Raw genomic sequence first — 114,287 nt, 5'->3', positions numbered from 1 at the left:
GCGGTTGCTGATGAGGAGCCGCAGGCATACCTGGAACGAGAGTTGATGGGAATGCCATCGGTAAGCCAAGTTCAAGTAGAGGCGGTGCTGCAATTCGTTCAGTCGCTTTCTGCGCTTAGTCTTCAGTTGAGGCGGGAATTGGGTGGGGACTCCGTGCTTGCTAGTGTTTTTGTGCGCACTGGAATGCCATTGTCTGTTCTGAAAGTTTTTCTGGCTGCTTTGCGTGAATATCGTGGAATGGATCAGGAGGGGGAGGTGTTTCAATGGGCAGATCAGATTGTGTATGATGCGTTGGCGGACGGTCAGGGACGTAGTTGGTATTCAGGGTTGCTGGAGAAGGTGTCGCTTGAGTCTGTGCTTGCGGGTGTGGTTGCGTGGAGAAGAGGAGAAACGCTTGATGTTGTTGAGCGCGAATTTAACTTGAGTTCAAGGGATGCGAATAATCGGATGGCCGTCGGGGCCTTCTTTTCTAGAAAATTGAGTATTGTCTCTCAATTTTGGGGGGCGTTGGCCTTGTGTGATGCGGCGTTAGAGGGCCAAGTGGACCGAGGGTTCGGGGGAGTGCTGAAGCAGTTGCCTGTATTTGTGCGAGAGGGCGTTTCGTCAATGGGGCAGTTGCTGTGCCATCGCGCGCTTGGTGGAGTTGACAGGGTTTTGGCTCACCGGGTCGCTGACGTTGTTGATGCGGACGGAGGGGGTGGGTCACTAAAGCTGAGGCGTACCAGGATCATGGGGCGTCTTCGTAGGTGGTCTGTAGGAGAGGACCTGATTCGCGCTAGTTTTGGAGCGGTTGAGGCGGAGGCCCTTGAGAGCGTGCTTCAGGAATTGTTTGGCCAGTGAGAGCTGTCTTTTGTGCGAATCGGCAGGGTGGTTTGGATTTGAAACGGTGAATGGCCCTTGCCTGTAATGCGTGTGTGGCAGTTGGGCGCTGTGATGCATCTGTTGTCTGCTTTAATGGTTGCCGTGGCTGCTGTGAGGCCTGCAGCGTTTGTACTTCTACGAGCGGCGGCGTCGGGTGTAAGTTCGGGAGAGGCTGCCCATGGCGCGGCCAGGAGACCTGCGCACGGCGCTGACGTGAGCGGGGCTGGCGGCAGGCGCGGCGCATGACAGGATGCGCGTGTGCTGCTCTCACTGCCCGTCCTGCTGCTCACCGTGCTCACCGCGACGGGCACGCCGTCGGGACAGGCGACACCTTCCGATACGCCCCGGCCGCCCGAGCCTGAAGGCGCGGGCAAGCCCCGGGACGTCGTGTCCTCGGACGCGCCCGTGCGCTCGCCGGACGTCGAGCCGTCGGGCGTGTCGAGCACGGAGGTCGCGGCGCCGCCGCGCGCGGAGCAGGTCCCGGAGGGCACGCAGGCGCCCGAGGCCACCGCGGACGCCGAGCGCACGAAGAACTACGAGGAGGCGCTCATCGCCTGGGGCCTGGGCGAGGTCGAGCGTCAGGTGGAGCCCGCGCCCGAGGGCAAGGTGCTGGAGGAGGTGCTCGTCGCCGCCGAGGAGGTGGTCGCGCCGATGGATCCCTATCCATCGCTGCTGAACCTCTTCCACGTCCGCACCCGCGACGAGGTCGTCCGCCAGGAGGTGCTGCTCTCGCCGGGGCAGCCGTACTCGGAGGCGCTCGTCGCGGAGTCGGTGCGCAACCTGCGCAAGCTGGGCCTGTTCTCCGTCGTGCGCGCGGTGCCGGTGAAGGGCAGCGCCCCGGACAGGGTCGCGCTGCTGCTGGTGACGAAGGACCTGTGGTCGCTCCGGCTCAACAACGAGTTCTCCGCGGTGGGCTCGCTCCTGCTCTACCTGCGGTTGCAGGGCACGGAGCAGAACTTCCTGGGGCGCGGCAAGAAGGTGGCGCTGGACTTCATCATGCGCCTGGACACGTACAGCCTCGGCCAGAGCTACACGGACAAGCGCGTGCTCGGCAGCCGCTGGTCGCTGACGGAGTCCGCCGCGGTGCTCATCAACCGCGACACGGGCCGCGCGGAGGGCTCGCGCGGAAGCCTCGTGGTCAGCCGGCCGCTGTACTCGCTGGCCACGCCGTGGAGCCTGAGCACGTCCGTGGCGTGGAACATGGAGACCGCGCGGCAGTACCGGGGCGCGGACATCTGGCAGCTCCCGTTCCCGGACGGCGCCCCCGTGCCGTACGTCTACAACGCGCGCGAGGTGGCCGCGGGCGCCACGTACACGCGCTCCTACGGGCAGCGCTACAAGTGGAACGTGGGCCTGGGCGCGGGGGCGTACCACTACGCCTACGCGGCGCCGGTGGCGTCCCAGCTCACCGACGCGCAGGCGGACTGGCTCCGCCGCAACTACCTGCCGCGCGCGGAGGACGCGGGGTACGCGAACCTCTCCCTGAGCGCCTTCGAGGCCCGCTACGACGTCCTCCGCAACGTGGACTCGTACACGCTGTCGGAGGACTTCCAGCTGGGGCACTCGGTGCTGGCCACGCTGCGCTACGCGCCGCCGGTGTTCCCGTCCGCGGCGCACTTCGTGGAAGGCGGCCTGTCCCTGCGCTACCGGGTGCGCTGGGGGGACGCGCTCACCACCGCGTCCGCGGCCGCGTCCGTCCGCCAGCAGTTCAGCGCGAGCCAGCCGGGCGTGAAGGAGGGCTGGACGAACCGCCGCTGGGCCGCGGAGCTGGTGCAGGTGTCGCCGCGCGTGCTCGGGGGGCGCTTCGTGGCGCGCGGCCTGCTGGACGTGAACATCGACGACCTGTCCGAGCGCGTGAGCCTCCTGGGCGGCGGCAACGGCCTGCGCGGCGCGGCCGTGGATGCGTACTCCGGCAAGCGGCTGCTCCTGGTGAACCTGGAGTACCGCACCCCGCCGGTCGTCGTGCACACGGTGCACCTGGGCGGCGTGTTCTTCCTCGACTCCGGCAGCGCCTTCAACAAGCGGCCGGAGCTGGTGACCACGGTGGGCGTGGGCCTGCGGCTCTTGTTCCCGCAGTTCAACGTGTTCCCGTTCCGCATCGACTTCGGCTACGTGCTCAACGGCGACCGCCCGCCGGTGGGCAGCCGCCTGTCGCTCAGCAGCGGGCAGGTGACGGAGTACCGGCCCACGTTCCTCGACTCGCCCTGACTCCGCTCAGGGCGGCTCGACGCGGAGCAGCTCGCGGAAGAGGACCTCCGCCACGTCGCGGAACAGCTCCCCGGACGCGAGCAGCCCGCCGCAGTGGTGCGGCTCGCGCGCGAGCGTCAGCGCCACCGCCTTGCCCAGCACCGCGTCCCAGAAGGGCTCCGCGTCGGGTGGCAGGAGGAACTCGCGGATGACGGCCTTCGGCCACGGCAGCACGGTGGTGGGGTCCGCGTCGCTCAGGCTGGTGAAGCAGTCCAGGTCCACGTCCAGCAGCACGGCGGGCGCGGCCTCCAGCACGTCGCGCACCGCGTCCGTGGGGCCGGGGCGCAGGTACGCCTCCGCCGCGCGGTCCACCGTCGTCGCCGTCACGAGCCGGTGCGCGCGGCCCCGCGTGTCCACGTAGACGTCGCCGGCGAAGGCGCCCCGGGGGCGGGTGCGCGCGATGACCAGCGCGTCGCCCACGAGGTTCGCCTCCATCGCCGCGAGGATGTGGTCGTAGTTGCGCACGTCCAGGCGCCACCGCGCGTGCTCGTCCAGGGCGCGCAGGCCGGCGGAGCGGTCCGGCATGTCCGCGGGGTGCTCCGGCACGACGAGGTCCAGGTGCCGGTCCAGCGTGACGAGCAGGGCGGGGGGCCCCGCGTCGCCCAGGGCGCACGCCCACGCGGGCAGTGCGAGCCGATGCGGGTCGAACACGTAGGCGTCCGTCGGCCCCCGGCCTCCGCCCAGGCCCAGCCGCACCACGCCCGCGAGCCGCAGGTGGCGCAGGGCGTCGTCGTCGTTCGGGTTCATGCGGGTGGGAATCCTCTTCGAGGCGGGGCGTTGGGAGGGCCGCGCGGCGGCCGGAGTGTAGGCTTGCCCGCACCTTCTCGCGAAAGGAGCCCCGCTTCGCGCGGGGATTCAGCTACGCATGCGTCAGGCCCTCACCGCCGCCGCGCTGCTCCTCATGAGCAGCGCCCCCTCCATCGCCCAGGAGCGCAAACCCTCCGCCATGGCCCCTTCGCAAAAGCAGCCGGACACCTTCCTGCGCCAGTACGCCGAGACGCGCCGCTTCCAGAGCGGGCGCCCGGTGGGCACGCGCATCACCCCGGACGAGAAGTCCGTCCTGTTCCTGCGCACGTCCCCCACGTCCAACGTGCAGATGCTCTACGCGTTCGACGTGGCCGGCGGCCAGGCGCGTGAGCTGCTCACCCCGGAGGCCCTGCTCAAGGGCGCCGAGGAGACCCTGTCCCCCGAGGAGAAGGCCCGCCGCGAGCGCATGCGCGTGAGCGCCCGGGGCTTCACCTCCTACAGCCTCTCCGAGGACGGCGCCCAGCTGCTGGTGCCCCTCTCCGGCCGCCTCTACGTGGTGGACCGCGCGACGGGGAGGTCCACGGAGCTGAAGACGGGCCCCGGCGTCATCGACCCGCGCCTGTCGCCGGACGGCAAGCAGGTGGCGTACGTCCGTGACAACGACGTCTACCGGGTGGACCTGGCCCACAACCAGGAGAAGCGCGTCACGCAGGGCGGCACCGCGCAGAAGACGCACGGCCTGGCGGAGTTCGTCGCGCAGGAGGAGATGAGCCGCTTCTCCGGCTACTGGTGGAGCCCGGACTCGAAGTCCCTCGCGTACACGGAGTCCGACACGTCCGACGTGGAGAAGCTCACCATCGTAGACGTGATGCACCCGGAGAAGGGCGGGGAGGTCTTCCCGTACCCGCGCCCTGGCAAGGCCAACGCGAAGGTGCGCCTGGGCATCACCCCCGCCGCGGGCGGCAAGACGGTGTGGGCGCAGTGGGACGCGGCGAAGTACCCCTACCTGGCCACGGTGAAGTGGGACAAGGGCGGGCCGCTCACCCTCGTGGTGCAGAACCGCCTCCAGACAGAGGAGCAGGTGCTCGCGGTGGACCCCGCCACGGGCAAGACGCGCGTCCTCCTCACGGAGAAGGACGACGCCTGGGTGGAGCTGGCCCAGGACTTCCCGCTGTGGCTGGAGGACGGCTCCGGCTTCCTCTGGTACACCGAGCGCAACGGTGGCCCGGAGGTGGAGCTGCGCAAGGCGAGCGGGGCGCTGGACCGCTCCGTGGTGAAGCCGGACGCGGGCTTCCGCCACCTCGCCCGCTTCGTCCAGGCGGACCGGACGCTCTTCTTCACCGGTGGCCCCAACCCCACCGAGAGCCACCTGTGGCGCGTGAAGGCCGGCGGCGCTCCGGAGCAGGTGGCCACGGGCACCTCCGGCCCGGCCGTGGAGACCGGGCTCGTGTCCAAGAACGGCGGCCTCATCGTCCTCAACACGCAGGGCCCCAGGAGCATGCCGCGCACGGTGGTGCTCAAGGGCGACGGCACGAAGCTGGGCGAGCTGCCCGAGGTGGCGCAGGAGCCGTCCTTCACGCCGAACTTCGAGGTGCGCCAGGTGGGCCCGAAGAAGTTCTGGACCTCGCTGGTGAAGCCGCGCGACTTCAAGCCCGGCACCAAGCTGCCCGTCATCGTGGAGGTCTACGCGGGCCCCACCGTCACGGTGGTGCACCAGTCCATGGCCGCGCACCTGCTCAGCCAGTGGTTCGCGGACCACGGCTTCCTGGTGGTGAAGGTGGACGGGCGCGGCACGCCGCTGCGCACCTCGGCGTGGAACCGCGCGGTGAAGCACGACTTCGCCACCGTCACCCTGGATGATCAGATCGAGGCGGTGCAGGCCCTGGCGAAGGAGGTGCCGGAGATGGACCTCGGCCGCGTGGGCATCACCGGCTGGAGCTTCGGCGGCTACATGGCCGCGCTGGCCGCGCTGAAGCGCCCGGACTTCTTCAGGTCCGCCGTGTCCGGCGCCCCGGTGGTGGACTGGCGCGACTACGACACGCACTACACCGAGCGCTACCTGGGCCTCCCCGAGGAGAGCCCCCAGGCCTACGAGGTCAGCAGCCTGCTGACGTATGCGAAGAAGGACAGCCCCATTGGCGCGCTGCTGCTCATCCACGGCACCGCGGACGACAACGTCTACTTCTTCCACACGCTGAAGCTGTCGGACGCCCTGTTCCGCGCGGGCAAGCCGCACCAACTGCTGCCCCTGTCCGGCCTCACGCACATGGTGCCGGATCCGGTCGTCACCGAGCGCCAGTACGAGCGCGTCATCGCCCACTTCGAGCAGACCCTGAAGAAGTAGGCCGCGCGCGGCTCCAGGCCCGGAAGAGGCAGAGGCCCGGAACCCCACCGCGGGTCCGGGCCTCCTTGGCTTCAACCAGTCCGTGGGGAATGGCTGAGGACGCGAATCAGGTCGCGCGAACGTTCTGCGCCTGGAGGCCCTTGGGGCCCTTGGTGACCTCGAACTCCACCTTCTGGCCCTCGGCCAGGGTGCGGAAACCATCCATGTTGATGGCGGTGTGGTGGCAGAACACGTCCTCGCCGCCGCCGTCCTGGGTGATGAAGCCGAAGCCCTTCGCGTCGTTGAACCACTTCACGGTACCAGTTGCCATTGCGCTTCCTTGCGTTTGCAGGGCAGCCGTGGGGAAGGCCACCCGTTCTGCCCGACGACCGGGGAGACGAGCCTATTTGTAGTGAAAGGGCCGACTGGAAGTCCAGCCGGCCCACCGGAATTGCCCGTCTTGCATTCCCCGCGAGGGCGGGGGCGCCCGTCAGATGTCGAGCAGCAGGCGCTCCGGGTCCTCGATGCACTCCTTCACGCGCACGAGGAACTGCACCGCTTCCCGGCCGTCCACCAGGCGGTGGTCGTACGTGAGGGCGATGTACATGATGGGCCGGATGACCACCTGGCCGTCGCGGGCCACGGGGCGCTCCACGATGTTGTGCATGCCCAGGATGCCCGTCTGCGGCGGGTTCAGGATGGGCGTGGACAGCATGGAGCCGAAGATGCCGCCGTTGGTGATGGTGAACGTGCCGCCGGTGAGGTCCGCCATCGTGAGCTTGTCGTTGCGCGCGCGGCCGCCGTAGTCACCGACCGTCTTCTCCAGGTCCGCGAGCGACAGCTTGTCCGCGTCGCGCACCACCGGCACCACCAGGCCGCGGCTGCCGCTCACGGCCACGCCGATGTCGTAGTAGTGCTTGAAGATGACGTCCTCGCCGTCGATCTCCGCGTTGATCTGCGGGAACGCCTTGAGGGCCTCCACGGACGCGCGGATGAAGAAGCTCATGAACCCGAGCTTCACCCCGTGCTTCGCCTGGAACTTGTCGTTGTACTTCTTGCGCAGCGCCATCACCTCGCCCATGTCCACCTCGTTGAAGGTGGTGAGCATGGCGGCGGTGGACTGCGCCTGGATGAGGCGCTCGGCCACGCGCTTGCGCAGCGGCGTCATGCGCACGCGCTCCTCGCGCGCGGCGTTGGGGCGGGGGCCGGACGGCGCGGCCGGGGCCGGGGGCGCGGACGGCGCGGCGGCGGGGCGGTTGAGCTGACCCTGCACGTCCTCCTTCATGATGCGGCCGCCGGCGCCGGAGCCCTTGAGCTGGCCCACGTCCACCCGGTTCTCCTCCGCCATCTTCTTCGCGGTGGGGGTGATGCGCGTGTCGCCTCCGGCCGGCGCGGCGGCCACCGGCGCCGCGGCCTGGGCGGGCGCGGGCGTGGCGGCGGCCACGGCGGGGGCGCCCGCGCCGGCACCGGCCTCGATGGTGCCCAGCACGTCACCCACGCGGACCTTGTCGCCCTCCTTGAAGGCGATGGACGCGATGCTGCCGGCGGCGGGGGCCGGCACGTCGATGGTGACCTTGTCGGTCTCCAGCACGACGAGCGGCTCGTCCGCGGCGACGGACTCACCCTGCTTCTTGTTCCACTTGCCGACGACGGCCTCGGTGATGGATTCGCCGAGCGGAGGGACTTTCAGTTCAACGGCCATTCTGGGGTCCTCGGAGGATGGCTTCTTCGATGATGAGCTGCTGCTCGTAATCGTGCGTCTTCGTGAAACCGGTGGCGGGGCTGGCGGCCTCGGCGCGCCCGATGTAGCCCAGCTTCACCGTCTGCTGCTGGGAACGGCCGGAGACGAGGTCGTGCAGGAGGGGGAACATGTAGTGCCAGCCGCCCGCGTTGCGCGGCTCCTCCTGCACCCAGTACAGCTCCTGGAGCGCCGGCAGCTTCGCCACCAGCTTCGACAGCTCGTCCTGCGGGAACGGGTAGAGCTGCTCCACGCGCACGATGGCGAGGGTGTCGTCCTTGCGCTCGTCCCGGGCCTTGGCCAGGTCGTAGTACACCTTGCCGCTGCACAGCAGCAGCCGCTTCACCTTCGCGGCGTCCGCCTTCGCATCCAGGATGACCTCCTGGAACGCGCCCGTGGCCAGCTCGTCCAGGCGGCTGGTGGCCTCCGGACGGCGCAGCAGGCTCTTGGGCGACATGATGATGAGCGGCTTGCGCACGGGGCGCAGCACCTGGCGGCGCAGGAGGTGGAAGATCTGCGCGGGCGTGGTGGGGTAGCAGACCTGGAGGTTGTCCTCGGCGCACAGGTCCAGGAAGCGCTCCAGGCGCGCGCTGGAGTGCTCCGGGCCCTGGCCTTCGTAGCCGTGCGGCAACAGCAGCGTGATGCCGCTCAGCCGCCGCCACTTGCTCTCCGCCGCGGCGATGAACTGGTCGATGATGATCTGCGCGCCGTTGGCGAAGTCACCGAACTGCGCCTCCCACAGGGTGAGGCCGTCCGGCACGTCCAGGCTGTAGCCGTAGTCGAAGCCCAGCACGCCCATCTCCGACAGCGGGCTGTTGTAGACGTTGAAGGTCGCCTTGCCGGAGGCGAACTGGCGCAGGGGCACGTACTCCTCGCCCGTCTGCACGTCGTGCAGCACCGAGTGGCGGTGGCTGAAGGTGCCGCGCTCGCTGTCCTGGCCGGACAGGCGGATGCCGTAGCCCTCCGACAGGAGCGTCGCGTACGCCAGCGACTCGCCCTCGCTCCACTGGAGCTCCTCGCTCTCCAGCATGCCCTGGCGCTTCTTGAGCACCGTGCGCTCCACGTCGCGGTGGACGTTGAAGCCCGCCGGCGCCGTGGCCAGCTTCTGGAGCGCGTCGCGCAGGGTGGGCTTGGCCACCGCCGTGGACACCTGGGGCGCGTTCTTCAGGAGGCCGCCCTTGTAGGGCTTCCACAGGCCCTCCAGCGCGGTGGGCTCGCGGAACTGGCTCTCCTGGCGGGCGCGGGTGAGCGCCGCGTCGAAGTCCTGGAAGCAGCGCTGCTTGAGCGCCTCCGACTCCTCCAGGCTCACGCGGCCCGCCTCCGCCAGCGCCTTCGCGTACAGCGCGCGCACGGGCGGGTGCTTGCGGATGAGGTCGTACATCGCCGGCTGGGTGAAGGACGGGTCGTCGCCCTCGTTGTGGCCGTAGCGGCGATAGCAGATGAGGTCGATGACCACGTCGCTCTTGAACGTCTGGCGGTACTCGGCCGCCAGCCGCGCCGCGTGCACGCACGCCTCCGGGTCATCCCCGTTCACGTGGAACACCGGGATGTCCAGCATCTGCGCGATGGCGGTGGAGTAGATGCTGGTGCGCGAGTCGGACGGGTCGGTGGTGAAGCCCACCTGGTTGTTGATGACGATGTGGACCGTGCCGCCCGTGGTGTAGCCCTTGAGGCCGGAGAAGTTCAGCGTCTCCGACGTGATGCCCTGGCCGATGAAGGCCGCGTCGCCGTGGATGAGCAGCGGCATCACGCCGATGCGCTCGGTGTCCCCGCCGCGGTCCTGCTTGGCGCGCACGCGGCCCTCCACCACGGGGCCCACGCACTCCAGGTGGCTGGGGTTGAACGCCAGCGACAGGTGCACGTTCTTGCCGGAGCGCGTGGCGTGGTCCGACGAGAAGCCCATGTGGTACTTCACGTCGCCGCGGCCCAGGTACGCCTTGGGGTCCTTGGGGCCGTCGAACTCGCTGAAGATCTGATCCGGCTTCTTGCCCAGGATGTTGGTCAGCACGTTGAGGCGGCCGCGGTGGGCCATGCCGATGACCAGCTCCTTCAGGCCCATGTCGCCGCCCACCTCCAGCAGCGCGTCCAGCATGGGGATGAGCGCCTCGCCGCCGTCCAGGCTGAAGCGCTTGGCGCCCACGTACTTCGTGTGCAGGAAGTGCTCGAAGCCCTCCGCGTAGGAGAGCTTGGTGAGGATGTGCCGCTGGTCCTCCACGGAGAACGGCGTGCGGTTCTCGCTGTGCTCCATGCGCCGCATGAGCCAGCGGCGCCGCTCGCTGTCGAGCATCTGCATGAACTCCACGCCGATGTGGCTGGAGTACGTGCGGCGCAGCCGGGTGACCAGCTCGGAGAGCCGCACGCGCTGCTGCGGGAAGACGTTGTTGCACTCGACCGCCTGCTCCAGCTCCTTCGCGGAGAAGTGGTTCTCGTCCATCAGCGCCACGTCCGCCACGTGGGCCAGCGGCGGCCGCGGGCGCTCCAGCGGATCCAGCGCCGCGCGCAGGTGACCGCGCAGGCGGAAGGCGGTGATGGCCTGATCCACCTTCGACTGCAGCGCGATGTCCTGCGCCGGAGCGGCCGGGGCCTGCGGCGCGGCGGCGACGGCCGGCGCGGCGGCGCCGTTCGCCTTGCCCTTGCCCTTGGCCTCCTTCCCCTCCGGTGCGGCGGGTGTCGGAGCCTCCAGCAGCTTCGTGTTGAAGATGGGGCGGCCCGCGCCGTTGTTGCGCTCGAACACCTCGCGCCAGCTCGCGTCCACGCTGCCCGGATTCTCGAGGAAGCGCGCGTAGAGCCCCTCGATGAAGTCGATGTTTCCACCCGAGAGGAAACTGTCCTGGAAATTCGCCATGGCGGAGGGTCTTTTACTGGATGGGCGCTGCGTTGGGGGGTTTTCGCCTCAGTTTGTTGAACCGCGTCATGGCCGGCTGCCCGGCGTCACCCGGGGGAGCAGATGGAGTCATGCACCGCGTGAGCGCAGCTTCACCGAGCGCCGGATTCCCTCGGGCTGGGAGGGGCTCAAAGGACGCGCCGGGGGCCCTGGCATGCTGAACGGACGTACATCTGGAGGCGAACGGGACCTGGGGACCGGGGCCCCCACGGCCGTTCAGGAGTGGTAAGCACACGCCCCCTCTTTTCCTCTCTCCGGAACGTACCGACATGCTCCTCCAGGGCAAGAAGCTCCTCATCACCGGTGTGCTCACCCCGCAGTCGTTGGCCTTTGGCGTCGCGGAGCACGCGATCGCGCAGGGCGCGGAGGTCATCCTCACCGGGTTTGGCCGGGCGAAGTCCCTCACCGAGCGCAGCGCGAAGCGGCTCAAGCCCGGCACGGAGGTGCTGGAGCTGGACGTGACGAACCCGGCGCACTTTCCGGCGCTGACGGAGGCGCTGCGCCAGAAATGGGGCCGCGTGGACGGCGTGCTGCACGCCATCGCGTTCGCGCCGGAGGACGCGCTGGGCGGCAACTTCCTCAACACGCCGTGGGAGAGCGCGCAGACCGCGTTCCGCATCTCCGCCTTCTCCGTGAAGGAGCTGGCGGTGGCGTGCGCGCCGCTGATGACGCAGGGGGGCTCCATCGTGGCGCTGGACTTCGACAACCGGCAGGCGTGGCCCATCTACGACTGGATGGGGGTGTGCAAGGCGGCCATGGAGGCCACGGTGCGCTACCTGGCGCGCGACCTGGGGCCCAAGGGCATCCGGGTGAACGCGCTCGCGGCGGGGCCCCTGGCCACCGTGGCGGCCAAGGGCATCCCGGGCTTCAAGGCCCTGGCGCAGTACTGGGGGAAGCAGGCGCCGCTGGGCTGGAGCGACAAGGACAGCCACGACCACGTGGCGAAGACGGCCTGTGCACTCCTGTCCGATTGGCTGTCCTCCACCACGGGCGAGATGATTCACGTGGACGGCGGCTACCACGCGGTGGGCGCGCCCCCCGTGGAGACCGTGGAGGCGCCTGAAGGGGTCCCCGCGACCCCCACGCCGAAGGACGGCTGAGGTCCTCCGACCTTCTCAGGAAGTCCAGTCATCCGCCTGCCAGGCTCCCCGGCGGACGGGAGCCCCCCGCTTCCGCCCGTCGGAGCGCTCACGGTAGGATCCCCCATGCAGCGCAGGCACTTCCCGCACGCTGCGGAGCCTGCGCGAGGAGCCGTGGCACAGTGAGCACCAACGTCTTGCTGGTGGACGACAGCCCGACCGTCCGCAACATCCTCAAGATCTACCTGATGAACCTCAGGGTCAGCATCGTGGAGGCGGAGGACGCACAGCGCGCGCTGCAGCTGTTGCGGCTGGTGCCGGTGAGCGTGGTGATCGCCGACATCAACATGCCGAACATGGATGGCATCACCTTCGTGAAGGAGGTCCGCGCGAGCGCCCAGGCGCAGGTGCAGAAGGTGCCGGTCATCCTGCTGACGGCGGAGAAGGGCGAGGACCTGCGCCAGCGCGGCTCGGCGGCGGGGGCCAACGCCTTCATCCAGAAACCGGTGTCGCACGACGAGCTGACCAAGACGGTGCGTCAGTTCCTGAACGGGACCTGAAGAACGTGAGCCTGCCGACCCTGCTGCTGGTGGATGACAGCGACGCCATCCTGGCGCTGGAGCGGGCCATCCTCTCCAATCACTACACCATCCACACGGCGAGCAACGGCCGCGAGGCGCTGGACAAGGTGGGGCGGCTGCACCCGGCGGCGGTGCTGCTGGACCTGTCCATGCCGGAGATGGACGGGGACGAGGTCCTCCAGCGGATGAAGGCGGACGCGGGCACGGCGGACATCCCGGTCATCATCATCTCCTCGGAGAAGCAGCGCGCGGAGGCGTGCCTGGGGCTGGGCGCGGAGGCGTTCCTGGCCAAGCCCTTCCGCGCGGACGAGCTGCTGGCCCGCGTGGGCGAGGCGCTGGAGAACGCGCGCCGGCGCTCGCGGACCGGGGCCCTGCTGGTGCTGCGGCTCTCCGTGGGCGAGCGCGAGTTCGCCGTGCCGCTGGACTCCGTGAAGGAGGTCCTGCTCCAGCCGCTGACGCGGCCCCTGCCCGCCGGGCCGTCGTACCTGCGCGAGTACGTGGAGCTGCGCGGCCAGGCGGTGTGCGTGCTGGACGTGGCGCTGCGGCTGGGCGTGAAGCACAAGGTGCCCATCGCGGAGCGGATGCTGGTGGTCATCGAGGCGGAGGGCGTGTCGCTGGCGCTCACCGTGGACACGGTGAAGGACCCGGAGGAGTTCCAGGCGAGCGACATCGACCGGCGCGAGAAGGTGGGCGGCGCCGAGCACGGCCTGCTGCAGGAAGGGCTCGTGGGCATGCTGCGCACGGGCGGCCGCGCGCTGCCCATCCTGGATCCGAGGGTGTTCATCGCGCGGGGGCTCCTGCGCGACCTGCCCGCGCTGCTCGCGCCGGTGGAGGAAGAGCGGAGCGCATGAGTGCGGGGCTCGACCCGAGGCTTCTGGCCCGTGCCCGGGAGGTGGTGGCGGACACCACCGGCTTCCGGGACGACGCCATCGCCCAGGAGGCGGTGGAGCGCGTGCTGCGCGCGGAGCTGGCCCGGGGGCGCGTGCCCGCGGAGGTCCTGAGCGAGCTGCAGCAGCTGGGCTCGCCGCTGGCCTACACGCTGGTGCGCGCGGTCCTGGTGGGGGAGACGTACTTCTTCCGCCAGCCGGAGCACTTCCGCTACGTCGCGCAGGAGGGCATCCCGGCCGCGCTGCGCCACGGCGCCATGCACCTGCGCGGCTGGAGCGCCGGGTGCGCCACCGGCGAGGAGGCCTACTCGCTGGCCGCGTGCCTCCTGGCGTGCGCGCCCGCGGGGATGCCGGTGGAGGTGGTGGGCACGGACCTGCACGAGGCCAGCCTGGAGGCCGCGCGGCGCGGCACCTACGGCGCCTGGTCCCGGCGCGAGTCCGCCCCCGCGCTGCACCCCGTCTACGAGCTCCACAACGGGCGGCAGGTGTCCATCCTCCCGGAGGTCCGCAAGGTGACGCGCTTCGCGCCGGCGAACCTGCTGGCGCCCCTGCCGGAGCGCTTCGGGCAGTTCGACTTCATCTTCTGCCGCAACGTGCTCACGTACTTCTCCCCGTCCGCGCGCGACGCGGCCGTGGCCCACCTGGCGCGGGCCCTGGCGCCGGGGGGCCTGCTGTTCCTGGGCACGGTGGAGGTGGACCGCGCGCCGCCGGGGCTCACGCGCGAGGGGCCTCCGGAGCTGCAGGCCTTCCGCAAGCCCCGCCCGGAGGAGCGCCCCTTCGCGCAGCTGCCCGCGGCGCCGCCCGCGCCCGCGTCCCGCCTGACGCCCGCGCCCCGGCGGCTGTCCTCGCCCCCGCCGCTCTCGCCTCCGCCGCCGCCGTCCCCGCCGCCCTCGCCCGCGCGGCTGCACCTGCAGGCGCTGGAGCGGATTGAAGAGGGCAACGTGGCCGGGGCGACGGCGGTGCTGGAGCTGCTCGTGAAGCAGGCGCCGGACTACCTGCCGGGCCTGCTGGAGCTGGCGCTCCTGCGCGAGCGCGCCGGGGCCCGGGACGCGGCCTTCCCGCTGATGCGCGCCCTGCGCACGCGGGCGGGGCAGCTGCCGCCGGACGCGCTGGTGGATGGACCGGAGGCGCTGCCCGCGCGCTTCTACCTGGCGTCCGCTGACGCCTACCTGAATCTGGGGGCGCTGGAATGAAGCCGCTGGTGGTGGACGAGGCCCTGGAGACGGAGACGCGGGAGCTGCTGGCGCGCCGGGCCGCGCGCCTGCGCGAGCAGGGCGAGTCTGCGGTGGAGGAGGCGGTCCACTGGATCGCCGAGTTCCCGCTGGGCGAGGAGCGCTACGCGCTGCCCCTGGAGTCGCTGCGCGCCGCGCTGCCCTTGCGCATGGTGACGCCGGTGCCGCTGTCCGCGCCCGCCGTCATCGGCGTGCTGCGCTTCCAGGGCCAGGTGCTGTCCGCGCTGAGCCTGGCGTCGCTCCTGGGGGGCCACGGGTGGCGGCAGGACCCGGCGGTGCTGCTGGTGGTGGACCGGGGCGACGGCGAGCTGTGCGCGCTGGACTGCGAGGCGATTCCGCGCCCCACCACGCTGCCGCTCGCGTCCGTGGAGGCCGCGCGCGCCCGGGCGGAGGGGCCGGTGGTGGAGGTCTTCACCCAGGACCGGCAGCTCATCCACCTCATCGACCCGAAGCGCCTGTTCGGCCGGACCGACGGGGGAGCGCGCCATGCCCGTTGATCCGATGCTGCAGCCGCTGGTGGCGGGCTTCGCCGTGGAGGCCCAGGAGGTCATCCAGAAGGTCACCATGGACCTGCTGGAGCTGGAGCGCGAGGGGCTGGAGCACGACGCGCTCGCGAAGATCTACACGCGGCTGGGCCGGCACCTGCACACGCTGAAGGGCAGCGCCGCGTCGCTGGGCCTCCAGGACCTGGGCGACATCGCCCACCGGCTGGAGGACGCGCTGGCGCCGCTCAAGGCGCACCCGCAGAAGATGCCGCGCCCGGTGGTGGACGTGCTGCTGCACGGGCTGGACCTCTTCATGCTGCGCGCGCAGGCGCACGCGGACGGGCGCGGGGACGACCTGCCGGACCCCGCCGCCGCGCTGGCCCAGCTGGTCTCCGCCGCGCCGCCGCCGGAGGAGGCCGCCGCGCTGCCAGGGGGCGCCTTCGCGCACGTGCCCCCCTCCGCGGCCCCGCCGGCGCCCGCCGCCGGGGCCCCGCTCGACGCGCCGGCCGCGCTGGAGCCCGCGGCGGAGTCCGCCGACGCCGGGTGGCGGGTGAGCGCGGGCCAGGTGACGTCGCTGATGCGCGAGGTGGAGCGCCTGCGCGAGGTGCGCCTGCGGGTGGAGGAGCGCAGCCGGGAGCTGGAGCGGGTGTCCGCGCTGCTCGCGAAGCAGGGCCTGCTGGCGGAGACGGCGGAGGCGCGCACGCTCCTGTCCGGCACGGGCCGCGCCCTGCGCACGGATGGCGAGGAGACGAGCGACATCGTGGACGCGCTGGAGGAGGGCCTCAAGGCCATCACCACGCGCCCCACGCGCACCATCCTGGACCCGCTGCAGCGCATGGTGCGCGACCTGTCGCGCCAGCTGGGCAAGGAGGCGCGGCTGTCGGTGGTGGGCGCGGAGGTGTCGCTGGACCGGCGCCTGCTGGAGAAGCTCCAGGGCGCGCTCGTGCACCTCCTGCGCAACGCCGTGGACCACGGCCTGGAGCTGCCCGCCGAGCGCGAGAAGGCCGGCAAGCACCACGAGGGCGCGCTCACGCTGCGCGTGGAGCAGCAGGGCAACCTCCTGTACCTGGAGGCGAGCGACGACGGGCGCGGCATCGACCTGCAGGCGGTGCGCAGGTCCGCGGAGAAGCGGGGGCTCGTCACCGCGGAGGAGGCGGCGCGGCTCAACGACAACCAGGTGCGCGAGCTCATCTTCCGCGAGGGCTTCAGCACGCGCTCGGACGTGACGGACACCTCCGGGCGCGGCGTGGGCCTGGACGCGGTGCGCGCCACGGTGGAGTCGCTGCAGGGCCGCATCGAGGTGTCGAGCACGCACGGGCAGGGCACGCGCTTCGTGCTGACCCTGCCCGTGGACCTGGGCAGCTCGCCGCTGCTGATGGTGCGCGCGCTGGAGCAGTTCGTGGGCCTGCCCATGCTGGCGGTGGAGTCCACGCAGCTGGCGCGCGCGGACGCGCTGCGCGTGGGCAGGCGCCGGGCGCACCTGGAGTACCAGGGGCAGCTCTTGCCGGTGGTGGACCTGGGCGCGCGGCTGGGCCTGCGCGCGTCGTCTCCGCCCGCGGAGGGGCAGCCGCTGCTCATCGTGCAGAGCGGCGGCAAGCGCGTGGCGCTGGGCGTGGACGCGGTGGTGGGGGACCGGGACCTGGTCATCCGCCCGCTGCCATCGGAGGTGCGCGACGTGGCGGCCTGGCAGGGCGCGGCGACGCTCAGCCGCGGTGAGCTGCTGCTCATCCTCCGGCCGGACTGGGTGGTGTCGGATTCGGAGAAGGTGACGGTGTCGGCGGTGAGCCGGCGGGCGCTGGTGGTGGATGACTCGCTCACCGCGCGCGCGCTGCACCGGGCGATGCTGGAGGCGGGCGGCTTCCAGGTGCACCTGGCGGCCAGCGGCGCGCGGGCGCTGGAGCGGCTGCAGGCGGACACCTACGACGTCGTCATCTGCGACCTGGACATGGAAGAGATGGACGGCACGGAGCTCATCGCCCGGCTGCGCGAGCGCAAGGACACGCGCACGCTGCCCGTCATCCTGGTCTCCGCGCACGACACGGCCGTGGCGCGTGAGCGGGGCCTGGCGTCCGGGGCGGACGGCTTCCTCAGCAAGCGCGAGTGCGCCGCGGGCCGCCTGCTGGCGGAGGTGCTGGACGTGATGAGCCGCCGGGGGAGCCGCGCGTGAGCCCGAAGAAGCCCATCCGCGTGCTCGTGGTGGACGACTCGCCCACCATGGCCAACACCCTCACCGCGCTCCTCACGGAGGAGCCGCGCATCGAAGTCGTGGGCCGCGCGGCGGACGGCAACCGCGCCGTGCAGCTGGCGCGCCTGCTGCGCCCGGACGTCATCACCATGGACCTGCTCCTGCCCGGCCTGGACGGCCCGGCGGCCATCGCGCACATCATGTCCCAGGCGCCCGCGCGCATCCTGGTGGTGAGCGCGGTGGCGGAGCAGCGCGGCGTGGACCTGGGCTTCCAGGCGATGAGCGCCGGGGCGCTGGAGCTCATCGGCAAGCCCAACGTCACCAACGCGGAGGAGCTGCGCCGCTGGGGCCGGGAGCTGGCCCACTCCGTGTGCCTGATGGCGGAGGTGCCGGTCATCTCCCGCCGCCCGCGCGCCGTGCCGCCGCCGCCCGTGCCCACCGGGGCGCGGGTGGACGTGTTCGGCCTCGTCGCCTCCACCGGCGGGCCGCCCGCGCTGGCGGAGGTGCTGTCCAAGCTGCCCCGCGACCTGCCGGTGCCCATGCTCGTCGCGCAGCACATCACCGTGGGCTTCACGCAGGGCATGGTGCGCTGGCTGTCCCAGGTGTGCGAGCTCCAGGTGGGCGTGGCGCGCGACGGCGAGCGGCTGGAGCCGGGCCGCGTGTACTTCCCGCTGGACGGGCACGACCTGCTGGTGGACAGCGTGGGCATGGCGCGCCTCCAGCGCAGCCACGGCGGGCCGTGCCCCAACGGCGACGTGCTGCTCAGCTCGCTGGCCATGGCGTACGGCCGGCGCAGCGGCGGCGGCGTGCTCACCGGCATGGGCGAGGACGGCGCGCGGGGCCTCCTGGCCATCCGCCAGGCCGGGGGCGTCACCCTGGCGCAGGACGAGGCGTCCAGCGTCGTCTACGGCATGCCGCGCGCCGCCGTGGAGCTGAAGGCCACGGACGGGGGCACGCCCCTGTCGCTGGTGGCGGACCTCATCCTGCAGAGCTGTCAGCGCCCGTCGTTCCGCCCCGCCCGCGGCCCGGAGGGGGGCGCGCGGTGAGCCTGTTCCCACCAACAAACCGCGGCCGCCTGCGTTGTCCCTGGCGCCGGGTGGCTGACGGTCGGCCGCCCGAGGACGTCACCCCGGGAGTGTTCCCTTGAAGCCCTCCGCCCCCGTCTCCTTCCTGCGCGGGCTCGGGCTCGCGCCGAAGTTCGTGCTGGTCACGGCGGTCATCAGCGCCTCCGTGGCCCTGCTGCTCACCCTCATCGCCACCCGCCAGCTGGAGTCCAACCTGGAGGAGCGCCACGCCAGCGAGGGCGAGGCCGTGGCGCTGAGCCTGGCCATCGCGGCGGAGCAGGGCGTGTCCGCGGGCATGGGCTCGCTCCAGCCGCTCCTGGAGACGTTCCGCGAGCGCGAGGACCTGGCGTACATCTTCATCCAGGACCCCACGGGCTTCGTGCTGGTGCACTCGTTCCAGGGGGCCTTCCCGGAGAACCTGAAGGCCGCCATCGAGGCGCAGCCGGGCGTGGGCAGGGGCCGCACGCGCGTGGTGCCGGAGGTGAGCATCCAGCGCGGCGGCAGGACGCTGCGCGCGCTGGACGTGGCCGCGGCCGTGGCGGAGCAGGGGCGGCTGGGCACCGTGCACGTGGGCATGGCGCGCGAGTTCATCGACGCGAAGGTGGGCGCGCTGCGCTGGAACATGCTGCTGTTCGCGCTCCTCCTGGAGGCGGGCGGCGTGGTGCTGGCGGCGCTGTTCGGCCGGAGCATCGTGCGGCCGCTGGCGGAGCTCACGTCCGTGGCGGGCCACATCGTCGCGTCCGGGGACCTCACCCGCCCCATCCAGGCGCGCGGCAACGACGAGGTGGGGCGGCTGTCCGACTCCTTCTCGCAGATGGTGCGCAAGCTGCGCGAGGTGACGGTCAACCTCCAGCACGCCGCCACCGCGCTCACCCAGTCCACGGACCACCTCAACGCGTCCTCCACCGAGCAGGCGCAGACCATCTCCCGCCAGGCCGCCGCGCTCCAGGAGACGCAGGTGACGGCGCAGGAGATCAAGCAGACGTCCACGCTGGCCGCGCAGAAGGCGGAGAGCGTGCTCAGCGTCGCCGAGCGCGCGGACACCCTGGCCAGGGCGGGCGAGGCCTCCATCGAGCAGACGATGGCGGGCCTCAACGACATCCGCGCGCAGGTGGGGGAGATCGCGGAGAAGATCCTGGAGCTGGGCGAGCGCACGCGCCAGATTGGCGGCATCACCCAGACGGTGAAGGACCTGGCGGACCAGTCCAACATGCTCGCGCTCAACGCGGCCATCGAGGCGGTGCGCTCCGGCGAGCACGGCAAGGGCTTCAGCGTGGTGGCGCGGGAGATCCGCGCCCTGGCGGACCAGTCCATCCAGGCGACCACTCGGGTGCGGGAGCTGCTGGACGACATCGCCAGCTCCGTCACCGCCGCGGTGCGCATCACCGAGCGCGGCGCGGAGCGGATGGAGGCGGGGCTGGCGCAGGTGCGCGACAGCGGGCAGAACCTGCGCGAGCTGTCCTCCATCGTCCAGGACAACGCCGCCGCCGTCCGGCAGATCGCCGCCGCGGTGAACCAGCAGAACGTGGGCATCAACCAGATCACCCTGGCGGTGAATGACCTGTCCAAGATGATGGACGACACCGTGGCCCGCATCGGGTCCACCGGCGAGGCGGCCACCACGCTTCAGATCATCTCCGAGCAGCTCTCCAGCGCCGTGGGCGCGTACAAGGTCGAGTCCAAGCCGGAGTAGGGAGACGCGAAGGCCCCGAGTCCCCAGGTGAAGGGGGCCCGGGGCCTCGGGGGATTCACGTCGCGGCGCCCTAGGCCGGCACGGCCTCGGTGGCCTCCGCCTGGAGCTTCACCGCGTCGTCCACGACGTCGAAGCGGGCCACGCCGCCGCTCTTGAGGGAGCCGAACAGCAGCGCCTCCGCGAGCGGCTTCTTCAGGGTGTTGTCCACCAGCCGCGCCATGGGGCGCGCGCCGAAGGCCGGGTCGTAGCCGTGCTCGGCCAGCCACGCGCGGGCGGCGGGCGTGAGCTCCAGCTTGACCTTCTTCTCGTCGAGCACCTTCTGGAGCAGGCGCACCTCCTTGTCCACGACCTTGAGGATGACCTCGGGGGGCAGGCCGGAGAACAGGATCCACCCGTCCAGCCGGTTGCGGAACTCCGGCGTGAAGGTGCGCTCGATGGCCTTCTTCGCCCGCGAGCCGTCCACCACCACGCTGGGGTCCCCGAAGCCCATGGCCTTGGTGCTCATCTCCTGCGCCCCCGCGTTGGTGGTCAGGATGAGGATGATGTTGCGGAAGTCCGCCTTGCGGCCGTTGTTGTCCGTGAGCGTCGCGTGGTCCATCACCTGGAGCAGGATGTTGAAGAGGTCCGGGTGGGCCTTCTCGATCTCATCCAGCACCAGCACCGCGTACGGGTGCTTGCGCACGGCGTCCGTGAGCAGGCCGCCCTGGTCGAAGCCCACGTAGCCCGGAGGCGCGCCGATGAGCCGGCTCACCGTGTGCTTCTCCGAGTACTCGCTCATGTCGAAGCGCAGGAACTCCACGCCCAGGCTCTGGGCCAGCTGCTTCGCCAGCTCCGTCTTGCCCACGCCCGTGGGGCCGGAGAAGAGGAAGCTGCCGATGGGCTTCTCCGGCGCGCGCAGGCCGGAGCGCGACAGCTTGATGGCGCTGACCATCTCCTCGATGGCCTTGTCCTGCCCGTAGATGACGCCCTTGAGCTCCTTGTCCAGGTTCTGGATCTGGAGGCCCTCGCTCGCGGACACGCTCTTGGCCGGAATCTTGGCCATCCTGGAGACGACCTGCTCCACGTCGTGCGCGCTGACGACGCCCGTGCGCACGCCCTCCGGCTTGAGCCGCTCGGCCGCGCCGGCCTCGTCGATGACGTCGATGGCCTTGTCCGGCAGGAAGCGGTCGTTGATGTGCTTGGCCGCCAGCTCCGCCGCCGCCTGGAGCGCGCCCTCGCCGTACTTCACGTGGTGGTGCTCCTCGTAGCGGCTGCGCAGGCCCTCCAGCACCTTGACGGTGTCCTCCACGCTGGGCTCGTCCACCTCAATCTTCTGGAAGCGGCGGGACAGCGCGCGGTCGCGCTCGAAGGACGCCTTGAACTCCTGGAAGGTCGTGGAGCCGATGCAGCGCAGCCGGCCGGACGCCAGCGCGGGCTTGAGCAGGTTGGACGCGTCCATGGACCCGCCGCTCGTGGCCCCCGCGCCGACGATGGTGTGGATCTCGTCGATGAAGAGGATGGCGTCCGGCAGCTCCTGGAGCGCCTTGAGCACGCCCTTGAGGCGCTCCTCGAACTGGCCGCGGAACTTGGTGCCCGCGAGCAGCGCCCCCATGTCCAGCGAGTAGACGACCGCGTCCTTCAGCGCCTCCGGCACGCGGCCCTCCGTGATGTGGAGCGCCAGGCCCTCGGCGATGGCCGTCTTGCCCACGCCGGCCTCGCCCACGTAGAGCGGGTTGTTCTTGCGGCGGCGGCAGAGCACCTGGATGGTGCGCTCCAGCTCCTTGTCGCGGCCGATGAGCGGGTCGATGCGGCCCGCCCTGGCCTCGTCGTTGAGCTGGACGGCGTAGGCCTCCAGCGGGCTCTTCTTCTGCGTCTCGCCGTCCTCGTCGTCCCCGGCGGGCGTGGCGCGCGGCTCGCCCTCGGACTCGCCGTCCTTGCTGATGCCGTGGGAGATGAAGTTGAGCAGGTCCAGGCGGGTGACGCCCTCCTGCTGCAGGAGGTAGAGGGCGTGGCTCTCCTCCTCCCGGAACATGGCGACCAGCACGTCGCCGCCGTCGATGTACTTCTGCTCCGCGGAGAGGGCGTGCATGGCGGCGCGGTGGAGCACGCGCTCCACGCCGATGGTCTGCTGCGGCTCGGCGTCCACGTCGTCGGGCAGGCGCTCGACCGTCTCCTCCAGGAAGGCGGTCAGGTTCTCCTGCAGGCGCTTGACGTTCGCGCCGCAGCCCTTGAGCACCTCTCGGGTGCGCGACTCACGGGTGAGGGCCAGGAGCAGGTGCTCCAGCGTCAGGTACTCGTGACGCATCTTCCGCGCCTCGTCGAGCGCGGTGCGGAAGCTGGCCTGCAATTCTTTGGCAATCGATGGTCCTGCCACGGTTCAGCCTTCCTCGGGTTCCATGGACAGCCGCAGGGGGAACCCGTTGTCCCGCGCGGCGGCCTCCACTGTCTTGAGCTTCGTCTCGGCGACGTCGTAGGTATAAACGCCCGCCACTCCGATGCCGTTGTAATGAACGTGCATCATGATCTGCACGGCATCCGTCTCCGACTTGTGGAAGATCTCCTTGAGCACGGCCACGACGAACTCGCGCGTGGTGTAGTTGTCGTTGTGCAGGAGGACCTTGTAGAGCGTCGGCCTCTTCAGCTTCTGCTTGGGGACGGTCTCCGTGACGACCTGGCCGTCATCGTGTGGGTGCTTCTGAGCCATGGGCTTGCGGACTCCCTTGCCTTCGCTTCGCTATCCCGTTGGCGGGCCTGCCTGAAGCTGCTCAGGCCCGCTCCTTGAAACCCGTCTCCGCCCACCACAGGGGCATGCCGCTCTCGATGGCTGCCCGCTCGTGCGCCAGGAAGCCGCGCACCGCCCGGTCCAGGCCGGGGTGGAGGAACAGATGCGCACTGTACGTGAGGTGCGGCTCGAAGCCCCGGGTGAGCTTGTGCTCGCCGCCCGCGCCGGGCTCGAAGCGCTCGCGGCCCCGGGCGATGCAGTCCTCCACGGGGTGGTAGAGGCACACGTTGAAGTGCAGGAACGGATGGTCCTCCAGCGCTCCCCAATAACGGCCGTACAGCGCGCGCGGCCCGGTGAAGTTGAACGCGCCGGCCACCCTGCGGCCTTCCCGCCGGGCCTCCACGAACTCGCAGCGGTGCCGGAAGCCGGCGAGCAGCCGGGCGAAGAAGTCCTCGGTCAGGGCGCGCACGCCCCACGGGTAGCGGTCCACCGTGGACCCGTAGAGCTGGTGGGCCCAGGCCGGGTCCACCTCCTCCAGCGCGTCGCCCCGGAGCGTGCGCAGGGTGATGCCCTGGGCCTCCACCGCGCGCCGCTCGCGCTGGAGCTGGTGCCGCCGCTTGGAGCGGAAGCGGGCGAGGAAGTCGTCGAACGTGCGGTAGCCCGCGTTCCGCCACAGGTACTGCACGCCCAGGCGCAAGGCGTAGCCCTGCGCCTCCAGCACCGGCAGCTCCGCCGGCGTGGGGAAGAGGACGTGGACGCTGGAGAGGCCCTGGGCGCGCGCGTACTCCAGCGCGGCGGTGTAGAGGTCCGCCTCTCGGGACGGGGCGTCCTCGCCGGGGGCCACCAGCACGCGGCGGCCGGTGGCGGGCGTGAAGGGCACGCCCAGGACGAGCTTGGGGTAGTAGCGCAGGCCCGCGCGCTCGGCGGCGGTGGCCCAGGCCGCGTCGAAGACGAACTCGCCGTGGCTGTCGTCCTTGAGGTACGCGGGCGCGGCGGCGATGAGGCGCGCGCCCCGCCACAGGGTGAGGTGGCGCGGGTGCCAGCCGCGCTCGGGGACCACGCTGCCGCTCTCCTCCAGTGCCGCGAGGAAGCCCCACTCCAGGAACGGCACCGACTCCGGGTCCACGAGCGCGTCCCACGCCGACGCGGGGACGTCGGTGATGGAGGTGAGCAGGCGCAGCGTGGTGGGGAGCGGGGCGGACATGGGCGTGGCCAGCGCCAGCCTATAACGGCGGGTGGCGGCCGCCGCCACGGCTGGCCGGGCGCCCTACTTCCCGCGCGTCAGCTCCTGGGCGAGGAAGCCCGCGACCTCCGTCAGCCCCGCGGCGGCGCGCCTGCGGCCCTCGTCCGACTCCATGACGCGGCGGGCGGCGTCGCTGGCGGTGCCCACCTCCAGGTCCACCAGGATGAGGAAGGCGCTCCACCCGGGCGTCAGGGGCGCGACCCTGCCCGGCCGCAGGGGCCGCTCGGCCAGGGTGGTGGCCACCTTCTCCAGGAGGCCCTCCTCCTTGAGACGTTTCGTGCGCCCGAGCATCTGCGTCCAGGTGGCCTCCAGGAGGGAGGTCAGCAGGGGGCCCTTGAGGGCGGCGGAGAGGCGCTGGGAGGCCTCCTCGGCGTCCACCCGGTGGGCGGTGGCGTAGGTGGGCCCCAGCCTGGCCACCACGACGGCCCTGGTGGCGAGGTGGGCGAGGCGCGGCGGGAAGGGCATAGGGCCCGTGTCTTACATCGGTGACGGGCCGGGCTCCATCCGGAGTGAATGGCCGGCGCGGGGCGTTTGCCTGACGGCCGGACAGGTTGCTATGGGGCCCGGCGCCCTTTAGAGGAAGCGGACTTTCGTAGGGAGAACAGCATGTCAGTGAACATCCAGCTCGAGTGGACCCCCAACCCCAGCACGCTGAAGTACGTGGTGGACCGCAAGCTGCTGGCGGGGGGCGCGGTGAACTTCACCAGCCGCGACGACGCGCAGGCGAAGTCGCCGCTGGCGCTCAGGCTGATGGACATCACGGGCGTCACGGCGGTGATGCTGGGCACCAACTTCGTCACGGTGACCAAGGGCGAGTCGGGCGAGTGGGACGAGCTCAACGACTCCGTGATGTCCACGCTGGACACGCACCTGTCGGAGAACCTGCCGGTGGTGGACGAGGCGGCCATCCAGGCAGCGCGGCAGGCCACCGCCACGGACGGCACGGTGGAGCAGCGCATCCAGGTCATCCTGGACGAGGAGATCCGCCCGGCCGTGGCGCAGGACGGCGGCGACATCACGCTGGACCGCTTCGAGGACGGCATCGTGTACCTGCACATGAAGGGGTCGTGCGCGGGCTGCCCGTCGTCCACGGCGACGCTGAAGATGGGCATCGAGGGCCGGCTCCGGGAGATGATCCCGGAGGTCACCGAAGTGGTGTCCGTCTGAGGCGCAACGTCAAGGCGCCGCAGGTCCGCAAGGAGCTCTTGCCGGACCAGTCCCCAGCGCTCCTGCGGGAGCTGCACCTGCTCACGCGCGACGGGAACCTCAACGCGGACGCGCTGCGCAAGCTCAAGCAGGTGAACCACCTGGTGGGCTTGCTCCGCCCCGCGATGGAGGACGTGCAGGCGCGCCACGCGAACCCCGTGGTGGTGGACGCGGGCAGCGGCAACGCGTACCTGGGCTTCGTCGTCTACGAGCTGTTCCTCAAGGACGCGGCGGGCGGCGAGCTGGTGTCCATCGAGGGGCGGCCGGAGCTGACGGAGCGCGCGAGGGGCCGCGCCGAGCGGCTGCGCTTCGACCGGATGCGCTTCCAGACGGCGCACATCGACGCGGCCCAGTATCCGGAGCGCATCCACCTGCTGATGGCGCTGCACGCGTGTGACACGGCCACGGACGACGCGCTGGTGGCGGCCATCCGTCACGGCGCGGACCACGTGGCGGTGGTGCCGTGCTGCCAGGCGGAGGTGGCCGCGCAGCTGAAGGAGAAGAAGGCGAGGCCGGCCGGATCCATGGCGCTGCTCTTCCAGCACCCGTGGCACCGGCGCGAGTTCGGCTCGCACCTGACCAACGTCATCCGCGCGCTGACGCTGGAGGCGTTCGGCTACCAGGTGACGGTGACGGAGTTGACCGGGTGGGAGCACTCGCTGAAGAACGAGCTCATCCTCGGGCGGCGGGTGCACCGGGACAACCGGCGCGCGCGGCTGCAGCTCCAGGCGCTGCTGGCGGAGACGGGCGTGCAGCCCCGGCTGACGCGGCTGCTGGGCATCACGCCGGCGGGCGCCGCGGGGGCTGGCGCGGACGTGGCGCCCACGCCGGGGTCGGCGCTCGCGTCGGGCGCGGAGCCCGGGCCGGACGCGGCGCCCGGCTCGCCGTCGGAGCCCTGAGCGCAGGCGGTCCCTACCTGGACCGTAGGGTGGGGCAGGTGACCTTGACGGGCGGGGGGCGCGCGTCCTCCCGCGCCGGGAGGGTCGCCGCCCTGGCCGTGCGAGGCGGCCGGGCAGGCGTTACATGCCCGCCGTCCGCGCGCTGCGCACGGGCTGACACTCCAGGGGGCCGGGTTCGCTGGGGAAATGCCGGAGCGCATGTCGGAGGACGTGGGCACGTCAGAGGGTCCGGGCAGGATGGCGTCAATGCCAGGGGTCGGGCCCGGCGGCAGGACCCGGGACGGCGTTCGCGGTGTCTGAATGTCGGGGTACGCAGTCTCGTCCCGGGGTGGGGCCGGCCGGTGGCCGCGAGGGCACCGGAGGTGAACGGGACGCGCGGTGCAGTCCCTCCGCCATGGCGCGGTGGGGGTGTCGTGATGGGGAGGGACATGGCCTTGGAGCTGGATGACTGGGGTGGGAGCGGGCCGCTCCTGCACTTCGCCTGCGCGAACGGTTTTCCTCCGGAGACGTACCGGAAGCTCTTCGCTCGGCTCACGACGCGCTATCACGTGGTGTCGCTGCGCACGCGGCCGCTGACGCCGGAGCAGGACCCGAAGGCGCTGACGACGTGGAAGGAGCTGGGTGAGGACCTCGCGCGCGAGCTGAAGGCGCGGGGGCGCTCCGGCGTGCTGGGCGTGGGGCACAGCGTGGGCGGCACGAGCACGCTGATGGCGGCCGCCGCGAACCCGGGGCTGTTCCGCGCGGTCGTGGCCCTGGACCCCGTGCTCATCACCGGGGCCCGGCTGTGGGCGCTGCGCCTGCTGAAGCTCCTGGGCCGCATGGACCGGGCGCCCATGGTGCGCGGCGCGCTGCGGCGGAGGGACCGCTGGGCGACGCGCGAGGAGGCGGCCACGGCGTACCGCCAGCGCACGCTGTTCAAGGACTGGGACGCGGACTGCTTCAACGACTACATCACGCACGGGCTGGTGCCCACGGAGGCGGGCGACTTCCGCCTGCGCTTCCCGCGCGAGTGGGAGGCCCGCATCTTCGAGACCTTCCCCTCGGACCCCTGGGCGCTCATCCGCGCCAACGTGACGCCCACGCTGGTGCTGCGCGGCGAGCGCTCCGACACGCTGCTGCCGGACGCGCTGGCGCGGGCGGAGCGGGAGATGAAGCGCGCGCGCGTGGACACGCTGCCGCTCGCCTCGCACCTGTTCCCGATGGAGAAGCCGCGCGAGACGGCCGAGCACGTGCTGACGTTCCTCGACCAGCTCCCGCCCGTGGACGTCACCCCGCACTGACCGTCAGCCGTAGGCCTCGCGCTTGATGCGCTTGTCCGGGATGCCCAGCTCGTGCAGGTGGCCCAGCACCGCCTCCATGAAGCGCGGCGTGGCGGGGGTGCGCGTCTCCAGGGCCTTGCGCCGGTCCCACGGGGTGATGGCGGGCCCGCACACGTACACGAGGCAGGTGTCGGGGCTCGGGACCAACTCGCGCAGCAGCGCCTCCGCGACCCGGCCCTTGCGCACCCGGGGGCCATACTTCGTCTCATCCGTCTCGCGCGTGAGCGTGTGCACCACCCGCACGAGGTCCGGCGCGGCCCGCTCCAGCGCGGCCAGCTCCTCGCGGTAGAGGATGTCCGCCCAGGTCTTGTTGGACGCGAGGAACGTGTGGCGCAGCTTCAGCCCCCGGTGCAGCGCGTCCTTCACGATGGCGAAGTTCGGCACCGCGCCGGAGCCCGCCACCACGTGCAGCACGTGGTCCGCCCGCTCCGCTGCGTCGTCCGGCAGGACGTAGGGCCCCATGAAGCCCGTCACCTTCAGCTTCGCCCCCACCAGGCGGCCGTGCACCAGGAGCGGTGACAGGAGCGGCGGGTAGCGCGTGACGCCCGGGATGAACTCCTCGTCCTTCACCGTGATGGCCACGTGCCGCTCGTGCGGCGCGGAGGCGAGCGAGTACGAGCGCGGCGCCTCCTTGCGCCCCTTCTGCTCCTGGAGGTACGCGCACTGCTGCGCGAGCGCCCGGAACTGGTGCGGGTCGATGTTCAGGAACTGGCCTGCCTTGTAGTCGAGCGGCCCGGCCCCCGCGTCCAGCTCCAGCAGCAGCGTCGCCGTGTCGTGGGTCTCCATCCGCACGTCGAGGACGGTGGCCTCGTACTCGACGGGCCGCTTCGTTCGGGAGGGCGTGGCTTCAGCGCTCATGGGCCTCCCATAACACGCGGGGTGTGAGGCGGTGTGAGCCTGCTCCGCCCGGGCCGCGCCCCCTCCCTCCGGCGCCCGGGGCAGCCGCATCGTTGGCTGGATGACGGAAGGGCGAGCGGGTAGACCAGCGCTCCAGGAGGACCGCTGACCCACCCCGCCGGGCAGGACTACATCTTCGGGGAGGACGTCCAGCCATCGCTCTCCCCCTGGGGTTCAGGGGCATTCCAGAAAGGACGTGGGCCGGCCCGTGCTTCGACTTCTCTTCGCCCTGATGTCGCTGCTCCCCCGGAGGCCGCGCCGGTACGTCGTGCGCGGGCTGATGCACGCCGTGTGGGGACGGCTGTCCCACGCGAAGGTGTACGGCCTGCGGGACCTGCCGGACGGCCCCTGCCTCTTCATCTGCAACCACCTGTCCAACGCGGACGGCTTCACGCTCTACCGGGCGCTCCGTCCCCGGAGCGTCGTCTTCCTGGCCGGCGTGAAGCTGCACGGCACCGTGATGACCCGGCTGGCGGCGGAGACGATGGACACCATCGACATCACGCCCAACTCGCCGGACATCGAAGCGCTGCGCCGCTGCGTGGAGCTGCTCAAGGGTGGCCAGTCCGTCCTCATCTTCCCGGAGGGGGGCCGCAGCCGCTCCGGCGGCATGATCCAGGGGAAGAAGGGCGTGGGCCTCATCGCCAAGCGCGCGGGCGTGCCCATCGTCCCGGTGGCGTTGACGGGCACGGAGAAGCTCATGCCCATCAACGACGCGGACATGGGCGGCGAGCGGCTCTACCCCGCCGACGTCACCGTGACCTTCGGGCCCGCCTTCCGCATGGAGGACCTGGAGCCGGAGGTGGCCGGCGCCTCCGACGCCCGCCAGGCGCTGGTGGACGCGATGATGCGCCGGGTGGCCGCGCTGCTGCCGCCGCAGTACCAGGGCGTCTACGCCGGAGGCCCGGACCCGGTGGCCCCCGCCGCTCCGCCCTCCGCCGTGCCGCCCTCCGCGTAGGCGGCGGTCCTGGCGGCTCTCGAAGCGAAGACGGCCGCGCGGGCGGGTTGCCCACGCGGCCGGCTTCGCTTCAAGGCGTCGTCGGCGAGGGCAGGAACGCCTTCTTGACCTCGGTGAGCAGCGGGTTGGCGCCCGTCGCGGGGTCGGTGCAGCCCTGGTTGAGGGTCCAGATGATGGTGCCGCCGTAGCCGTTCGCCTTGGCGTACTGGCCCTTGGCCTGGATGGCCTCCGGCCCGTCATACGTGATCCAGCGCACCGTGCCGTCCTCCACCGGCGTGCTGAAGGTGACGTAGTTGGCCTGCGCCGCCGCGTCCCACTGGAGCGCGCCCGTCTTGGAGAGCGCCTGGATCTTCTTGTACGTGAAGGAGTTGTCCCCGCCCACGTAGTCCGACCAACTGGTGAAGGACTGGCGCGGGCCGGTGATGTGGCGCCACGCGAGGCCGTAGAACGGGATGCCCATGCCCAGCTTCTCCTTGGGGATGCCCGCGTTCACCCAGGCCTTGAGGCTGGACTCCACGGACGTGGGGTGGGTGCCGGACTCGTCCTTGAGCGCGGACGTGAACCACGAGTCCCAGCCCTCCCAGACGCCGATCATCTCGTAGGACATGACGTTCACCTGATCCAGGGACTGGGCCAGCTGCGCGTACCACTTGAGCGACGGGTCCGTGGCGAAGTTGCCGTTCACCCAGCCGATGGGGAACGTCAGCAGCAGGGTGGGGCGCGCCTGACGCAGCCGCTGCACCAGCGCGAGCAGGTCGGGCTTGTCCGCCTCCTCCACCGGCTCCCAGTCGATGTCGAGCCCGTCGTAGCCGTGGTCGTCCATCACCTTGAGCAGGTTCTGGACGAACTTCTCCCGGTTCGCGGCGGTGGCCGCGCCCACCCAGCCGTCGTGCTCGCCCGCGCCGCCCACCATGATGAGGGCCTTGCGCCCCGCGGCGTGCGCGCGGCTGGAGAGCGTCCTCGCGATGGCGGGGCCGTTCGAGTTGTCGAAGCCGGCGTCCACCGTGCCGTCCGGGTTCGGCGTCACGCGGCCCACGAGGATGTGCGTGAGCGCGCTGAAGTCCACCTTCTCCGGCGGGTAGTCATCCGCGTTCCAACCCGTGTAGTAGCCGGAGACCCACTTGCTGGCGCCGCCCACCGGGCCCGTCTTGCTGCCGGACACCGCGGCGGACCTCGCGCCCTCCCCGGCCGCGTTCAGCGCGGTGACGGCGTACCAGGACGTCGTGTTCACGGCCGCGCCGGTGTCCTTGTAGGACGCGGCGGTGAGCGCCGAGGCGGTGAGCCGCGTGTACGTGCCCGTCTGCGCCGTGGCGCGGTACACGTGGTAGCCCGTGGCGCCCGTCACCGCGCCCCAGGTGAGGGCGATGTCCGTCGCGGAGCCCGTGGCCTTCAGGGCCGTGGGCGCGGACGGGGCGGCGGTGCTCGCCGCCAGGCGCACGTCGTCGAAGGCCATCACCGGCAGCGTGCGGCCCGCGTTCTCCATCACCACCAGGCCATCCAGGGTGGCGTTCGCCGCGCCCAGCGCGGACAGCGGCATGCGGCACCGCGTCCACGCGTTGGCCTTCAGGGCGCCGCCCGCGCAGGTGGGGTTGAGCGCCACGGGCGCCTTCGCCACGCCGCCCACGCTCGCGTAGAGCGCGAGCGCGGGGTTCGCCGTCGAGCCCGGGTTCACCTGCAACTCCACGAAGCCATACCCGGCGGTGGGCACGCCCGCGTGGTGGAAGTACAGGCCCGTCCAGGGGCCGAACGTCGCGGAGAGGGAGCGGGTGCCCGCGTACACGGGCCGCGTCGCGGTGAGGCTGTGCGTCGCCCAGGACCAGTCCTGCCAGCCCGACCCGAGCGCATCGTCATACAGCGTGGCCGCGCTCGCGAGCGCGTCCCCGGACGTCCCCAGCAGGTCATCGTCGCCGGCGGTCGAGGTGAAGTCCGGAGCGCCGCCGCAGCCGGCGTGCGCCGCGCTCAGCGCCACGAGGAACCCCATGAGCTGCCTTTTCAAGTTCACTCCTGCGGCCAGGTGAAGCGGGTGGACCGGAGGGGACCGCGTCCCCTGCCCGCGGGGCGCGGCAGGGGTCCTCCGGTCGCCCTGTCGCCGCGCCGGGATTGGCGGGCATGCAAGAGGGGACCTGGCGAATCGCAGACGGAGAAACAGCGCGATCCTCCGTCTGTGTTCAAGCCATGGGGTGGGGCATTTCGGCACGCGCCGCGGACGCCCGGTCGCTGCCTCGGCGGCACGGCGAGCGCCTGGCGTGAGAGCGGGCAACGCCTGGTGACAGGGAAGAGGGGCGGGCGCCTCCCGCGCCTGGAGGCCTCAGGGGGAGGCCTCCAGGGGAAAGGCATCCATGCCGTCACACGTCTGGGTTCAATGCTTCACATGCATTGAACCCGGGCTCACCGCCTGCCCAGGGACGTGAGGAAGCTCCACGCGCTCTTCTCTCCGCCCAGGTACGTCTGGAAGTGGTTCTCCCCGGGGCGGTAGAGGTCCGTCTGCTTGAGCTGCTGATGCAGCTCCGGCAGGTGGTAGTAGGGCACGGACGGGAAGAGGTGATGGGACAGGTGGTAGCTGGCGTTGAAGGGCGCGATGAAGAAGCGCTCGAACCAGGTGGCCGCCTCCACGTCGCGCGTCTCGTGGGTCTCGTCCGGGGTGGCGGGGGTGAAGGGGTGCTCCACCACGGCGCGGATGCGGAACGCCACCATCATCAGCGTCAGCGACGGCACCGACCACAGGAGCAGGTAGTGGAGCCAGCCGCCGGTGAGCGTGAGGAAGGCGATGAAGCCGCAGAGCCACAGCCCGTAGCGGAGGTGCTCCGCGCGGGACGGCGGCGGGCCGCCCTTGCCCAGCGCGCGGCCCGTATAGGACCAGGGAATCATGATGCGCACGTGGGACAGGGTGAAGAAGCCCACCAGGTCGCCCAGGAGCACCCGCGCCATGCCCCAGCGCGTGCGCGGGAACATCCACGCGTGGTCGCGCTGCGCCGTGCGCCAGTACGGGTCCCTGGGCGTGTTGATGTAGCGGTGGTGCTCCGTGTGCTCCTTGCGGTAGCCCTCCGTGGTGATGTTCATGGGGAACGCGCACAGCAGGTCCGACAGCACGTCGTTGAGCTTGCGGTTCGTGCTCAGGTGGTAGTGGGACGCCTCGTGCACCAGGCTCAGGAGCGCGTGCTGCCGCGAGGAGATGACCACCGCGGCCAGCACCCACGCCCACCACCGGTCCACCTGCACCACGAACGCCACCGACGCCGCGATGATGAGCCATTGGCGCGTGACCGCCCACAGGCCGCGCCCGTTGGCCACCACCGACAGCCGCCTCACGGACGCCGTCAGGCCGCGACGGTCGAACGCGCGGGAGGTGACCGCTTCCGAGTCATCCGGCGACAACGCTTCAGGAACGGCGAGCATCTGGAGACAGACCTCCTGCCGGGCGCGAGCGCTCTGGCGGAAGGTCGGGAGGTCATTTCCTCCCCCGTCCAAGGCGACCCCCTGCCGCACACCCCGGTTCATGTGGGACTACGCCGCCTTGGCGGTAATAATCTTATATCATAATAATTGCGAGGTCTGAAAGACCCGCTCAGTCTTACAGTCCAGACGGATGTGGCGGGTCCAATGGGTGTCGGGTGAAGGCGGGTGTTGACTGGTGCCCAGAAGGTCGCCCTGGGGGAGGGCTGGCGTCTGGGAAGACGGGGGGCCCGGGCCTTTTGGCCGGTGCGATGGAGGGGATGTCCGTACACTGGACGGAGAACCCCTTTCCGCGTCGAGCGGCCCCAGGAAAGGCGGCGAGGTTTCTGGACCTCACCGTGCGTGGATGCAGGCACCCTTCGACTTCCAGACGCTCTTCGAGCTGTCGCCCAACCCCTACATGCTGGTGGACCGGGAGCTGCGGTACGTGACGGCGAACGCGGCCTACCTGCGGATCACCGCCAGCCGTCTGGAGGACCTGGTCGGCCGCACCATCTTCGAGGCCTTCCCCCACGACCCGAGCGACCCGGCCAATGCCAGCACCCGGATGCTGCGCGACTCGTTCGACCGGGTGCTGACGCAGCGGGCGCGGGACACGCTGGCGCTCATCCCCTACCGGGTGCCCCGGCAGACGGAGGGCGGCGTGGTGGTGGAGGAGCGCTTCTGGAGCGCCACGCACACGCCCCTCTTGGACGGGCGTGGCGAGGTGGCCTTCATCCTCCAGCACACGGTGGACGTGACGGAGCTGCAGCAGCTCAAGCAGGCCGCGCGCGACGTGGAGCCCCCTCGGGACGCGAGCGTGTCCCGGACGCAGCTGATGGGCGGGGTGTTCGCGCGGGCCCAGGCGGTGCAGGAGGCCAACCTGGCGCTGGACGACGAGCGCCGGCACCTGCGGCGCCTGTTCGAGCAGGCCCCGGGCTTCATGTGCTCCCTGCGGGGGCCCGACCACGTGTTCGAGCTGGTCAACCGGGCCTACCTCCAGCTGGTGGGGCACCGGGACCTGCTGGGCAAGCCCGTGCGGGACGCCCTGCCGGAGGTGGATGGGCAGGGCTTCTTCGAGCTGCTGGACCGGGTGTTCACCTCCGGCGAGCCCTTCGTGGGGCACAGCATGCGCGTGAACCTCCAGCGCGAGCCCGGGGGGCCGCTGGTGGAGGCCTTCGTGGACCTGGTGTACCAGCCGGTGGTGGAGGCGGATGGCAGCGTCTCCGGCATCTTCGTCCAGGGCCACGACATGACGGCGCAGAAGCGGGCGGAGGAGGAGCTGGCGCGCCACCGCGAGCACCTGGAGGAGCTGGTGCGCGAGCGCACGCGGGCGCTGGAGGAGAGCGAGTCCGAGCGCCGCCAGACGGAGGCCGCGCTGCTCCAGGCGCAGAAGATGGAGGCGGTGGGCAAGCTCACCGGCGGCGTGGCGCACGACTTCAACAACCTGCTCCAGGTGGTGAGCGGCAACCTCCAGCTGCTCCAGCGCGACACGGTGGGGGACGCGCGCGCGCAGCGGCGCCTGGAGATGGCGCTGGGCGCGGTGGAGCGCGGGGCGCGGCTGGCGTCACAGCTGCTCGCGTTCGCGCGCCGGCAGCCGCTGGCGCCCACGGTGCTCAACCTGGGCCGGCTGGTGCGCGACATGGACGACCTGTTGCGCCGCGCGCTGGGCGAGGACGTCGAGGTGGAGACGGTCATCGCGGGCGGGCTGTGGAACACGTCCGCGGACCGCAACCAGCTGGAGAACGTCATCCTCAACCTGGCCATCAACGCGCGCGACGCCATGGACGGCCGGGGCAGGCTGACCATCGAGGCGGGCAACGCGATGCTGGATGACCACTACGCCATGCTGCACCCGGAGGTGACGGCGGGGCAGTACGTGCTGCTGGCCATCTCCGACACGGGCACCGGCATGACGCCGGAGGTGATGCAGCGCGCGTTCGAGCCGTTCTTCACCACGAAGCCGGAGGGGCGCGGCACGGGCCTGGGGCTGAGCATGGTGTACGGCTTCGTGAAGCAGTCCGGCGGCCACGTCAAGATCTACAGCGAGCTGGGGCACGGCACGTCCATCAAGATCTACCTGCCGCGCAGCTTCCAGGCGGCGGCGCAGCCGGCGGAGAGCGGGCCGGGACAGGTGGAGGGGGGCACGGAGACCATCCTCGTCGTGGAGGACGACGACGCGGTGCGGGCCACGGTGGTGGAGGTGCTCACGGAGCTGGGCTACCGCGTGCTCAAGGCGCACGACGGCCAGAGCGCGCTCGCGGTCATCCAGAGCGGCCTGGCGGTGGACCTGCTCTTCACGGACGTGGTGATGCCGGGGCCGGTGCGCAGCCCGGAGCTGGCGCGGCTGGCGAAGGCGCACCTGCCGGACATCGAGGTGCTCTTTACGTCCGGCTACACGGAGAACGCCATCGTGCACGGCGGGCGGCTGGACCCGGGCGTGAGCCTGCTGTCCAAGCCGTACCGGCGCGAGGACCTGGCGCGGAAGCTCCGCGCGCTGTTGCGAGGACGCGAGCAGCGGCTGACGGCGAAGCCGCACCGCGCGCCCGCGCCCGGCGACGCGCAGGTGAAGGGCGCGCTGCGCATCCTGCTGGTGGAGGACGACGCGGACATCCGCGAGTCCGCGTCGGAGCTGATGGTGGACCTGGGGCACACCGTGCGCGCGGTGGAGAGCGCGGAGGCGGCGAGCGAGGCGCTGGCGGAGGAGCCCTTCGACCTGCTCTTCACGGACGTGACGCTGCCGGGCCAGTCCGGCGTGGTGCTGGCGCGCGAGGCCGCGCGGCGCCACCCCGCCCTGCGCATCATCATTGCGTCGGGGGACTCGCGCGCGCTGTCCGGGGAGGATGGCCAGGCGCTGCTGGGGCGCGTGGTGCTGCTGCCCAAGCCGTATGACCTGAACCAGATGGAGCGCGCGTTGGAGCAGGCCGCCACGGAAGCCACCCCCGCCGCCCGGACGCGGCCCGCATGACGGACGCGAAGGCCCGGATGGGCGAAACCCTCTATGTGTCCACGCTGCCGGGCCTGGAGCCCGCGCTGGAGGCGGAGGCGCGCGAGCGCGGGCTGTCCTTCCGCGGCGTGGAGGGCGGCATCGAGTGCGAGGGCCCGTCCGGCCTGCACCAGACGGCCAACCTGCACCTGCGCACCGCGAGCCGCGTGCTCCTGCGCCTGGGCTCCTTCACGGCGCCCACCGCGGACGCGCTGGTGCGCGGGCTGGAGCGGCTGCCCATGGCGGACGTCTGGGACGGAGCGGCGCCGCTGCGGATGGCGGTGAGCCTGCACCGCTCCGTGGCCCCGGGCCCGGCCGTGGTGCTGGAGTCCGCGGCCGTGGCGTTCAACCCGCGCGAGGTGGCGGCCACCGGGCACCTGGACGAGGAGGGCGCGGGGCCCGGGCTCACGCTGCTGGTGCGAGGGGAGGGCGAGCGCTGGACGGTGAGCGCGGACACGTCCGGGGCGCCGCTGTACCAGCGCGGCTACCGGCAGGAGGTGGGGCGGGCGCCGCTGCGCGAGACGCTGGCCGCGGGCATCCTCCGGCTCGCGGGCTACGCGGGGGACGCGCCGCTGGTGGATCCGATGTGCGGCTCGGGCACGTTCCTGGTGGAGGGCGCGTGGATGTCCCAGCGCCGCGCGCCGGGCCTCCTGCGCGCGTTCGCGTTCCAGTCCTTCCCCTCCTTCGATGCCGCGGCCTGGGAGCGCCGCCGCGCGGAGGCGGAGGGTGAGGCGCTGACGGAGCCTCGCGTGGCCCCGCGCGGCTACGACCTCAACGCGGGCGCGCTGGGCACGGCGCGGCGCAACGCGAGGCGCGCGGGCGTGACGCTCGCGCTGGAGCGGCAGGACCTGCGCACGCTGAAGGCCCCGCCGGAGGGCCCCGGGCTGGTGGTGGCCAACCCGCCCTACGGCAAGCGCGTGGGGGAGGTGGAGGACCTGCCGGACCTCTACCGCGCCCTGGGCGCGACGTTGAACGGCGCGTTTCGCGAGTGGCGCAAGGCGCTCATCGTCCCGGACGAGCCGAGGCTGGTGGCGGCGCTGGGGCTGAAGGACGCGCGGGGGCTCCCCGTGAAGAACGGCGGCCTGCGCTGCCTGCTGTTGCTGGCGGGCGGGTAGCTAGAGCGGCAGCACCAGCTCGAAGCGCGCGCCGCCCTCGGGCCGGGCGCCCGCGCGCACCTTGCCTCCGTGCGCGAGCACCACGCGCCGCACGATGGCCAGGCCCAGGCCGCGGCCGTTGGCCCGGGTGAGGAAGAAGGGCTCGAAGACGCGCTGCGGATCCAACCCGGCGATGCCCGGGCCCTCGTCCTCCACGACCAGCGACACGCCGTCCGGCACGTGGCGCACCGCCACGTGCACCGTGCCCCCGTCCGGCGAGGCCTGGATGGCGTTGCGTATCAGGTGCGTGACGGCCAGCTGCAACAGCGTCTCGTCGCCGGACAGGTTCGGCACGTCCGGCGCCTCGTCGAACACCACGCGGGGGGCGGGCAGCTCCTCGCGGCCGTGGATGAGCTGTCCCAGCGCGCGGTGCACCAGCTCGCCCAGCGCCACGGGGCGCGGCCGGGGCTCCAGCGGGCGCACCGTGTCCAGCAGGTCGCGCACGATGTCCTCCAGCCGGATGGCCTCCTCCTCCAGCATCTCCACCGCGGCGGAGCCCGCGGGCCCCAGGCGGGGCTCGCGCTTGAGCACCGCCACCGTGTTGAGGATGGCGCCCAGGGGGTTGCGCACCTCGTGGGCCACGACGCCCGCGGCCTCGCCCAGCACCGTCAGCCGCTCGCTGGCGATGAGCTCGTTCTGCAGCCGGGACACCTCCGCGAGCCGCGCCTCCGCCGCCCGGTGGTGCCGCACGTTCTCCAGCGCGCCGCCGATGAGCTGCGCGAACAGCTCCAGCGCCCCCGCGTTCGCGGGCGTCAGCGTGGTGGACTGCACCGCCAGCACGCCGAAGGGCTCGTCCCCCACGAAGATGGGCGCGTCCAGCGCGCGCGAGCCCGGCGGGTAGATGCGCTGGATGTTGTCCGCCACCGCCGGCATGTGCAGCCGCCGCGCCATGCTGAACGCGTCCGGGTGGAACACCGCGCGGCGGCTCGTGAGCACCTCCGCCAGGTGCGGCATCCGGGAGCGGTGGAAGCGCACCTCGTGCACGTCCTGTCCGTGCAGCAGGGCCGCCGCGGTCAGGCTCTCCGGCTCCTGGCGCATGGGCCCGTGGCGCAGGAAGTCTCCCTCCAGCAGCATCACGGAGACGTAGAAGCCCTGCCGGTGCACCGCGTCCACCGCCAGCTCCAGCACCGCGCGCTCGTCGCGGCAGCGCAAGAGCTCCGCCGCGGTGGACACCAGCATGGTGGACAGCCGGCGCACCGCGTCCCCGCCCTCCGCGTCCAGGAGCAGCACGACCTGCTCCTCCGGCACGCGGCCCGGCCCGGAGACCGGGGAGAGCATGTGCTGGCGGCCGTCCGCGCCGCGCACGCGCACCCACGCGGGCTGCACCGGCGGGGGAGGCTCGCCTCGCGCCAGCGCGTCGCAGAGGGGCTCCACCCACGCGCGCTCCTCCGGCCCGAAGCGCGCGGACAGCTCCAGGAGCGACGGCAGCTCGTCCTCGCGCAGGCCCAGCAGCGCCCGCAGCGCGGCGTTGGTGAACACCAGCCGGTCGCAGCGAATCACGAACAGGGGCACCGGCAGCGACGCCAGCAGGCCGTCCAGCGAGTCCGCGGGGACGTGTCCGCTCATCGCGCCTCCCTCCACGCCGGGCGCCGCGCGAGCCCGTCCGCTCCCCTGGCCGCATGCCCTCCCGGTCCCGAGGCGCGGAGGGTCCGAGGCAATCGCCGCGCGGGTGCGCCGTAGGGAGGAGTGAAGGCGTTGATCACCGGAGAAGACACCATGAACTTCGCGAACGAGATGGACCGCAGGGACCTGGAATTGAAGTCCGTCATGGCGGTGTGGGTGGCCTTCGTGGCGATGAGCGCGGTCTTCCTGGGCCAGTTGTTCTAGCCCCGGGCGAGGGCGCACCGCCCGCCCGGGGAGCCTGCCTGTGAAACCTATCAGGGCTTCCTGGCGCGGCGGACGTACTGCTGGATGAAGTCCCGCTCCTCCGCGCGCAGGGCGCTCAGGCGCAGTCCGTAGCCCCGGGGGTTCTTGCCGTCATCCAGGGAGTTCTCCCAGATGACGGAGCTGCGCAGGGTCATCACCCGCTCTGGATCATCGAAGCGCAGGGTCAGCTCCACCTGCGTTCCCAGCCGCAGCGGTCGGTCCGTGCCGATGAACAGGCCGCCCGACGACAGGTTGATGATGCGGTGGTCGGTGAAGATGCCCGTGTTCTTCATCGACACCTTCACGTCCGCATGGAGCCGGTCGTCCGACCGGCGCTCCAGGCCCACGAACTCGGCGCTCGAATACGAGGGCGCGGGGGCGGCGATGGGGCGCCGGAACGGCGCGGGCGGAGGCGGCGGGGGCGCTGGCGCAGGCGGCGTCACGGGCCGCGCGGTGGGCGTCATCACCGGAGGAGGCCGGGGCGGCGCGGCAGGTGGTACCGGCCGCGTCATGGAGCCCGGCGCGGGCGTCGGTGGAATGGAGGCCGCCACCGGCCGTCCCAGAGAGCCCGGCATCGGCGTGGGCGGAATGGACCCCGCCACCGGCCGTCCCAGAGAGCCCGGCGCGGGCGTCGGTGGAATGGAGGCTGCCACCGGCCGCGTCATGGAGCCCGGCACCGGCGTGGGCGGAATCGAGGCCGCCACCGGGCGTCCCAGAGAGCCCGGCGCGGGCGTCGGTGGAATGGAAGCGGCCGGACGCGTGAGCGAGCCCGGCGCGGGCGTCGGTGGAATGGAGGCCGCCACCGGCCGTGTCATGGAGCCCGGCGCAGGCGTGGGCGGAATGGACGCCGCCACCGGGCGCGTCATGGAGCCCGGCACCGGCGTGGGCGGAATGGACGCGGCGACAGGATGCGCGGCCTGTGGCGCGACCCCTGGCGGCGGTCGCGCGGGCAGCGCGGTTCCACTCATTGGCAGCGGCGCGGAGGGCAGCGCGCCGCCCATGTCCAGCCGGGGCGGCGGGGGCGGATGCATCGCGCCCTGGAGGAAGAGCGTCTCCGCCTCGCGGATCCGCCGCGAGAGGAAGTCGAAGATCTCGGTGGAGACCTTGCGCAGCTCCGGGTGCAGGTCCGGCGACAGGTGCTCCGGCGAGAAGCGCTTCGCCATGCGGAAGAAGGCGAGCCGGAACTCGTCGAGCGACGCGTTCGGCTTGATCCCGAACACGTCATGCGGCGGCAGGTGCAGCAGGCCCCGCAGCTGGTTGCGCAGGCGCTCGGCCTGCTGGCTCTCGATGGGGGGCGTGGGCGCGGCGGTGGCGAACAGGTCGCGCACCTCCGGGAGCTCCTGGAGCGCGACCCAGTTCGTTCCATCGCGCGACGCGCGCACGGCCGTCTTCAGGCGGCCGGAGGCGATGAGGTCGCGGAAGGCTTGCAGTTGCAGGGGGCCCAGCACGCGGCCGAGCGAATCTCCCACCCAGTAACCGACAGCGGATGACGACACGGGGACCTCGGGGAATCAGGACGCGAGCGCCTGTCGCACGGCGTTGGCGATCTCCAGGGGATGGAAGGGTTTGCCCACGAAGCCCATCGCCCCCGCGGCGATGGCCTGCTCCACCACCGGCTCCGCGTCCATGCTGCTGATGACCAGCACGCGTGTCTCCGGTGAGACACTCTTGATGGCGCCCAGCACCTCCAGCCCGCTCTTCTTCGGCATGAAGAGGTCCAGGAACATCACCGCCGGCTGCTCCTTCTGCGCCAGCGCCAGCCCTTCCTCCCCGTCCGCGGCCTCCAGCAGCCGCAGGTCGATGCCCGTGTCCGCGATGACGTCCTTGAGGATGCGACGCACGAAACTGTCGTCATCCACCAGCAGCAGGGTAGGTAGTCCAGGCATGGGCGGCAGGATACATAAGACGCGCGACGTTTGGGCGCGCGCATCCCACGTGCCTGCTCGCCTTTTGAGTTAAGGGGTGGGCATGTCCACAGACCCCGCGCTGTCTCACTTCGAGTCCCACAAGGCCGCGTACCTGGAGGACCTCAAGGCCCTCGTACGCATCCCCAGTGTGTCCTTCCCCGGCTTCGACGCCGGCCTCGTGCGCAAGAGCGCCGAGGCCACCGCGGCCCTCTTGAAGGACCGTGGATTTGAAAACGTCCAATTGCTCGAAATCGAGGGCGCGCATCCGTATGTCTATGGCGAGGTGCTCAAGGCGCCGGGCCGCCCCACGCTCCTCCTCTACGCGCACCACGACGTGCAGCCCGCCGGAGACGAGGCCGCGTGGAAGAGCCCGCCCTTCGAGCCCCAGGTGCGCGACGGCCGCCTGTACGGACGCGGCGCGGCGGACGACAAGGCCGGCATCGTCGTGCACACCTCCGCCGTGGACGCGTGGCTCAAGAGCACCGGCCAACTCCCACTCAACGTGAAGGTCATCATCGAGGGCGAGGAGGAGGCTGGCAGTGACCATCTGGGTGCATTTCTCCAGAAGCACGCGAAGCTGGTGGCGGCGGACGCCATCGTGTTGACGGACACGACGAACTTCGACACGGGCCTGCCGTCCATCACCACGGCGCTGCGCGGGCTGGTGACGGTGGACGTGGAGGTGCGGGGGCTGGACCAGGCGGTGCACTCGGGCATGTGGGGTGGGCCCATCCCGGATCCGGCGATGGCGCTGTGCCGGATGCTGGCGTCGCTGACGCACGCGGACGGCTCCATCGCGATCGAAGGCGTGATGGAGCAGGTGAAGCCGCTGACGGCCGCGGAGCGCGAGAGCATCCAGGCGCTGCCCGGGGACGAGGCGACCTTCCGCGGGCAGGTGGGCCTGCGCGAGGGCGTGCAGCTGCTGGGCGGCGGGCGGCACCCCTGGGAGACCAACTGGCGTCAGCCGAGCCTGGCCATCAACGCCATCCAGGCCAGCAGCCGCAAGGACGCGCGCAACATCATCGTGGAGTCCGCGTGGGCGCGCGTGGGGATCCGCGTGGTGCCGGACATGGATCCGGAGGACGTGCAGCGCCGGCTGGTGGCGCACCTGAAGAAGGTGTGCCCGTGGGGCCTGGAGCTGGAGATCCGCGAGGACCCGGCGTCCGGCTGGTGGTACACGGACTCGTCGCACCCGGCCTTCCAGGCGGCGTTCCGCGCGCTGGAGAAGGGCTACGCGAAGAAGCCGGTCACCATCGGGTGCGGCGGGTCCATCCCGTTCGTGGAGCCGTTCGCGAAGGAGCTGGGCGGCGTGCCCGCGCTGCTCATCGGCGTGGAGGATCCGTACACGTACGCCCACTCGGAGAACGAGAGCCTGCACCTGGGCGACTGGGAGAAGGCCATCCGCTCCGCCATCCACCTCTATGAGGAGCTGGCGAGGTCGCTGACCGCGCGCGGCTGAGCGAGGCGGCGGGCACGGGCGGCGGGGCCCGTGCCCGCGTGCGCTACAGGCCGCGGAAGCGGTCCGTGGCCTCGATGAGGGCGGAGGTGTTGCCGGGCTCGTTGGCGGAGTGGCCCGCGTCCGGCACCAGCACGAACTGGGCCTCCGGCCACGCGCGGTGCAGGGCCCACGCGCTCTCCGGCGGGCACACGACGTCATAGCGGCCCTGCACGATGACGGCGGGGATGTGGCGGATGCGGTGCACGTCGTCCAAGAGCTGCGTGTCCGTGCGCAGGAAGCCCCGGTTGACGAAGTAGTGGCACTCGATGCGCGCGAAGGCGATGGCGAAGTCGTCCCCCGCGTTGCGCGCGATGAGCTCCGCGTTGGGGTACAGGCAGCTCGTGCGCCCCTCCCAGACGCTCCAGGCCCTCGCGGCCTCCTGCTGCGTGTGCTTGTCGTCGCCCATCAGCCGCCTCGCGTAGGCGTGCAGCAGGTCGCCGCGCTCGTCCTCGGAGATGGGGGCGAGGAAGTGCTCCCACGCGTCCGGGAACAGCGCGCTCGCGCCGCGCTGGTAGAACCAGTCGATCTCCTGCTTGCGCAGGAGGAAGATGCCGCGCAGCACCAGCTCCGTGACGCGCTCCGGGTGGGTCTCCGCGTAGGCGAGCGACAGCGTGCTGCCCCACGAGCCGCCGAAGAGCATCCAGCGCTCCAGGCCCAGGTGCTCGCGCAGCCGCTCCATGTCCGCCACCAGGTCCCAGGTGGTGTTCTCCACCAGGCTGGCGTGCGGGGTGCTGCGGCCACAGCCGCGCTGATCAAAGAGGATGATGCGGTAGAGGGCCGGGTCGAAGAAGCGGCGCTGCTTCGGGTCGGTGCCGCCGCCCGGGCCGCCGTGCACGAAGACCACGGGCTTGCCCTTCGGGTTGCCGCTCTCCTCGAAGTACAGCGTGTGGCCACCGCTGACCTCCAGATGGCCGGTGCGGTAGGGCTCGATGGCGGGATAGAGCGTGCGCAGCGGCGTGGTTGCGGGCACGGGATTCCTTCCTTGGGAACGGGGTGCCGCGCAACCTAACAACACGCGGCCCCCGCGGGGGGAGCCGTTCCGGCGTACCACGTCCGCCCGAGAACGCCTCGCCGCGGTGCGCCTTCGAGGCGGCGTCGCGCCGTGCCCGCCTCAGGGCTTCGCGGGCGGGGCGGGCGCTGCGGGCTCGCGGGGCGCTTCCGGTGGCTTCGGCGCGGGGGGCACGCCGCGCCCGGCCTGGGCCACCATGCGCACCTCGGCGTGCTCCCCGAGCGCGTAGCCGTCGCCCTTCACCTCCAGGTCGGTCGCCTCGATGACGTCGCCGCGCTGGAGGTGGAAGAACCGCTCGTTCTTCTCCGCGCGGTGGCGCTCCTGCATCGCCAGGCCCACGCGCCCCTCCGGGCCGCAGCCGATGTAGCGCTGGCGGCCCTTGCCCTCCAGCGACTCGCTGACGATGCGGAACAGCCGGCCCGGCGGCGGCTCCGGCCACGCCTCGCCCTTGGGCGCGAGCACCAGGTAGCTCATCTTGAGCGACTCCTTGTGGAAGCCCGCCGCGCGCGCCAGCTCCTCCACCACGCGGGGCATGGGCCACGCGCGCTCGGCGTGGCACCAGTCCGTCTCCTTCACCAGCGCGGGGCACGCGCCCCGGTACAGGCACGGCGCGCGGATGGCGTAGCCGCGCTCCACCATCAGGTCGCGCACCTTGAGCAGGTTGCGGCTCGTCTCGCGCAGCGCGGGCTCCATCACCAGCAGGCTGCCGCCCTTCTTCACCTTGGCGAGCACCGACTCCAGCAGCGCCGCGCGGGGCTTCAGCGCCTCGTCCGTCGCGCCGTACAGCTCGTTGATGACGTGCCCCATCGTGATGAGGTCGTACTGGCCCTCCGGCAGCGTGGCGTTCTTCTTCAGCGGATCCCACTCGCGCGTGGCCAGGGCCTCGCCGGCCTCCGTGGCCAGCTCACGCGCCAGGTTCAGCGCGGGCTTGCTGCGGTCCGCCGCCGTGACCTCGCTGGCGCCCGCGTCCATGGCCGCGAAGGCCACCGGGCCCGGGCCGCTGCCCAGGTCCAGCACGTGGCGCGGGCGGTTCGGCAGCTCGCCCAGCACCTGGCGGGCCTGGGCGTAGGACACCGGCCAGTAGAAGAGGAGGTAGGCGCCCAGCAGGCGCGGGTCGTCCATGTACCGGGCGCCGGCAAGCTGCCGCTCGCGCGTGAGGCCGTGCGACAGCTGCTTCACGCCCGCGCCCACCTCCTTGACCTCCTGCGGCGTGAGGCGGCCTTCCGGCCCGTCCCCCCGGCCCCGGGACGCGCGCCACACGGAGATGAGCCGGGGCAGCCATCGCTCCAGGTCCTTGCTGTATGCGTTGCTCATCGTTGCCTTCACATCAGGGGTCGCCACCCGGAGGCGACCGCGTTAAACCCGTCCCGCCATGATCTCCGTCCGCGGACTGCGCAAGCACTATCAGGTCCACAAGCGCCCGCCTGGCCTGAAGGCGGCCCTGCGCTCGCTCGTCCACCGCGACTACACGACCGTCAAGGCCGTGGACGGCATCTCCTTCGACATCAAGGCCGGCGAGCGCGTGGGCTTCCTGGGCCCCAACGGCGCCGGCAAGACGACGACGCTCAAGGTGCTCGCGGGCCTGCTCCACCCGTCGGAGGGGGAGGTCACCGTGGACGGGCACGTGCCCCGGCTGCGCGAGGAGGCGTTCCTCAAGAAGATCATGCTGGTGATGGGGCAGAAGCAGCAGCTCCTGTGGGACCTGCCGCCGTCGGAGACGTTCGAGCTCAACCGCGCCATCTACGACGTGCCCCGCCTCCAGTACAAGCAGACGCTGGAGGAGCTGGTGTCGCTCCTGGAGCTGGGGGACCTCATCGGCAAGCCCACCCGGCAGCTCAGCCTGGGCGAGCGGATGAAGTGCGAGCTGGCCGCGGCCCTCATCCACCGCCCCCGGGTGCTCTTCCTGGACGAGCCCACCATCGGCCTGGACGTGGCCATGCAGGTGACGATGCGCGAGTTCATCAAGGCCTACAACGAGCAGACCGGCGCCACGCTCATCCTGACCAGCCACTACATGGACGACGTGGCGGCGCTGTGCCCGCGCGTCATCGTCATCGACAAGGGGCAGCTGTCCTACGACGGCAGCCTGGACGCGCTGGTGCAGCGCGTGCGCCCGGAGAAGCGCGTGGTGCTGCGGCTGGGCCAGCCGGTGGACGCGGGCCTGCTGGCGCCGCTGGGCAAGGTGGTGTCGCACGAGCCGGGCACGGCGGTGCTCCAGGTGCGGCAGGACGCGGTGAACGCCACGGTGGGCCGCGCGCTGTCCACGCTGCCGGTGACGGACCTGACGGTGGAGAACGCGCCCCTGGAAGAGGTGATGAGCGAGCTGTTCCAGGAGGGCAAGGCGCGCCGGGCGGAGGCCGCTCGGGAGGCGGTGACGGCGTGAGCCTGCGCACGGCCCTCAAGGCGCTGCCCACGATGCTGCGCATCGGCTTCTCCGAGGCGGTGGCCTACCGCGCGGAGATGATCGTCTGGGTGCTGTCCACCACCATGCCGCTCATCATGCTGGCCCTGTGGTCGGCGGTGGCGCGGGGCGGGGCGGTGGGGCGGTTCGGGCAGGCGGAGTTCACCGGCTACTTCCTCGCGGCCTTCTGCGTGCGGCAGTTCACCAGCTCCTGGGTGGCGTGGCTGGTCAGCTACGAGGTGAAGCAGGGCACGCTGGCGATGCGGCTCTTGCGGCCCATCTCCCCGCTCCTGTCGTACGCGACGGAGGTGCTGGCGGGCATCCCGCTGCGCGTCGTGGTGGTGCTGCCCGTGATGGGCATCAGCCTGTGGGCGGCGGGCGCCGGGCGGGCGGTGCCCACGTCGCCAGGCGGCTGGGGCCTGTTCCTGCTGGGCATCGTGGGCGCGTGGCTCATCACGTTCTACCTGAACGTGCTCCTGGGCACGCTGAGCCTGTTCCTGGAGAGCAGCCAGAAGCTGATGGAAGTCTACATGGTGCTGTTCTTCGTCTGCTCCGGGTACATGTTCCCGGTGGAGTTCTTCCCCGCCGGCATGCGCACGCTCATCGAGTGGCTGCCGTTCCGCTACCAGATGGGCCTGCCGGTGGAGCTGATGACGGGGGCGCATCCGGCGAAGGAGGCGTGGGCGCTGCTCGGGGCGCAGTGGACGTGGGTGGCGGGGCTGGGCGTCGTGTCGATGTGGGTCTGGCGGCGGGGCCTGGCGCGCTTCGCGGCGTTCGGAGGGTAGGGCGGTGGTGAACGTGAAGCGCTACCTGCGCCTGCTGGGCGTGCAGCTGAAGGCCTCCGGGCTGCTGGCGTTGCAGTACCGCGCGGACTTCCTGGCGGAGGGCCTGACGTCGCTGGCGTGGACGTTCACCGCGCTGGCGCCGCTGTTCGTCGTCTTCGGCACGCGGCCCAGCATCGAGGGGTGGACGTTCCAGGAGTCCCTGCTGGTGGTGGGCTGGTTCACGCTGCTCCAGGGCGTGCTGGAGGGCGCCATCAGCCCCAGCCTCACGGGCATGGTGGAGCACATCCGCAAGGGCACGCTGGACTTCGTGCTGCTCAAGCCCGCGGACGCGCAGTTCCTGGTGTCCACGCAGCGCTTCCTGCCGTGGCGCGCGGTGAACGTGCTGTCCGGCGTGGGGCTGTTCGTCTACGCGTTCGTGTCGCTGGGGCGCTGGCCCTCGCTGCCGGGCATCTTCGCGTCGGTGGTGCTGCTCGGGACGAGCATGCTCATCCTGTACTCGATGTGGATCCTCGTGGTGAGCGCGGCCTTCTTCGTGGTGAAGGTGGACAACCTCACGTACCTCTTCACGTCCATCTTCGACGCGGCCCGGTGGCCGTCCTCGGTGTTCCGGGGCTCGCTGTCGTGGGTGTTCACCTTCATCATCCCGCTGGCGCTGATGACCACCTTCCCCGCGCTCGCGCTCCTGGGCAGGCTGCCGTGGACCTGGCTCGTGGGCGCGGTGGCGGGCGCGGTGGCGTTCGCCGCGGTGGCGCGGTGGGTGTGGCTCATGTCCATCCGCCACTACACGTCCGCGAGCAGCTGACGCGGGGCGCGGAAGGTCTGGTTGATAGGAATTCCGTTGTTGTCGTTCCTTCGTCTGGGTTAAGGGGCCGCCCCCCCCCGCGGCGAAAGCCGCGTCCCCCCATGAAGTGAAGGACCCCCCCTCGATGAACCGGATCCGTTTTCACGGCCTGCTGGCCGCGTTCGCGCTCGCGTCCGCGACGGCCTGTGCCCCCGAAGCACCGCCTCTCCTTGACGCTCCCGCCACCTCCGCCTCGCGGCTCGACACCTCTGGATGGAGCAGCGCCGGCGCCATGGCCTCCGTGCGCGTGGACCCCACGGCCACGCCGCTGCGCAACGGCTATGTGCTCGTCGCGGGCGGCGGGACATCCGCCGCGGAGCTGTATGACCCACGCACCGGCCGCTGGTTCTCCCTGGGCGACATGGCCACGAGCCGCCAGCGCCACACCGCGACGCTGCTCCCCTCCGGCAGGGTGCTGGTGGTGGGCGGTGGCGCGTCCGTGCTGGCCTCGCACGGCGCGGAGCTGTTCGACCCGGACACCAACGGCTGGTCCGCGGCGACGGGGCTGGACGTGCCCCGCTCCCAGCACACCGCGACGCTGCTCCCCGACGGCCGGGTGCTGGTGGTGGGCGGCGACAGCGGCTCCGGCAACGCGCTGGCCACCGCGCTGCTGTATGCCCCGGCGACGAACACGTGGTCCGCCACCGGCCGGATGGGCGCGGCCCGCCTGGGCCATGCCGCGACGCTGCTGCCGGACGGACAGGTGCTGGTGACGGGCGGCCGGGACAGCGCCAACGGGAACGTGCTCGCGACGGCGGAGCGCTATGACCCCATGACGGGCAAGTGGACGGCGGTGGGCCGCATGATCACGCAGCGCACGGGCCACACGGCGACGCTGCTCTTCTCCGGGCAGGTGCTGGTGGCGGGCGGCTTCGCGGGCAGCCTGGCCACGGACACGTCCGAGCTGTTCGACCCGGGCACCGGCACCTGGACGTCCCAGGGCGCGCTGCCGTCCCTCAGCGTCTTCCACACGGCGACGCTGCTCACCTCCGGGCAGGTGCTGGTGACGGGCGGCTCCACGGGCGGCCAGCCCTACCTGGACCGCGCCGCGCTCTACACGCCGGCCACGGGGACCTGGACGGAGACGGCGGCCATGGCCACGCGCCGCATCAGCCACGCCGCCGTGCTGCTGCCGTCGGGAGAGGTCCTCGTGCTGGGCGGGGTGCCCCAGGCGGGCGCGCGGACCGCGTCCGCCGAGCGCTACCGTCCCTCCGCCCTGCCCTGGAGCCCGGCCGCGAGCCTCGCCACCGCGCGCTCGCAGCTCAGCGCCAGCCGGCTGGACACGGGCGACGTGCTGGTGGCGGGAGGCGCGTCCTCCTCGGGCACCGCGCTGTCGAGCGCCGCGCTGTACGACGAGGCGACGAACGCCTGGCGGGGCGCCGCCGCGCTGGGCACCGCGCGCTTCCTGCACTCCGCCACGCCGCTGAAGGACGGCCGCGTGCTGGTGAGCGGCGGGCAGCGGGATGCCTCCACCTGGCTGTCCACCACGGAGGTCTACGTGCCCGCGACGGACACCTGGACGTCGGTGGGGAGCCTGGGGACGGGGCGGGCCCGCCACACCGCGACGCTGCTCCCGGGCACCGGCCAGGTGCTGGCGGCGGGCGGCACGTCGGGCGCGAGCACGGCCTCCACGCTCGCCAGCGCGGAGCTGTTCAACCCGGCCACGGGCACCTGGAGCCCCACGGGCGCCATGGGGCACGCGCGCACGTACCACGCGGCGGTGCCGCTGCCTTCGGGCGAGGTGCTGGTGATGGGCGGCAGCTCCACCGGCACGGACGCCATCACCGCGAGCGCGGAGCTGTATGACCCCGCCACGGGGACATGGCGGCCCACGGGGGCCATGGCGGTGGCGCGCTACGGCCACATCGCGGTGCCGCTGGGCACCGGCAACCAGGTGCTGGTGGCGGGCGGCTGGGGCGCGGATGGGCCGCTGCGGTCGGCGGAGGTCTACGACGTGGCGCTCGGCACCTGGAAGACGGTGGCGCCCATGAACATGCCGCGCTACCTGCCGCACGCCACGGCGCTGTCCACGGGCCGCGTGCTGGTGGTGACGGGGGAGGGCGGCTCGGGCCTGGGCGTGCTCGACTCGGCGGAGGTGTATGACGCCGCGATGAACGCGTGGATGCCCGCGGGCATCCAGTCCACGCGCAACACGCACCATGGCCTGGCGCTGCTGCCCTCGGGCCGCGTGCTCGTCGCGGGGGGCAGTGGGAGCGGCGGCGCGCGCGTGACCGTCGACGTGTACTCACCGGCGCCGTGAGCCGGAGGCGCGCGGGGGCGGGCACGGGCGATGTCCGCCCCGGGTCGTGCCGCGGTCAGACCCCGGCGTGCGGTGCTTCGTGGTCCGCGCCCTGGCGGACGTAGTACGCGAGGCACTCCTCCTCGCGCCCTCGCACCACGCGTCTGCCATTGAGCGGGCCGACGTGGGACGTCACCACGGTGTACTGGCCTTCGACGTCGTCCTGGTCGTAGTAGATGACCACCCAGTCACCCGTCGCGTTCTGCTGGTGCGCCAGCGCCGTGTTGGAGAACAGCGCGCGGAAGCTCCAGGCGTCCAGGTGCTCGCGCATCACCGGCAGCCAGGCCTCGCCGGTGGGGTTGAACCGCTTGGGCGCGATGCGCCGCAGCTCCCCGGCCTCCGCCCGGCGGCGGTAGTCCGCGTCCACCTTCAGCAGCAGCTCCACCGAAGGGCGTGGCACGTCCTCGCCTTCATGGGACCGGGCCCGCTCGCGCTCCCGCCGGTTGCGCCCCAACCTCGCGGCCAGCACCTCGCGCACCTGCTCCGCGCGCCGGGGACCGAAGCCCTCCACCCGCTCCAGCCGCCCGTCGTGCGCGGCCAGCTCCAGCGCCTCCAGCGTGGTGATGCCCAGCGCGTCATGGATGCGCTTCGCCAGCTCCGACCCGATGCCCGGCACGCTGGCGAGCAGGCCCTCGGGGGACGCCTCGCCCTCCAGCCGCTGGAGCAGCTCCAGCTTCCCCGTGCGCACCAGCTCCGCGACCGCCGCCGCGATGCTCTTGCCCACGCCGGGCAGCTCCCTCAGCCCCGCCTCCCCCTCCGCCGCCAGCACCTGCGCCACCGAGTCCGGCCAGTTCGCGAGGGTCGCCGCCGCCTTGCGGTAGGCCCCCACCCGGAAGGGCATCGCGTCCTGCATGTCCAGCAGGTCCGCCACCCGCTCCAGCGCGTCCGCGATGTCGATGTTGCTCTTCCATTCGACGCCCATGGCACCTGGAAGGTAGGGGCGCCCCGGGAGGACGGCCACCCCGCGGGCCGACACCGGCGCACATGACGGCCCGCGCGGAATAAATTCCCTGCCCCGCAACCGCGCCGCGCCCGCCGGGTTGGAGTGGGCAGCAGGCAGTCACGCGAACCTTTCAAGTTGGAGGATGACGATGCGCTGGAACAAGACGTTGGCGGTGGGCGCGGCCCTGGTGCTCTCGACGGCGTGCGGTGGGGTGGATGATCAGGAGGCGGTGGAGTCCCTGCCGGACTTCGCGGGCACGTCGCTCGAGCTCAACACGGACGCGCTCGCGCAGGACGGCGCCGCGCTCGTGGCCCAGGACCTGGTGCAGGTGGAGGCGTCGCTCGACGGCCAGGGCGCCGCGATGCTGGAGGGCGCCCGCCTGGAGGTGAAGGCGCTCAACGACACGCTCCGGCAGGCGCTGGTGCCCATCGCGGACCTGGCGAAGCAGTCCGCCGCCGAGCAGCCCGGCGACGTGCGGGTGTACGGCCCCGTGGACCGCGCCAACGCCACCTTCCGGCTCTTCATCCGCAAGGGCGCGGGCCAGCGCTACCAGTGGAAGCTGGAGGCCCGCCCGCTGAACAGCGCCGACGACGTGGAGTACAAGCTGGTCGCCGCGGGCGCGCTCAAGCGCGACGGCGTGGCGCACCGCGGCCGGGGCACGCTGGCCCTCTCCCTGGACAACCTCAAGGCGGTGGCCCCGTCCTACGCGGGCCAGGGCAAGCTGATGATGTCGTTCGCCCACTTCGGCAAGGGCGGCAGCAAGTCGCTGGCCTACCGCCTGGCGAACTTCACCCCGAACCCCGCCACGCACGAGGCCGTCACCGGCGCCTTCGTGGGCCACAAGCTGGAGGCCACCGGCGTCACCCGCGTGCGCGTGCTCGGCCCGTACAACCTGCCCGGCACCGCGACCTCCGCGAAGGAGAAGGTGCTCTCGTCCGTGCGCCACATCCCCGGCACCGGCGGCCGCGCGGACGTGCGCGCCTGGGGCGGCGACATCGCGGCGAACACCTCCTACGTGGGCAGCGCCTGCTGGGACGCGCAGGAGCGGGAGCTCTATCGCGTGCTGCTCCAGTGCTCGGACTCGGGCCGCCCGGAGAGCTGCACGGAGGTGCCCGGCAGCCGCGTGGGCAACTCCCAGGCCTGCCCCGCGGTGGAGCTGCGCGGCGACGTGGCGCCCCCGGAAGGCACCGGTGACGACGTCACGCCCGAGCCCGGCAACCCCGGCGCCCCGGACGACGTCCCCACCGACGTCACCGCCGACTTCTAGGCCGTCAGGGCAGGGCGGACGCCACCACCGCGTCCGCCTCGATCTCCACCAGCATCCGCGGGTCGATGAGCGCCTGCACCTCCACCATGGAGGTGGCGGGGCGGATGGCCGCGAACACCTCGCCGTGGGCGCGGCCCACCTCCTCCCAGCGGGAGATGTCGGTGACGTACATGCGCGTGCGCACCACGTCCTCCAGCCGGGCCCCCACCGCCTCCAGGGCGGCGCGGAGGTTGGTCAGCGCCTGGGCCGCCTGCTGGTACGCGTCCCCCTCCCCCATGAGCTGGCCGTCCGGGCCCGTGGCGGTGGTGCCGGAGACGGCCACGAAGGGGCCCGCGCGCACGGCCCGCGAGTAGCCCACCCGGGGCTCCCAGGGGGTGCCGGTGGCATGGAGGATGCGCTGCATGGCGAGGGCTCCGGTGGGGGCCTGGGGGAGGGCTGCCCCGGCGGGCCGGAGCCCGGCCGGACCTCCGGGCGCTGCTTGCGAAGCTGCAAGGAACGACCGCCCGTGATAGTTGGCCTCGGATCATGGCCAACGAGCTCGAGAGGGAGGTCGCCCGGCGACGGACCTTCGCCATCATCTCCCACCCCGACGCGGGAAAGACAACCCTGACGGAGAAGCTGCTGCTCTACGGCGGCGCCATCCACCTGGCCGGCAGCGTGAAGGCCAAGCGGGCGCGGCGCCACGCGACCAGCGACTGGATGGAGCTGGAGAAGGAGCGCGGCATCTCCGTCACCTCGTCCGTGCTCCAGTTCAGCTACCGCGACCACGCGGTGAACCTGCTGGACACCCCGGGCCACCAGGACTTCTCCGAGGACACCTACCGCACGCTGTCCGCGGCGGACGCGGCGGTGATGCTCATCGACGCGGCGAAGGGCGTGGAGCCCCAGACGAAGAAGCTCTTCAAGGTGTGCCGCATGCGCGGCATCCCCATCTTCACCTTCGTCAACAAGCTGGACCGCTTCGGCCGCGAGCCGCTGGACCTGATGAACGAGCTGGAGCAGGTGCTGGGCATCCGCTCGTACCCGATGAACTGGCCCATTGGCATGGGGCCGGAGTTCCGGGGCGTCTACGACCGGCAGGCGCGCGTGGTGCACGTGTTCTCCACGGAGGGCTCGCACGGCGAGTCGGAGGTGTCGGAGCGCTCGGTGTCCATCGACTCGCCCGAGATCAAGGCGGTGCTCACCGACGCCGAGCTGGCGAAGCTCCACGAGGACATCGAGCTGCTGGACATCGGCGGGGACCAGTTCACGCGCGAGAAGTCGGACGCGGGGCAGCTGTCGCCCATGTTCTTCGGCAGCGCGATGACCAACTTCGGCGTGCGCCCCTTCCTGGACGCGTTCCTGGACCTGGCGCCCGCGCCCACGTCGCGCCCCACCACGCAGGGCCCGCGCGAGCCGACGAACCCGAAGTTCGCGGGCTTCGTCTTCAAGATCCAGGCGAACATGGACCCCTCGCACCGCGACCGCATCGCGTTCATGCGCGTGGTGTCCGGCCGCTACGTGAAGGGCATGAGCGCCTTCCACTCGCGGCTGGGCAAGGAGGTGCGGCTCGCCAAGCCCAGCCAGTTCATGGCCGCCGAGCGCACCTCCATCGAGGACGCGTGGCCGGGAGACGTCATCGGCCTGTTCGACCCGGGGCAGTACCGCATCGGCGACTCGCTGGCGGAGGGGGCGCAGGACGTGGTGTTCGAGGGCGTGCCGCGCTTCAGCCCGGAGTTCTTCGCGGTGGTGCGCTCCAAGGACCCCCTGCGCCGCAAGCAGATGGAGAAGGGCCTGGAGCAGCTGTCGGAAGAGGGCACGGTGCAGATCTTCCAGCAGCTCGCCATGGGCATGAAGGACCCCATCGTCGGCGTGGTGGGCGCCCTCCAGTTCGAGGTGCTCCAGTACCGCCTGGAGCATGAGTACGGCGCGAAGATCGCCCTGGACCGGCTGCCCTTCAGCCACGCCCGCTGGGTGGTGGGCGCGAGCTTCGACCCCAAGTCGTTCGACTGGGAAGGCAACCGTCAGACGGTGCAGGACCGCGACGGGCTGCCCCTGGTGCTCTTCCGCGACGACTGGGCGCTCCAGCACGCCGAGGAGAAGCACCCGGAGCTGAAGTTCGTCTCCGAGGCGCCGCTCCTGCGCCAGTCCGCGCCGGCCGCGACCGGCAGCTGACGGTGAGACCGGCACATGGCCTCCGTCAATGACCCGAGTCCCCTGGGGGGGGAGACGCAGGCCGGCCCTCCCATGCCCGTGGCGCCCCCTCCCGAGGGCACGCCGCCCGAGCCCCGCGCGCGCCGGGCTCCCAGCGCCTGGCTGAAGTGGATCGCGCTGGGCCTGACGCTCGCGCTCTGGCCCGCGTTCAAGCTCGCGCTGGGACCCCAGAGCGAGCTGCGCGTGCGCTTCGCGAAGGTGGGCTGGGGCCTCACGGGGCAGGTCACCACCTCCAGCCGGGGCGGCCCGCCCGAGTCCCGGCCCCTCACCGAGGAGGACCTGACGCAGGTGCTGGAGGACGGCATCCCGGAGGGCCTCCAGGAGGTGCGCATCCCGCTGCCGCGCGACTCGCGGCGCGCGGAGCTGACGCTGTGGAAGATGGAGGACCGCCCCATCCTCGAGGTGACGTGGGTGCCGCTGCGCGGGAGCGTGTTGAGCGGGCCTGGGGTGCGGCCGCTGCCCTTCGAGGACGCATTGAACCCGGACGGCTCGCGCACCGTGCGCGTGGACCGGCTGCGGCCGGGGCCCTGGAACGTGGACACCGCGGACCTGCTCTTCGGCGGGGTGACGTGGGCGCTGGCCTGGCTGCTCCTGGCGGCGCGCTGGGGGGAGGGGAGGGCGGCGGCCTTCGCGAGGCGCCAGGGCCGCTGGGCCCGCTACGCGGTGGCTCCGCTCGTGGCCTGGTCGCTGTGGTGGCTGGCGTTCTTCCCGGGGATCCTCTCCTACGACCCGCTGATCCAATGGCTCCAGCTGCGCACGGGGCAGTTCGAGGACTGGCATCCCGTGTTCCACACGGCCTACCTGTGGCTCATCGGCGGGCCGTTCGGCTCGCTGGCGGCGGTGGGGCTGGCGCAGGCGGCGCTGTTCGCGGCGCTGCTGGGCAAGGCGCTGGAGGAGCTGGAGCAGTGGCGGGTGCCCGCGTGGGCGCGGTGGGCCGTGGTCGCCTGGGCCTCGCTGTCCCCCGCGGTGAGCACCAACGTCATCGCGGCGTGGAAGGACGCGCCGTTCACGGCGGCGTGCCTGGGCACCGTCTGGGTGCTGCTGCGCACGGAGCGCCGGGGGCGGCTGGACCGCGCGAGCGCCGTGGCGCTGGGCGTGTTCCTGCTGTGCATCACGCTGCTGCGGCACAACGGGGTGGTGCTCAGCGTGCCCCTGCTGGCCACCTGCGCGTGGCGCTACTCGAAGGACCGCGCGCGCTGGACGGCGGCGCTGGTGGTCGTGGGCGGCGCGCTGCTGGTGCGCGGGCCGCTGTACTCCGCGGCGAACGTGGCGCCGCCGCCCCCGGAGCTCACGCAGGTGCTCCTCCTCCACCGGCTGGGCGCGGTCGCGAACGCGCCGGACCTGACGCCCGAGGAGGCCCGCGTGCTGTCCAGCCTGATGCCGCTGGAGGAGTGGCGCGCCCGCTATCACTGCGACTCCGTGGCCGGCATCGTCTTCGGCTCGCCGCTGGACCGGCCGGGGCTCAAGGGCCGGGCGCTGGAGCTGCTGGGGCTGCTCTGGGACCACGCGAAGCGCCACCCCGAGGCGATGCTGAGGCACCAGCTCTGCGTGACGCGCTACGCGTGGGACCCGGTCCTGTCGACGCTCTACATCGGGCCGTTCAACGGCAAGGGCAACACGGTGGACCCCAACGGCGTGGGCGTGAAGCCCCACTCCTGGCTGCCGGGGTTGCGGCCCCTCCTGGAGGACTTCGCCGTGGGCACCTACGCGCAGGTGGGCTGGCCCCGCGCCACCTTCTGGCAGCCGGCCCCGTCGGTGTACCTCTGCCTCGCGGCGTGGCTCGCGCTGGCCTGGCGGAGGCGCGGGCTGGCCGCGCTGATCATCTTCCAGGCCGTCGGCCTCAACCACCTGGCGTGGCTGCTCCTGTCCCCCAACCCGGACCTGCGCTTCCTCTTTCCCACGGTGCTGGCGGCCCCGCTGCTGCTGGCGTTCGCCCTGGCGCCGGGGTGTGGTGCGCCCGGGACCCATCAGGTAGACAGCTCGAATGTCGCGACATGACTCCGCGCCCGGGGGGGCGCACGGTGGTGGTTCCTGGAAGCTCGCGGCCCTGGCCCTGGTGGCGGCGCTCGCGCTCTGGCCGCTGTTCAAGTACCAGGCGGGGCCGGACACGGAGCTGCGCCTGCGCTTCCAGGCGGTCTCCGGGCCGCTGACGGGCCGCGTGTCCTTCCAGCGCGACGGCCACACCCCGCAGCAGCGCGACCTGACGCCCGCGGACCTGCTCCAGGTGCAGGGGGAGGACCTCCCGGAGGGGATGCAGGAGCTGCGCATCACGCTGCCCCGGCGCACGCGCGCCGCGGAGGTGGTGCTCCAGGGTCTGGCGGACCGGCCCGTCGCGCGGGTGACGTGGGTGTCCATGCGCTCGCCCCCGCTCTTCGGCGACGCGCGGCCGGAGCAGGCCTTCGAGCAGCGGCTGGAGGGCGACGCGCGCCACGTCGTGGTGCCCCGGCTGGCGCCCGGCCTCTGGAACCTGGAGCGCGTGGACGTCTACGCGGTGCTCCTGGCGTGGGGCTTCCTGTGGCTCGTGCTGGAGGCGCGCTGGGGGCAGGGGCGCGCCGCGGCCTTCGCGAGGCGGCAGGCGGGCTGGGCGAAGTACGCGACTCCCCCGGCGCTGACGTGGGGGCTCCTGTGGGCGCTGTTCTTCCCGGGGCTCGTGTCCTTCGACCCGCTGGCCCAGTGGGAGCAGCTGCTGGACGGCAGGTACGTGGACTGGCACCCGGCGTTCTCCACCTGGTGGATGGGCGTGATGGCGGCGCCCTCGGGGTCGCTGGGCGGCGTGGCCGGCCTCCAGCTCCTCCTGTTCGCGGTGGTGGTGGGCAAGGGGGTGGAGGAGCTGGGCCACTGGCGGGTGCCGGCCTGGGCGCGCTGGGGCGTGGTCGCGTGGGTGGCGCTGGCGCCCGCGGTGGCCATCAACGTCATCGCGGTGTGGAAGGACGCCCCCTTCACGCTGATGTGCCTGCTGTCCGTGCTGCTCCTGCTGCGCGCGGAGCGCACCGGGAGCCTGGGCCGGGGCGGCGCGGTGGCGCTGGGGCTGTGCGTGGCGGCGCTGTGCCTGCTGCGGCACAACGGCCCCGTGGTGGGCGGGCCCCTGCTGGTGGCGGCCCTGTGGCGCTACCGGGTGAAGCGCGAGCGCCTGCTGCTGGCGGTGACCGCCGTGGCCGCCGTGTTCCTCGTCCGCGTGCCGATGTACGCGGTGATGAAGGTGAAGCCCGCGGCCTCGATGCTGCACCAGGTCTTCGCCATCCACCGGCTGGGGGCCGCGGCCCGCTCCGGCGACCTGCCGCCGGAGGACGTGAAGGTGCTGGAGGAGTTCATGCCCCTGGAGGAGTGGCGCGGCCGCTACGCCTGCGAGGCCGTGGGGCCCCTCATCTTCGGCTCCCCGATTGGCGCCCACGAGGAGAAGCTGGAGGGGCGTGACGCGGACCTGGGCGGCGTGCTGTGGCGCTTCGCGAAGCGCCACCCCGGGGTGCTCGTGGAGCACCAGCTCTGCGTCAGCCGCTACGTCTGGGCGCCCGCTTCGCTGCTGTACGTAGGGCCCTTCAACTGGGGCGGCAGCACCATCGACCCCAACCGCCTGGGGCTGAAGACGCGCTCCTGGTTGCCGCGCTGGCCGGGCTACTTCGAGGACCTCGTCAGGGCCACGTACTCGGAGCCGGGCTGGCTGCGCGCCATCTTCTGGCAGCCGGCGGTGTCCCTGTACCTGCTGCTCGCGGGCGTGCTCGTGGCGACGTGGCGCCAGCGCTCCCTGACGGCGCTCGGGTGCGCGCAGACCGCGCTCATCAACGCGGCCTCCTGGGTGCTGGTGTCGCCCAACCCGGACCTGCGCTTCCTGTTCCCCACGCTGCTCTTCAGCCCGTTCTTCCTGGCGTTCGCCCTGGCGCCGCGCCGCGCCCGGGCGGGGGTCGCGGCGCAGCCGGGCGCGGACGCTCCGGCGGCGGGGGGCGTCTCCCGGGAGGGAGCGGCCGCCGCCTGAGCCAGGGCTACTTGTGCGGCACCACGGTGCCGCCGCGGAAGGCGGAGTCGCGCAGCACCAGGCCCTCCTTGAAGAGGCGCGCGGCGCGGGCGCCGACGAAGAAGTCCTTCGGGTCGCCCCGGCGGAAGGTCTTCTTCACGAACTCCTCCACCTCCAGGTAGAGGCGGCGGAACCTGTCCGGGGCCGCGTCGCGCCGGCCCGTCTGGGACGTCACCTCCAGCTCCACCCACAGCTTCCCGCTGAGCAGCTCGCCCTCCTCGTTGCGGCGCGAGCGCTCGAGGAAGATGACGGGCGAGCGCACCTCGTCGATGCGCCAGAAGCCCTTGTCCGGGCCGCGCTTCACCTTGTCCACCAGGGCGGGGCCAATCTCGCTGGCCACCAGGTAGAGGTCCTCCTCCGGCAGGCGCGGGAGGTTGTCCGCCGTGGCGCGGAAGGGCTCCCAGTCCGGCGGCACGCGCCGGGGGTAGACCTCCAGGACGTGGCGCTCCAGGAAGCGGAAGAAGGCGACCTCGTCGTCGGGCGCCATGAAGAATTGGAGGATGTTGGCCATCGCGGGCGCCCTCATATCCTGGAAGCACGCTAGAAACACAGCCATGGACACCTGGCTGCGCTCGCGGATGCACGAGCTGAACGACCTGAACGGCGCCATCAACCTGGCTTCCTGGGACCGGGAGGTGTACCTGCCCCCCAAGGCGGCGACCGCGCGCGCCCAGCAGCTGGCCACCCTCCAGGCCCTCCACCACGAGCGCCTGGTGGATCCGCGCCTGGGCGAGGCCCTGGCCCGCGCCGGGGAGGGCGGCCCGGACGCCGCCGCCCTCACCCCCGATGAGCGCGCCATGGTGCGCGTCCTCACCCGCGAACGGGAGCGCGCGGTGCGCCTGCCCGCCCGGCTGGTGACCGCGCTGGCGGAGGCGCAGGGGGCGGGCCTCCAGGCGTGGCGCGAGGCCCGCGCGGAGAAGCGCTTCGCGCGCTTCCAGCCCGCGCTGGAGGCGCTGCTCGCCCTGCGCCGCGAGCAGGCGGACGCGCAGGGCCACGACGGCGAGCGCTACGACGCGCTGCTCGAGGGCTTCGAGCCCGGCATGCGCGTGCAGCGCCTGACGCCGGTGCTCACCGCGCTGCGCGACGCGCTCATCCCCATGGTGGCCACGCTGGGCGGCCTGAAGCGGCCCTTCCCCGCGTTCCTCTCCGGCCGCGCCTATGACACGGACCGGCAGTGGCGGTTCACGCTGCGGCTGTTGAAGGCCGTGGGCTTCGACCTGGAGGCGGGCCGCCAGGACCTGAGCATCCACCCCTTCACCAACAGCCTGCACGCGCAGGACGTGCGCCTCACCACGCGCCTGGACGCGGCGTGGCCGCAGGCCGCCCTCTTCGGCACGCTCCACGAGGCGGGCCACGGCCTGTACGAGCAGGGCTTCTCCCCGGAGCACCACCGCACGCCGCTGGCGTCGGTGCCCTCCATGGGCCTGCACGAGTCCCAGTCCCGCCTCTGGGAGAACCTGGTGGGCCGCGGCCGCCCCTTCTGGGCGCACCACCTCCCCGCGCTGAAGGAGTCCTTCCCGGAGGCGCTGGCGGACGTGGACCTGGACGGCTTCCACGCGGGCATCAACCACGTGGTGCCGTCGCTCATCCGCGTGGAGGCGGACGAGGTGACGTACAACCTGCACATCGCCCTGCGCTACGAGCTGGAGCTGGCGCTGCTGCGCGACGAGCTGCCCGTGTCGGAGCTGCCGTCCGCGTGGAACGAGCGCATGCGGCGCTACCTGGGCATCACGCCCCCGGACGACACGCAGGGCGTGCTCCAGGACATCCACTGGGCCTGGGGCGAGCTGGGCTACTTCCCCACGTACTCCCTGGGCAACCTCTACGCGGCCTCGCTGTACGCGGCCGCGCGCCGCGCGCTGCCGTCGCTGGAGGCGGACCTCGCGCGGGGCGACACGTCGTCCCTGCTGGGGTGGCTGCGCACGAACCTGCACGCGCACGGCTTCCGGCTGCCCGCGGAGGAGCGCGTGCGCGCCATCACCGGCGAGGGCCTCACGGACAAGGACTTCCTGGCGTACCTGCGCGGCAAGTACGGCGCGCTGTACGGCGTGAGCCTCTAGCCCGCGAACACCAGCGGGCGGCACGCGCGCGCCAGGTGCAGCGCGTCCCTCGCGAGCGCGTGCGAGTCCGGGTCCTGCGCCTCCAGCCACGCGGCGCGGGCCACCTGGCTGCCCAGCTCGAAGCACAGGCTGGCGGTGCGGCGCGACAGCCGGCTCTCCTTCTGGAGCGCGCGCACGTTGAGCTCGCACAGCTCCGCGCACTGGCGCAGCAGGCGCACCGCGTCGTCATCCGCCGGGAACCCCTGGGCCGTCAGGCGCGCCATGCCCGCCTCACACGAGGACTGGCACTTCAGGCTCGCGGCGATGCACCGGGAGACCTCTGTCCGCGCCCCGCCTGTCCTGGCTCCCAACATGACCGGCCCTCCCTTCGTGCGGCGTCAAAGGTACGCACGCGCGCGGTTCTCGCAACCGGCACCCAGGGCGCAGATGGGCCTTCAACATCTGCATTCCAGGGCCATGGACAGCGAGCCGACAACGGATGCACGAGCGCCGCGCGCGATTCAGCCGAAGCGTACCCCGGCTGCCTCGCCGTCGGGGGCGAGCGTCAGCTTCCCAGCACCGGAAAGGGCTTGAGCAACGCCACCAGCTTGTCACCGTACAGCTTGATCCGTTTTTCCCCGAGATAGGGCAGCTGGGCCAGCTCCTCCACGCTCGCGGGCGGCTTCGACGCCAGCGCTTCCATGAGGGGGTTGGTGAGGACCACGCTGGGCGTCACCTTGCGCAGCGTGGCCTGCTCGACGCGGAACGCCTTGAGCGCTTCCTCGCGCTTGCGCCGGTGGGGGTCGCGCGGACCCTTGGGCTCGCGGTCCAGGTCCAGCTCGCCCCGGGTGGACTTCTGCTGGAGGTCGCGGATGAGCGCGAGGATGGTGTCGCCGTGCGCGCGCACCACCGCGCCCCGCACGCCGGCCGCGCGCGCCAGGTCCTTGTGTGTGTCCGGCTGCTTCAGGGCCAGGTCGGTGATGGCCATGTTGGACAGCATGCGGCCCATGGGCACGTTGTCCTTCTCCGCCCACTCCAGCCGCAGCCTGTGCAGCCCCTGCGCGATGGCGTGCGCGAGCGCGTACTGCGCCGTGGAGAGGCCGTTCTTCGACAGCTTGGGCTTGTACTCGGCGCCCACCTGGGGGCGGGCCTCCGCCTCCGCGCACATGCGCTCGCAGTCCAGGAGCACCTCCTCCAGGATGTCCGCCTCGCGGCACGCGTCGCGCACCTGGCGGCCCAGCTCGCAGAGGTAGCGCACGTCGTTGGCGATGTAGTCCCGCATGCCCGGGGGCAGGGGGCGCAGGGAGAAGTCGGACTGCTGGTGCTCCTTCGGCAGCTCGACCCCCAGCCGCTCGCGCGCCAGGTCCGCCAGGCCCACCTTGGGCCAGCCCAGGAGCGTCACCGCCCGGTGCGTGTCGAAGAGGCCGCGCACGCGCACGCCCGCCTCCGCGAGGAACTGGAGGTCGCCCTGGGCGGCGTGGAAGTACTTCGTGCGCCCGGGGTCCTCCATCAGCGGGGAGAGCAGGCGCGGATCCACGCCCGGCTGGAGCGTGTCGAAGAGGAAGATGTCCGTGTCGGTGCCCAGCTGGAGGAAGCACAGGCGGGCCCGGAAGGCGTGCAGGGCGTCCGCCTCCAGGTCCACCGCCACCTCGGGCGCCCTCTCCAGCACGCGCGTGGCGGCGTCCTCGCCCGCGCGGTCCACCACGTCCACGGCACCCTGAGGGAAGGTCGGCATCGCGGGGAGCAGGCTAGCGGACCGGCCCGCCCCTTTGACGTGTTTTTTCCCGGACCGCCGCTAGGATGGCGCCGCCGATGAACGACGCCCAACGTCTGGAAAAGAGCCTGCTTGGCCACATGGGCCGGGCCATCGCGGACTTCCGCCTCATCGAGGCCGGGGACCGCATCATGGTGGGCGTGTCGGGAGGCAAGGACTCCTACACGATGCTCCACCTGCTGCGCGAGCTGCAGCGGCGGGCCCCCGTGAAGTTCGACCTCCTGGCCGTGAACCTGGACCAGGGCCACCCCGGCTTCCCCGGCCACATCCTGGAGGGCTACTTCCAGCGCGAGGGCTACGCCTACAAGATGCTGAAGGAGGACACCTACAGCATCGTCCTGGAGAAGACCCCGCCCGGGAAGACGCAGTGCTCGGTCTGCTCGCGGCTGCGCCGGGGCATCCTCTACAACGCCGCCGTGCACCTGGGCTGCAACAAGATCGCCCTGGGCCACCACCGCGACGACCTCATCCACACGATGCTCCTGAACATGTTCTTCGCCGGGAGCCTCAAGGCCATGCCGCCGCTCCTCAAGAGCGACGACGGCCGCAACGTGGTCATCCGGCCGCTGTGCTACGCGCCGGAGAAGGAGATCCTCCAGTTCGCGCAGGAGAAGCAGTTCCCCATCATCCCCTGCGACCTGTGCGGGTCCCAGGAGAACCTGCAGCGAAAGCGGATGCAGAAGCTGGTGGAGGACCTGGGCAGGGAGATCCCCAACGTCCGCCAGAGCCTGCTCAACGCGATGTCGAACGTGCGGCCCACGCACCTCTTGGACAAGACGCTGAACCCGGACCCGCTGAACGCGACGGAAGACGGGCCCGTGGCCACCCCCACCCACGACACGCAAGGGAGCGCCAGTCCATGGCTCGAGAGCAGGCAGTGAAGGCGCGCAAGGAGCGCAACGCGGCGCTGGTGGAGGCCATGCTGCTGGCCGCCATGGCGGACGGCAACGTGTCCCAGCGCGAGCTGCAGACGCTCCTGACGCGCGTGCTGGAGCGCCCGGAGTTCGAGGGCACGCAGGCCGGGGAGCTGAACCTGCTGGTGGAGTCCAGCGCGGCGCGGCTGTCGGAGGCGCGCAACCTGGAGGAGGTGCTGGCCTCGCTGCGCCGCCGGCTGCCGGACCACAAGAACCGGATGCTGGCCTTCGGCCTGGCGGCGGCGGTGGCGCTGGCGGATCAGCGGGCCACCCGGTCGGAGCTGGGGCTGCTGAAGACGTTCCAGGCGGCGCTGGGCATCTCCGAGGACGAGGTCGCGCAGATCATCGACGTCATCGAGCAGGGGGGCAGCCTGTCGGAGGCCCTGGGCGAGCCCCTGGAGCGGCTGTTCGCGGAGGTGATGGTGCTGGTGCTGGCGGCGGACGGCCAGCTGAAGGAGGCGGAGGCCCGCGCGATGGTGGAGAGCTTCGCGGCGGATCCGCTCTTCCAGAACGTGAGCCCGGAGCGGGCGCAGGGCTTCGTGAGCGAGTCCGTGGCGGCGCTCGCGTCGGACGGGCTGCCGCAGCGACTTCAGGTCCTGGCGCACGGCCTCTCCACGCACTCCCAGCGGGTGAAGGCCTACCAGCTGGCGACGAAGATCGCCCACGCGTCCGGCCGGACGAGCACCGCGGAGCAGCGCATCCTGGACCTGCTCCAGGCGACGTTCGGTCTGGCGGACGATGAAGTGGCGCGGCTGGACCAGCAGGGGTAAGCAGGGAGGCGTATGACCCTGCAAGTCCCCTCAGGTCCGCGGCACTCCTTCCGTTTCGGCCTGCCGCCGTCCCTGGGCAGCGAGACGGCGCGCGAGCGCGCGGAGCGGCTCGCGTCGTTCCTGCAGCGCGCGCTGGGCAAGCTGGTGGAGGTGAGCGTCGCCACCAGCTACGAGACCCTGGCCAAGGACCTGCTGTCAGGGCGCGCGGACGCGGCCTGGGCGCCGCCCTTCGTCTGCGCGCGCATGGAGGCCATGGGCGTGCGGGTGCTGGCGCGCGGGGTGCGCCGGGGCATGTCCAGCTACCGCTCCGCGCTGGTGGGGCGGGCGGGCTCCGGGCTGACGCTGGAGAGGCTGAAGGGCGCGAAGGCGGCGTGGGTGGACCGTGACTCGGTGGCGGGCTACCTGTTGCCCAGCGCGTTCCTGAAGACGCAGGGGCTGGAGCCGTCGCGCGCGTTCGTGTCGCAGCAGTTCACGGGCTCGTACCAGGGCGCGCTGGAGGCGGTGCTGGAGGGCCGGGCGGAGGTGACGAGCGTGTTCTGTCCGCCGGCCTCCACGGGGCTCACCTTCACCACGGGCGTGGAGGACGTGCTGGGGCCCGGGATGGGCGCGAAGTTCGAGCTGCTGGCGTACACGGACGAGGCGCCCAACGACGGCGTGCCGGTGGCCATGGGGCTGCCCGCGCCGCTGGTGTCCGCGCTGGAGGCGGCGCTGTTGGGGCTGCCGTCCACGCCGGATGGGCAGGCGCTGATGCGCGACATCTTCAACGCGGACCGGTTCGAGGTCGCCCCGCGCATGGGCTACCGCGCGCTGTACCGCGTGGCCCTCGCGAGCCTGTAGGCGCGCGGGCCCTCCGGGCGCTGTGGGGCCCGTGCGCGGCAGGGGCGGGGGACGGGCGCCCGCGCTCCCGGGGCGACCTGTCACGGCGGAGGCTGGCGCCTACTTGTCGGAGTCGGGCCCGCTTCCGCGCGGGCGCCGGGCGGAGGACACGGAGCCCTCGGTGCGGCCCGTCTTCGAGGGCGCCCGGGCGCTGACGGAGTCTTCCGTCGCGCGCACGGCCTTCGCGGCGGAGCGGCTGCCGGTCGCGTCCCCGGGGGCCTTCACGGCCTTCGCGGCGGAGCGGCTCCCCGGGGTGCCCTCGGGCGCGCGGGAGGGCTTCGAGGCCTCCGCGCGCACGGCGCCGAACTGCGCGGTGGAGGACCGGGCGGCCTCGTGCTTCGCGGTGGGGGGGCCCGGGTCCTCGTCGTGCAGGGGGCGCGTGTCCGCGAGGCTCACGCCCGTGTCCTCCCGCCTCCTCACGGGGCGGGCCTCCGGGCGGCTGAGGCCCGAGGTCTCCTTCGAGCGCGAGGTCCGCTCCGGCGCGTGCCCCACGCCGGAGCCGTCCGGCGACGCGGCGGCCTTCGTGGACGACTGGCTCACCGACGGCTCCTGCGCGCGCGGCGGCGGCCTCGTTGGCGCCTGCGGAGCCTGCGCCTTGCCCGACGACGCCGTCGCCCCGGGGGCCGGGGGCTTCGCGGAGGCGCTCCCACCCGGCCGGGCCATCAGGCGCGGGTCGAAGTAGATCATCGTCGGCTCGGCCGCGAAGCGCTCCTCCTCCAGCTCGTCCGCGTACACGTCCCGCATGAACGCGGCCAGGTGCGCGCTGGTGCCGTGCAGCTTCTCCTGCTGGAGGAACTCCTCCAGCGCCAGCTGCAGCTCGCCCGCGGTGGAGAAGCGGTCGTCGCGCTTGCGCGCCAGCGCCTTGAAGACGATGGGGTCCAGCGACTTGGGGATGCCGGGCACGGCCTCCGATGGCGGGACGATCTTGTGCCCCACGACGGCCTTCAGCGTGGCCATCTCCGTCTCGCGCTTGAACAGGCGCCCGCTCGTCAGCAGCTCGTAGAACACCGTCCCCAGCCCGAACACGTCCGAGCGCGCATCCAGCGGCTCGCCCCGCGCCTGCTCCGGGGACATGTACGCGTGCTTGCCCTTGATGGTGCCCACCACCGTCTGGGACAGCTTCCCCTGCGCCTTCGCCACGCCGAAGTCGATGAGCTTCACGCCGCCGTTGAAGCCCACCAGCACGTTCTGCGGCGACACGTCCCGGTGGATGAGCGACAGCTTCCGGCCGGACGGGCTGCGCGCGTTGTGCGCCGCGTCCAGCCCCGCCGCCGCCTCCGCGATGATCCGGCAGCGCAGGCCCAGCGGGAAGCCGCCCGGGTGCGCCGAGGCGCGCGGCACCAGCGAGCCCAGCGGCTCGCCGTGCACGTACTCCATCGCGATGTAGTACTGCCCGTCCACGTCCCCCATCTCGTAGATCTGCGCGATGTTGGGGTGGTTGAGCAGCGCCGCGATGCGCGCCTCGTCCAGGAACATCTGGAGGAACTCGTCGTCCTCGGACAGGTGGGGCAGCAGCCGCTTCACCACCAGCAGCTTCTGGAACCCCACCGGCCCCTTCTGCCGCGCCAGATAGACGGCCCCCATGCCACCGGTGGCCAGTTTGCGCAGCAATTCATAGCGGCCGAACGTTTCCACTCCGGCCGTGACGATAGCCGCCTCGGCGCGGATCTCAAAAGCCCGAGCACCCCCAAAAACGCGAACCGGGCCGGCCCCCTCCCAGGGACCGGCCCGGCCGCGCTGCGTCACGAGCCCGTCACCCTAGGGCGTGGCGGCGCAGACGCTGCGGTAGCGGATCTCCACGGCCTGGCCCGGGGTGGGCACGGAGCCCGCCGCGAAGATGACCGCGTTGCGGCCGGCGTCGTAGGTCCACTGGTCCGCCTCCAGCGTGCGGCCGTTCACCCGGACGCTCATCTCCGCGGTGCCGTCCGGCGTCGCGGTGAGGGGGAAGTCCGCCTGTGCCCCCCCGGCCTGCTGGATGATGGGGTCCAGGAACCCGCGGTAGTCCCCCTCGCAGATGGAGCCCACGGAGCCGCCGGTCCCCCGGGCCACCGCGGCGAAGCGGTCCGCGCTGCTGCTCGCGGTGGTGCAGGTGCCGTTGGGGATGAGCGCGTGCAGGCTGCTGCGCTGGGACATGCCCGTGCCCTTCAGCGTCTGGAGGAACTGGATGTAGCTGTCCGGCTCGAAGCCGGAGTGGTCGTCCTCGTCCGACAGCACCACCACCGCCATGCGGGCCGCGGCGCGGGTGAAGCCCAGGTTGCCGTCGTTGGGCTGCGGGGTGCGGACGTCGTCGGCCTGCTCGGACAGCGGGGCGGACAGGCCCTGGCGCATCGTCTCCAGGCCCTGCACCAGGTTGTGGCACAGGCCCACGTCGAGGTTGGCCTGGATGGTGGCCGCCGCGTTGGCGCTGTTGCCGGACACCACGCGGGCGCGGCTGCCGTCCACCGGGAAGAGGCGGCCGGCCTCACCGCCGTTGGCGCCGCCGCCGCACAGCCCCTCGCGCTGCACCAGGCCCGTGCTGGTGACGCCCACGCGCACGTCCACGTTCAGCTCCCTGGCGCGCGCCAGCCACCCGGGGATCGCGTTGCGCAGGCGCTGCTGGTACGGCTCCATGGTGGTGGTGTTGGAGACGACGAAGAGCACGTCCAGCTGGCTGTCGGTGCCCTGCGTGAAGCGGTCCACCTGGATGCCCTCGTGGTTGGTCTCCGCCAGCAGCGGGACGAGGAAGGGGTGGGGCTCCGTGTCCGCCTGGAAGTACAGCGGGCTGTAGTGCTGGCCCAGCACCTCGCGGGAGTAGTCCACCTCCATCTCGAAGCCCTCGCCGGGCTGGAGCGTGATGGGCGCCGTCACCGGCGTGCGCAGCGAGAACTGCTGGGACGTGCCGTTGCCGATGACGGCGTCCGCCACGGTGAGCGGCTCGCTGCAGCGGTTGGACAGGAACGTCTTGCGGGGCTTGGCCGGGCAGTCGTAGCGGATGGGCCCGAAGTCCACGAAGGACGGCGTGGCGACGAGGCACGACGCGTTGGACACCGCGTGGATGGGCAGCGTCACCGTGGGGTGGGCCGGGTTGTTGACGGTGAGCATCAGCTCGCCGTTGAACTCGCCGCCGGTGAGGGGCGCGCGGAAGGCGATCATCGCGCTGAAGGCCGTGTCGTAGAGCACCACGCCGCCCGTGATGGGGCCGCCAGGCATGGTGAACACGCCGCCGCCGTCATCGGACAGGTGCACGTTCTTGATGGCGCACTCGGCCCGGCCCGGGTTGCGGAAGTAGAAGCCCAGCACCGCGCCGCGGCCCGGCACCACGTTGGCGAACTCCAGCTTGGGCTGCGGCAAGAGCTCGTACTCGCAGGGGCCGGACGCGCGGGCGCGGCCCGTCAGGGTGATGGCGCGCTCGGGCGTGAAGAGGTCGTTGGACTGCACGTAGAGCGTCGCGGTGAAGGTGCCCTCGTTCTTGGGCTCGAAGTAGACCTTCAGCTCCAGCGCGTCGTCGCCCGGGTCGATTTGCAGGCCGTTGGCCTCCAGCGTGGGCCAGGCGCCGCCCTTCCAGGCGTAGTCCTGCGCGCCGCGCGTGGGGGTGCCCACGTCGAACTGGGGGGCGTCGCCGTCCGCGCGCACGCCGGTGAAGGTGAGCGGGCCGTTGCTGCCCGCGTTGGTGATGCGGATGACCTGCTCCACCTTGCCGCCCACCGGCAGCTCGCCGAAGTCCAGCGCCACCGGGGCCACGGCCAGCGTGGGCCGGCCGCCGCGCGCGTCCAGCATCACGCGCGACTCCCGCGCCTTGTCGGACGCGTACGCCACGGTGAGGTTGCCCACGTTGGGGCCGGAGTAACGCGCGGCGAACTCCATGCGCATCTCCACCACCTCGTTGGGCCGCACCGTGGTGCCCTCCGGCTTGGACAGCGCGGAGAAGGCCCGGTCGCTGGTGGCCAGCGCGGAGATGGTCACCGGGCGCCAGGTGATGTTGCGGGCGCGGGTGAAGGACTCGGTGCGCTCGTGCACCGGGATCTCGTCGAAGGGCACGGGCGCCGGGTCGAACACGAAGGCGCTCGCCACGGAGTTGCCCTTCAGGTCCACCACGGACGGGGTGCACGTCTCGCAGGACACCACCTCCAGCCGCGCGCCCATCTGCCCCAGCGCGCGGGGCAGGTACTTCGTCCTCACCACCTGCGTGCTGTTGGGCGGCACGGTGATGGTGTCCGCGGTGAACGGCTCCGCCTGCTCGCCCGCGACCTTCAGCGTCAGCGGCAGGTCCACCGGGTTGGTGACGGTGACCTCCAGCGTGCGGTCGCTGTCCACCTCCAGCGTCTCGTAGTCCAGCACCGGCGGGTCCACGCCAATGCGCGTGGGCGTGCCCAGGCCGTGCACGGGCAGCTGCTGCAGGGCGCCCACGTTGGCGTCCGTCGTCACCCGCAGCGTCTCCTCCACCGGCCCCTCGGCCAGCGGGTGGAAGCGCACCTTGACGACGTGCGACTCGCCCGGCGGCACGCGGCCGCCGCCGTCCTTCAGCTCCACCTGGTAGGCCGGGTTGTTGCCCAGCCCCAGGGCCTCCAGCGCGGAGAAGGGCACGTAGCCGATGTTGCGGATCCGGACCTCCTTCTCACGCCACTCGCCCACCGGCACCTCGCCGAAGTCGAGCGCGTCCTGGTCCAGCACCGCCGTGGCCTGCACCCCGCGCGTCTGGTCCTCCTCGTGACACGCCATCGTCCCTGCCACCAATGACGCCAGCAGGACGAACCGACCCCTCCACCCCATCACCATTGTCCGCTCCCCACCCTTCCCCACCACACGCACACGGATGCCCGGGACACGTGATCCACCTCGGGCTCCCCCTAATCAAGACCCGTGCCGCGCTGAAAAGTGACGCGGCGGGCCCCTGAAAACAGGGACTTGGCCAACACTCCAGCGGCCAAGTGAGCGCTGGAGGGAACCGGGGTGCCCTGGAGGGTGAAAGGTTTTTCCCGACCTTTTGCCAAGGTGGGTCCCCAACTTTTCAGGTCATGAACCGGACGCTTCGGGCCCCAGGTCGCCGGTCGCTCCGGCGACGAACGCGGCGATGGCGGCGGCGATGGCGGCGGGCTGCTCCAGGTGCACGTGGTGGCCGCCCTCGAAGGCGCGGGGCGGGGACACCTGGGTGCGCAGGGCGGCCAGCCGCGCCTCCAGCAGCTCCGGGGCGGGGGACAGCCCTTCGGTGCCGCGCAAGAGCTGCACGGGGCAGGTGACGGCGGCCTCCAGCGCCAGCCACTGGGCCTCGTCGTAGCCCTGGCCGAAGCGGCGGCGGTGGCGCGGATCGAAGGTGAAGGTGAAGTCGCCCTCGGGCGTGCGCCGGGTGCCGTGGCGCGCGAAGAGGAGCGCCGCGTCCGGGGAGAGGGTGGGGTTTGCCTGACGCAGGCGCTCCGCGGCGGCCTCCACGGTGGGGTAGCGCTTGCGGTGGGGCGGGCGGCGCGCGTCGTCCAGGAAGCCGCGCAGCCGCTGCACTGCGCCCGCGGAGGGACCGCCGGAGGGGCCCAGGCTCTCGATGAGGGTCAGGCTCCTGACGCGCTCCGGGCGCGCGGCGGCGTACGCGAGCGCGACGATGCCGCCCAGCGAGTGCCCCACCAGGTGCACTGGCGGCAGGGCCAGCCCGTCCAGGGCGGCCTCCACGTCCAGCAGGTGGTCGCTGAAGTGGTATGCGGCGCCGGGGCCCGCGTGGCCGCTCTGGCCCATGCCTCGGAAGTCGAGCAGCACGGTGCGCCAGGCTTCGGGCAGGTGCTCGCAGAGCGGATCAAAGCTGTGGGAGTGGTCGAGCCACCCGTGGAGCATCAGCACGGCGGGCGCGCCCTGGGGGCTGCGCTGCCGCACGCGCAGCGGCAGCCCTTCTGCGTCGACGGTGAGGGATTCGAATGCGGCGGCGGGCACGGGGGCCTCCTCGTGCCTGCACGCCTTACCCCGTCCCCCCGGGTGCTGGCGACCCTACGCGACCGTGCTGGACGACGCAGCCGGGCGCGGCGGGCCGCCCGTGTCGGGGCGGCCGAGCACCAGGGCCAGCTGCCGGGCCTGGCTCTCCGTGGCGCAGCGGTACTCCTGGGTCTTGCCGTTGGGCCGGTTGATCCGAATCACCCAGACGTCATTCTCCTTGGTCACCACAGGCGCTTGAGACATGGATTCCCTCCGTGCTCCGAAAGGAAAGCAGTCTTCGTGCCGACCCCTGGGATGGGGCCAAATGCCTGATTTCCGGCCGTCCCCCACTCCCCCGGGCCGGGCGGGTGACAAATTTCGTTCAGCGATGCGACAAATTTCGCGCGGCCGACCCGCACTCCTTGCGTAGCCCCGCGGGGCGGCCCGGAGTCGTTGGGATGACAATCATTGTTCAGCCGGGTCCGGCCATTCCCAGGCCGAGCGGTAGCCGCCGTCCGCCTGGGTGCCCTCGATGAAGCGCGCGTAGAAGGGGTGGCTGCTGAGGGTGGCGGAGTCGCCCACGACGAACAGGTGCCGGCGGGCGCGGGTGAGGGCCACGTTCATGCGGCGCAGGTCGTTGAGGAAGCCCAGCTGCCCCTCCCCGTTGGAGCGGGTGAGGCTGACGAGGATGGCGTCCTTCTCCCGGCCCTGGAACGCGTCCACGGTGTCCACCTCCACCTCCGGGTGCACGGCCTCCAGCGCCTCGCGCAGGTGGCGGGCCTGGGCGCTGTAGGGGGCGATGACGGCGAGCTCGCGCGGGGCCAGGCCCCGCTGGAGGAGCTCCCGCGCGCGGGCGATGACGTAGGTGGCCTCGCCCGGGTTGAGGAGGCTGTGCGTGGTGGGCTCCACCTCTTCGTCGAAGCCCTTGCCCGCGGTGTCCAGGTAGAGCACCGGCGGGGCGTCCACCTCCTCGCCAGGGTCCAGCACCCCCGCGAGCGTGCGCCCAGCCACGGACGGGTGGGCGCGCAGCTCGCCGCCGTACAGCTCCTTCGACGGGAAGGCCATGATGGCGGCGTTCATCCGGTACTGCTCGCGCAGCATGCGCTTCACGTCGTCGCCGTGGTCCTGGAGCAGGCGCTCGAAGAGGCTGACGCCCAGGCCCGCCTTCGAGGCCTCCTGGGACAGCACGGTGGGCGGCAGCTGCTGCGGGTCCCCGGCGAGCACCACCCTGGGCGCGCGCAGGAAGCCCAGGAGGGCCAGCGGCTCGGTGGCCTGGGTGGCCTCGTCCAGGAGGGCGCGGTCGAACTCCTCGCCCGCGAGCACGCCGGAGCCCAGGCTCGCCAGCGTCACGCACACCACGTCCGCGCGGGCGAGCACGGCCTTCACGGCCTTCTTCTCCAGCTTGCGCGCCTCGTCCATCAGGTCCCTGGCCTCGGCGGTGGAGGAGCGGGCGTTGGCGAAGCGCTCGCGGCTGCGGCCCTGGCTGCGCTGGCGCCGCGCGTAGCCGAAGAGGTCGAAGGCCTCATCGAACAGGTCGCGGCTGACGACGCGGTCCGGGTGCTCCTCCACCACGATGTCCAGCGTGTGCTCCTGGAGGCGGGCGGCGACGCGCGCGGGGTGGCCCACGCGGAGGGCGCGCAGGCCCTGCTCCAGGCACAGCTCCAGCAGGTGGTCCACGGCGGCGTTGCTGGCGGCCGTGCACAGGAGGCGCTCCCCGCGCGCCACGGCCTGGGCCGCGACCTCGGCCAGCACGGTGGACTTGCCGGTGCCGGGCGGGCCGTGGACCAGGAAGAAGTCCTCCGCGGCGAGCGCGCGCCTCGCGGCGTCCTGCTGCTCCGGGTTGAGCGGGCGGGTGGGGGTGAAGTCCTTCGCGTTGTCGAAGCGCGGGGGCTCGTTGCCCAGCAGCACCTCGCGCTTGTGGCGCTCCTGGCCCTTGTCCATCGCCTTCACGCGCTGGAGGCCGGCGCGCACGCGCTCGTAGGTGACGTCGTTGGGGACGACGTCCAGGCGCAGGAGCCCCTCGGACAGGTAGGCGGGCGGCTCGCGGTCGAAGGCCAGCTGGATGCGGGTGGCGGTGGCGCGCGACACGAGCGCCTTCGCCGGCTCCTTCACCTCCGCGCGGCGGGGCAGCACCGCCACCAGGTCGCCGTTGGACACGCGCGTGGGCAGCTTCCCCCGGTCCGCGCGGGCGAGCGTGAGGAGGATGCGGCCGCCCAGGCCCACCTCCTCCTCGACGGTCTCCAGGTCCAGCACGGACAGGCCCTGCTCCTCGCGCTCGCGCAGGGTGAGCCCTTGCGCGAGCGCGGACATGCGGGCCTTCTCGGCCTCGCGCTCCTGGGCGAGCAGCGAGGCGAGCTTGTCGAAGAACGAGACGTCACGGGCCATGGCCCCGGGTCATGCCATCCCGGGGCGCCCGCCGTCACGGTCCGAGTGCTGGACCGCCCCGCCCGCTGACGTCGTCCACGGCGGTGCGGGCCGCTCGGATGCGGTCCCTCGAAGGGCCCGCGGCGCTCAGCCCTGCACGTCCGGCAGCGGCAGCACCCGCCACAGCCGCGGCTTGTCGTACTGCGGCGGAATCATCCCCAGCGGCCAGCCCTCCGCCGTGAGCTCCGCGTACTGGTACCCGCGCCCCCCGAAGGGGATGCGGGTGCCGGTGCCGGGCAGCCCCACGCCGATGGCCGCGTGCGCGAGCGCGTCCGAGTAGAGCATCACCGCGTCCACGCCCACCTGCCGCAGCAGCATCAGCGCCAGCACCGCCTTGGAGTCGCAGTCGCCCCGGTCCTGCGCGGGCACCAGCCCCGGCGGGACGATGCCGAAGGGCTCGTCCCCCGGCAGCTCGTAGCGGATGCGGCGCACGAAGCCGAGGATGAGCTCCGTGGCCTGCGCCGCGTCCAGGTCGCGCTCGCGGATGGAGGTGGCGAAGCGCTCGCCCAGCACGCGCACCGGCTCCGCGTTGCTGCGCATCAGCTCCGCGTAGATGCAGCGCATGTCCGTGCCGCAGCCCGGCGGCGCCACGTAGGTGAAGCGCTCCGGGCCCATGGCGCGGTAGCGCAGCCGCACGCTGTAGTCGCGGTGCGCCTGCTCCAGCCCGCGCTCCACCGCTTCGCCCAGGCCGTAGGCGAGCTGCTGACGGGCGGGCTCCAGGCCCTCCACGCGCCAGTCATAGGCCTTCGCGCGCTCGGGGGGCGTGTCCTCCGGCACCAGCACCACGCCCAGGTCCTTCGACGCCTCCTGGGGGTTGGCCGCGGGCACCTCCACCGCCGGCTTCGGGGCCTCGGCCAGCCGGCCCGCCTTGCGGGTCAGCACCAGCTCCCAGCTGGCGAAGGCCATGAGCGCGCCCGGCACCAGCAGCGACAGCAGCGTCTTCCACGAGCGAGCGGCCATGGCGGCTTCAGGCGGGCGCGCGCAGCATGCCGGCGGGGAGCTGCGGGAAGGGGATGAGCCCGTTGAGCGCGGCCTGGAGGCCCGGCGCGGTGAGCAGCGCGATGACCAGCAGGAAGGCGCACAGGAGCAGCGCGGCGGCGACGTTGCCCTTGCGCACCTCCGCCAGCTCCTCGATGCCCGGGGTCATCTTGTCGAACAGCCGCACGCCCAGGGCGAGCACCGCCACGCCCACCGCCAGCGACAGCGCCACGTGCACCAGCGCCAGCCCCAGCAACTGGAGCACCGCGATGGCGGACACGGGCGGGTTCTGCACCGCCAGGTCCACCGCGTCGCCCGTGGCCTTCAGCGCGTGCTGCACGAGCAGGCCCAGCGACACGAGGCTGGTCGCGTGCACCAGGCCCGCGGCGACGTTGCCCTGGCGCAGCTCCTCCACGGGGTGGCTGTCCAGCAGGCGGCTCAGGCCGCGCATGCCCAGGCCGATGCCGAGCGCGGCCACGAGGCCGCCGAGGACGACCTTCACGAGTCCGACGGCGAAGAGGGTGAGGTCCATGGGGCAGCGGGGACTGTAGCGGAAGTCCCCCTCGCCGCCACGGTCCATGACTCACGCGCGCGGCGTGCCGTCCTTCCGACGGCGGCCGAGCGTCCAGGCGAGGGCGAGGAGCGCGCCCCAGCCCCCCGCCGCGGACGGCCCGCTGCCCGCCGAGCAGCCCAGGCCCTGCCGCATGTCCGTCGTGGGGTCGTACTGCACGGTCAGGTGGAAGTTGCAGAGCGCCGCGTTGCCGGCCTCGTCCATGGCGGTGACCTGCACCGCGTGCAGGCCCGGCGCGAGCGGCGTGCCCACGGCGGGGCTGTAGGTGAGCTGCGTCGCGGAGACGGCGTCCTCGGCGGTGGCGGCCGGGTACTCCGCGCGGGTGCCGGACATCACCGCGGTGGTGAGCGTCTGGTCCTCCGGGCAGGTGAGCATGGGCGGGCGCGAGTCGCGCACCTGGACCTGGATCTCGCAGGTGCTGCTGTTGCCCGCCTCGTCGGTGCTGACCACCTGGACGCGGGTGAGGCCCAGCGGGAACAGGTCCCCGGACGCGTGCGTGCTGGTGACGGTGACCTGGGGGGAGAGGCTGTCGGTGGGCGTGAGGTCCGGCCAGGAGGCGTGCGCGCCCTCGGGGCCCTCCGCCTCCACGCGGACCTCGTTCACCTTGCAGGCGCCGCCGGGCGCCAGGGTGTCGCGCACGGTGACGGGGAAGGAGCAGGTGCTCTCGTTGCCGGACGCGTCCCTCGCCGTCACGTTCACCTGGGTGGTGCCCACGGGCAGCACGCTGCCGCTCCGCGGGCTGTAGGTGACGAGCACGTCCTGGCTCGTCTCGTCCGCGGTGCCCAGGTCCGGATAGTAGAAGGTGACGCCCCGGGGCGACTGCGCGCCCACGAGGAGCTCCGCCGGGCAGCCGGGCATCGCCGGCGGCGTCAGGTCCCGGGACGTCGTCACCGTGGTGCAGTACGTGACGCGGCCCTGATCATCCCCGGCCTGGTAGGTGATGGGGACGGGCTGATGGAGCGGGAGCAGGTGGCCGTCCACGAAGGAGGAGCGGATCCACGCGCGGTCCGGCCCGGTCCGCAGCTCGGGCTTGGCGTCGGGCAGCACCGTGCCCTCCGGACGGTTGGAGGGCACGTCCCGGGTGGCCGGGCACACGAAGGTCGGCGCCGCGCCATCCCGCTCCAGCCGCCACAGGGCGTGCGGCGTCCACGCGTCTCCCGCCGTCGTCAGCAGCGCGCCCTGGAAGGGCACCAGCCCCGCGGCCGTCGCGGCCGGCTGGCCTGAGGGCAGCCGCGTCAGCCGGGACGTGCCCGCGCCCGTGCCATCCGTGCGCCACAGCTCGCTTGCGCCCGCGCTCGTCGTGACGCTGAACGCGAGCCCGCCCTCCCACGCGGTCGCGCCGTTGATGAACGCGCGCTCGAACGGGGCGGGACGCGGAAGGCGCGCGGTGCCCTCCGGGGTACCGTCCGTCGCCCACAGCGTATCCCCGGCGACGGTGTCCTGGCCCACCACGTAGAGGCGGTTGCCCACGGGCAGGAGGCCGTGGCTCGTCCCCCCGAAGAGCGACCAGGGCTTCGTCATCACCGGCACGGTGCCGGCCTCGGTGCCATCCGTGCGCCACAGCGAGAAGCCCTCCGAGGTGTTCGCGGCGAAGAACAGCCTGTCGCCCAGCGCGGTGAGGCTGGCGAGGTGGTTCCCCGCGCCCTCGCGCGGAAAGTCCGCGACGCGCGCGGTGCCCTCCGCCGTGCCGTCGGACTTCCAGAGCGAATGGCCCTGCTGGTCGTTCTGGGTGGTGAAGTAGAGGAGGCCGCCCACGACGGTGAGGTCCCGGGGATACGCGCTGCCCGGGCCCGGCTTGAGGTCGCGCACCATCACGGTGCCGGCCTCGGTGCCATCCGTGCGCCACAGCTCCTCGCCCGCGGGGCCATACGCGGAGAAGTAGGCGGCGCCTCCCATGAGGACGAAGCCGCTGGACGCCACGGCGCTGAAGTCCGCGGAGAGGCCCTTGACCGGCACGGTGCCCGCTTCGGTGCCGTCCGACCGCCACAGCTCCGTCTGCGAACCACCCGCGCTCAACGCGGCGAAGAGCACGCCGTCCCCGAAGGGGATGATCGGCGCCTGGTAGTCGATGCCATGGGGCTTGCCGGGGCTGAGCTCGCGCGTCAGGTGCGTCCCCTCGCGCGTGCCATCGCTCGTCCACAGCTCCAGGCCGCTGTCTGGCGTCCTCGCGGCGAAGAACAGGCGGTGGGGTGTGGCGCGCAGCGATGTCGAGTCGAGGCTCGTCGAAGGCGGAAGCCACTCCTGGAGCGAACGGGTGCCCTGGGCCGTGCCGTCGGTGACCCAGAGCTCGAAGGCCGAGCTCGAGGTCCCCGCGGCGTAGACGTTGGAGACGAAATACAGGCGCCCGTCGAGCTCCACGGAGGCACGCGAAGAGAGGCGGTAGGGGGAGCGCGGGAAGACGGCCTCGCCGGTGAGGTCCGCCACCCGGCGCACCGTCATCGGATCCATCCCGGCGGCGTCACCCTGCGCGAACGTCGGGCCCGCGCCCACCACCAACGCCAACGCCGAAAGCCACGCACGACCGCTGACCGTCCCCATGCCTGTCCCTCCACGCCCGCTGCGCCAACGACCCGTACAGAGGGCGCACCCTCATCACGCACCCGCCGGGCTACAACCCGCGCCCTGGCCGACTGTCAGGCAGGTTGCGCCCCGCGGTGGTTCCACCGGGGGCAGGTGTTCACAACCGGCCGCTCCCCTCGGATGCGCACACGGGGCGCCAGTCCGTCGGCGTGCCCCCGCGACGGGCCCCCTCTACCTGGGGGGTGGTGGAGGGAAGCTGGTGGCGCGGGTCCGCTGCACACGGGACCCTCCCGCGGAGCAGGGAAGCCCTCACGCGCGCCGGCCGGCTCAATCCAAGACGCAGTTCGCGACGTGTCGTGATGGTTCATGAGACAGACTCGCGAATCCCTCCGGGTCTCATCGCTCGCCTCGTGAGCGCGGGCCTTCCCTGGTTCTCGTGTTGAGAGATCGCGATTCCTAGACTGCCTGTCCCCTCAGCTGGAGAAAGGCAGACATGGATTCCGAACCCAGTCATCCCGAGCGCCGCTTGCGGGTGGCGTCGCCGGAGGGCGTCCCGTTCCTGCTCGTGCCGGCGGCCCTTGTTCGGGAGGTCGAGCACCCCTGCCGCATCCCGGTGAAGGACGTGGAGGAGGCGGAGTTCCTGGCCGCCGCGCTCCAGGAGCACTGCGGCGTGTACCTGGGCGCGCGGGCCGCGGAGTTCCCCGCGCTGGCGGAGTGGGCGGACGCCACGCCGGTGGGCGTGCGCGTGGGCGACCCGTGGAAGAAGGACCCTCCCAAGAACGTCTCCGAGCTGCTCGCCCGCATCCCGGTGCGCAACCCCGTCTCGGCGGGCCGGCAGTCCTTCAGCGAGGCGGAGCAGGCCCGTCCGCTGGAGCGCATCGATCCGGTGCTCGTGCACAAGCGCGACCCGGCGAATGTGCTGCTCGCCAACGCGTGCCGGGTGGGGGCGCTCCAGCAGTTCAACGCCTTCACCGAGTCCCCGGAGTTCCTCTTCGACCATCCCTCCGGACACGTGCAGGGCATGCTGCTCACGGAGCTGGCGCGGCAGGCGAGCATCGCGGCCATCCACGGCGCGGGGCTGCCGCTGGACTGGTCGCTCATCATGATGCGCCTGTCGCTGGAGTTCCGGCGCTTCGTGCGCAACGACGTGCCGGTGATCATCCGCGCCTTCGTGAGCTTCCGGCTGCCGGAGTGGGCGGGGCCGGTGCGCAGCGTCGGGAAGCGCAGCCGCATGTGGATCGCCGTGCAGGGCTGGCAGGAGGACACCTGCTGCTTCTCCGGCCTCATTGGCGCGCTGAGCGCGAGGGAGGCGTCATGAAGGGCCTGCACCGGTGGATGCCCACGCTGCTGCTGGTCGCGGGGGTGGGGTTGTTGATTCCGCTCGGCATCCGGCAGGTCCTGCGCACGCCGGAGGACAGCCGGCCCATCGCGGGGCTGATGCTGGGCCTGTACCTGACGTGGATGCTGGTGGAGGGCCGGGTGACGCTGCGCGAGACGCGCAAGCCCACCGCGGAGCGGGACAGCGCCACGCTGGAGCTGTATGCCATTGCGCGGCTCATGACCCTCCTGCTCGCGGTCGCGCTCCCCGCGCTGGCGCTGGGGCCCGTGCCGCGCGCGGTGGGGCTGTCCTGCTTCATCGCGGGGGTGGCGCTGCGGCTCACGGCCATCCGCACGTTGGGGAAGGCCTACTCGCACCGGGTGCGGCTGCCGGACGCGAGCCTGCTCGTGACGGAGGGCGTGTACCGCGGGCTCCGGCATCCGGCGTACACGGGCATGCTGCTGGCGCACGTGGGGTACCTGCTGGTGTTCCCCGCGGTCGCGGGCATCGCGGTGTTCGCGCTGCTGTTCGTTCCGGCGGTGCTCCTGCGCATCCGGCACGAGGAGCGGCTGCTGCTGGGCTCCTTCCCGGGCTACGCCGAGTACGCGGCGAGCCGCAAGCGGCTGGTCCCATGGGTCTGGTAGGCGGCTTCGGCGTCGTGCTCACGGGCGCGACGGGCATGGTGGGCCAGGCGTTCCTGCGACAGCGCGGAGCGCATCCCGTGCACGCGCTGGTGCGCTCGCCCGACGGCCGTGAGTGGGGAGCCGGGGTGCACGTCGTGCGGGGAGACCTGCACCGCATCCCGGACGCGCTGTTCCCGGCGTCCCCGTATGTCGTCCTGCACCTCGCCACGAAGCAGCGGGACACCGACGGCACGGGCTTTGAATGGACGAACGTGGAGGGGACGCGGCGGCTCCTGTCGAGGCTCACCGGGGACTGCCGGGGCGTCCTCTTCGGCAGCTCCATGTCTGTCTATGGCGCGGGCCCGCACGAGGGCGTCAGGGAGGACCATCCGCTCCGGCCCGTCACCGCGCTGGCCCGTTCGCGCGTGGCGGCGGAGGAGGTCGTCACGGAGCACGCGGTCCGGAAGGGGCTGCACGCGGCGCTCCTCCGCCCGCGCTTCCTGCTCGGGCGGGGGGACCGGTTCGTCCTGCCCGCGATGGTGAGGCTGCTGAAGCGGGGCGTGCAGCTGGGGGGTGACGGGGTGGGGTGCTCGGTCATCGACGTGGATGACCTGGGGCGCATCCTCTGGGGGCTCGCGCGCCGGATGGTGGAGGCGCCGCGCCCCGAGCAGCAGGCGTTCAACGTCGCGTACTCGCGCCCGCTGCTGCGCGGGGAGCTTCTGGGCACGGTGGCCCAGGGGCTGGGGCTGCCCCGGCCCACCGTGAAGGTCCGTGCGCCCGGTTGGCTCCCGAGCATTCTGCGGGAGGTCCCCAGCCGGAGGGCCCGGGCGACGGCGGAGCGTCTGGAGTTGCTGGTCCATTCACAGTGTCTGGATGTCTCGCGGCTCGCGGCGGTGCTCGGGCCGGGGGGCCTGTTGGAGCGGTCCCCGGTGGATGCCCTGCGCAGCGCGCTCAATGACTTTCGTTCCTGAAGGAAATCCCTGCCATGTCCTCGTCTCCTCCCCTCGTGTCCATGACAGAGGCCAGCGATCCGCAGCAGGTCGGCCAGAAGTTCGCGCGTCAGCAGCTCCTGGCGCGGCATGGCTTCCCGGTCCCCGAGTTCTTCTGCCTCACCACCGCGATGTTCCAGGAGGTGGCGCGTCCGCTCCAGGCCGCCATCGACGGGCTCACCACGGCCGTGGACCGGACGTCGCATCAGGACATCCGCCGCGTCGCGGAGGAGATTGAACAGCGCTTCCTCCAGGTGCCCCTGGGGGCGGCGCGAGAGGCGTCCATCCTGGAGGCCTTCGACCGGACGTTCGGCGCGAACGGGCTGGTGGCCGTGCGGGCCTCCGTGGTGGGGCGGGCGCTGGAGGAGAGCGAGGACTCGGAGACGGATCCGTTCGCGGGCGTGAGCTCCACGTTCCTCTATGTGCGGAGGGACGCGCTGTTGGAGCGCATCCGCCGCTGCTGGGCATCCGGTTACACGCCGGAGGGGCTCATCTACCGGCTCGCGCAGGGGCGGGACGTCCGGGGGCTCATGGTGGCGGTGGGGGTGCAGCGGATGATCCCTGGCCGCCGCTCGTTCGTGGCCTTCACGTGCGACCCGAAGACGACCGAGCGGCGCACGCTGGTCGTCGCGGGGCATGGCATTGGAGAGGGCGTGGTCCAGGAGAAGGTGGGCGTGGACCATTACTTCATCCACTCGGAGACGGGCCGAATCGACCGGCAGCTGGCGCACAAGGCGGACATGCTCTGTGAGCACCCCGAGCCGGGAGGTGCGCTGGTCCGCCAGCCCGTGCCAGCGCACTTGCGGGAGGCGCCATGTCTCACGGACGAGGAGCTGACGCGGCTGGCCAGGATGGCGGGGGAGATCGAGCGCACCTTCGGGGTCCCGCAGGACATCGAGGGCACGTTCACGGAGGACGGCACGCTCCATGTGTTGCAGGCGAGGCCCATCGCCTTCGACTTCCGGAAGATCCGTGTGTGGGGTTGCGGCAACGTCTCGGAGAGCTTCCCGGGCGTCACCACGCCGCTGACGTACTCGCTGGCCAGCTACTTCTACGAGGTCATCTTCTACGACCTGTTGCGCCGCATGAAGGGCGCGAGCGCGAGGGCCCTGCACGACCAGACGCCCGCGTTCCAGAACATGCTGGGGTTCATCGACGGGCGGGTCTACCACTCGCTGTCGAACCTGATGCACGTCAATGGCATCAACCCCTTCATCGCGCTCACCGCCATGCGGGACCTGGAGGACGTGCTCCAGCGGGACGCGTCGCTGGTCATCCGGCTGCCGGGCCACCGCGAGAGCTTTCCCAACACCGCGAGCTACGCGTACGCCCTGGGGCGCTCCGCGCTGGGCGCGCTGACGGTCACCGCGACGTTCCAGCGGGACTTCGACGCGTTCGCCGCCTGGTGGAAGCGGACGCTCGCGGAGCTCCGGGCCCTGCCCGTGGAGCGGGAGGACCCGCTCGTCCTCATCCATCACTTCCGGCGCGTCTGGACGGAGGTGGGGAACTGGTGGGGGCTGACGCTCATCAACCACTGGTACATCAACACCTGCTTCGGACTGGCGCGCAGGCTGTTGCTCAAGTGGACCGGCGAGGACCCCAGCGCGTTGCTGGTGGGGCTGATGTGCGGGGCGGAGCCGGACGCGGGCACCCACGCGCTGCTCTCCGCGGTGGCGCTCGCGGAGCAGGTGCGCGCGGATCCCGCGCTGGCGAAGCGCTTCGATGAGGGGGAGGCGGAGGCGCTCTGGCGGAGCATCGATGCGGGAGAAGCGCCGCCCGCGTTCGCTCGCGCCTTCCGCGAACACCTGAGCGAGTTCGGGGACCGGGGCGTGCAGGAGCTGAACGTCGAGCGTCCGAACCTGCGGGACACGCCGTGGGACCTGGTGCGAGTCATCCAGTCCTACGCGCGCACGTCCGTCACGCGTGAGGCGTTGAGGACGTCCGACAGGGCGAGGCGCACGGAGGCGGAGGCGCAGCTCGCCACGCTCCTCCAGGGGCACCCGCTGCGGAAGCTGGCCATCGAGCTGCTCCTGGAGCGGCTGCGGATGGTGATTGGTCTGCGCGAGGACAGCCGGTTCTGGCGGGGCCAGCTCTTCGGCTTCAGCAAGCAGGTGTTCGCGGCGTTGGGGCAGCGGATGGCGGAGCGGGGCGTGCTCGACGCACCGCCGGACGCGCATTACCTCACGATGCGCGAGGTGCTGGACCACTTCGAGGGGCGGAGCGTCACGAGGAACCTGGGCGAGCTCGCGCGGCTGAGGAAGCGGGAGCAGCAGGACAACCAGGAGCGCCAGCCGCCGCGGGACTTCACCACGGTGGGCAGCGTGGCGGACGGCATTCCCAGGGCGGTGGAAGCGGCCGGTGATGACGTCTCGCTGTTCAAGGGAATCGGCTCCAGTGCGGGCATCGTGGAGGGGACCGCGCGCATCGTGCTGGACCCGGGCGCGGTGGGCACGCTGGGCAAGGACGACATCCTCATCGCGAAGGAGACGGACCCGGGCTGGCTGTTCCTGATGCTGGCGTCGGGAGGCATCGTGGTGGAGCGCGGCAGCATGCTGTCGCACACGGCCATCGCGGGCCGGAAGTTCGGCATCCCCACGGTGGTGGGCGTGGCGAACGCGACGACGCGCATCCCCGACGGCGCGAGGGTGCGGGTGGATGGCTCCACGGGCACGGTGACGCTGGTGGCGGCGTGAGCAGGACCGTCATGGAGCGGGCACGTGCGACGGTGCGCTTCTCGGTGCAGCGTTACCCGCCGCTGTTCTACCTGCTGGTGATTTCGCTCTGGTGCGTGTGCCTGGACGGGATGTTCGGGGTGCTCGACGGGGCAGGGGGATTGGCGTTCTCCCCGGACCTGCTGCACGTCGCGCTGAGCATCTTCGGCGTGGGCTACTTCATGCGCATCGTGGATGAGCTGCGGGACTACGAATACGACCGGGTCCACAACCCGGACCGGGGGCTGGCGAAGGGGGACGTCAGCTTCGGGGACCTGTACGTGGCGCTGGGGCTCGACGCGGCCGTATTGCTCGGGACGAACCTGGCGGTGTCCTGGGTGCGGGCCGCCATCCTGTTGGGCATCATGGTGCACGCGCTGGTGCTCTGGTGGCTGGAGAAGCACAGCGTCGCGTACCAGCGCAGCATGTTCCTGATGATTGGAATCGCCATCCAGCTCCACGTGGGCCACGGCCTCTACGTCTGGGTGGCGCACGCGGAGCGCACCGGAAGGCCGCTGAATCCGCTGGGGCTGCTGGCCATCCTGGGGATGGTCTTCCTGTACCTGCATTGGGAGGTGATGCGGAAGACCGCGTGGCCCGGGACCACGAAGCCAGGGGAGAAGCTGTACTCCGACGAAGCGGGGGCCGCGGCGAGCGCGGTGATTGCCTTCACGGTGATGGCAGGAGCATCGGGGCTCTTCGTGGGCCTCACGAAACCCTGGCAAGCACGCCCCATGGGCTGGCTCTTCCTGCTGCCCCTGGGAATGGCGGTCATCAACCTGACGCTGTTCTTCAAGCAGCGCAGACCCCGCACACTTTCAGGGCGGCTGGCGGCCCGGAGCTACTTCGCGTTCCTCTTCGTCATGTTGTTGCGGGCTGCGAGCTGAGGTGTATCCACGATACGCGTCATGGATGGCCGCGAGCAGGTCCCACGCCTCACGTGACGAACCCTTGAGCGCAGCCGACATGTCACGGCTGCGTCCAGCTTGTCTTCCCCCCGGAGCTCCTGGGACGCTCCGGAGGGACACGTCGTCCGCACCGCATCCTTTGCGCCCGAGGCCTCCACACTGGGTTTGGAATGTGTTGGGCGGCGTGGGTGGAAGACTTCAGTCTGGCTTCAGGCTTTGCATCCGCCACACCGTGAACGTGTGCAGCCTGCGTCCCCGGAACACCCCCGTGAGCTTCACGGGCCCTTCCACGGAGCCAAAGCGTTGCACCAGCTCCTCCGGCGGCGCCGCGCCGTTCTCCGAACACCACAGCACATCCTGCCCGGGCTTCAACTCCAGCTCAGGCCACAGGTCGTACTGGCTCTTGCGCCGTGACGGGCCCACCGTGTCCGTCTCCACGCCCGCCGTGTACGCCACCTGCGACGCCAGCTGGTACGTGGGCGCGTAGACCGCAGTGGGCCCCGGCGCCATGCCCGGGAACAACTGCTCGGGCCTGCGCAGCCGCTCCAGCACGCCCCAGCCGTGCGTCCTCGCCAGCACCACGTCGCGCTCGAACGTCAGCACCGGGAACAGCAGGTGCGACGTCACCGCCAGCACCACCGCCATCCCGCTCCACGCCGCCGCCCGCTGCCACGCCGGCCGCATCCCCGCAACGCCAATGCACGCCGCCACATACGCCGCCGCCGGCCAGTTGGCCTCGCCCCGCGTCTTCGCCGCCGCGTAGCCGAAGAACAGCAGCGGAATCACCGCCGCCATGCGCAGCAGGAACTGCTCCCTCGGGCCACGCACCGCGTACACCAGCGCCAGCGGGAACAGCACCGGCCCGCCCATGGCGAGCTGCCCCGCCAGGTACTCGCCGAACGTGGCCCAGCCGCCGCTTCCGCCCAGGCCGTGGTTCAGCTGGAACTTGAACCCCACCTGGTCATGGCTCGCGTTCCACAACACCACCGGCAGGAAGCACAGCAACCCGAGCCCCGCCGTGAGCCACGCGCCCCTGGGCAGCCGCCGCGCCCGCAGCGCCGCCACCATGAACGCCAGCCCCAGCAGCACGGACGGATACTTCGACAAGAGCGCCAGGCCACACGTCAGCCCCGCCAGCACCCACTTCTCGCGATACAGCGCCCACAACCCCAGCGCCCAGAACAGCAGCATCGGCGAGTCCGGCGTGGCCCAGACGCCGGAGAGGATGCCCACCGGCACCGCGCTCCACAGCGCCACGGCCCGCCACGCCGCGTCGCGCGAGCGATACACGTCCAGCGCGAGCCCCCACACCGCCACGCCCGTCCCCAGCCCGCACAGGAGCGCCGTCCCCCGGATGCCCAGCGCCGCGATGAGCCACGCCACCATCGGCGGATGGTCGAAGTAGCCCCAGGCCAGATGCCGGGCCCATTGCCAGTAGTAGGCCTCGTCGAAGTAGACGTCCGTCCCCAGCGCCAGCGCGAGCCGGACCGCCACGCCCAGCGCCACCAGGACGAGACACGCCTTCATTCCCGGGCCGGGGCTGGCGGAGTGGGCGGACGCACGCACGCCCCCGGACAAAGCGCACCGGAGGGCCGTTGGCCAGCGAGGAGTGAGGCCATTTCAGCTTGCCCCCGCGAACCCAGGCTCACAATGTGAAGGGCCGCGAAGCCGCGGCGAACCGGGAGTACCCCATGGACGACCATCCCCCCTCTGGACACACCAACCGTCTGGCCCGGGAGCCGTCGCCGTACCTGCGCCAGCACGCCACGAATCCCGTGGACTGGTTCCCCTGGGGGGAGGAAGCCCTGGCCCGCGCCCGCGCCGAGCACAAGCCCATCCTGCTCTCCGTCGGCTACTCCGCGTGCCACTGGTGCCACGTCATGGCCCACGAGTCCTTCGAGGACCCCGACATCGCGCGCCTGATGAACGACGGCTTCGTCAACATCAAGGTCGACCGCGAGGAGCGCCCCGACCTGGATCAAATCTACCAGGGCGTCGTGCAGCTGATGGGACAGGGCGGGGGCTGGCCCCTCACCGTGTTCCTCACCCCGGACCTGCGCCCGTTCTACGGCGGCACCTACTTCCCGCCCTCGGACCGCTACGGCCGGCCGGGCTTCCCGCGCCTGCTCTCCGCGCTGCGCGACGCCTGGGAGCACAAGGCGGAGGACATCGAGGAGCAGGCCCGGCGCTTCCAGGAGGGCCTGGGCGAGCTGTCCACCCACGGCCTGGACGCCGCCCCCGCGCACCTGTCCGCGGAGGACATCGTCGCCATGGGCCACGCCATGCTGAAGCGCATGGACCCGGTGAACGGCGGCTTCGGCGGCGCCCCCAAGTTCCCCAACCCCATGAACATCGCGCTCCTGCTGCGCGCGTGGCGGCGCGGCGGCGGGGAGCCCCTGAAGGCCGCGGTGTTCCGCACCCTGGAGCGCATGGCCCTGGGCGGCATCTACGACCAGCTGGGCGGCGGCTTCCACCGCTACTCCGTGGACGAGCGCTGGCGGGTGCCCCACTTCGAGAAGATGCTCTACGACAACGCCCAGCTCCTGCACCTGTACTCGGAGGCGGAGCAGGTGGAGTCCCGGCCCCTCTGGCGCAAGGTCGTGGAGGAGACCGTCGAGTACGTCCGCCGCGAGATGACCGACCCGGCCGGCGGCTTCTACGCCACGCAGGACGCGGACAGCGAAGGCGAGGAGGGGAAGTTCTTCGTCTGGCGCCCCGAGGAGGTCCGCGCGGCCCTGGCCGTGGGCCAGCAGGCGGACACCGTGCTGCGCCACTTCGGCATCCAGCCGGGGGGCAACTTCGAGCACGGCGCCACGGTGCTCGAGGTCGTCGTCCCCGCGGAGCAGCTCGCGAAGGAGCAGGGCCGCCCGGTGGAGGCGGTGGAGCAGGAGCTGGCCGAGGCGCGCCGCGTCCTCTTCCTCCTGCGCGAGCAGCGCGTGAAGCCCGGCCGCGACGACAAGATATTGGCGGGCTGGAACGGCTTGATGATCCGCGGGCTCGCGCTGGCCTCGCGCGTGTTCAACCGCCCGGACTGGGCGAAGCTGGCGGCGGGCGCGGCGGACTTCGTGCTCGCGAGGATGTGGGACGGCAAGCGGCTCTTGCGCTCGTACCAGGACGGCCAGGCCCGCATCGACGGCTTCCTGGAGGACTACGGAGACTTCGCCGCCGGGCTCACCGCGCTCTACCAGGCCACCTTCGACGCGAGGTACCTGGACGCGGCGGACGCGCTCGCGCACCGCGCGGTGGAGCTGTTCTGGGACGAGGAGAAGCAGGCGTACCTCTCCGCGCCCCGGGGACAGAAGGACCTGGTGGTGGCGGCCTTCTCCCTCTTCGACAACGCGTTCCCCTCCGGCGCGTCCACGCTGACGGAGGCGCAGGTGACGCTCTCCGCGCTCACCGGCGACGTGTGCCACCTGGAGTACCCGGAGCACTACGTCGCCAGGCTGCATGACCAGCTGGTGCGCAACCCCATGGGCTACGGCCACCTGGGGCTGGCGGCGGACGCGCTGGTGGACGGCGCGTCCGGCGTCACCTTCGCGGGGACCCGCGAGGCCGTGGCCCCGCTGCTGGCCGCCGCCAACCGCACCTACGCGCCGGTGTTCTCCTTCGGCTGGAACGACCCGGGCTCCGCTCCGCCCGCGCGCCTCCAGGAGCTGTTCGCGGGCCGCGACCCGGTGGAAGGGAAGGGCGCCGCGTACCTCTGCCGCGGCTTCGTCTGCGAGCGGCCCATCACCGAAGCGGGCCTGCTCGCCGGGCGGCTGGTGGCGGCCCCGGGCCGCTGACGCGGCCCCCGGGGGCGCGCGGGGGCTACTTCACGTCCGTGACCTGGAGCGACCCGATGAGGGGCGTGATCTCCGCGTTCCCCTCGTAGCCCACGTAGAAGTGCGTGGCGTCCGCGACGGGCTGGTTGAACGTGGGGTCCAGCTGGGTCCACTCCCCGACCCAGGCCTCCACCCACTCGTGCCAGTACAGCGCGGGCACGCCGTCCGAGTTCACCATGTAGATGACGCCGTCCACGCGGCGCGCGGGGATGCCGGACGCGCGCAGCATGGCCACCGTGAGCAGCGAGTGCTCCGTGCAGTCGCCCTTCTTCTGGCGCAGCACGTCCGTGGCCCGGTCCGCGCTGGCGCCGTAGTCCTTCTGCAGGTTGCTGTAGACCCACGCGGACAGCATCCGCGCCGCCGTGTACGCGTCCTTCTCCTCGCGGATGATGCTCTTCGCCTGCGCCTTGATGGCCGGCGCCTCCGACTCCACCGCGAGCGTGGACTTGAGGTTCTCACCCCCGTCCGGGTCCGCCACCGGCCGGGGCAGGCGGCCCTTGGGCGCGGGCGGCGCCGCCGTCACCGTCACCTCCACGCGCCCGTCCGGCAGCCGCTGATACTTCTGCCGGTACGTGTCCTGCTGGAACTTCTCCGGCAGGTTCTTCATCACCAGCTTCACCTGGCCGGGCACCTCGCGCGCCTTCGCGGGCAGCGGCTTGGGCAGCACCACGCGCGTGAGGCCGAACACCTCCACCAGGTCCAGCCGCTTCGCCACCGCCTCGGACTCGGCGCGCGCCTGCATGGTCTGGCCGAAGTCCACGCGCACCATCTTGCCGTCCGTCGTCAGGAGCGAGAGCACCGGCACCTTCTCCTTGTCCGACAGCGTGCTCACCCGCGACAGCTTCGCCTTCACGCCGCCCAGCACCTGCTCCTCGGGCGCCTCCACCGTCGTGACGGTGCGGTAGCCCTCCAGGTCGGTGCCGTCCAGCGCCACGCCCTCCACCTTCTGGCCGCGCAGGAGCGCCACGCGCGCCTGGTCCGCGTCCTCCACCGTCTCCTTGGGCAGGGGCAGCGGCTTGAGCAGCTCGTCCGGCTGGCCCGGGCGCTTGCGCACCACGCGCAGGGCGTCACCCGTCACCGTGCCCACCAGCTCGTTGTCCCCGCCGTCGCCCTTCTGCGTGACGGTGAAGGACAGCAGCCTGCCGCCCGGCTTCGCTTCGTAGACGCGCACCTCGCGGTGCACGCGCTCCGACACGCGCGTGCCCACCTGCGCCTTGAAGATGAGCTCGTTGATGCTCTGGGCCTTGTGGCCCGGCAGCACCGTCAGGTCCGTGAAGAACCAGCCCACCTTCTTGTCCATCAGGTACAGGCCGAAGTACTCGCCGCCCTTGGGGCGCGGGGCCTTCAGCGCGTCGGACAGCTCCTGGGCCTGCGGGGCCTGGGCGGTCTTCGCCTGGGCCTTGGCCGCCGCGGCCTTCACCTGGTTCTTCAGCGCGGGGGCCTGGGCCCAGGCCGCGGAGGGCGCCCCCGTCAGCAGGGCGAGCAGGCTCAACAATCCCAGACGGGTGCGTCGCATCGGTCGGTTCCTGGAAGGCATGGGCCCCCTCCTGATGAGGACTACAGGCGCTTGGTCAGGATGATGAGGTCATCCCCCTGCTTGTAGAAGTCGCGGATGCGCGCCTCCTCGCCGTACTTCATGGACGCGTAGAAGCCGCGCGTGGGGCCGTAGGCCTCCGTGGCGCTCGTCTCCACGCGGATGATGCGCGCCTTGCGGCGACGCAGGTCGCCCTCCATGGCGGAGATCAGCGCCGCGCCCACGCCCTGGCCCCGCACCTCCTGCGCGGAGGCGATCCAGTACAGGTCGAAGGTGTGCTCCGTCATCGGCGTGGGGCCGTAGCAGCAGTAGCCCACCAGCCCGCCGCCGTCCTGCCCGCGGTCCGCCACGAGGATGGAGTAGTCCCGGTTGCCCGCCGTGAGCGCGGTGTCAACCAGCTCGATGGCGCAGTCCTGCTCCTCCTGCGAGAAGGTTTCGATTCGCCGGATCAGCGCGGCGAGCGGTTCCCGGTCCTTTCTTTCGAGTGTGCGGATTTCCATGGGCTCTTTCGAGAGCGACCTCCACGAGTCGCGAGGCCAGGGTCGCGTAGTCCATCCCAGCGGCCTGCGCCGCCTTCGCGAACCCCGCGGCCGGGTGCAGGTCGCAGTTGGGGTTGATGTCGATGACGTACGGCACACCCTCGGGCGACACCCGAAGGTCCACGCGTCCATAGTCCTGGCAATCCAGCGCTGCAAATGCTTCCAGCGCTGTCTGGATGCAACGCGCTTCCTGCACTGCGTCGAGCCGGCAGGGGCCCGTGGGCGAGTCCCGGTACTCCGGCGACCCCACCTCCCACTTGGCCCGGTACGACACGATGTTCGGCCGGTCGTCGAAGGCGCGGCCGAAGTGGATCTCCGTGAGCGGCAGCGCCTGTCGCGGGCTGTTGCCCAGCAGCGGAACGTAGACCTCGCGTCCCGGGATGAACTGCTCCACGAGCGCGGGCTGGTGGAAGGTGCGCAGCACGGACTCACACGCCCGCACGAGCGCCGCGCGCTCCGTCACCACCGAGTCGAAGTCCATGCCCACGCTGGCGTCCTCGCGCGCGGGCTTCACGATGAGCGGCCAGGGCAGGTCCACGGCCAGCGCGTCCTCGCGCTTGCGCACGACGCGGGAGGCGGGGGTGGAGACGCCGTGGGCGCGGAGCACGTCCTTGGCCTTGGGCTTGTGCAGCGCCAGGCCCAGCGAGAGGGCGGACGAGCCGGTGTACGCCACGCCCAGCGCGTCCAGGAGGCAGGGGACGGCCATCTCCCCGCGGCTGTCGGCGGCCAGCGACTCGCAGAGGTTCACCACCAGGTCGGGCTGGAGGAAGCGCAGCGTCTCCACGAAGTCCAGCCGGTCGCCCTCGACGGCGAGCGGCTCGGCGACCACGCCGTCCCGGTGGAGCGCCTGGGCCAGGCTTTCGGCCACCCGGACCACGTCCTCGCGGGCTTCGCGCCCCGGGTCGTCCTCGAGGAGGTCGTGGTCACGATTGTGCAGCAGGATGATGTGCATTCGGAGTGGCCCGAGGGTTAGCACGTCCCCAGGGACCTTCCCAGCCTGTGGCGTGGTGGCCGGTTGGTCCCTCACAGGGCTACCACCTGCCAGGGTATGCGCTACGGTGGGTGACCCGTCGGAGCGGAAGCCGGCCACCCCGGCTTCAGGTCCCGGCAAGGACGACATGCGGATTCGCGACCCCATCCACGGCGTCATCCCGGTGAGCGACCCGGAGAAGGCCGTCATCGACAGCCGCTTCTACCAGCGCCTGCGCTATGTGCGGCAGCTGGGCTTCGGAGACCTGGCCTTCCCCGGCGCCACCCACACCCGGCACGCCCACAGCCTGGGCGCCATGTACGTCGCCTCGCGCGTCTTCGGCGCCGTGGCCAGCCGCTCGGACCTGCCGGACGACGTGCGTGAACATTTCTGCACCGCCGTGCGCCTGGCGGTCCTCTGCCATGACCTGGGGCACATGCCCCTGTCGCACGCGTCCGAGCGCATCGCGCCCCGCCGCTCGCTCCTGCGGCTGCCCGGCTGGCTGGACGCCGCGGCGGAAGGGGAGCAGGCGACCCACGAGGACTACACGGCGAAGCTGCTGCTGGACAGCTCGCTGACGGACATCATCCAGCGCGAGTTCGGCGCGCGGGGCATCACCCCCATGGCGGCGGTGGCGCTCATCACCGGCGCGAAGCCGCCCAAGGACCCCGGCTTCACGTACAAGGGCGTGGACTGGACGCCGCTGCTGCGCGCCATCGTCTCCGGGGAGCTGGACGCGGACCGGATGGACTACCTGCTGCGCGACTCGTTCTACACGGGCGTGAACTACGGCCGGTACGACATGGACTGGATCGTCTCCAACCTGAACCCGGCGGTGAAGGACGGCCGGGCGGTGCTGGCCCTGTCGCGCGCGGCGGCGTTCGCGTTCGAGGACTTCCTGCTCAGCCGCTACCACATGTTCGTGTCGGTGTACCTGCACCACACGTCGGTGAACTTCGACCACATGCTGCGGCGGTACTACGAGGAGACGCCCGGCGAGTTCGAGATTCCCCACGACCCGGAGTCCTTCCTGCTCTGCGACGACGCGGCGCTCTGGTACACGCTGCGCCGCTCGAAGAACCGGTGGGCGGAGCGCATCAGCCGCCGGCAGGGCTTCAAGCTGCTGGCGCAGTTCACGGAGCGCGACACGGGCTACGACCTGGAGGTGCTCAACAGCGCGCTCACCAGCGGCGGCTTCGAGCACTACACGGTGGAGTCCAAGGGGGCGCTCAGCAAGTACGTGGGCTCCTCCGGGGGCGGCGGCAACCCGGGGCTGTTCATCCTGGACGTGTCCACGGGGCGGCTGACGGAGGTGGCGCGCTACACGCCGCTCTACCAGCGCTACAGTGGCGCGGTGCGCCTGACGCGGCTCTACGTCCGGCCGGACCAGGCGGAGCGGGCGCGCGAGATGATGGGCCGGCTGCTCGGCCAGACGCCCCAACCCTGAAGGACGACGGTGCAACCATGAGCGAGCCCCTTCCCGGCATGGGCCTCTTCGGGCCCCACACCCCCGTGGAGCCCCGGCCCTCCTCGGTGGTCATCCTCTACCGGCGCGTGCACTCCGGCGTGGAGGTGTTCTGGGTGAAGCGCGAGCGCGCGCTCAGCTTCGCGGGCGGCTTCTATGCCTTCCCGGGCGGCAAGCTGGACCAGGACGACCACGAGGTCCCCGTGCAGGGCGCCCAGGGCGAGGAGGCCGCGCTGCGCTCCGCGGCGGCGCGCGAGCTGTTCGAGGAGGCGGGCGTGCTGGTGGCGGAGGGCGCGAAGGCGCTGGCTCCGGAGACGCGGGAGGCGGGGCGGGCGGCGCTGCTCGCGGGAACGGCGAGGTGGAGCGAGTGGCTGGCGCGCCACTCGCTGGCCCTGCGCGCGGACGACCTCAAGCCCGCGGGGCGCTGGGTGACGCCGCCGTCCATCCCGGTGCGCTTCGACACGCGCTTCTACCTGGTGGAGCTGCCGGAGGGCGCCTCCGCGAGCATCATCCCGGGCGAGCTGACGGAAGGGGCGTGGATCCGCCCGGAGGACGCGCTGGCGCGCTGGAGCGACGGCACGGCGCTCCTGCATCCGCCCGCGCAGCACGCGCTGCAGGTGCTGTCCGCGTTCACGGACGAGGCGGACGCGCGCGCGAAGCTGTGCACGCCGCCGTACTGCCCGGGCTACGTGGCCCAGCGCATCGAGTTCCAGCGCGGCGTGCGGGTGGTGGCGCTGGAGACGCCCACGCTGCCGCCGGCGACGCACACCAACGCCTACGTGCTGGGCACGGGCGACCTGCTCATCGTGGACCCGGGCGCGTCGGACGTGAAGCAGTACGCGAAGCTGCTGTCGCTGGTGGCCGGGCTGAAGGCGGAGGGCGCCCGTCCGGTGGCGGTGGTGCTCACGCATCACCACGGCGACCACGTGGGCGGGGCGTTCGCGGTGAAGGAGCGGCTGGGCATCCCGCTCTGGTGCCACGCGCGCACGGCGGACCGGCTGGACTTCCCGGTGGAGCGGCTCCTGGAGGACGGCGAGGTGCTCAACCTGGACGGCCCCCTGGTCCAGCGCTGGCACGTGCTGCACACGCCGGGGCACGCGCGGGGGCACCTGTGCCTGGTGGACTCGCGCAGCAAGGCGGCCGTCGTGGGGGACATGGTGGCGAGCGTGGGGACCATCGTCATCGACCCGCCGGAGGGCAACATGGTGGACTACCTCACGCAGCTGAAGCGGCTGCGCGACTGGCCCGTCGGCACGCTGTACCCGGCGCACGGGGCCCCGGTGCCGGACGGGCCGGGCAAGCTGAACGAGTACCTGCGCCACCGCGCCCAGCGCGAGGCCCTCATCCTGGAGGCGGTGCCCGCGACGGGCGCGACGCTGGCGGAGGTGGTGGCCACGGCCTACGCGGACACGCCGCCCCTCCTGCACCCGGTGGCGGAGCGCAGCGCCCTGGCCTCCCTGGAGAAGCTGGCGGCGGAGGGCCGCGTCCGCGAGGACTCCTTCACCTGGTTCCGCGTGGGCGCCTAGAAGCTGCCCATGAGGCCCAGGTGCGGGCCCTTGCTGCTGTAGGTGGCCACGGGCATCAGGTGCACGGCCGGGGTGGGGGGCGCCTGCATCGCGGCCTCCTGGCGCAGCACCTTGCCGTGGGACAGCTCGAAGCCCGCGCTCGCGCCCACCACCGGCAGGATGAAGAGGGCGGCGTTGACGGCCGCGGGCGCCTCCGCGCCCCCGCTGTTCAGCAGCGTGAGCGCCAGGAACGTCGCGCCCCAGCCCACCATGCTGCCGGCCACCGTCGCGCCCACCCGGCCGCGTCCGCCCATGAAGTGGCCGCCCGCGTACGTGCCCACCGGGATGCCGATGATGGCGCCCGCCCCGGCGCCCGCGGCGGCCATCACCAGGCACTCGTCACAGCCCACCGTGGCCGAACCCAGCAGGTACCCCACCGAGCCCAGCACCGTCGCGCCCACGATGCCGCCCGCCGCGCCGCCCAGCACCTCCACCGCCACGCGCGGCACCGGATCCTTCGCCGCGGGCGTCGCCTTCACGGAGGGCAGCGCCTCGGCGGGGACGGCGGCGCGCGCCGGGACCTCGGCGCCCGACGCGACGTCCGGCGGCGGAGGCACGTCCTCGTCCGGCGCGCCCACCAGCGGTGGCGGCGTGAGGCTCCCGGCGGGAGCCTGTGCCGGCTCGGCGGGGGCGCCCTGGGCGGAGGCCAGGCCCGACACGAGCAGCAGGGCGAGGAGTGGGGACAGGCGCGTGCGCTTCACCAGGGCCCACGCTACCGCAAGGGCGGCGTCGGCGTCGCCCCGTCACCGGAGGCCGGCGTCTCCTCGCGGGGCCGGCGGCGCAGGGCCTTGTACAGCAGCGGCGCCACGGCCAGCAGCGCCTGCGGCACCAGCGACAGCGCGTCCGGATACAGGCCCAGCATGTCCACGTAGACGAAGCGCACCGGCACCAGGGGCAGCGCGCCCACCTCCTGCAGCGAGTGGATGCCCTTGCCCAGCAGCATCACCGCCGTCACCACCATCACCACCGTGGAGAGGTTGAAGAGCGTCTTCATGGGCAGCCGGTAGCCCATGCGGTTGACGAAGAGCACCAGCACCACCAGCGCCACGATGCCCCCCACCACGCCCCAGGCCACGCCCGCCGCGGAGTCCACCGCCAGGCCCTGGAGGAAGATGGCCGTCTCGAAGCTCTCGCGCAGCACGGACGTGAACGCGATGATGAAAAGGCCCACCGTGCTGCCGCGGCCCAGCGCGCCCTGCATCTTCTGGCGCAGCTCACCCATGAAGTGGCTCACGTTGGCGCGCGCGTTGAGCCACAGCGCCGCGTACAGCAGCATGCCCACGGCGACGAGCGCGGTGACGCCCTCCATCCACTCGCGCTGCGCGCCCGCCAGCAGCTTGCGGCCCACCAGGTACGCGATGGCGCCCGCGATGAGCGCGGACACCACGCCCGCGTGCACCACGCGCACCTGGTCCATGGCCTTCATCTTCTTCAGCGCCGCCAGCAGCGCGGTGACGATGATGGTCGCCTCGAAGCCCTCGCGCAGCAGGATGAGCAGCGTGAGCCACGCCACCGACAGCACGTCCGTGGTGCTGCCCGTGGACTTGCGCGCCTGGTCCAGCAGCGACAGCAGCTCCCGCCCCTCGTCCTGGAGGTGCGGGCTCTTGCGCTCCGCGGCGAGCCGCGCCTGCATGAAGGCCTCCTCCAGCTTCTGCGTGAGCTCCGGGTCGCGCCCGCGCAGCTTGGGCTCCACCGGCTCCAGGCCGTTGAGGTACGCGTCCAGGAGCGCGTTCTTCGCGGCCACGTAGTCGCCGTCCGCGCCCAGCTTCAGCGCGTGGCCCACCGCCGCGCGCGCGTTGAGCAGGACCTTCTCCTCGTCCGCGTCCGGCATGTTCCGGCGCAGGCACGCCACCTTGTCCGCGCCGTACGCCTTGGCCAGCTCCGCGTCCGTGGACGTGGCCAGCCGCTCCAGCGACGCGTTGGGCGGCTCGCCCTGGCACGGCGGCTGGCGCAGGGTGAAGACGAAGAAGGCCAGCGACCAGCGGTCGTCCTCGGTGAGCGTGGGGAAGGCCGGCATCGCCGTGCCGGGCACGCCGAAGCTGGTGGTGTTGAACGCCTTGTACGGCGTGAGCCCGTCCTCCATCAGCTCCGGGTCGTGGAAGTTCGCGGGCTGCGGCTCCATGTTCGCCGCGATGGCCACGTCCGCCTTGCCCTCCGCGCCGTGGCACGCCGAGCAGTTGGCCTGGAACAGCTTCTGGCCATGCTCCAGGTCCGGCGCCACGCGAGGACTGCGCGCGAGGCCCCCCGCCAGCACCAGGCGCTCCACCAGCTCGCCGCAGTCGCGGCTCACGCCCTCCGGGTCCTTCGCCTCGTTGACGCGCGCCTGGATGGCCTCCACGCGGGGCACGAACGTGGCCGCCGCCGGGCCCAGGTCCTTCGCCGCCGCCAGCGCCTCCGCCGCGAAGCTCTTCTGCTCCGTCAGCTCGAACTCCGACTGCGACGCCACCGCCGCCGGGTAGTCCGCCTGGAGGTACTGGAGGATGCCCACCAGCCGGTGCCAGGTGCGCCCCTCATCGGAAGCGGGCGCTTCAGCCCGGGCGGAAGAGGACAGCGCGAGCAGCAGGCACAGGGCGAGGGAGGCGGCGTGTTTCACGTCCGTCTTCTACCAACCACCCCAGGGGCGTTCAATTCTGCGAATCAATTTCAATTGATGAGACCCCCCTCAGGAATCGAGGGGAGTCTGGGGGCAACACTCGGGGTGCTCCCGGGGATGACTCAGTGCAGGTCGATGCCGCAGTACTGCGGGTAGATGCTGCACGGATAGCAGGGGCCGCCCGGGCCGTCGTAGCAGACCTCGTTGGGGCCGCAGATGCCGCTCTCCGGGCACTGCCGCAGCTCCTGCTCCTGCGTGCCGGGCCGCGCGCCCGGGCCTTCCTCGACAGGACCGCCACAGGCGGTGAGGCCCAGCACCGTGAACAGCCCGAGTCCACGCATCACATGACGGCGCATGCACGCTCCTTCGGTGAGAGGGGCCCGCACGATAAGTCGCCCGGAGAACCCACGGAATAAGGGCTAGCCCTGAAGCTCGTAGGTGAAGAAACCGAAGGGCGGGTCGCCGTCCGGGTGCCGCTCCTCCTCCATCAACCTCCATCGGGTGAGGTCCACGGGCGGGAAGAAGGCGTCGCCGGGGAAGTCCCGCTCGATGCGGGTGAGGTAGAGCCGGTGCCACAGCGCTTGCGTCTGTGTGTAGAGGTCCGCGCCGCCCGCGATGAAGACCTCGCGGTCGCTTCCCGCCTGCGCCAGGGCGTCTTCCACGGAGTGGGCCACGCGGACGCCTTCGGGGGCGGCCCAGTCGCGCTGCCGGGTGAGGACCACGGTGGTGCGGCCGGGCAGCGGACGTCCGATGGAGTCGTAGGTCTTGCGGCCCATGACGAGGGTGTGGCCCAGGGTCAGCCGCTTGAAGCGCGCCAGGTCCGGCGGCAGGCGCCAGGGCAGGGTGTTGCCCAGGCCGATGACGCGGTTCGCCGCCATGGCGACGATGGCGGACACGCGCGGGCTCATACGGCCACGGGCGCCTTGATGGCGGGGTGCGGGTCGTAGCCCTCCAGCGTGAAGTCCTCGTAGCGGAAGGCGAACAGGTCCTTCACGTCCGGGTCCAGGCGCATGCGCGGCAGGGGGCGCGGCTCGCGCTTCAGCTGCTCCTGCGCCTGCTCCACGTGGTTCAGGTACAGGTGCGCGTCGCCGAGCGTGTGGATGAACTCATGCGCGGTGAGGCCCGTGGCCTGCGCCACCATCATCGTGAGCAGCGAGTACGACGCGATGTTGAAGGGCAGCCCCAGGAAGATGTCCGCGCTGCGCTGGTAGAGCTGGCAGGAGAGCCTCCCGTCCGCCACGTAGAACTGGAACATCACGTGGCAGGGCGGCAGCTTCATGGAGGGCACGTCCGCCACGTTCCACGCGCTCACCAGGTGGCGGCGCGAGTCCGGGTTCTTCCTCAGCCCGTCCACCAGTTGCCGCATCTGATCCACGTGGCCGCCGTCCGGCGTGTTCCACGAGCGCCACTGGTGGCCGTAGACGGGGCCCAGGCTGCCGTCCGCGGCGGCCCACTCGTCCCAGATGGTGACGCCGACCTCCTGGAGCGAGCGCACGTTCGAGTCGCCCCGGAGCATCCACAGGAGCTCGTGGATGATGGACTTCAGGTGGAGCTTCTTCGTCGTCACCAGGGGGAAGCCCTGGGTGAGGTCGAAGCGGAGCTGGTGTCCGAAGAGGCTCAGCGTCCCCGTGCCGGTCCGGTCGCCCTTCTTCGTCCCGTGCTCCAGGACGTGCTCCATCAGACTCAGGTATGGCCGCATTGGCCTTTTTCCTTAGGCGGGGTCGTGCGGCTGATCAAAATAATGATCCCGGGTCACCACCGCACGGCGTTGCATGTGTTGCGTCGCTATAAAAAGGGCTGCCATGAAGATCTATACAAAGACCGGCGATGCCGGAGAGACGGGCCTCTTCGGCGGCGGTCGCGTGGCGAAGGACGACGCGCTGGTGGACGCCTACGGCGAGGTGGACGAGCTCAACGCCACGCTGGGCCTGGCCCGCACGTTCCCGCTGCCCGTGGACCTGGACCACTTCCTCCAGCGCATCCAGGACCAGCTCTTCACGGTGGGCGCGGTGCTGGCCACGCCGCCACACACCAAGGCGGCGGCCCACATCCCGGAGCTGCGCCCGGAGTGGGTGGAGGAGATGGAGCGCCACATCGACCGCTATGAGGAGGAGCTGCCGAAGATGACGCACTTCATCCTCCCTGGCGGCGCGCCCGCGGCCGCGGCGCTGCACCTGTCGCGCACGGTGTGCCGCCGCGCCGAGCGCCGCGTGGTGACGCTGCTTCGCGAGGACAAGGCCCCGCCCGCGGTGGCCATGTACCTGAACCGCCTGTCGGACCTGCTCTTCGTGGTGGCCCGGCTGGTGAACTTCCGCGCCGGCCTGCCGGACGTGAAGTGGATCCCCGAGAAGCCGACGAAGTAGTCCGTGTACGCGACGCAACTGCCCACTGCCAGGCTCAGGCAGCTCGCCCAGGACGTGGGCTTCGACCTCATCGGCTTCGCTCGCGCGGAGCCCATCCCGCCGTCGTCGCTGATGTCGTGGCTGGAGGCCGGCTACGACGCGGACATGGACTGGATGGGGTCTCGCGCCGAGGAGCGGCTCGACGTGTCGGTGCTGCTGCCGGGCGCGCGCACGGTGCTGTCCTTCGCCAACAACTACTGGAGGGACGACGCGCCCTCGCAGGGCTCGCCCATCGCGCGGTACGCGCGGGGCCGCGACTACCACTCCACGCTGCGCGACCGGATGAAGGCGTTCCGCAAGACGCTCAACGCCTGGTACCCGGGGCTGGGCACCTACGGCGGGGTGGACAGCGGGCCCATGATGGAGAAGGTCTGGGCCGCGCGCGGCGGCCTGGGCTACGTGGGCAAGAACGGCTGCCTCATCACGGAGTCCCATGGCTCCTGGGTGCTGCTGGCCACGCTCATCCTGGACGCGGAGGTGGACGCGTACGCGGACGGCCCGGTGGCGGACCGCTGCGGCTCCTGCCGGCGCTGCCTCATGGCGTGTCCCACGGGCGCGCTGGTGGGGAACCGGCAGGTGGATGCGCGCGCGTGCCTGTCGTACCAGACCATCGAGAACCGCGAGCGCGAGGTGCCGGAGGCGTTCCGGCTCAAGTTCGACAACCTCATCTTCGGCTGCGACATCTGCCAGCAGGTGTGCCCGCTGAACCGCAAGCCGGTGTTCGCGGACGACGCGCGCTTCACGCCCCGCGCGGTGGCGTCGCTGGGCACGCTGGAGCTGGCGGCGATGACGCCCGAGCAATACCAGGAGCTCATCCCAGGCACGGCGCTCGCCCGCGCGCGGTACGACGGCTTGAGGCGCAACGCGGTCTATGCGCTGGGCGTCGCTCGGCAGGTGCACGCCCGGCCGCTGCTCGAAAAGCTCAGCGGAGACGACAGCGAGCTGGTGCGCAGCGCCGCGCGCTGGGCGCTGCTGCAACTGGAGCCGTGACGCCTGGGAACGCGACGCCGCCGCTCGGGCGGGTGTCCAGCCGGTGGAGCGTCAGCGAGTGCGACGACGGCCAGGAGCGCGGCTCCGTCAGCGTGTCACCCTCCGCGCTCGGGCAGCGCGTCCAGGACGTGGAGCGGGGGCGCGCGCGGGCTGGGCGCGGCGCCCCTCCGAGGGCAGGTCGCCTCGCGGAGGGCTCCTGGCCGCATGCCGGGTGGCAGACGGCGTCAGTCCCCGTTCGGATCCCACTCGGAGATGTCCTTCCGGGCGGGCTCCGGCGGAATCTCGGGACGCGGCGAGGCGGGGCGGGGCGGCTCCTTCTTCGCCACGGGCGGCGGGGGCGGCGCGTCCTCGTCGTTCGGGTGGCTCGGCCGCGCGGGCTCGGCCACCACCGGCTTCGGCTCGGGCCTGCTCGGCGGCGGCTCGGTGAAGGCCTCGATGTCCGGGGCCTCGGAGCGGCGGGCCGCCGGTTCGGGCGCCACGGCGGGGGAGGGCGGGGGCGGCGGCGGGCGCGCGGGCTCCGCGGCCTTCACGGGGACGGCGGCCCGCGGCCTCGCGGGCTTCGTCTCCACCACGTCCGAGGCGCGGTAGCCCGTGCGCTCCGGGGGCGGCTCCGGCGGATCGTCGTAGGAGTCGCGCACCGGCCGCGCGCGCACCGGCTTGTCCTCGTCGTCGCCGAAGGGGTCCTCCTCGCGGCGGCGGTCCTTCTCCTTGATTTCGCGCAGCCTGGCCGCCTCCGTCTTGCCCAGCCGGCGCTCGGGCGGCGCGTCCGGGGCGTCCGGGGCCCGGTTGTTCACTGCGTTGAACTGCCGGGCACACTGCGTGCGCTGTCGCAGGCAGCTGTCGAAACAGCCCGTCAGCTTCTTGAGGGCGGCGCCGTTGCCGCCGTACTCGATGGTGCAGTCCTCCTTGCACGTGGTGGCGTCCTCCTCGCAGCCGGGCGGGACGGGGCCGGCCAGGGCAGGGGTTGCGAACAGGACGCTGAGGGCGACGAGGCGCGGGAGAAGACGCATGGCAAATGTGAAAGCTACCAGTCTTCCGCGCTTCCTGGGCGAGCCCCCCGCGATATCGTCAGGCCCACGCCCGGCGACCGGGCGAGAGGAGACGCATGCCGGCGGTCAAGGTGGGCATCATCGGGGGCCACGCCCTCTACCAGGCCCTGGGACTCCAGGGGCGCGGTGAGCACGTCTCCGTGGAGACGCCCTTCGGGCCCCACAGCACCCCGCTCATCTCCACGGAGCTGGACGGCGTCCCCGTCGTCTTCGTCTTCCGCCACGGCCAGGGCCACATCCACAACGCCACCCGCGCCCCCTACCGCGCCAACCTCTTCGCCCTGAAGGCGCTCGGCGTCACCCACGTCGTCTCCACCGGCACCGTGGGCAGCCTGAGCGAGTCCATCCAGCCGCTCCACCTGGCCCTGCCGGATCAGGTCATCGACCGGACCTACCGCCGCCCCTGCACCTTCTACGACGACGTCGCCGTGCACGTGGAGCTGGCCCAGCCCTTCTGCGCCACCCTGCGCCAGACGCTCACCGACGCCGCCGGCGGGAGCGACACCGTGGTGCACACCGCCGCCACCTACGTCTGCATCGAGGGCCCCTCCCTGAGCACCCAGGCGGAGAGCCAGCTGTACCGCACGTGGGGCGGGGACCTGGTGGGGCTCACCGCCATGCCGGAGGCGCGGCTCGCCCGCGAGGCGGAGCTGCACTACGCCCTCATCGCGCTGCCCACCGACCACGACTCCTGGCGCCCGCAGCCCGTGGGCCAGGAGCCCGAGGCGCTCCTGCCGCAGTTCGCCCAGCGGCTGGACGCCGTCACCGCCCACGGCGCCGCGCTCCTGCGCCGCGCGCTGCCCCGCATCGCGAGCGCGCCCGCCACCTGCCGCTGCGACAGCGCGCTCGCCCTGGCCATCTTCACCGACCGCGCCCGCATCCCCGCCGAGGTGCGGAGCCGCCTGCGCCCGCTGCTGGGCCGCTACCTGCCCTCCGGGCTCGTCTAGCGTTCAACACCCGGCACGTCCCGCCGCGAGCGCCCGCCCGGCCGCCTGCTGCCGAATGGCCGGCGCGTCCCCACATTGGCTCCCCACAGACCCGGAGGGGAGCCACATGGGGCTGCCACGGCTCAAGGACCTGACGTGGAGGGAGTTCGCGCGGCGCTTCTGGAAGGAGATCGAGGAGGACACCGTCACCGACGTGGCGGCGCAGCTGTCCTACTACTTCATCTTCTCCCTGTTCCCGTTCCTGTTCTTCCTCGTCACGCTGGTGGCGTACCTGCCGTTCGCGCCCGGCGCGGTGGACGCGATGATGGACCGCATCCGCCCGCTGGTCCCCGGCGACGCGCTGGGCGTGGTGAACCAGCACCTGACGTCCCTCGTCGGGGAGACGCGCCCCAGGCTGCTCACCGTGGGGCTCGTCGTCGCGCTGTGGACCGCCTCGCGCGGCGTGGACGCCCTGCGCAAGGCGCTCAACCTGGCCTACGACGTGTCGGAGTCCCGGCCCTACTGGAAGACGCAGGGCCTGGCGCTGCTGGTGACGCTGCTGGGCGGGCTGCTGATTCCCCTCTCCTTCACCATCCTGCTGCTGGGCGGGCGCGTGGGGGCGTGGGTGGCGGACAAGCTGGCGCTCATCGACGAGTTCCACCTCGTCTGGTCCTGGCTGCGCTGGCCCTTCACCGCGGCGCTGGTGATGCTGATGCTGTCGCTCTGCTACTACCTGCTGCCGGACGTGAAGCAGCGCTTCAAGTACATCACCCCGGGCTCCGTCATCGGCACGCTGGCGTGGCTGGGCAGCACCTGGGGCTTCACCCAGTACGTGGAGCACTTCGGCAAGTACGACGTCACCTACGGCTCCATCGGCGGCGTCGTCGTGCTGCTGCTCTGGCTCTACATCTCCGGGCTCATCTTCATCCTCGGAGGGGAGCTCAACGCCATCCTTGAGCACGCCTCCGCGCGCGGGAAGGCCAAGGGCGCGCGCGACTTCGGCCAGCCCGCGCCCCTGGAGCCGCCCCTCAAGACGCCCGGCGCGGCCAAGAGCGCCGCCAGCGCGCGCAAGACGCGGCTCGCGTTGTTCAGGCGCAGGCGCCGCGTGGCGGAGGGAAAGGACCCGGAGCCCCCGGGCCTCCTGCCGGACGGGAGCGACCCCCCGTCCGTGCACTGAGGGCCTGGGGGCCCGCGCCGCGACGCGCTACTGCTTGGGCAGCTTCGCCTGGATGGCCGGCAGCCCGCCCGGGGTGTTGCGGTCGCCCTTGAGGCCCTGCTGCGCGATGAGCTTCCGCAGGTGCGCGATGCGCTCCTCGTTGGTGGGGTGCGTGGACAGCCACTTGAGCACGCCCGGCGTGGAGCCCTGCTCCTTCTGGAGCTTCTGGAAGAAGCTGATGAGGCCGTTGGGGTCGAAGCCCGCGGCGGCGGCGTACTTCGCGCCGTACTCGTCCGCTTCCGTCTCCTCGCTGCGGCCGTGCGCCAGTTGCAGCCCGCCGCCCGCCAGCTGCGCGGCGATCTGCGCGGCGGTGCCCGGGTTCTGGCCCAGCGCCACCTGGGTGATGGCCTGCAGGCCGTAGGCGTTCACCATGGCGCGCGCGGAGTGCCGGCCCACCACGTGGCCCGCCTCGTGCGCCATCACGCCCGCCAGCTCCGCCTCCGTGTCCGCCGCGAGCAGCAGGCCCGTGTACACGTAGAGGAAGCCGCCCGGCGTGGCGAAGGCGTTGACCGTCTTCGGGTCGTCGATGACGTTGACCTTCCACTTCACCCCGGAGCGGTCCTTGTTGGCCTGCGCGAGGATGGGCGAGGAGATGCCCCGGACGTACGCCAGCACCTCCGGGTCCTCCACGTACTTGATGTTCTCCTTCGTCTCGAGCTCCTTCTTCACCTGGAGGCCGAGCTGGTTCTCCTGCTCGTCGGAGATGACGACGCTGGCAATCGCCTTCTCCGCGCCCACGCGCTGCTTGGTGCAGCCCGTGGAGAGGCCCGAGGCCAGGGTGAGGGTCAGGAGTGCGGTGACCATCCGTTGCATGGGCGAGTCGTCCTTCGCGTAGGGGTTGGAGGCTTTCCGCGGCCCGTCGTAGCCACACCCCCAGGTCCCGGGCAAGCGCCTTCCCCGCTCCCCCATCCACCGGGGGACATGCGCCGGAAACAGTCCGGTGGTATGCCCCGGCGCCAGAGATGCCTGAGCTACCGGAAGTGGAGATCGCCCGGCGCAACCTGGAGCGCTGGTTCAAGGGCCGGCGCATCGTGCGCGCGGAGGCGGACGCGACCCGCGTCTTCCGGGGCGCGGAGCGGACCCACTTCACCCGGCTCACCGGCCGGGTGACGGCCCTGGAGCGCAAGGGGAAGTACCTCCTCCTCACGCTGGAGGGCGGCCACGGCCTGATGGCCCACCTGGGCATGACGGGCAAGTTCGTCCGCCGCGGGGAGGGCGAGCCCGTCCCCCACAGCCGCGCCCGCTTCCGCCTGGACGACGGCCACGTGGTCCACTTCAGTGATCCACGCCTCTTCGGCCGCCTGGAGCCGGTGCCCGCCCAGGGGCTGTGGGAGCTGCCCGCGGTGAAGGCCCTGGGGCGGGATCCGCTGACCGAAGGGCTCACCGGCCCCCAGCTCCAGGAGGCGGTGGGGGACTCCAGGCAGGACCTGAAGGTGGCGCTGATGGACCAGGGCCGCGTCGCGGGCCTGGGCAACATCCACGCCGCGGAGGCGCTCTTCCGCGCGGGGCTGCACCCGGCGCGCAAGCCCGGCACCCTCACGCCCGACGACTGGAAGCGCCTGGCCAGGGCCATCCACGCCGCGTTCGACTTCGCCTTCAAGGAACAGGAGGGCGAGGACATCACCTACCTGGAGGAGGCGGGCGCCGAGAACCGCTTCCGCGTCTACGGGCGGGCCCACGGGCCGTGCTCGAAGTGCGGTACGACGGTGGAGTCCTTCACCCAGGGTGGGCGCACCACGCATTTCTGTCCGAAATGTCAGCCGCTCACCACGGTTGGCTCCCGCGCGTCCCGGAAGGGGGCGGCGGAGGGGAAGGGGAAGCAGGCCGCTGCCGTCAGCGGCCCGAAACCCCGATCCCGTAGACGTTGACACCCCAGGGGGGCATGGCTTGAATCGCCCGCCCTTTACACCCGGCCGCGTCATGTCGCGGCCCCGGAGACCGTTGACCATGTCTCACGCCCTGCTGGCGGCGCTGCTCGTCGCCTCGTCCACGGCCACCGCGCAGACGCCGGTGCCCGATGGTGGCACGCCCTCGGCAGCACCCCAGGAGTCGGCCCCGGCCGAGTCTCCCGCCCCCGCGGCCCCGGCCGCCGCCACCCCCGCGCCCGCCCCGGAGGGCGTCAGCCGCGAGGAGCTGGAGCAGCGCCTGGAGGCCACGCGCCAGGAGCTGCGCGAGGACATCCGCGCCCAGACGGCCACCCAGGCCGTGGCCAACAACGACTGGCAGGAGGAGTGGACGGAGGAGAAGCGCAAGCTGGAGCTGTTCACGCTGGACGGCTACCTGCGCGTGCGCCCCACGCTCTTCTACAAGTTCGACCTGGGCAAGCCCGCGCTGGCCGCCGGCACGCCCCTGGGCCGCCAGCTGTGGACGCGCTCTCCGCGCACCGCCGCGGAGAAGACCCAGGCGGGCGCCAACATGCGCTTCCGGCTGGACCCGTCCTTCAACGTCTCCGAGGACGTGCGCATCAAGGCGCAGGTGGACGCGCTGGACAACATCCTGCTGGGCTCCAACCCGGACAGCGCCTACAGCGGTGACGGGCGCAACGACTTCACGCTCTTCTCGGAGAACCAGTCCCCGTCCGCCTCCGCCGTCAACGCGTTCAAGGACTCCGTCGTCGTGCGGCGCGCGTACGGCGAGGTGACGACGCCGGTGGGCATCCTGCGCTTCGGCCGCATGGGCAGCCACTGGGGCCTGGGCATGCTGCGCAACGACGGCAACTGCCTGGACTGCGACTACGGCGACACGGTGGACCGCATCCAGTTCGTCACGGAGCCGTTCGCCGGCTGGTACGTGACGCCCATGCTGGACTTCAACTCCGAGGGGCTGTCCACGGAGAAGGCCAACGCCCAGGGCGAGCCGGTGGACCTCACCCAGTCCGACGACGCGCACAGCCTGGTGCTGGCCATCGCGCGGCGCGACACCGCGCAGCAGCAGAAGGCCAAGCTGGACAACAACCAGGGCGTCCTCAACTACGGCCTGTACTTCACCTACCGCACGCAGCGCTACGCGACGCTGACGGAGACCGGCGTCCCCTTCGACGACGCCAACCCCTCCATCCCCGTCAACGTCACCACGCCCTCCTTCGTCCCGCGCGGCGGCACGCTCTACATCCCGGACCTGTGGTTCAAGTACGAGGAGAAGAAGTTCCGCATCGAGGCGGAGTTCGCCGCGCAGCTGGGCACCATCGACGGGCGCGCCCTCACGGCCGCGGACTCCACCACCCAGTCGCTGCGCGTCGCGCAGTTCGGCGGCGTGCTCCAGACGGAGTTCCACGTCATCGAGAACAAGCTGAACCTGGGCATCGAGATGGGCTTCGCCTCCGGTGACAAGGCGCCGGGCTTCGGCAACTACCCGGGCCGCCAGGGCACGGGCGCGAACGGCAACACCGCGCCGGGCGACGCGGAGGGCCGCCAGTACAGCTGCGACAACACCGGCTGCAACGACAACGCCATCCGCAACTTCCGCTTCAACCGCGACTACCGCGTGGACCTCATCCTCTGGCGGTCCATCCTCAACGGCGTCACCGACGCGTTCTACGTGAAGCCGGGCCTCAAGTACTCCATCGCGGAGGGCTTCGACGTCTTCGGCAGCATCGTCTACTCGCAGGCGTTCTACGCGGAGTCCACGCCGTCTTACACCAGCAAGAGCCTGGGCCTGGAGGCGGACCTCGGCGCGCGCTACGTCACCGAGGACGGGTTCGTGGCGGGCATCGACTACGGCATCCTCTTCCCGCTGGACGGCCTGAAGGACGCCGGCCTGCCGGGGCAGGAGCTGAGCACCGCGCACGCCATCCGCGGCACGCTGGCCATCCGGTTCTAGCCCATGCGCCCGTCCCTCCCGCGGCTGTGCGCCGCCGCCAGCCTGGCGTTCGCGCTGGCGGCGTGCGGCATCAAGGGCAACCCCCGCGCGCCCCGTCCGGCGCCGCCGCCCGCGCCCACGGCGGAGACGGCGCCCGAGCAGCCGCGGCGGGAGCCCGTGGAGCCCTCCGGCCCCACGGTGCCGCCGTCCGCCACGGACGCCGGGCTGCCCGAGTGAGCGCCTTCCACCACCGCAAGGGCGTGCTGCACGCCGAGCAGGTGCCCCTGCCCGCCATCGCGGACGCGGTGGGCACCCCCACGTACGTCTACTCCACCGCCGCGCTCACGGAGCGCTTCCGGGCGGTGACGGAGGCGTTCCAGGGGCAGAGGCACCTCATCTGCTACTCGGTGAAGGCCAACTCCAACCTGGCCATCCTGGGCCTCTTCGCGAGGCAGGGCAGCGGCTTCGACATCGTGTCCGGCGGCGAGCTGGCGCGCGTGAAGCAGGCCGGCGGCGAGCCCGGCAAGACGGTGTTCGCGGGCGTGGGCAAGACGCCGGACGAGATGGCCCAGGCGCTGTCCCAGGGCCTCCTGCTCTTCAACGTGGAGAGCGCGGAGGAGCTGGACGCGCTGGACGCCGTGGGGCGCGGGCTGGGCCGGCGCGCGCCGTTCGCCCTGCGCGTGAACCCGGACGTGGACGCGAGGACGCACCGGTACATCTCCACCGGCCTGAAGACGTCCAAGTTCGGCGTGCCCTTCGAGGAGGCGGTCGCCCTCTACGCGAAGGCGAAGAAGCTGAAGGGCCTCAAGGCCCTGGGGCTGGACTGCCACATCGGCTCGCAGCTCACCCGCACGGCCCCCCTGAAGGCCGCCATCACCAAGGTGGCGGACCTCTACTCCACGCTCAAGGCGCGGGGGCACGCGCTGGAGTACCTGGACGTGGGCGGCGGGCTGGGCATCACCTATACGGACGAGACGCCGCCCAGCCCCCGGGAGTACGCGCGCACGGTGCTGGCCGCGACGGAGGGCACGGGCGCCACGCTGCTGCTGGAGCCCGGGCGGGCGCTGGTGGGCAACGCGGGCGCGCTGCTCACGCGCGTGCTGTACCGCAAGCCCACCCAGGCGCGCACCTTCGTGGTGGTGGACGCGGGCATGAACGACCTGATGCGCCCGGCCCTCTACGAAGCGCACCACGCCCTCCTGCCGGTGATGAAGCGCCGCGGCCGGGACGTGGAGGTGGATGTCGTGGGGCCGGTGTGCGAGTCCACGGACGTGCTCGCGCGGGCGCGCCCCCTGGTGCTGCCCCGCCAGGACGACCTGTATGCCTTCATGAGCGCCGGGGCTTACGGGATGAGCATGGCTTCCACCTACAACTCGCGGCCCCGGCCGGCGGAGGTGCTGGTGGACGGAGCGGCCTGGCGTGTCGTGCGGGAGCGCGAGCGCGTCGAGGATCTCTGGCGCGGCGAGCGGGCCTGAACATATAAGCGCCGACATGAAGACCTTCGAAGGCTCCATGACGGCGCTGGCCACCCCGTTCCTCGACGGTGCGCTGGACGAGGGGGCCTTCCGCGCCCTGGTCCGCTACCAGCTGGAGGGCGGCACGAGCGTGCTCTTGCCCATGGGCACCACCGGCGAAGCCGTGACGATGGACGCGGACGAGCGCGCCCGCGCCATCGCCGTCGTCGTGGACGAGGTGAAGGGCCGCGTGCCGGTGGTGGCGGGCGCGGGCAGCAACAGCACCCGTGAGACGGTGGAGTCCGTGCGCCGCGCGCGCGAGGTGGGCGCCGACGGCGCGCTCATCGTCACGCCCTACTACAACAAGCCCACGCAGGCGGGCCTGGTGGAGCACTACCGCGCCATCGCGAAGGCGCACCCGGGCTTCCCGCTCATCGCCTACAACGTGCCGGGGCGCACGGGCGTGGACCTCCTGCCGGAGACGGTGCTCCAGCTGTGTGACGTCCCGGAGGTCGTGGCGCTGAAGGAGGCCACGGGCAACCTGGTCCGCGCGGTGGACCTGGTGGAGAAGTGCGGCGACCGGCTGACGCTCCTGTCCGGCGACGACTTCACGGTGCTGCCCTTCATCGCGTGCGGCGGCAAGGGCGTCATCTCCGTGTCCTCCAACGTCGCGCCCCGCATGATGGCGGACCTGGTGGCGGCGGCGCGGCGCCACGACATCGCGAAGGCGCGCGACCTCCAGGTGCGGATGAACGCGCTGCACCGGCTGCTCTTCGTGGAGTCCAACCCCATCCCGGTGAAGTGGGCGCTGCACCTGCTGGGCATGTTCGGCCCGGAGCTCCGCCTGCCGCTCGTGCCCATGGGCGAGGCGAACGCCGCGAAGCTGAAGGCCGAGCTGTCCGGGCTGGGCCTGCTGAAGGCCTGAGGAAGGGAAGGCGCGCAATGACCCGCACCGTCATCACCGGCATCTCCGGCCGCATGGGCAGCACGCTGGTGCGCCTGGCCAGGGCCGCCAGCGACCTGTCGGTGGTGGGGGCCACGGTGCGCCCGGGCAGCCCGCTCTCCGGACAGGACGCGGGGCTCGTGGCCCGGCTCGGCGCGCCGCTGGACGTGGTGGCGGTGGACGACCTGGGCCGCGCGCTGGACGGCGCGAAGGCGGACGCCGTCGTGGACTTCACCGGCCCGGAGGCCACGCTCCACCACGCGCGGGTGTGCGCCGAGCGCGGCGTCGCGCTGGTGGTGGGCACCACGGGCTTCACGCCGGAGGGGCGCGCCCGGCTCCAGGAGCACGCGCAGAAGATTCCCATCGTCGCGGCGCCCAACATGTCCGTGGGCGTGAACCTGGTCATCCGCATGGCGGCGGAGCTGGCGCGCGTGCTGGGGCCCTCGTTCGACGTGGAGGTGCTGGAGGCGCACCACCGCATGAAGAAGGACGCGCCCAGCGGCACCGCGCTCAAGCTGGCGGAGGTGCTGGTGGACGCGCTGGGCCGCACGAAGGACGACCTCACCTTCGCGCGCGAGGGGCAGACGGGCGCCCGGCCGCCGGGTGAGATTGGCGTGCAGGCGCTGCGCGGCGGGGACGTCGTGGGCGAGCACACGGTTTACTTCTTCGGCGAGGGCGAGCGCATCGAGCTCACCCACCGCGCGACGAACCGCGACCAGTTCGCGCAAGGGGCGCTGCGAGCCGCGCGCTGGGTGGCGGGCCGCGCGCCGGGACTCTATGACATGGCCGACGTGCTCGGCCTCCAGGGGAAGACATGACCGCCCGCTACTGCCGCTTCCAGGTCGAGGGCCGCGCCAGCTACGGCCGCGTCGACGGCAACGAGGTGGTGGTGCTCACCGCCGCGCCGTGGGCCGGCGGCAAGGAGACGGGCCTGCGCCGCTCGCTCCAGGGCCTCTCGCTGCTCACCCCGTCGGACGCGTCCAAGGTCGTCTGCATCGGGCAGAACTACCGCAAGCACGCGGAGGAGATGGGCAAGCCCATCCCCTCGGAGCCGCTCATCTTCACCAAGCCCTCCACCGCGCTCAACGGCCCGGGCGCGCCCATCCGCATCCCCAGGGCGAGCCAGGAGGTGCACCACGAGGCGGAGCTGGCGCTCGTCATCGGTGAGCGCGTGAAGAACGCGGACGAGGCCACCGCCGCGCGCGCCATCTGGGGCCTCACCGCCTTCAATGACGTCACCGCGCGCGACATCCAGCGCAAGGAGATCCAGCACACCCGCGCCAAGGGCTACGACACCTTCGCCTGCGCGGGCCCCTGGGCCGTCACGGGCCTGTCCCCCGCGGACCTGCGCGTCGTGTGCCGGGTGAACGGGCAGGTGCGCCAGGATGGCCGCACGTCCGACATGGTGTTCAGCCCCGCCCGCCTGGTCTCCTTCATCTCCCACATCATGACGCTGCTGCCCGGCGACCTGGTGAGCACGGGCACCCCGTCCGGCGTGGGCGCGCTGAAGGCCGGGGACACCGTGGAGGTGGAGCTGGAGGGAATCGGGACCCTGGTGAACCCGGTTGAGATGGAGCCTTGAGTGCGACCGTCTATGTAGGCCTGGGTTCCAACGAGGGCGACCGCGAGTCCCACCTCGTGGCCGCCCTCTCCGCGATGTCGTGCATCGACGCGGTGTCGGTGCTGGGCTGTTCCTCCCTCTATGACTCGGCCCCGGTGGGGCCCGCGCAGCCGCGCTTCCTCAACGCCGTGGTGGCGCTGGAGTGCGACCTGACGCCGCAGCGCCTGCTGTGCATCCTCCAGCGCATCGAGCTGGACCTGGGCCGCCGCCGGCTCCAGCGCTGGGGCCCGCGCACCATCGACCTGGACATCCTCCTGTGGGACGAGGAGGACCACCCCGTGGTCGCGGACGCGAACCTCCAGGTGCCCCACCTCGAGCTGCACAAGCGCCGCTTCGCGCTGGAGCCCCTGGCGGAGCTGGCCCCCCGCGCCCGCCACCCGGTGCTGGGCGTGACGGTGCAGGAGCTGCTCGTGAAGCTCGCCCCCCAGGACGTCCGCAAGCGCGAGGCCCTCTTCTGGCCCGACATGGGCGCCCGTTTCCCCGTCCACGAACTATGAGCCTGTCCCTCGTCCTGGCCACCACCGCGCTGCTCGCGGCGGAGCCCACCTCCCTGCCTCCCGGCCACCCCACGATTCCGCCCGGCACCCAGGCGGCGCCTTCCGGCGTGGGCCCTGGCGCCAATGCCGCCAGCGGCGCGCTGCCTCCCGGCCACCCCGCGATGCCCGCGGGCTCGCCCGTGGCGCCGGGCACGCCGCTGCCGTCGGGCCACCCCGCGGTGGACACGAACAAGCTGCCGCCCTCCGCGGAGGAGCTGATGAAGCAGCTCGACTCGTCGGAGGGCCTGCGCGAGCGGGAGAAGACCTTCGAGATCGCCTCGTCGCTGGGCAAGCTCTACTACACGAACGGCCGCAACGCGGAGGCGGCGGCGTACCTGGGCCAGGCGCAGGCGAAGGCGGACGGCGTGCGCTCGCTGTTCCTCGCGTCCCGCAAGAAGCTGGGCAAGACCGCCATCCCCACCGCGGAGGCCGCCCACTGCGGGTTCACGCCGGGCCAGGCGCTGGACGCCATGGAGGCCGTGGCGCGGGCCCGCGCGAAGTCCGGTGACACCGCGGGCGCCGCCGCGTGCGCGGTGGAGGCGCTGGTGCCCGCGCTGGACGTGGACGTGCTGCTCGGCAACGCGCTGTACCTGGGCGGAGACAGCGCCCAGGCGCTCAAGGCGTATGAGCGCGTGCTGGAGGTGGAGCCCCGCCACCCGGAGGCGCTCTACGCCCGCTCCGCGCTCCTCTTCGAGACGAAGGGCGAGGACCTCCAGGCGCTCAAGACCGCGCGCGACGGCTTCGACGCGCTGGTGGTGGCGCACCCGACCTCCGACCGCGCGCCCATGGCCCGCGAGCTGAGCGGGCGCATCGAGGAGATCGCGAAGGCGGGCGGCCGCAAGAAGTGGCTCGCCTCGCGCGCCGAGGACCGCAAGGTGCGCCTGTCCCAGTCCACCGCGCAGGCCGCCGCCCTGCCGCCGGACGCGCCGCGCCCGCTGACGCCGGAGATGGTGGACGCGGTGAAGAACACCGAGCGCACTCCGGAGCTGGAGGCGGGCCTCGCCAGGCTGGTGGAGGAGGGCGAGGAGCACCTGGCCCACGGCCGCTACCAGGAGGCCCTGTCCAGCTACACCCGCGTGGTGCCCTTCCAGCCGGAGAACGGCCGCGCGAAGGCGGGCATGGCCTGGGCGCTGGTGGGCCTGGGCCGCCCCATGGGCGCGCGCGTGTGGAGCGTGGCGCTCCAGTCGGACGCGGCCGCCGTGGAGAAGCTGGGCGACACGCTGCTCGCCAAGGGCGACGCGAAGGGCGCCAGGGCCGTCTGGGAGAAGCTGGCCCAGGACGTGCCGAACTACCCGAACAAGGCCGCGCTCCAGGCGAAGCTGTCGCAGTAGCCCCGGGCCTTCCTCGGGCCCACCTAGACGAACTTCGCGGCCAGCAGGTCCTGGACGTCGAGCAGGCCCACCGCGCGGCCCTCGACGTCCACGACGGGCAGCTGGTCCACCTTCCGCTCGCGCATCTGCGCGGCGGCGGTGAGCACCAGCGTGTCCGGGGTGATGCAGCGCGGGCGCTTGACCATCACCTGGCGCACCGGCACCTCGAAGTCCGTGTGGCCCCGCTCCACCAGCCGGCGCAGGTCGCCGTCCGTGAAGATGCCCTCCAGCCTCCCGTCGCGGTCCACCACGCACGCGGCGCCCGGGCGGCCCGGCGTGTTGGTCATCACCACCACCGCCTGGGACAGCCGCGCGGTGTCCAGCACCAGCGGGTTCGCGGGGCCCGTGCGCATCAGCTCGAAGACGCGCAGCACGGAGCGCCCCAGCTTCCCGCCCGGGTGCAGGAGCGCGTAGTCGTCCCGGCCGAAGGGGCGGCTCCGCAGCAGCGTCATCGCCAGCGCGTCGCCCACGGCGTGCAGCGCGGCGGTGGACGCCGTGGGCACCAGCCCCATGGGGCACGCCTCTTCAATCCGGCCGATGTCCAGCACCACCTCCGCGCCCCTCGCGAGCGGGCTGTCCGCGTCCCCGGTGAGCGCCACCACGGGCACGCCCATGCGCTTGAAGAGGGGCAGCAGGCGCAGCAGCTCCTCCGTGCCGCCGCTGTTGGACAGCGCGAGGATGACGTCGCCCGCGCCCACGCGGCCCAGGTCGCCGTGCACGGCCTCCGCGGGGTGGAGGAACACGGAGCGGATGCCGGTGGACGCCAGCGTGGAGGACAGCTTCTGGCCGATGTGGCCCGCCTTCCCCATGCCCGTCACCACCACCTGCCCCGGGCAGCCGCGCACCAGCCCCAGCGCGCGCAGGAACGCGTCCCCCAGCCGGTCCGTGACGCCCAGGATGGCGCGGGCCTCCGCCTCCAGCACGCCGCGCGCGTAGGTGAGCGCGGCCTCGTCATCCGGGCTCCGGGCCTGGGGGCGGGCGGGGGCCGGCGCGCGGCCGGGGAGGGCGCGCAGGCGGGGCTGCTTCTTGGCGGTGGTGCGGGGAGCGCGGGCCATGGCTGGGCGCTACCTCTACTCCACCCTTCGCGTGGGCGGCCATCCTTGACGCATGGGGGGGCCTGGGCTACGGCCTGCCCGCCCGGCCGCCCGTGGCCGGGGACACCTGCAAACAGCGAGGGGACGGCATGAAGTTCTTCATCGACAGCGCGGACGTTGGCGAGATCCGCAAGGCCCACGAGATGGGCTGCGTGGACGGCGTCACCACCAACCCGTCACTGCTGGCCAAGGTCGGCCGCGGGCTGGAGGAGACCATCCGCGAGATCTGCTCCATCGTGGACGGCCCCATCAGCGCCGAGTGCGTCTCGCTGACGGCCCCGGAGCTCATCAAGGAGGGCCAGGGCCTGGCGAAGATCCACGACAACGTCGTCGTGAAGATCCCCATGGGCGTGGAGGGCATGAAGGCCGTCAAGGCGCTCACCGCGGACGGCATCCGCACCAACGTCACCCTCTGCTTCTCCGCCAACCAGGCCCTGCTGTGCGCCAAGGCCGGCGCCACGTACGTGTCGCCCTTCGTGGGCCGGCTGGATGACATCTCCCAGGACGGCATGGAGCTCATCGCCCACATCCTGGAGATCTACCAGAACTACGACTTCACCACGCAGGTGCTGGTGGCCAGCGTGCGCAACCCCGTCCACGTCCTCCAGGCCGCGCGCCTGGGCGCGGACGTCGCCACGCTGCCCTACAACGTCATCACCCAGCTGGCGAACCACCCCCTCACCGACGCGGGCATCCAGAAGTTCCTCGCGGACTGGGAGAAGGTCCCCAAGCAGGCGAAGCCCGCCGGGAAGTAGTCCCCCCGGCCGTCCAGACGTCCCCCCGTCCCGGGTTCCGGTGTCCCTGGAACGACGGGGGGACCCTCGCGGGGGCTGGCGCCAGGACGGCGGGAGCGGTATGGCAGGGGAGCGGATTGATATTTGAATCAACCCTCCCGGAGCCCGCCTCATGGATTTCCAGCTCAGCGAAAACCAGCGCGCCTTGCAGGACGCCGCGCGCAAGTACGCCCGCGACGTGGTGCGCCCCAAGGCCCCCCACTACGACGAGACCTCTGACTTCCCCAAGGACCTCATCTCCGCCGCCTTCGAGCTGGGCCTGCTCAACATGGCCATCCCGGCGGAGTACAACGGCGTGGGCCTGACGCACCTGGAGCAGGTCATCGTCTGCGAGGAGCTGGCGTGGGGCTGCGCGGGCGTGGCCACGTCCCTCATCGCCAACGACCTGGCGAACCTGCCCATCATCCTCGCGGGCACGGATGACCAGAAGAAGCGCCTGCTGGCCCCCTTCGGGGAGAAGCTGAAGCTCAGCTGCTTCTGCCTCACGGAGCCCGCCGCGGGC

Annotated in this window: 94 protein-coding genes (2 of these 94 only partly in view); 53 read left to right on the top strand and 41 right to left on the bottom strand. The window is 72.0% G+C overall.

Annotation, left to right across the window (positions count from 1 at the left end):
• Both U8525_RS07240 and U8525_RS07235 read left to right on the top strand, forming a co-directional pair.
• A protein-coding gene (locus U8525_RS07240) for a DEAD/DEAH box helicase (protein WP_374262909.1) crosses the window boundary here: on the top strand, positions 1-840 show its end. Its footprint begins 2,187 nt before the window's first position; 840 of the gene's 3,027 nt are visible here — the last part of the coding sequence; its start codon lies off the left edge, out of view; it ends in the stop codon at positions 838-840.
• Between the two features lie 279 nt (positions 841-1,119).
• Positions 1,120-3,069, top strand: coding sequence for a BamA/TamA family outer membrane protein (locus tag U8525_RS07235; RefSeq protein ID WP_374262906.1), 1,950 nt, complete (start codon positions 1,120-1,122; stop codon positions 3,067-3,069).
• A 6-nt stretch (positions 3,070-3,075) separates the two neighbouring features.
• Here the strand turns inward: U8525_RS07235 and U8525_RS07230 are convergent, their stop codons facing one another.
• Positions 3,076-3,855 (bottom strand): hypothetical protein, encoded by a 780-nt coding sequence (locus tag U8525_RS07230; RefSeq protein WP_374262903.1) that lies wholly within the window; start codon positions 3,853-3,855, stop codon positions 3,076-3,078.
• A 118-nt stretch (positions 3,856-3,973) separates the two neighbouring features.
• Between U8525_RS07230 and U8525_RS07225 the strand changes: the two genes are divergently transcribed.
• Positions 3,974-6,199, top strand: a complete 2,226-nt coding sequence (locus U8525_RS07225) for an alpha/beta fold hydrolase (RefSeq protein ID WP_374262901.1) — start codon at positions 3,974-3,976, stop codon at positions 6,197-6,199.
• Positions 6,200-6,305: 106 nt separating this feature from the next.
• On the opposite strand, the gene U8525_RS07220 is transcribed toward U8525_RS07225, so the two are convergent.
• The 3 genes from U8525_RS07220 to U8525_RS07210 all read right to left on the bottom strand — a co-directional run bounded on the left by U8525_RS07220 (position 6,306) and on the right by U8525_RS07210 (position 10,761).
• A complete protein-coding gene (locus tag U8525_RS07220) occupies positions 6,306-6,509 on the bottom strand; it encodes a cold-shock protein (RefSeq protein WP_374262898.1) in 204 nt (67 codons plus the stop codon).
• A gap of 159 nt (positions 6,510-6,668) precedes the next feature.
• Positions 6,669-7,880, bottom strand: coding sequence for a 2-oxoglutarate dehydrogenase complex dihydrolipoyllysine-residue succinyltransferase (gene odhB / locus U8525_RS07215; protein WP_374262896.1), 1,212 nt, complete (start codon positions 7,878-7,880; stop codon positions 6,669-6,671).
• Positions 7,870-10,761 (bottom strand): 2-oxoglutarate dehydrogenase E1 component, encoded by a 2,892-nt coding sequence (locus U8525_RS07210; RefSeq protein ID WP_374262894.1) that lies wholly within the window; start codon positions 10,759-10,761, stop codon positions 7,870-7,872. Before U8525_RS07210 ends, odhB begins: the two co-directional genes overlap by 11 nt.
• A 308-nt stretch (positions 10,762-11,069) precedes the next feature.
• On the opposite strand from U8525_RS07210, the gene fabI reads away from it, so the two are divergent.
• From fabI to U8525_RS07170, 8 genes are all read left to right on the top strand, one after another.
• Positions 11,070-11,900, top strand: a complete 831-nt coding sequence (fabI, locus tag U8525_RS07205) for an enoyl-ACP reductase FabI (protein ID WP_374262891.1) — start codon at positions 11,070-11,072, stop codon at positions 11,898-11,900.
• A 161-nt stretch (positions 11,901-12,061) separates the two neighbouring features.
• A complete protein-coding gene (locus U8525_RS07200) occupies positions 12,062-12,439 on the top strand; it encodes a response regulator (protein WP_374262888.1) in 378 nt (125 codons plus the stop codon).
• Between the two features lie 5 nt (positions 12,440-12,444).
• On the top strand, positions 12,445-13,311 hold the full coding sequence (locus tag U8525_RS07195; protein WP_374262886.1) for a response regulator: 867 nt from the start codon (positions 12,445-12,447) through the stop codon (positions 13,309-13,311).
• The gene (locus tag U8525_RS07190) at positions 13,308-14,540 is read left to right on the top strand and encodes a protein-glutamate O-methyltransferase CheR (RefSeq protein ID WP_374262884.1); all 1,233 of its coding nucleotides are present in this window, start codon (positions 13,308-13,310) and stop codon (positions 14,538-14,540) included. Before U8525_RS07195 ends, U8525_RS07190 begins: the two co-directional genes overlap by 4 nt.
• Positions 14,537-15,076: a chemotaxis protein CheW gene (locus U8525_RS07185; protein ID WP_374262881.1), complete on the top strand. Its 540-nt coding sequence runs from the start codon at positions 14,537-14,539 to the stop codon at positions 15,074-15,076. Before U8525_RS07190 ends, U8525_RS07185 begins: the two co-directional genes overlap by 4 nt.
• Positions 15,066-17,231 (top strand): response regulator, encoded by a 2,166-nt coding sequence (locus tag U8525_RS07180; protein ID WP_374262879.1) that lies wholly within the window; start codon positions 15,066-15,068, stop codon positions 17,229-17,231. The genes U8525_RS07185 and U8525_RS07180 overlap by 11 nt, the downstream gene beginning before the upstream one ends.
• Complete coding sequence (locus U8525_RS07175) at positions 17,228-18,295, top strand: chemotaxis protein CheB (protein ID WP_374262876.1); 1,068 nt, start codon at positions 17,228-17,230, stop codon at positions 18,293-18,295. The genes U8525_RS07180 and U8525_RS07175 overlap by 4 nt, the downstream gene beginning before the upstream one ends.
• Positions 18,296-18,392: 97 nt before the next feature.
• Positions 18,393-20,006: a methyl-accepting chemotaxis protein gene (locus tag U8525_RS07170; protein ID WP_374262873.1), complete on the top strand. Its 1,614-nt coding sequence runs from the start codon at positions 18,393-18,395 to the stop codon at positions 20,004-20,006.
• Between the two features lie 70 nt (positions 20,007-20,076).
• Here U8525_RS07170 and clpA read toward each other — a convergent pair whose 3' ends face one another.
• The 4 genes from clpA to U8525_RS07150 all read right to left on the bottom strand — a co-directional run bounded on the left by clpA (position 20,077) and on the right by U8525_RS07150 (position 24,415).
• Positions 20,077-22,359 carry an ATP-dependent Clp protease ATP-binding subunit ClpA gene (clpA, locus tag U8525_RS07165; RefSeq protein WP_374262870.1) on the bottom strand — a complete coding sequence of 761 codons (2,283 nt, stop codon included), beginning with the start codon at positions 22,357-22,359 and terminating at the stop codon, positions 20,077-20,079.
• Positions 22,360-22,362: 3 nt separating this feature from the next.
• Positions 22,363-22,689, bottom strand: a complete 327-nt coding sequence (locus U8525_RS07160) for an ATP-dependent Clp protease adaptor ClpS (RefSeq protein WP_223637437.1) — start codon at positions 22,687-22,689, stop codon at positions 22,363-22,365.
• A 61-nt stretch (positions 22,690-22,750) separates the two neighbouring features.
• Positions 22,751-23,911: a GNAT family N-acetyltransferase gene (locus U8525_RS07155; RefSeq protein WP_374262867.1), complete on the bottom strand. Its 1,161-nt coding sequence runs from the start codon at positions 23,909-23,911 to the stop codon at positions 22,751-22,753.
• A gap of 63 nt (positions 23,912-23,974) precedes the next feature.
• Positions 23,975-24,415 (bottom strand): hypothetical protein, encoded by a 441-nt coding sequence (locus U8525_RS07150; RefSeq protein WP_374262864.1) that lies wholly within the window; start codon positions 24,413-24,415, stop codon positions 23,975-23,977.
• A 141-nt stretch (positions 24,416-24,556) separates the two neighbouring features.
• On the opposite strand from U8525_RS07150, the gene U8525_RS07145 reads away from it, so the two are divergent.
• The 3 genes from U8525_RS07145 to U8525_RS07135 all read left to right on the top strand — a co-directional run bounded on the left by U8525_RS07145 (position 24,557) and on the right by U8525_RS07135 (position 27,335).
• A complete protein-coding gene (locus U8525_RS07145; RefSeq protein ID WP_374262862.1) occupies positions 24,557-25,117 on the top strand; it encodes a NifU family protein in 561 nt (186 codons plus the stop codon).
• A gap of 164 nt (positions 25,118-25,281) precedes the next feature.
• Entirely contained in the window at positions 25,282-26,055 is a 774-nt protein-coding gene (locus U8525_RS07140) for an SAM-dependent methyltransferase (RefSeq protein ID WP_374263051.1), read from the top strand.
• A gap of 428 nt (positions 26,056-26,483) precedes the next feature.
• Positions 26,484-27,335, top strand: coding sequence for an alpha/beta fold hydrolase (locus U8525_RS07135; protein WP_374262859.1), 852 nt, complete (start codon positions 26,484-26,486; stop codon positions 27,333-27,335).
• Positions 27,336-27,338: 3 nt separating this feature from the next.
• Here the strand turns inward: U8525_RS07135 and U8525_RS07130 are convergent, their stop codons facing one another.
• Entirely contained in the window at positions 27,339-28,232 is an 894-nt protein-coding gene (locus tag U8525_RS07130; protein WP_374262857.1) for an oxidoreductase, read from the bottom strand.
• A 247-nt stretch (positions 28,233-28,479) separates the two neighbouring features.
• Between U8525_RS07130 and U8525_RS07125 the strand changes: the two genes are divergently transcribed.
• On the top strand, positions 28,480-29,229 hold the full coding sequence (locus U8525_RS07125; RefSeq protein WP_374262855.1) for a lysophospholipid acyltransferase family protein: 750 nt from the start codon (positions 28,480-28,482) through the stop codon (positions 29,227-29,229).
• Positions 29,230-29,299: 70 nt separating this feature from the next.
• Here the strand turns inward: U8525_RS07125 and U8525_RS07120 are convergent, their stop codons facing one another.
• Complete coding sequence (locus tag U8525_RS07120) at positions 29,300-31,225, bottom strand: glycosyl hydrolase family 18 protein (protein WP_374262852.1); 1,926 nt, start codon at positions 31,223-31,225, stop codon at positions 29,300-29,302.
• 392 nt (positions 31,226-31,617) lie between these two features.
• The gene (locus U8525_RS07115; protein ID WP_374262849.1) at positions 31,618-32,625 is read right to left on the bottom strand and encodes a fatty acid desaturase family protein; all 1,008 of its coding nucleotides are present in this window, start codon (positions 32,623-32,625) and stop codon (positions 31,618-31,620) included.
• A gap of 403 nt (positions 32,626-33,028) precedes the next feature.
• Between U8525_RS07115 and U8525_RS07110 the strand changes: the two genes are divergently transcribed.
• Both U8525_RS07110 and U8525_RS07105 read left to right on the top strand, forming a co-directional pair.
• Positions 33,029-35,629, top strand: coding sequence for a response regulator (locus U8525_RS07110; RefSeq protein ID WP_374262846.1), 2,601 nt, complete (start codon positions 33,029-33,031; stop codon positions 35,627-35,629).
• Positions 35,626-36,762, top strand: a complete 1,137-nt coding sequence (locus tag U8525_RS07105) for a class I SAM-dependent RNA methyltransferase (protein ID WP_374262843.1) — start codon at positions 35,626-35,628, stop codon at positions 36,760-36,762. The genes U8525_RS07110 and U8525_RS07105 overlap by 4 nt, the downstream gene beginning before the upstream one ends.
• On the opposite strand, the gene U8525_RS07100 is transcribed toward U8525_RS07105, so the two are convergent.
• The 3 genes from U8525_RS07100 to U8525_RS07090 form a co-directional block, all read right to left on the bottom strand.
• Complete coding sequence (locus U8525_RS07100; RefSeq protein ID WP_374262841.1) at positions 36,763-38,367, bottom strand: ATP-binding protein; 1,605 nt, start codon at positions 38,365-38,367, stop codon at positions 36,763-36,765. It lies immediately after the preceding gene.
• Positions 38,368-38,678: 311 nt separating this feature from the next.
• The gene (locus U8525_RS07095; protein ID WP_374262839.1) at positions 38,679-40,163 is read right to left on the bottom strand and encodes a TIGR02266 family protein; all 1,485 of its coding nucleotides are present in this window, start codon (positions 40,161-40,163) and stop codon (positions 38,679-38,681) included.
• A 15-nt stretch (positions 40,164-40,178) separates the two neighbouring features.
• Positions 40,179-40,553, bottom strand: a complete 375-nt coding sequence (locus tag U8525_RS07090; RefSeq protein WP_374262836.1) for a response regulator — start codon at positions 40,551-40,553, stop codon at positions 40,179-40,181.
• Positions 40,554-40,635: 82 nt separating this feature from the next.
• Between U8525_RS07090 and U8525_RS07085 the strand changes: the two genes are divergently transcribed.
• Positions 40,636-42,033 (top strand): M20/M25/M40 family metallo-hydrolase, encoded by a 1,398-nt coding sequence (locus tag U8525_RS07085; RefSeq protein ID WP_374262833.1) that lies wholly within the window; start codon positions 40,636-40,638, stop codon positions 42,031-42,033.
• A 43-nt stretch (positions 42,034-42,076) separates the two neighbouring features.
• On the opposite strand, the gene pip is transcribed toward U8525_RS07085, so the two are convergent.
• Positions 42,077-43,042 carry a prolyl aminopeptidase gene (gene pip / locus U8525_RS07080; protein WP_374262831.1) on the bottom strand — a complete coding sequence of 322 codons (966 nt, stop codon included), beginning with the start codon at positions 43,040-43,042 and terminating at the stop codon, positions 42,077-42,079.
• Positions 43,043-43,183: 141 nt separating this feature from the next.
• Complete coding sequence (locus U8525_RS07075; RefSeq protein ID WP_374262829.1) at positions 43,184-44,395, bottom strand: small ribosomal subunit Rsm22 family protein; 1,212 nt, start codon at positions 44,393-44,395, stop codon at positions 43,184-43,186.
• Between the two features lie 58 nt (positions 44,396-44,453).
• On the opposite strand from U8525_RS07075, the gene U8525_RS07070 reads away from it, so the two are divergent.
• The 4 genes from U8525_RS07070 (at position 44,454) to U8525_RS07055 (ending at position 49,368) form a co-directional block, all read left to right on the top strand.
• Positions 44,454-45,464: an ATP-binding cassette domain-containing protein gene (locus tag U8525_RS07070; protein ID WP_374262827.1), complete on the top strand. Its 1,011-nt coding sequence runs from the start codon at positions 44,454-44,456 to the stop codon at positions 45,462-45,464.
• Positions 45,461-46,267 (top strand): ABC transporter permease, encoded by an 807-nt coding sequence (locus U8525_RS07065; RefSeq protein WP_374262824.1) that lies wholly within the window; start codon positions 45,461-45,463, stop codon positions 46,265-46,267. Before U8525_RS07070 ends, U8525_RS07065 begins: the two co-directional genes overlap by 4 nt.
• Positions 46,268-46,274: 7 nt before the next feature.
• Entirely contained in the window at positions 46,275-47,069 is a 795-nt protein-coding gene (locus U8525_RS07060) for an ABC transporter permease (protein WP_374263048.1), read from the top strand.
• A gap of 124 nt (positions 47,070-47,193) precedes the next feature.
• Positions 47,194-49,368, top strand: coding sequence for a Kelch repeat-containing protein (locus U8525_RS07055; protein WP_374262821.1), 2,175 nt, complete (start codon positions 47,194-47,196; stop codon positions 49,366-49,368).
• Positions 49,369-49,423: 55 nt separating this feature from the next.
• Here U8525_RS07055 and U8525_RS07050 read toward each other — a convergent pair whose 3' ends face one another.
• Positions 49,424-50,329 (bottom strand): helix-hairpin-helix domain-containing protein, encoded by a 906-nt coding sequence (locus U8525_RS07050; protein WP_374262818.1) that lies wholly within the window; start codon positions 50,327-50,329, stop codon positions 49,424-49,426.
• Between the two features lie 169 nt (positions 50,330-50,498).
• On the opposite strand from U8525_RS07050, the gene U8525_RS07045 reads away from it, so the two are divergent.
• A complete protein-coding gene (locus U8525_RS07045; RefSeq protein WP_374262816.1) occupies positions 50,499-51,617 on the top strand; it encodes a hypothetical protein in 1,119 nt (372 codons plus the stop codon).
• Between the two features lie 4 nt (positions 51,618-51,621).
• Here U8525_RS07045 and U8525_RS07040 read toward each other — a convergent pair whose 3' ends face one another.
• Positions 51,622-52,020: a RidA family protein gene (locus U8525_RS07040; RefSeq protein WP_374262813.1), complete on the bottom strand. Its 399-nt coding sequence runs from the start codon at positions 52,018-52,020 to the stop codon at positions 51,622-51,624.
• Positions 52,021-52,142: 122 nt separating this feature from the next.
• Here U8525_RS07040 and U8525_RS07035 point away from each other — a divergent pair, with 122 nt between their 5' ends.
• The 3 genes from U8525_RS07035 to U8525_RS07025 are packed head-to-tail and all read left to right on the top strand — an operon-like array spanning position 52,143 to position 57,780.
• Positions 52,143-53,771 (top strand): peptide chain release factor 3, encoded by a 1,629-nt coding sequence (locus U8525_RS07035; protein WP_374262810.1) that lies wholly within the window; start codon positions 52,143-52,145, stop codon positions 53,769-53,771.
• A 15-nt stretch (positions 53,772-53,786) separates the two neighbouring features.
• Complete coding sequence (locus U8525_RS07030; RefSeq protein ID WP_374262808.1) at positions 53,787-55,808, top strand: hypothetical protein; 2,022 nt, start codon at positions 53,787-53,789, stop codon at positions 55,806-55,808.
• Positions 55,795-57,780 (top strand): hypothetical protein, encoded by a 1,986-nt coding sequence (locus U8525_RS07025; protein WP_374262805.1) that lies wholly within the window; start codon positions 55,795-55,797, stop codon positions 57,778-57,780. The genes U8525_RS07030 and U8525_RS07025 overlap by 14 nt, the downstream gene beginning before the upstream one ends.
• Positions 57,781-57,787: 7 nt before the next feature.
• Here U8525_RS07025 and U8525_RS07020 read toward each other — a convergent pair whose 3' ends face one another.
• Positions 57,788-58,330, bottom strand: a complete 543-nt coding sequence (locus tag U8525_RS07020) for a hypothetical protein (RefSeq protein ID WP_374262802.1) — start codon at positions 58,328-58,330, stop codon at positions 57,788-57,790.
• Positions 58,331-58,373: 43 nt separating this feature from the next.
• On the opposite strand from U8525_RS07020, the gene U8525_RS07015 reads away from it, so the two are divergent.
• Positions 58,374-59,879: a carboxypeptidase M32 gene (locus tag U8525_RS07015; protein ID WP_374262799.1), complete on the top strand. Its 1,506-nt coding sequence runs from the start codon at positions 58,374-58,376 to the stop codon at positions 59,877-59,879.
• Here U8525_RS07015 and U8525_RS07010 read toward each other — a convergent pair.
• Both U8525_RS07010 and U8525_RS07005 read right to left on the bottom strand, forming a co-directional pair.
• The gene (locus tag U8525_RS07010) at positions 59,876-60,142 is read right to left on the bottom strand and encodes a hypothetical protein (protein WP_374262796.1); all 267 of its coding nucleotides are present in this window, start codon (positions 60,140-60,142) and stop codon (positions 59,876-59,878) included. The genes U8525_RS07015 and U8525_RS07010 overlap by 4 nt on opposite strands.
• A 281-nt stretch (positions 60,143-60,423) precedes the next feature.
• Positions 60,424-61,593 carry a ribonuclease D gene (locus U8525_RS07005; RefSeq protein ID WP_374262794.1) on the bottom strand — a complete coding sequence of 390 codons (1,170 nt, stop codon included), beginning with the start codon at positions 61,591-61,593 and terminating at the stop codon, positions 60,424-60,426.
• Between the two features lie 65 nt (positions 61,594-61,658).
• On the opposite strand from U8525_RS07005, the gene ttcA reads away from it, so the two are divergent.
• From ttcA to U8525_RS06990, 3 genes are read left to right on the top strand one after another with little or no spacing between them, the layout of a single operon-like run.
• Entirely contained in the window at positions 61,659-62,513 is an 855-nt protein-coding gene (gene ttcA / locus U8525_RS07000) for a tRNA 2-thiocytidine(32) synthetase TtcA (protein WP_374262791.1), read from the top strand.
• A complete protein-coding gene (locus U8525_RS06995; RefSeq protein WP_374262788.1) occupies positions 62,492-63,316 on the top strand; it encodes a TerB family tellurite resistance protein in 825 nt (274 codons plus the stop codon). The genes ttcA and U8525_RS06995 overlap by 22 nt, the downstream gene beginning before the upstream one ends.
• A gap of 12 nt (positions 63,317-63,328) precedes the next feature.
• Positions 63,329-64,153: a phosphate/phosphite/phosphonate ABC transporter substrate-binding protein gene (locus U8525_RS06990; RefSeq protein ID WP_374262785.1), complete on the top strand. Its 825-nt coding sequence runs from the start codon at positions 63,329-63,331 to the stop codon at positions 64,151-64,153.
• Between the two features lie 99 nt (positions 64,154-64,252).
• Here the strand turns inward: U8525_RS06990 and U8525_RS06985 are convergent, their stop codons facing one another.
• The 8 genes from U8525_RS06985 to U8525_RS06950 all read right to left on the bottom strand — a co-directional run bounded on the left by U8525_RS06985 (position 64,253) and on the right by U8525_RS06950 (position 76,574).
• Complete coding sequence (locus tag U8525_RS06985) at positions 64,253-65,827, bottom strand: serine/threonine protein kinase (protein WP_374262783.1); 1,575 nt, start codon at positions 65,825-65,827, stop codon at positions 64,253-64,255.
• A gap of 123 nt (positions 65,828-65,950) precedes the next feature.
• Complete coding sequence (locus tag U8525_RS06980) at positions 65,951-68,947, bottom strand: choice-of-anchor D domain-containing protein (protein WP_374262780.1); 2,997 nt, start codon at positions 68,945-68,947, stop codon at positions 65,951-65,953.
• 237 nt (positions 68,948-69,184) lie between these two features.
• Positions 69,185-70,084, bottom strand: a complete 900-nt coding sequence (locus tag U8525_RS06975; RefSeq protein ID WP_374262777.1) for an alpha/beta fold hydrolase — start codon at positions 70,082-70,084, stop codon at positions 69,185-69,187.
• 54 nt (positions 70,085-70,138) lie between these two features.
• Positions 70,139-70,327 (bottom strand): hypothetical protein, encoded by a 189-nt coding sequence (locus tag U8525_RS06970; protein WP_374262774.1) that lies wholly within the window; start codon positions 70,325-70,327, stop codon positions 70,139-70,141.
• A gap of 201 nt (positions 70,328-70,528) precedes the next feature.
• Positions 70,529-72,448 carry an AAA domain-containing protein gene (locus tag U8525_RS06965; protein ID WP_374262771.1) on the bottom strand — a complete coding sequence of 640 codons (1,920 nt, stop codon included), beginning with the start codon at positions 72,446-72,448 and terminating at the stop codon, positions 70,529-70,531.
• Positions 72,449-72,574: 126 nt separating this feature from the next.
• Positions 72,575-73,447: a hypothetical protein gene (locus U8525_RS06960; RefSeq protein WP_374262769.1), complete on the bottom strand. Its 873-nt coding sequence runs from the start codon at positions 73,445-73,447 to the stop codon at positions 72,575-72,577.
• A gap of 7 nt (positions 73,448-73,454) precedes the next feature.
• The gene (locus tag U8525_RS06955) at positions 73,455-74,045 is read right to left on the bottom strand and encodes a DUF350 domain-containing protein (protein WP_374262767.1); all 591 of its coding nucleotides are present in this window, start codon (positions 74,043-74,045) and stop codon (positions 73,455-73,457) included.
• 3 nt (positions 74,046-74,048) lie between these two features.
• Positions 74,049-76,574 carry an HYR domain-containing protein gene (locus U8525_RS06950; RefSeq protein WP_374262764.1) on the bottom strand — a complete coding sequence of 842 codons (2,526 nt, stop codon included), beginning with the start codon at positions 76,572-76,574 and terminating at the stop codon, positions 74,049-74,051.
• Positions 76,575-77,049: 475 nt separating this feature from the next.
• Here U8525_RS06950 and U8525_RS06945 point away from each other — a divergent pair, with 475 nt between their 5' ends.
• Genes U8525_RS06945 through U8525_RS06925 form a run of 5 tightly spaced genes read left to right on the top strand, consistent with a single transcriptional unit; the run spans position 77,050 to position 83,084 of the window.
• Positions 77,050-77,874 carry an AfsA-related hotdog domain-containing protein gene (locus U8525_RS06945; RefSeq protein WP_374262759.1) on the top strand — a complete coding sequence of 275 codons (825 nt, stop codon included), beginning with the start codon at positions 77,050-77,052 and terminating at the stop codon, positions 77,872-77,874.
• Positions 77,871-78,518, top strand: a complete 648-nt coding sequence (locus U8525_RS06940; protein WP_374262755.1) for an isoprenylcysteine carboxylmethyltransferase family protein — start codon at positions 77,871-77,873, stop codon at positions 78,516-78,518. Before U8525_RS06945 ends, U8525_RS06940 begins: the two co-directional genes overlap by 4 nt.
• Entirely contained in the window at positions 78,506-79,468 is a 963-nt protein-coding gene (locus tag U8525_RS06935; protein ID WP_374262752.1) for an NAD-dependent epimerase/dehydratase family protein, read from the top strand. The genes U8525_RS06940 and U8525_RS06935 overlap by 13 nt, the downstream gene beginning before the upstream one ends.
• A gap of 14 nt (positions 79,469-79,482) precedes the next feature.
• Complete coding sequence (locus U8525_RS06930; protein ID WP_374262749.1) at positions 79,483-82,179, top strand: PEP/pyruvate-binding domain-containing protein; 2,697 nt, start codon at positions 79,483-79,485, stop codon at positions 82,177-82,179.
• An 11-nt stretch (positions 82,180-82,190) separates the two neighbouring features.
• A complete protein-coding gene (locus tag U8525_RS06925; RefSeq protein WP_374262746.1) occupies positions 82,191-83,084 on the top strand; it encodes a hypothetical protein in 894 nt (297 codons plus the stop codon).
• Between the two features lie 219 nt (positions 83,085-83,303).
• Here U8525_RS06925 and U8525_RS06920 read toward each other — a convergent pair whose 3' ends face one another.
• Positions 83,304-84,632, bottom strand: a complete 1,329-nt coding sequence (locus U8525_RS06920) for an ArnT family glycosyltransferase (protein WP_374262744.1) — start codon at positions 84,630-84,632, stop codon at positions 83,304-83,306.
• Between the two features lie 164 nt (positions 84,633-84,796).
• Here U8525_RS06920 and U8525_RS06915 point away from each other — a divergent pair, with 164 nt between their 5' ends.
• Positions 84,797-86,887, top strand: a complete 2,091-nt coding sequence (locus U8525_RS06915) for a thioredoxin domain-containing protein (protein WP_374262742.1) — start codon at positions 84,797-84,799, stop codon at positions 86,885-86,887.
• Between the two features lie 25 nt (positions 86,888-86,912).
• On the opposite strand, the gene U8525_RS06910 is transcribed toward U8525_RS06915, so the two are convergent.
• Genes U8525_RS06910 through U8525_RS06900 form a run of 3 tightly spaced genes read right to left on the bottom strand, consistent with a single transcriptional unit; the run spans position 86,913 to position 89,951 of the window.
• Positions 86,913-88,442, bottom strand: coding sequence for a transglutaminase family protein (locus U8525_RS06910; RefSeq protein ID WP_374262739.1), 1,530 nt, complete (start codon positions 88,440-88,442; stop codon positions 86,913-86,915).
• Between the two features lie 41 nt (positions 88,443-88,483).
• Complete coding sequence (locus U8525_RS06905; RefSeq protein ID WP_374262737.1) at positions 88,484-88,960, bottom strand: GNAT family N-acetyltransferase; 477 nt, start codon at positions 88,958-88,960, stop codon at positions 88,484-88,486.
• Positions 88,851-89,951 (bottom strand): D-alanine--D-alanine ligase, encoded by a 1,101-nt coding sequence (locus U8525_RS06900; RefSeq protein WP_374262734.1) that lies wholly within the window; start codon positions 89,949-89,951, stop codon positions 88,851-88,853. The genes U8525_RS06905 and U8525_RS06900 overlap by 110 nt, the downstream gene beginning before the upstream one ends.
• Before the next feature lie 166 nt (positions 89,952-90,117).
• Here U8525_RS06900 and U8525_RS06895 point away from each other — a divergent pair, with 166 nt between their 5' ends.
• Positions 90,118-91,416: an HD domain-containing protein gene (locus U8525_RS06895; RefSeq protein ID WP_374262732.1), complete on the top strand. Its 1,299-nt coding sequence runs from the start codon at positions 90,118-90,120 to the stop codon at positions 91,414-91,416.
• A 17-nt stretch (positions 91,417-91,433) separates the two neighbouring features.
• Complete coding sequence (locus tag U8525_RS06890; protein WP_374262729.1) at positions 91,434-92,960, top strand: MBL fold metallo-hydrolase; 1,527 nt, start codon at positions 91,434-91,436, stop codon at positions 92,958-92,960.
• On the opposite strand, the gene U8525_RS06885 is transcribed toward U8525_RS06890, so the two are convergent.
• From U8525_RS06885 to U8525_RS06865, 5 genes are all read right to left on the bottom strand, one after another.
• The gene (locus tag U8525_RS06885; RefSeq protein ID WP_374262726.1) at positions 92,957-93,700 is read right to left on the bottom strand and encodes a GlsB/YeaQ/YmgE family stress response membrane protein; all 744 of its coding nucleotides are present in this window, start codon (positions 93,698-93,700) and stop codon (positions 92,957-92,959) included. The genes U8525_RS06890 and U8525_RS06885 overlap by 4 nt on opposite strands.
• 11 nt (positions 93,701-93,711) lie before the next feature.
• Positions 93,712-95,592, bottom strand: coding sequence for an FTR1 family protein (locus U8525_RS06880; RefSeq protein WP_374262723.1), 1,881 nt, complete (start codon positions 95,590-95,592; stop codon positions 93,712-93,714).
• Positions 95,593-95,714: 122 nt separating this feature from the next.
• On the bottom strand, positions 95,715-95,948 hold the full coding sequence (locus tag U8525_RS06875) for a hypothetical protein (protein WP_374262721.1): 234 nt from the start codon (positions 95,946-95,948) through the stop codon (positions 95,715-95,717).
• A 63-nt stretch (positions 95,949-96,011) separates the two neighbouring features.
• The gene (locus U8525_RS06870) at positions 96,012-96,500 is read right to left on the bottom strand and encodes a dihydrofolate reductase (RefSeq protein WP_374262718.1); all 489 of its coding nucleotides are present in this window, start codon (positions 96,498-96,500) and stop codon (positions 96,012-96,014) included.
• The gene (locus tag U8525_RS06865; RefSeq protein ID WP_374262716.1) at positions 96,497-97,291 is read right to left on the bottom strand and encodes a thymidylate synthase; all 795 of its coding nucleotides are present in this window, start codon (positions 97,289-97,291) and stop codon (positions 96,497-96,499) included. Before U8525_RS06865 ends, U8525_RS06870 begins: the two co-directional genes overlap by 4 nt.
• A gap of 103 nt (positions 97,292-97,394) precedes the next feature.
• On the opposite strand from U8525_RS06865, the gene U8525_RS06860 reads away from it, so the two are divergent.
• Positions 97,395-97,955, top strand: coding sequence for a cob(I)yrinic acid a,c-diamide adenosyltransferase (locus U8525_RS06860; RefSeq protein ID WP_374262713.1), 561 nt, complete (start codon positions 97,395-97,397; stop codon positions 97,953-97,955).
• 3 nt (positions 97,956-97,958) lie between these two features.
• Positions 97,959-98,984 (top strand): tRNA epoxyqueuosine(34) reductase QueG, encoded by a 1,026-nt coding sequence (gene queG, locus U8525_RS06855; protein WP_374262711.1) that lies wholly within the window; start codon positions 97,959-97,961, stop codon positions 98,982-98,984.
• Positions 98,985-99,208: 224 nt separating this feature from the next.
• On the opposite strand, the gene U8525_RS06850 is transcribed toward queG, so the two are convergent.
• On the bottom strand, positions 99,209-99,994 hold the full coding sequence (locus U8525_RS06850) for a hypothetical protein (RefSeq protein WP_374262709.1): 786 nt from the start codon (positions 99,992-99,994) through the stop codon (positions 99,209-99,211).
• Positions 99,995-100,089: 95 nt separating this feature from the next.
• Here U8525_RS06850 and U8525_RS06845 point away from each other — a divergent pair, with 95 nt between their 5' ends.
• Together U8525_RS06845 and U8525_RS06840 are read left to right on the top strand one after the other, a co-directional pair.
• Entirely contained in the window at positions 100,090-100,980 is an 891-nt protein-coding gene (locus U8525_RS06845; RefSeq protein ID WP_374262707.1) for an MTAP family purine nucleoside phosphorylase, read from the top strand.
• 106 nt (positions 100,981-101,086) lie between these two features.
• A complete protein-coding gene (locus tag U8525_RS06840; RefSeq protein WP_374262705.1) occupies positions 101,087-102,136 on the top strand; it encodes a YihY/virulence factor BrkB family protein in 1,050 nt (349 codons plus the stop codon).
• Positions 102,137-102,163: 27 nt separating this feature from the next.
• On the opposite strand, the gene U8525_RS06835 is transcribed toward U8525_RS06840, so the two are convergent.
• Entirely contained in the window at positions 102,164-102,988 is an 825-nt protein-coding gene (locus U8525_RS06835) for a M48 family metallopeptidase (protein ID WP_374262703.1), read from the bottom strand.
• A gap of 149 nt (positions 102,989-103,137) precedes the next feature.
• Between U8525_RS06835 and mutM the strand changes: the two genes are divergently transcribed.
• The 9 genes from mutM (at position 103,138) to U8525_RS06790 (ending at position 111,858) form a co-directional block, all read left to right on the top strand.
• Positions 103,138-104,043, top strand: a complete 906-nt coding sequence (gene mutM / locus U8525_RS06830; RefSeq protein ID WP_374262700.1) for a bifunctional DNA-formamidopyrimidine glycosylase/DNA-(apurinic or apyrimidinic site) lyase — start codon at positions 103,138-103,140, stop codon at positions 104,041-104,043.
• 79 nt (positions 104,044-104,122) lie between these two features.
• Positions 104,123-105,994: a TIGR04551 family protein gene (locus U8525_RS06825; protein WP_374262698.1), complete on the top strand. Its 1,872-nt coding sequence runs from the start codon at positions 104,123-104,125 to the stop codon at positions 105,992-105,994.
• Positions 105,995-105,997: 3 nt separating this feature from the next.
• Positions 105,998-106,210, top strand: a complete 213-nt coding sequence (locus U8525_RS06820) for a hypothetical protein (protein WP_374262695.1) — start codon at positions 105,998-106,000, stop codon at positions 106,208-106,210.
• Positions 106,207-107,448 carry a diaminopimelate decarboxylase gene (gene lysA, locus U8525_RS06815; protein ID WP_374262692.1) on the top strand — a complete coding sequence of 414 codons (1,242 nt, stop codon included), beginning with the start codon at positions 106,207-106,209 and terminating at the stop codon, positions 107,446-107,448. Before U8525_RS06820 ends, lysA begins: the two co-directional genes overlap by 4 nt.
• A gap of 16 nt (positions 107,449-107,464) precedes the next feature.
• The gene (dapA, locus tag U8525_RS06810) at positions 107,465-108,352 is read left to right on the top strand and encodes a 4-hydroxy-tetrahydrodipicolinate synthase (RefSeq protein WP_374262689.1); all 888 of its coding nucleotides are present in this window, start codon (positions 107,465-107,467) and stop codon (positions 108,350-108,352) included.
• 17 nt (positions 108,353-108,369) lie between these two features.
• On the top strand, positions 108,370-109,188 hold the full coding sequence (gene dapB / locus U8525_RS06805; RefSeq protein ID WP_374262687.1) for a 4-hydroxy-tetrahydrodipicolinate reductase: 819 nt from the start codon (positions 108,370-108,372) through the stop codon (positions 109,186-109,188).
• On the top strand, positions 109,185-109,952 hold the full coding sequence (locus U8525_RS06800; protein ID WP_374262684.1) for a fumarylacetoacetate hydrolase family protein: 768 nt from the start codon (positions 109,185-109,187) through the stop codon (positions 109,950-109,952). The genes dapB and U8525_RS06800 overlap by 4 nt, the downstream gene beginning before the upstream one ends.
• Positions 109,949-110,488: a 2-amino-4-hydroxy-6-hydroxymethyldihydropteridine diphosphokinase gene (folK, locus tag U8525_RS06795; RefSeq protein ID WP_374262681.1), complete on the top strand. Its 540-nt coding sequence runs from the start codon at positions 109,949-109,951 to the stop codon at positions 110,486-110,488. The genes U8525_RS06800 and folK overlap by 4 nt, the downstream gene beginning before the upstream one ends.
• Entirely contained in the window at positions 110,485-111,858 is a 1,374-nt protein-coding gene (locus U8525_RS06790) for a tetratricopeptide repeat protein (RefSeq protein WP_374262679.1), read from the top strand. The genes folK and U8525_RS06790 overlap by 4 nt, the downstream gene beginning before the upstream one ends.
• Before the next feature lie 23 nt (positions 111,859-111,881).
• On the opposite strand, the gene U8525_RS06785 is transcribed toward U8525_RS06790, so the two are convergent.
• Positions 111,882-112,952, bottom strand: a complete 1,071-nt coding sequence (locus U8525_RS06785; protein ID WP_374262676.1) for an SIS domain-containing protein — start codon at positions 112,950-112,952, stop codon at positions 111,882-111,884.
• 128 nt (positions 112,953-113,080) lie between these two features.
• Between U8525_RS06785 and fsa the strand changes: the two genes are divergently transcribed.
• On the top strand, positions 113,081-113,746 hold the full coding sequence (gene fsa / locus U8525_RS06780) for a fructose-6-phosphate aldolase (RefSeq protein WP_223637269.1): 666 nt from the start codon (positions 113,081-113,083) through the stop codon (positions 113,744-113,746).
• A gap of 151 nt (positions 113,747-113,897) precedes the next feature.
• Positions 113,898-114,287 carry the 5' end (the start) of an acyl-CoA dehydrogenase family protein gene (locus U8525_RS06775; protein ID WP_374262673.1) on the top strand. 747 nt of this gene lie beyond the right edge of the window, so 390 of the gene's 1,137 nt are visible here — the first part of the coding sequence; its start codon is at positions 113,898-113,900; its stop codon lies beyond the right edge, outside the window.

Origin of the sequence: Corallococcus sp. RDP092CA (genome assembly GCF_041903675.1) — a bacterium.
GTDB lineage: Bacteria > Myxococcota > Myxococcia > Myxococcales > Myxococcaceae > Corallococcus.
Note: the sequence above shows the minus strand (reverse complement) of the source record. Positions and strands in the feature narration are given on the sequence as shown.

Bases quoted from the DNA above. Each gene is read 5' to 3' on its own strand.
- U8525_RS07050 (WP_374262818.1), bottom strand. From the start codon at position 50,329: ATGGGCGTCGAATGGAAGAGCAACATCGACATCGCGGACGCGCTGGAG.
- U8525_RS07145 (WP_374262862.1), top strand. From the start codon at position 24,557: ATGTCAGTGAACATCCAGCTCGAGTGGACCCCCAACCCCAGCACGCTG.
- U8525_RS07005 (WP_374262794.1), bottom strand. From the start codon at position 61,593: ATGCCGACCTTCCCTCAGGGTGCCGTGGACGTGGTGGACCGCGCGGGC.
- U8525_RS06935 (WP_374262752.1), top strand. From the start codon at position 78,506: ATGGGTCTGGTAGGCGGCTTCGGCGTCGTGCTCACGGGCGCGACGGGC.
- U8525_RS07075 (WP_374262829.1), bottom strand. From the start codon at position 44,395: ATGAGCAACGCATACAGCAAGGACCTGGAGCGATGGCTGCCCCGGCTC.
- dapB (WP_374262687.1), top strand. From the start codon at position 108,370: ATGACCCGCACCGTCATCACCGGCATCTCCGGCCGCATGGGCAGCACG.
- U8525_RS07045 (WP_374262816.1), top strand. From the start codon at position 50,499: ATGCGCTGGAACAAGACGTTGGCGGTGGGCGCGGCCCTGGTGCTCTCG.
- U8525_RS07070 (WP_374262827.1), top strand. From the start codon at position 44,454: ATGATCTCCGTCCGCGGACTGCGCAAGCACTATCAGGTCCACAAGCGC.
- U8525_RS06900 (WP_374262734.1), bottom strand. From the start codon at position 89,951: ATGCACATCATCCTGCTGCACAATCGTGACCACGACCTCCTCGAGGAC.
- U8525_RS06790 (WP_374262679.1), top strand. From the start codon at position 110,485: ATGAGCCTGTCCCTCGTCCTGGCCACCACCGCGCTGCTCGCGGCGGAG.
- U8525_RS06950 (WP_374262764.1), bottom strand. From the start codon at position 76,574: ATGGGGACGGTCAGCGGTCGTGCGTGGCTTTCGGCGTTGGCGTTGGTG.
- U8525_RS06940 (WP_374262755.1), top strand. From the start codon at position 77,871: ATGAAGGGCCTGCACCGGTGGATGCCCACGCTGCTGCTGGTCGCGGGG.
- U8525_RS06905 (WP_374262737.1), bottom strand. From the start codon at position 88,960: ATGGAAATCCGCACACTCGAAAGAAAGGACCGGGAACCGCTCGCCGCG.
- U8525_RS07230 (WP_374262903.1), bottom strand. From the start codon at position 3,855: ATGAACCCGAACGACGACGACGCCCTGCGCCACCTGCGGCTCGCGGGC.
- U8525_RS07180 (WP_374262879.1), top strand. From the start codon at position 15,066: ATGCCCGTTGATCCGATGCTGCAGCCGCTGGTGGCGGGCTTCGCCGTG.
- U8525_RS06910 (WP_374262739.1), bottom strand. From the start codon at position 88,442: ATGCGACGCACCCGTCTGGGATTGTTGAGCCTGCTCGCCCTGCTGACG.
- U8525_RS07185 (WP_374262881.1), top strand. From the start codon at position 14,537: ATGAAGCCGCTGGTGGTGGACGAGGCCCTGGAGACGGAGACGCGGGAG.
- U8525_RS07220 (WP_374262898.1), bottom strand. From the start codon at position 6,509: ATGGCAACTGGTACCGTGAAGTGGTTCAACGACGCGAAGGGCTTCGGC.
- U8525_RS07035 (WP_374262810.1), top strand. From the start codon at position 52,143: ATGGCCAACGAGCTCGAGAGGGAGGTCGCCCGGCGACGGACCTTCGCC.
- U8525_RS07135 (WP_374262859.1), top strand. From the start codon at position 26,484: ATGGCCTTGGAGCTGGATGACTGGGGTGGGAGCGGGCCGCTCCTGCAC.
- U8525_RS07010 (WP_374262796.1), bottom strand. From the start codon at position 60,142: ATGGCGCGCCTGACGGCCCAGGGGTTCCCGGCGGATGACGACGCGGTG.
- U8525_RS06995 (WP_374262788.1), top strand. From the start codon at position 62,492: ATGGCTCGAGAGCAGGCAGTGAAGGCGCGCAAGGAGCGCAACGCGGCG.
- U8525_RS06875 (WP_374262721.1), bottom strand. From the start codon at position 95,948: ATGCGCCGTCATGTGATGCGTGGACTCGGGCTGTTCACGGTGCTGGGC.
- U8525_RS06785 (WP_374262676.1), bottom strand. From the start codon at position 112,952: ATGGCCCGCGCTCCCCGCACCACCGCCAAGAAGCAGCCCCGCCTGCGC.
- U8525_RS06990 (WP_374262785.1), top strand. From the start codon at position 63,329: ATGACCCTGCAAGTCCCCTCAGGTCCGCGGCACTCCTTCCGTTTCGGC.
- fsa (WP_223637269.1), top strand. From the start codon at position 113,081: ATGAAGTTCTTCATCGACAGCGCGGACGTTGGCGAGATCCGCAAGGCC.
- U8525_RS06800 (WP_374262684.1), top strand. From the start codon at position 109,185: ATGACCGCCCGCTACTGCCGCTTCCAGGTCGAGGGCCGCGCCAGCTAC.
- U8525_RS07025 (WP_374262805.1), top strand. From the start codon at position 55,795: ATGTCGCGACATGACTCCGCGCCCGGGGGGGCGCACGGTGGTGGTTCC.
- U8525_RS07105 (WP_374262843.1), top strand. From the start codon at position 35,626: ATGACGGACGCGAAGGCCCGGATGGGCGAAACCCTCTATGTGTCCACG.
- mutM (WP_374262700.1), top strand. From the start codon at position 103,138: ATGCCTGAGCTACCGGAAGTGGAGATCGCCCGGCGCAACCTGGAGCGC.
- U8525_RS06955 (WP_374262767.1), bottom strand. From the start codon at position 74,045: ATGGACCGTGGCGGCGAGGGGGACTTCCGCTACAGTCCCCGCTGCCCC.
- U8525_RS07055 (WP_374262821.1), top strand. From the start codon at position 47,194: ATGAACCGGATCCGTTTTCACGGCCTGCTGGCCGCGTTCGCGCTCGCG.
- U8525_RS07030 (WP_374262808.1), top strand. From the start codon at position 53,787: ATGGCCTCCGTCAATGACCCGAGTCCCCTGGGGGGGGAGACGCAGGCC.
- U8525_RS07160 (WP_223637437.1), bottom strand. From the start codon at position 22,689: ATGGCTCAGAAGCACCCACACGATGACGGCCAGGTCGTCACGGAGACC.
- U8525_RS06925 (WP_374262746.1), top strand. From the start codon at position 82,191: ATGGAGCGGGCACGTGCGACGGTGCGCTTCTCGGTGCAGCGTTACCCG.
- U8525_RS07110 (WP_374262846.1), top strand. From the start codon at position 33,029: ATGCAGGCACCCTTCGACTTCCAGACGCTCTTCGAGCTGTCGCCCAAC.
- U8525_RS06960 (WP_374262769.1), bottom strand. From the start codon at position 73,447: ATGGCCGCTCGCTCGTGGAAGACGCTGCTGTCGCTGCTGGTGCCGGGC.
- U8525_RS07115 (WP_374262849.1), bottom strand. From the start codon at position 32,625: ATGCTCGCCGTTCCTGAAGCGTTGTCGCCGGATGACTCGGAAGCGGTC.
- U8525_RS06865 (WP_374262716.1), bottom strand. From the start codon at position 97,291: ATGCGGCCATACCTGAGTCTGATGGAGCACGTCCTGGAGCACGGGACG.
- U8525_RS06825 (WP_374262698.1), top strand. From the start codon at position 104,123: ATGTCTCACGCCCTGCTGGCGGCGCTGCTCGTCGCCTCGTCCACGGCC.
- U8525_RS07020 (WP_374262802.1), bottom strand. From the start codon at position 58,330: ATGGCCAACATCCTCCAATTCTTCATGGCGCCCGACGACGAGGTCGCC.
- U8525_RS07225 (WP_374262901.1), top strand. From the start codon at position 3,974: ATGCGTCAGGCCCTCACCGCCGCCGCGCTGCTCCTCATGAGCAGCGCC.
- U8525_RS06860 (WP_374262713.1), top strand. From the start codon at position 97,395: ATGAAGATCTATACAAAGACCGGCGATGCCGGAGAGACGGGCCTCTTC.
- U8525_RS06980 (WP_374262780.1), bottom strand. From the start codon at position 68,947: ATGGTGATGGGGTGGAGGGGTCGGTTCGTCCTGCTGGCGTCATTGGTG.
- U8525_RS06840 (WP_374262705.1), top strand. From the start codon at position 101,087: ATGGGGCTGCCACGGCTCAAGGACCTGACGTGGAGGGAGTTCGCGCGG.
- U8525_RS07130 (WP_374262857.1), bottom strand. From the start codon at position 28,232: ATGAGCGCTGAAGCCACGCCCTCCCGAACGAAGCGGCCCGTCGAGTAC.
- U8525_RS06835 (WP_374262703.1), bottom strand. From the start codon at position 102,988: ATGCAACGGATGGTCACCGCACTCCTGACCCTCACCCTGGCCTCGGGC.
- ttcA (WP_374262791.1), top strand. From the start codon at position 61,659: ATGGCGCCGCCGATGAACGACGCCCAACGTCTGGAAAAGAGCCTGCTT.
- U8525_RS06845 (WP_374262707.1), top strand. From the start codon at position 100,090: ATGCCGGCGGTCAAGGTGGGCATCATCGGGGGCCACGCCCTCTACCAG.
- U8525_RS07100 (WP_374262841.1), bottom strand. From the start codon at position 38,367: ATGAGCGGACACGTCCCCGCGGACTCGCTGGACGGCCTGCTGGCGTCG.
- U8525_RS06945 (WP_374262759.1), top strand. From the start codon at position 77,050: ATGGATTCCGAACCCAGTCATCCCGAGCGCCGCTTGCGGGTGGCGTCG.
- fabI (WP_374262891.1), top strand. From the start codon at position 11,070: ATGCTCCTCCAGGGCAAGAAGCTCCTCATCACCGGTGTGCTCACCCCG.
- U8525_RS06920 (WP_374262744.1), bottom strand. From the start codon at position 84,632: ATGAAGGCGTGTCTCGTCCTGGTGGCGCTGGGCGTGGCGGTCCGGCTC.
- U8525_RS06850 (WP_374262709.1), bottom strand. From the start codon at position 99,994: ATGCGTCTTCTCCCGCGCCTCGTCGCCCTCAGCGTCCTGTTCGCAACC.
- U8525_RS07190 (WP_374262884.1), top strand. From the start codon at position 13,308: ATGAGTGCGGGGCTCGACCCGAGGCTTCTGGCCCGTGCCCGGGAGGTG.
- U8525_RS07210 (WP_374262894.1), bottom strand. From the start codon at position 10,761: ATGGCGAATTTCCAGGACAGTTTCCTCTCGGGTGGAAACATCGACTTC.
- U8525_RS06915 (WP_374262742.1), top strand. From the start codon at position 84,797: ATGGACGACCATCCCCCCTCTGGACACACCAACCGTCTGGCCCGGGAG.
- U8525_RS07040 (WP_374262813.1), bottom strand. From the start codon at position 52,020: ATGCAGCGCATCCTCCATGCCACCGGCACCCCCTGGGAGCCCCGGGTG.
- U8525_RS07155 (WP_374262867.1), bottom strand. From the start codon at position 23,911: ATGTCCGCCCCGCTCCCCACCACGCTGCGCCTGCTCACCTCCATCACC.
- odhB (WP_374262896.1), bottom strand. From the start codon at position 7,880: ATGGCCGTTGAACTGAAAGTCCCTCCGCTCGGCGAATCCATCACCGAG.
- U8525_RS07140 (WP_374263051.1), top strand. From the start codon at position 25,282: ATGGAGGACGTGCAGGCGCGCCACGCGAACCCCGTGGTGGTGGACGCG.
- U8525_RS06965 (WP_374262771.1), bottom strand. From the start codon at position 72,448: ATGGCCCGTGACGTCTCGTTCTTCGACAAGCTCGCCTCGCTGCTCGCC.
- U8525_RS06930 (WP_374262749.1), top strand. From the start codon at position 79,483: ATGTCCTCGTCTCCTCCCCTCGTGTCCATGACAGAGGCCAGCGATCCG.
- U8525_RS07150 (WP_374262864.1), bottom strand. From the start codon at position 24,415: ATGCCCTTCCCGCCGCGCCTCGCCCACCTCGCCACCAGGGCCGTCGTG.
- U8525_RS07085 (WP_374262833.1), top strand. From the start codon at position 40,636: ATGTCCACAGACCCCGCGCTGTCTCACTTCGAGTCCCACAAGGCCGCG.
- U8525_RS07015 (WP_374262799.1), top strand. From the start codon at position 58,374: ATGGACACCTGGCTGCGCTCGCGGATGCACGAGCTGAACGACCTGAAC.
- dapA (WP_374262689.1), top strand. From the start codon at position 107,465: ATGAAGACCTTCGAAGGCTCCATGACGGCGCTGGCCACCCCGTTCCTC.
- U8525_RS06895 (WP_374262732.1), top strand. From the start codon at position 90,118: ATGCGGATTCGCGACCCCATCCACGGCGTCATCCCGGTGAGCGACCCG.
- U8525_RS06870 (WP_374262718.1), bottom strand. From the start codon at position 96,500: ATGAGCCCGCGCGTGTCCGCCATCGTCGCCATGGCGGCGAACCGCGTC.
- U8525_RS06970 (WP_374262774.1), bottom strand. From the start codon at position 70,327: ATGTCTCAAGCGCCTGTGGTGACCAAGGAGAATGACGTCTGGGTGATT.
- U8525_RS07090 (WP_374262836.1), bottom strand. From the start codon at position 40,553: ATGCCTGGACTACCTACCCTGCTGCTGGTGGATGACGACAGTTTCGTG.
- U8525_RS06890 (WP_374262729.1), top strand. From the start codon at position 91,434: ATGAGCGAGCCCCTTCCCGGCATGGGCCTCTTCGGGCCCCACACCCCC.
- U8525_RS06820 (WP_374262695.1), top strand. From the start codon at position 105,998: ATGCGCCCGTCCCTCCCGCGGCTGTGCGCCGCCGCCAGCCTGGCGTTC.